We start from the raw sequence: 94,249 nt of genomic DNA, 5'->3' as shown, positions 1-94,249 counted from the left end.
ATAATAATACATCACTTAAAGTAATATGAATTTCTAGTTTCAGCACCTATTAAGACTTCAAAATTAAAATATTTTAATAAGTCAATCAACAAGTGCCCACACAGATTGTCTGATTCGTTGTTAAAGAACAAAAAATAACGACGCACTGCAAAATTCACATCTATCACAACAGCGCGTCGTTGTGTGGGGCGTATTATAGGAAAAAATTAGACCTATGCAAGCACTTTTTACAAAAAAATTTAAAAAAATGATCTTTTGATTAAAACAGCAACGGTTTGAATGAAATTTAGCTGGATTTTGATGATTTATCCAACTTATTAATTCGTTGAGCAAATACCTTAACTTTTTCCCAGTCCGTATATTCAATTTCTTTGCTTGTATCTGTCTCCCCACCTGTGATCTTCATAATGAATTGGATCATCACACGATCAAACCATTTATAACGTGGATATAATAATGCGCCAGCAAACACCGCCGATAATTTGGGTTGCCATTTTGTACGTTGCAAAAATTTACGTACATATACGTTAGTTTCCGGGTTATCTTTTCCCTCTTTCCGTGCTGTTAAATTAACACCAAAAAATACCGCACTTTTTTGTGATAAATTCTCATGGTTACTCATAACAAAACGGTCAAGCATTTTACTAAAATGCCCATAACGTATGGAAGCTCCAATAATCACACGATCAAAAGCTTCGATATTATAATCTTCTCGTAACGCATCAACGATTACCTCACCTTCTAAAAGTGCGGTTAAAAATTCAGCGATTTTTTTTGTTTGTCCATCATGGCTTGAATAAAGAATTAGTGTTTTCATTAGGCTTTCCAAAATGCAGGGGTAAATAAAGCTAACAGGGTAAAAATTTCCAAGCGTCCACATACCATGGCTACGGTTAAAATCCATTTTGCACTGTCTGGGATTGCCATCATATTGCCGCTGACAGAGCCTAGTGCAGGCCCTAGATTATTCAAACAAGCTAAAACCGCATTAAATGCATCAAAAGGTTCAACACCACAGGCAATCACCCCGAGTAAACAAACTAAAAAGACTAAAAGGTATGCTGAAAAAAATGCCCAAATACTCCCAATGACTCTCTCATCAAGTACCGTTTTACCCCATTTAATGGGATAAACTAAATTTGGATGAACAACACGTTTTAGTTCCCGTTTTCCTTGTAAATAAAGTACCAACACTCGTGCTACACGTAGCCCTCCCCCTACAGAGCCAGCACAGCCACCCATGAAAGAGGCGAGAATTAATAATACCGGTACAAAAGAGGGCCATACAGTAAAATCGGATGTCGTATAGCCTGTCGTAGTAGAAATTGATACGGCTTGAAACAGGACTTGTTCAAAATCTTGCCAGGAGGATGAAAAATAACTATGGCTCCACATAACAAAAGTACATATCGCCACCAAAATGATCTGAGAGCGAATAAAAAAACGGAATTCGGGATCCCGCCAATAAATTTTGGCAAAATTTTCACGCCCAATTGTTGAAAACGCACGGAAATGCAAGCCAAAATTACAGGCAGAAATCAATAAAAACAAGACGGTAATCCCATTAATCAGCGGGCTATTAAAATAGCCGATACTCGCATCATGTGTCGAGAAACCACCAATGGAGACGGTTGAGAAACTATGGGTCAACGCATCAAAAGGATCCATTCCCGCCAACCAATAAGCCAGCATACAAGAAATTGTCAGTGAAAGATAAATTATCCACAACATTTTGGCCGTTTCAGCAATCCTTGGGCGAATTTTTTGCTCTTTCATCGGACCAGACATTTCCGCACGATAAAGTTGCATCCCACCAATCCCTAATAACGGAATAATCGCGATTGCCAATACAATAATTCCCATACCGCCCAGCCATTGTAAAAATTGGCGATAAAATAAAATCGCTTTGGGTAAATTATCCAATCCCGTCATTACCGTTGCACCCGTTGTCGTTAACCCAGAAAACGCTTCAAATACAGCGGACGCCAAGGTTAAATGAGGCGCATCAAATAACAAAAGTGGCAGTGTTGCCAAGCCGCCTAATACAAACCAAAAAGCGACGACGATCAAAAAACCGTCACGTGAACGCAATTCCTGCTTGTGATGATGGCAAGGCCACCATAGTAACGAGCCAACAGTTAAGCTTAAAACGAAAGCCTGCATAAATGCTTTTCCGCCACCATCACCATAAATCAAGGCGACGAATGCAGGAATTAACATCGTACCGGAAAAACACATAACCAAAATGCCAATAATTCGAATGATAGATAAAATATGCACAATTATTCGCCTGTGTCTAAAGGTTGGATAATCAATTTACCGGCTGATTTTTCGGTTAATTCAGAGACAAAAGATTCAACCATTTTTTCACTAATGCCTAAGATTAAGTGAATCTGAGCCTGAAAATCCTGTGATAAAATCACTATCTGATATTTTTCGCAAAGCAGTTGTACCCAACCCCATTGTCCATAATCACAATCCAAACGAAAAGGGCTACGTTCCACTTTAATTTCAGTCTCTAAAAGTTTTAACGCTTGTTGAACACCACTATTATAAGCGCGTACAAGCCCTCCGGTTCCTAGCAATATTCCGCCAAAATAGCGTACAACGACCACACTCACTTCTCCAACGCCACTTCCTTGTAACGCACTTAACATCGGTTTTCCCGCGGTACCTGCCGGCTCACCATCATCAGAAAAACCAAATTGCAGGGAATCCTCCGGATTGCCGGCAACCGTTGCCCAGCAATGATGCCGTGCATGGGGGTGCGCCTGCTTAATCTTCGCCCAAAAAGTCCTCGCTTCAGCTAAACCTTCTGTGTGCTGCAAATAGGTGATAAAGCGGCTTTTTTTAATTTCTTCTTCAAAAATAACCGCACTTTTAGGAATAAGATATTCCGCCATGATATTTCTTTAAGTAATTTCAATCTTGCTAGTCTATCACTGATGATAGGGATTTGTCGAAATTTCCAAACAAGTGGTATGATGCGCATTATTTTGTAGAAAGAGAAAGCAATGTCTGAAATTACGATTACCCAAACGCTTGATACCTTGGGTTTGCGTTGCCCGGAACCTGTGATGTTAGTGCGTAAAACCATCCGTCATTTAAACGATGGGGATATATTGTTGATCCTAGCCGATGATCCCGCCACTACACGCGATATTCCGAGTTTTTGTCAATTTATGGAACATACACTAATACAAAGCGAAATGGACACTCCCCCCTTTAAATACTGGGTAAAGAAAGGCAAATAAAAAAATGCGGTGAAAACTCACCGCACTTTCTCTCATTTATTCTTCCCTAAATTTCACATAGCTTTGTTGTTTAAAATCCGGTTTTAACAAATCCTTTAATTGCCACCAATTCAGTGTGAGATCCGGTTCACCTGCCGCATAAGGCGCGATTTCATAGGCACTATAAATAAAATGCACCCCTTCCGAATCTAAATAAATATTATCTGATACATTAAAATCGTCTTTTTTCGTAAAAGTTTCGTCATCTTTTACCGCACCATCTTGTGTATAATTCGCCCACAGTAATTCCTTCACCTTCGGCAACACTTTCTCATCAAATAAATCATTGAGCTTCAAGATTTTATGAGAGGTGAGATCAATGGTCAAATAAAGATTACCTCCCATACCATGTGCCCCGCCCTCATATTCATAAGTTCCGACCGAAAATGTCGCTAATTTTTCTTTTTGCCCAATAAAATCTACCCAAAGACGGCGTTCTACGCCCATTGTTTTTTCTTCTTTCATTCCCTCATAGGTTTCATTAAAATTTTCTTGTAACTCCGCCACAAGCTGTTCACGTGTGAGTACCTTACCTTTATTATCTTCATCACGAGTTAATTCTTCCCATAATAGGGCATTCAACCAATCAATATTAGTTTTCAACATCGAAATGGAATACTCAATTTTTCCCTCTTCCGGCGAATAATCTTCTTCCGACTTAGGTTTCGGGTATTGAATGGTTTCCGACTTTTTAAACACAACATCTTCTTCAGCAAAAATCGCCGGGATCACGTTCTCCAGCAGCGATTTTTCTGCTTTTAATTGCGTATTTTCTGCCGTGAGTTGGGCCACCGTTTGATTAAGCTGCTCAATTTTGGTCTGAGCGTCTTTATCTTGACAACCGGTGGTTAAAAGTGCGGTAAAAATTACGGCTGAAATTAATGTTCTTTTCATATTTTCTCCTTATAAATCAAAGATATTCTTATCACGCAAAATGTGATTATTGCCTTTACGACGTAAAAAACCGATACGATCAAAATATTCCATAAGTTGCACGGTGAGCTTGCGACCAAAATTCAAGTGGTCACGCACCTCATTAACGGAAACCTTCCCTTTTTCCTCAGCGATTTGCTTAATAAGACGCGCATAAGCATAAATCGTTTCAGTTAAAAAGAAACGATCTTTTACAATCGGCGTAAGATAACCTAGTTTCCCGGCTTTATACATAAAATTACGCATTGTGTTTTCATCCATGACTAAGGCATTTGCCATATCACGCACCCAAATCGCTTGCCCATTAGCCTTTTCAAATTCCTTTAATACCCACTGCCAACGATGCTGTTCTTCCTCATCGAAACGAATTTTATGTTCGGGCAAATGCAACCAACCTCGGGTTTGTTGAAGTTTACCGTTATCCAACATCTCATCGATCAAGTGATAAATCAAATGTTCCGGCTGATTAAGCAGCGCTATACGATACAAACGGGCTTTGCTCACCCCTAACTGATCATTATGTTGCTCATGATAGGTAGCAAGTGCGGTCAAAATTTGCTGTGTTTTTTCAGCTTGATAATCCGCATTAAAGCACCAATCCTGATAGCGCATCGCACCACATTGTGCCAGAGCCTCGTCTAGCGATATAACACTGAGCTGTTCTCCCCACATGACTTGGTTAGCTTCAATTGCATTATGTTGAAGGGCTAATCCAATACGTTGTGGAGCATTTTTCGCTAAAGCTAAATTTGCCAAGAAACTCAACCGTTCCGCTGTCCGCTTATGGCGTTTTGGCGAGTTAATTTCCAACACCCTAGCGCCTGCCACAAGTGTTTTCGCATCACCACTGCGCAAAATAAGCTTATCGCCAAAGGCTAAAAACAAGGGGGAATCCAAAATAATCTCTGCCAAAGTGCGGTCATTTTGGGCGACATTTTTACTTTGTAACAAAACAAGCTTACCTGTCGTACGACTGGCAGCATGATAAATATGTATCGGTTGGCTTTCATTTAGTGGTATTTCCGCCCAAATTTGCACACTGATGCGTGTAGTGGGCAAAGGGGGAATGCCCTGCAATAACCAATCACCGCGTTTTATCAATGTACGATCTAAATCCACATTGAGATTTAATGCTAAACGCTGCCCTGCCAAACCTTGTTCACTCGGCGTATTTTGCGCATGAATTGCTTTCACCCGTACTTTTTGCCCAGTGGAGAGATAAAGTTCATCTTCCACTTGTACTCTTCCTGCAAAAGCAGTGCCGGTCACGACCGTACCCGCCCCCTTGACGCTAAAAACCCGATCAATGGCATAACGAAATGGCTTTTGTGTTTCCGCCAATTCCGGCAGTTGCTGTAAATAATTACGCAATTCCTCAATACCCTGACCGTTTTCTGCAGAAGTAATGAAATATTTTGCCTGACATAAAAACGGGTAATTTTGCTTAATTTTGTGGATTAATGTGTCGATTTGCACCGAATCTGCACGATCCGCTTTGGTAAGCACCACCATAATTTCACGGAATTGTAACTGACGTAAAATCGCCAAATGTTCTTTGGTTTGTGCCGCAATGCCCTCATCTGCCGCGACAATCAGCATGGCATAATGAACACCGCCTAATCCTGCCAGCATATTTGAAAGGAATTTTTCATGTCCCGGTACATCAATAAAACCGAGGGTTTTCTTGCTCTCACCGAGAGGTAAATAGGCATAGCCAAGATCGATCGTCATTCCGCGCTTTTTTTCTTCCGGCAAATGAGCGGTATTAGTGCCGGTTAGCGCTTTAAGTAACGCCGTTTTGCCGTGATCAACGTGTCCTGAGGTGACAATAATCATAGTTCATCCACCACTTGTAATAACCTTTCCATTGTCGCAACACTGCGAACATCCAACCATAATTTGCCGTTTTCCATACGTCCGATAATGGGCTGAGAGAGTTGTTTGAAACGTTCGGAAAGTGCGGTTAATTTACCATTTGTTTTTTCGGCAATCGTAACTGCAAGGGAAGGGATACGCGCCATCGGTTGTGAGCCACTACCAATTTGTGCAAGGCTTTCTTCAATTTGAATGCCAAACTGTGAATCTAACCGTTTTTCCAACCGCACTTTAAGCTGTTCTGCTTTATTCTGTAATGCTTCGAGTGATTGGGTAAGCAAATGTAATGTGGGTAAATGTTCCGTTAATTTTTCAGGATTTAAATACAAGCGTAATGTCGCTTCTAAACCGGCCAGGGTCACTTTATCACAACGCAATACCCGTTTTAGTGGATGAGCCTGCAGTCTGGCAATCCATTCTTTTTTTCCCACGATAATACCGGCCTGCACACCACCCAATAATTTGTCACCGGAGAAGGTGATTAAATCCACACCCTGAGCCACTTTTTCTTGTACTGTTGGTTCTTTGGGTAAGCCGTATTGGGTTAAATCAATGAGAGCGCCACTGCCGAGATCAGTTACTACGGGGACATTCAGTTCTCGCCCTAATTCAACCAATTCTTGTTCCGAAACTGATGAGGTAAAACCGCAAATTTGATAATTGCTGCTATGAACTTTCATTAATAAGGCCGTATTTTCACCAATCACATCACGATAATCCTTTAAATGCGTGCGGTTGGTCGTGCCCACCTCAACCAAGCGACAACCAGCCTGTGTCATAATATCAGGAATACGGAACGCCCCACCGATTTCAATGAGTTCACCACGAGAAATGACCACCTCTTTTCCCGGTGCAACCGTTGCTAACATCAAAAATACTGCCGCTGCATTGTTATTCACCACACAAGCCGCCTCTGCGCCGGTTAATCTGCATAAAAGCTCGCTGATATAATTATCACGATGACTCCGTTTGCCTTCCTCTAAATCATACTCTAGTGCAACATTGCCTTGCATCGCAGACAATGCCGCTTGCTGAGCGGCATTCGCCCATATTGCACGACCCAAGTTAGTGTGTAATATCGTGCCGGTAAGATTATGCACGGTTTTAATCTGCACGGTATTTTGCTGATTTAAATATGATCGAAGTTCGAAAAAAATGCGGTCAAAATCAGAGAAATATTCAGGCAGTTGATGATTTTTTTGAATATATTGACGTGCCTGCGTCAGTAATTCCCGACATATAGCCACCACGGCTGAATGTCCAAACTCTGCGGTAAGCTGTTCACCTTGTGGCATTTTGAGAAGTTTATCAACGGCAGGCAGCTGTTGAAAAAGATCGGTCATTTTTGAATCCGTTTAAAATAACGTTGAATTGGCAAATAATTTACGCTAAAGTACCGCCAATTTCAACCACGGAAGGTCGTCATCTCCGGTGAGGTGGCAGGACTTCAAATCCTGTTGAGGACGCCAGCGTTCTCGGGTGGGTTCGACTCCCATGACCTTCCGCCAACCCCTCTCAAAAATCCCTCCCATTTTCCTATGTTTTCCCCCCATTTATGATTTTGTGAACTATGTCAAAGTTTTCTTTATAGAAAAAAGCTAGTATATTCACTACGTTTTCAATTTTTTGAGGTAATTATGACAAGTTCAGAGCTCATGCTTGAAGGGATCAATTTAATGTTTGCAGGAATGGGATTCGTCATCTTTTTTCTCTTCCTACTTATCTATGCTATTGAATTTGCATCAAAAATCATTAATCGATTCTTTCCCGAAAACGAGGTTCCCGCCTCACAATCGAATCAATCGGCAGCCGTGTCTAGTAGTGATGATATCGCTCGGCTGCGTCCGGTTATTGTTGCAGCGATTGCACACCACCGTCGCCAACAAGATCTAAAATAATATTTTCATTTAATAGGCTAAGGAAGAGGTATTTTATGACTGCTCAACATAAAAAAATTGCTATCACCGATGTGGTATTACGTGATGCACATCAATCGCTTTTTGCTACCCGTATGCGCCTTGAGGATATGCTCCCTATTGCATCGGCGCTAGATGACATTGGCTATTGGTCATTAGAGGCATGGGGTGGCGCAACCTTTGATAGTTGCATTCGTTTTTTAGGTGAAGATCCTTGGGTTCGTTTGCGTGAATTGAAAAAAGCCTTGCCAAAAACCCCATTACAAATGCTTTTACGCGGGCAAAATCTGTTGGGTTACCGTCATTATGCCGATGATGTGGTTGACCGTTTTGTCGAACGTGCAGTCACCAATGGAATGAGTGTATTCCGTGTATTTGATGCAATGAATGACCCACGCAATATGCAACAGGCATTGAAAGCCGTCCGTAAACAAGGCGGTCATGCACAAGGAACGCTAAGTTATACCACCAGTCCAGTTCACACTTTAGAGACTTGGTTGGATACCACAGAACAATTATTAGAAATCGGTATTGATTCTCTTGTGATTAAAGATATGTCAGGCATTTTAACGCCGATGTCCGCCTATGAATTAGTCAGTGAAATCAAAAAACGCTACGATATTCGTCTCCATCTACATTGCCACTCCACGACCGGTATGGCTGAAATGGCACTGCTAAAAGGTGTGGAAGCGGGAGCTGACGGTATTGATACTTCAATTTCCTCTATGAGCGGTACTTACGGACACCCAGCCACTGAAGCATTGGTGGCGACCTTACAAGGTACAGGCTATGACACAGGTTTAGATATTCTTAAACTGGAAAAAATTGCGGATTATTTCCGCACCGTTCGTAAAAAGTATGCGAAATTTGAAGGTCAATTAAAAGGCGTTGATAGTCGCATTTTAGTCGCGCAAGTGCCGGGCGGAATGCTCACCAACCTTGAAAGCCAGCTCAAACAACAAAATGCTTCAGACAAACTCGACCAAGTGTTACAAGAAATCCCACGAGTCCGTGAAGATCTCGGTTTCATCCCGCTTGTTACACCAACTTCGCAAATTGTCGGCACACAGGCGGTAATTAACGTGTTGATGGGAGAACGTTACAAAACGATCGCCAAAGAAACCGCCGGTATTTTAAAAGGTGAGTATGGTCGTACACCTGCTGAGGTAAATAGCGAGTTGCAGGCTCGTGTCTTAGAAGGGGCTCAACCTATCACCGAGCGCCCGGCCGATCATCTTGCACCTGAAATGGATAAACTCACTGCAGAAGTAAAACAACTTGCGAAGGAGAAAGGCATTAGCTTGGCTTCAAATGAAATTGATGATGTGCTGATTGTCGCGTTATTCCCACAGGTCGGCTTAAAATTCTTAGAAAATCGTGGCAATCCTGACGCCTTTGAACCTGCTCCAACGGCAGATCAAGCAACGGAAAAAACTTCAGAAAAGCCAACCGCACTTTCAAACAAAAAAGCTAGTGGTGCCGCGGTTTATACTGTGGAATTAGAAGGCAAAGCCTTTGTGGTAAAAGTTAGCGAGGGTGGAGATGTGACAAATATCACCCCAACCGCACCTTCAGCCCAATCAACCTCTGTCCCTTCTCCAACACCTTCTGTACAGGCACAATCCGCCACAGCCGAACCGGTTACCGCACCGATGTCGGGTAATATTTGGAAAGTGGTTGCCAGCGAAGGGCAGACCGTCGCAGAAGGCGATGTATTACTCGTACTGGAAGCCATGAAAATGGAAACTGAAATCCGAGCCTCCAAAGGTGGTATCGTTCAAAATATCACCATTAAAGCGGGCGATAGCGTCACCGTTGGTGATACCTTAATGACCATCGCATAAGTGGTAGGTAGGAAATATGGACAGTATTATTGCATTATTTAAAGGCATGGGGATCATGCATCTGGAATGGGGGCAAGCCGTAATGATCGGTGTGAGCTTGCTCCTACTTTGGTTGGCGATCTCCCGAAAATTTGAACCGTTGTTATTATTGCCTATAGGGTTTGGCGGGCTGCTGTCCAACATTCCCGAAGCCGGAATTGCGATGACCGCATTGGATAATCTTATCCATTCCGGCGCGGCGCACCAACTTGCCATTGTTGCGGCAAAACTTAATACTGTAGCCGATCCGGCTGCAATTAAGAATGCACTGAATAGCGCATTACCATCGCAGATTGCAGAGTTGGAAACCTTAGCCGGTGATATGGGATATAGCGCGGGTATTCTCGCCTTATTCTATAAAGTGGCCATTGGCTATGGTGTTGCACCGCTTGTCATATTTATGGGCGTGGGAGCAATGACGGACTTCGGCCCGCTTCTTGCCAACCCAAGAACCCTGTTGTTAGGTGCAGCGGCTCAATTTGGCATTTTCACCACTGTGCTAGGTGCATTAGCATTAAACTGGCTGGGAGTGATTTCCTTCAGCCTTCCACAGGCAGCAGCAATTGGGATTATTGGTGGGGCAGACGGCCCAACAGCAATTTATCTCACCAGTAAACTCGCCCCTGAGTTACTTGGTGCGATTGCGGTGGCGGCTTATTCTTACATGGCGCTTGTACCATTGATTCAACCACCGATTATGAAAGCCTTAACAACAGAAGAAGAACGGAAAATCCGTATGGTACAACTTCGTCCAGTGAGCCAACGTGAGAAGGTATTATTTCCTATCATTTTATTACTACTGGTTGCCTTAATTTTACCGGATGCGGCGCCATTATTGGGGATGTTCTGTTTTGGTAACTTAATGCGCGTCAGCGGTGTAGTAGAACGGTTAAGCGATACCACCCAAAACGCCTTAATCAACATTACCACGATTGTATTGGGATTATCGGTCGGGGCGAAATTGGTCGCGGATAAATTCCTCCAACCTCAAACGCTAGGGATTTTGTTACTCGGTGTTGTCGCCTTTAGTATTGGCACGGCAAGTGGCGTATTGATGGCAAAATTGATGAATAAATTCAGCAAAAACAAAATCAACCCGCTTATTGGCTCCGCCGGGGTTTCAGCCGTGCCTATGGCAGCAAGAGTATCAAATAAAGTCGGGTTAGAAGCAGATCATCAAAACTTCTTACTGATGCACGCCATGGGGCCAAACGTTGCCGGCGTGATTGGTTCGGCTATTGCAGCAGGTGTGATGTTGAAATATATTGCCGGAATGTGATAGTTAAAAATAAAAAATGCGGTCATAAATTCTCTCGAAAATATGACCGCACTTTTATTCAAACCAATCGTTAAAAATTATTTTTTCTCACCAATTGGCAATACTGTTCTGCCATAGGATTCATTTAACACTTCAGCCGCAGCTAAATAGAATGCACAAAGTGCGGTGACTAACCCTAAATATCCCCCGATATTCACAATGGCATGGTTGCCTGTTGCATCACCAATGGCTAATGCATAAAACGTTAAGGTTAAAAAGAAGAAAATCGCTTGTAATGCACGTGTTTTTGGGAAAGTGGCTAAAAACATCATTAAGGTGAATGTTCCCCAGCATGCTAAATACCAAGCCACAAACTGTGCGGAAGTCTCCCCCTTAAAGAAAGCAACAAATAGCGCCCAAGACCACCAGAATGCACCATAACTGATAAATGCAGTAAAGCCGAAAGTATTCCCTTTTTTAAATTCGAACATCCCGGCGACCATTTGTGCAGTTCCACCAAAAGCGAATGCCATTCCCAATACCAAACCTAGGTTTGAACCATCAAAAATACCGGCATTGACTAAACATAATAACCAAGTTGTTAAAGCAAAACCACATAACCCTAGAGGACCCGGATTGGCCAAACCATCTTTCGCTGACATAAATTTTCCTTAATAATTTTGAGTATGAAAGTTGCGCATTATGGCGAAATCCGGTCAGAAAATAAAGAGTAAAACAGAAAAAAATCTACGCTACGTTATTGAACTTGATCAAGATCAGCTTTTCATTAAATAGGTCTTTTATGTGATCGAGATCACAGAAATGAAGGCGTATAATCCTTTTTAGTTAGATTTTAAACTTTTAGGAGAAAATTATGAGTAATGCAGTTGAAAATGCAATCAGTCCGGCTCAAGCGGAAGTGAATACCTTGGTAGAAAAAGGCTTGGTTGCACTGGAAGAGTTTCGTCAACTCAATCAAGAACAGATCAACTATATTGTCGCGAAAGCCTCTGTTGCGGCCTTGGATCAACACGGCATTCTTGCTATGCATGCCTACGAAGAAACCGGTCGTGGCGTATTTGAGGACAAAGCCACCAAAAACCTGTTTGCCTGTGAATATGTGGTCAACAATATGCGCAATTTAAAAACCGTTGGCGTCATTGGTGAAGACGATGTAACAGGTATTACTGAAATTGCCGATCCTGTCGGTGTAATTTGTGGTGTCACGCCAACTACCAACCCAACCTCAACCGCTATCTTCAAATCATTAATTGCCTTAAAAACCCGTAATCCTATCGTGTTTGCTTTCCACCCATCGGCTCAGCAGTCTTCCGCCCATGCGGCACGTATTGTTTATGAAGCGGCAATAGCAGCCGGTGCGCCAAAAAATTGTATTCAATGGATCGAACATCCATCAATGGAAGGGACTTCTGCTTTAATGAAACATCCCGGCATTGCCACGATTTTAGCGACTGGCGGTAATGCCATGGTAGAAGCTGCCTATTCTTGTGGAAAACCTGCGCTTGGTGTTGGAGCAGGTAATGTCCCTGCTTATGTGGAAAAATCCGCAAACTTAAAACAAGCCGTTCACGATATTGTGATGTCAAAATCCTTTGATAACGGGATGGTCTGTGCTTCCGAACAAGCCGCGATTGTCGATGAAGAAATTTACGCTGATTTTGTGAAAGAAATGCAATCTTACGGCGTCTATCTGGTGAACAAAAAAGAAAAAGCAATGTTGGAAGAATTGATGTTTGGCGTCAAAGCAGAGAGTAAAAATTGCGCCGGCGCAAAACTTAATGCCAATGTTGTGGGTAAACCTGCCACTTGGATTGCGGAACAAGCGGGCTTTAAAGTGCCGCCACGCACCAATATTTTATTGGCCGAATGTAAAGAAGTAGGCGAAAAAGAGCCGCTTACCCGTGAAAAATTATCTCCGGTACTTGCCTTAGTGAAAGCGACCTCAACAGAGGACGGCTTAAATAAAGCGGAACAAATGGTAGAATTCCACGGTTTAGGACATTCTGCGGCAATCCATACCAATAATGCCGAATTAGCCAAAGAATTTGGCGAACGTGTTAAAGCCATACGTGTGATTTGGAATTCCCCTTCTACTTTCGGTGGAATTGGTGATGTGTATAACTCTTTCCTTCCATCGTTAACGCTCGGTTGTGGCTCTTACGGGAAAAACTCGGTCGGCAACAATGTAAGTGCGGTCAATTTAATTAACATAAAACGCGTGGGAAGACGGAGAAATAATATGCAATGGTTTAAAGTGCCTTCAAAAATCTACTTTGAGCGTGATTCAATTCAGTATTTACAATCAATGAAAGGTATGGAACGTGTGGTAATCGTAACCGACCGTACCATGGTAGATTTAGGCTTTGTTGAAAAAATTGCGAAACAAATTACCGCTCGCGGTAACCACGTCACCTACCAACTTTTTGCTGATGTTGAACCGGATCCATCAATCGAAACCGTGCGTCGTGGTACAGAATTATTACGCAGCTATCAACCTGATACCATCATTGCCCTTGGTGGTGGCTCAGCAATGGATGCGGCAAAAGTGATGTGGTTATTCTACGAGCAACCTGAAGTAGATTTCCGTGATCTCGTGCAAAAATTTATGGACATTCGCAAACGTGCCTTTAAATTCCCACAATTAGGGCGTAAAGCTCGCTTTATCGGTATTCCAACCACTTCCGGTACCGGTTCTGAAGTGACACCATTTGCCGTTATTACCGAAGGCGACAAAAAATATCCGATTGCCGACTATTCCTTAACGCCAACCGTGGCAATAGTTGATCCCGCATTGGTGATGACCGTACCGGCTCACGTTGCCGCTGACACAGGCCTGGATGTGCTAACTCATGCAACTGAAGCCTATGTCTCTGTACTTGCCAACGATTTTACTGACGGTTTAGCATTGCAAGCCATCAAATTGGTATTTGAAAACTTAGAGCGCTCTGTGAAAGAAAAAGATCCTGAAGCACGCGAGAAAATGCACAATGCCTCCACCATAGCAGGTATGGCATTTGCTAATGCATTCTTAGGCATGAACCATTCCTTGGCACATAAAATTGGCGGTCGTTTTCACACACCACACGGACGTACTAATGCTATTTTAATGCCACATGTCATTCGTTATAACGGTACCAGACCGGAAAAAACATCAACTTGGCCAAAATACAACTACTACAAAGCGGATGTGAAATACCAAGAAATCGCCCGTATGCTCGGCTTACCTTGTGCGACACCGGAAGAGGGAGTAAAATCCTTTGCCCAAGCCTGCTATAACTTAGCAGAACGTTGTGGTATCAAAATGTCTTTCAAAGCGCAAGGCTTGGATGAAAAAGATTGGTTAGATGCACGCCGTGATATTGCATTGCTCGCCTTTGAAGACCAATGTTCTCCGGCAAACCCTCGCTTGCCGTTAGTAGCAGATATGGAAAACATTTTAACGCGCACCTACCATGGCTATAATGCTGAAGATTACTAAGCATTAAAAAAATAAGGTATATCAACCGCACTTTAATCTGCCCCAATGTTGGAAATCCTCTCCAACTTATTAAGGGGCAGATTTTTTATCAAACACAATTTTTGCAACACAAAGAGTAAAATGAATCTTTCTACGCTTTTAGTTCAAATCGAACAACGTTATCACATCCAAGCGGAATATCCATGGGCAAAGTTCCCTGATTATGCCGTCTTCCGCCATCAAAGTCATCGTAAGTGGTTCGCCATTTTAATGGTCGTGGAAGCAAGTAAAATAGGGATATTAAGGGAAGGGAAAGTTTCAATCATTAATGTAAAAGCCAAGCCAGAAGAAATTGGCTCTCTTCGGATGATAAAAGGCATTTATCCCGCTTACCATATGAATAAAGAGCATTGGATCAGCTTAAATCTTGCGGAAATTGATGAAGGATTGTTGTTTGAATTGCTGGATGAGAGCTTTACGCTAACAATGAAAAAATCGCCATCACAATGTGTTCGTTACATCACATGATGACAGCGATCATCAAAAGTGCGGTCATTTTGGGGACTAATTTTCAATATCTAACTTTTAACTGGATAATTTCATCACAATCACACCGGAAACGATAAGTAAAGCGCCAACCCACCTTCCCATTGTAGATGCATCACCTAAGAACATCACGCCCACAACGAAAGCACCTAATGCACCAATGCCGGTCCACACCGCATAAGCGGTTCCCATTGGAATATTTCTTTGTGCTAAAAAAAGTAATGTGCCACTGCCTGCCATAAATAAAATCGCTATAACAACGCCTTGCCAACGCCAACCCGCTTGTTGTGCCAACTTCAAGCCGAGCGGCCAACCAATCTCCATCAATCCTGCGACCACTAGATAAATCCACGCCATATACAACGACCTCATTTTTTACCAATAAAATTGAGTGGGTATTGTATCGATTGAAAAAAATTCTGCAAATTTAACCGCACTTGCCTTCTTTTAATCCCAACATGACTTTACATTCCGATTCACAGTGTGGTTCTTCTGTTGCGATCGATTGCAGAAACATTTTAATGTCTAGAAGTTGAGCAATTTTTTCTTCCACCCGAGCAAGCTGCCTTAAAACCATCTGATCTGCATAATAATGATCAGCATTACCGAACTTCAAGCGATTAAGTTCACGAATATCTTCAAGTGAAAACCCCAATGCCCGGCAATTTTTAACAAAATTTAACTGCTTAACACTTTCTTCATGATACTGACGGTAACCATTCGCTGACCGTTTAGGTTCGGGTAAAATACCTTGTTTTTCATAGTAACGAATCGTTTCAAGATTAATCCCCGTACACTTGCTCAATTCATTGATTTTCATCATACCCCCCAAACGATTAATTCTTGCAAGATTTTACCAAAATCCCCTCGTTAATGAGAATGAGGTGTCATTGAAATAGACCCTGTGGGATCTTGTAACGCCCTAATCGCCTGCAACGTGACTAACACACCACTGCGTAGTACTAACACACTCAAGATACCGCTTGCAACCACATCAACCCACGGCCAATTAAACCACCACACACTCAACCCCGCCAAAATCGCTACGACAGAACCAAATAAATCGGCTAAAACATGTAAATAAGCAGCACGAATATTTAGGTTATTTTGATCGCTTTTGAACATCATCCAAGCAACTAAAAGATTTACAAGCAATCCCATAACGGCCACGCCCAACATGGGTAATACCAACATTTCAGTCGCCATTTGCCAACGCTCTCGCGCCTCAAATAAAACCCAAACTGCAACACCTATTAATGATATACCATTGACTAAAGCAAATACTTTTTGCCATTTCAGGCTTAAAAATAACGCAACTAGGGCTAAAAAAAGCGATAGGCTATCGTTTGCCATATGCCCAGCATCAGCCATTAAAGTAAGGCTATTAAAAAAGTATCCCCCTAAAAACTCCACCATCATATAACCAGTGATAATCATAAAACTGATCCCTAAAATCCTTTTGTTCTTTGGGGTATGAGAGTGAGGGTGGGAATGCCCGTGTTCTTGATGTACATTTTTCATTTATCTTTCCTTTTAGGAGCAAGTTGATTAAGTGAACATCAGTGTAAAGTCTGTAGTGGGTACGGAGTCAAGGGAATATTTGTGAGAAATACAACAGTTCGAAAAAATGCACTATTTATAAAATGGAGATGAAATAGAAGATATTTGAATAATTTTTCTATTTAAAGAATAAATTTCAATGAGTTGCAATCTGAATAATGGGTTGAATTAGTTGTAAAAAATCTGCACCTTACTCAGCGGGATTGTAACCCAACCTTATTAGATGCAGATCAATTTAACCACACTTTTACTTCCTACACCTCCATCGACATACAAAGTAAGGTCAATGGGTGAATGCAGGTGACGTTGGAGGACATATCAATTTGCCATTTACAGGTTTGGCATTCGGAAATGATATAATCAAATCCGCCTTCGTTGATATTATCAAACAAGGTTTTGCCGATAGATTGGGCGGTGTCGTAGTTTTCTGCTTTAAAGCCGTAAGTGCCGGCAATGCCGCAGCATTGTGACGGTAACATAATGATTTCCAAGCCAGGAATTTGTTTCAATACTTCTAATGTGTAAGGCGCCCAGCCGGCTTTTTCCACATGACAGGCTGTGTGGTACGCCACTCTTAATTTCAGCGACTTAAGCGGTAAGGTTTTTCCTTCTTTAAAAAGCTGATATAGGAAAGGGGTCACCATATGAATATGTGGGCGGACTTTTGCATTGTCGATGCCTAAAATGTGATGATATTCATCCCGTAAATTTAACGCACAACTTGAGGCCTCACTGATCACCTCTAAGCCTTTTTCATCCACCATTTTGCCGATATAGTCGGTATTGAATCGGGCAATGTTGCGTGCACGTTCAGGAAAACCGTTCACCGTTAAAGGTAAACCGCAACATTTTTCCTTTTCTAATAACATCACGCCTATCCCCATGGCATTGAATACTTTCAAAAATTCTTTGCCCAGTTGGGGATTATTATAGTTCACATAACAGCCGTGATAATACGCCACTTGACGTTCAAAGTTTTTCTGCTCTTCCAAGGCATTTTTCATATACCAACTGCGGAACGTGCCAAAAGCATATTTTGGTAAGGTTCTTTTTTTACTGATATTAAGGGTTTTCTCAAGCACAAATTTGGTAGCACTCAATCCGGTGACGGTATTCACAATAGGTGCAAGAGGTGTGTTGAGTTTCCCCATAATGTCGGTATTACTTAAAATGGCATCACGCAATTTGTTCATCAACGGTTTTTTCTGTTGTGTCAGATGATTATTACGTGCCCGAACAATCAGATCGCCGATTTTGACATCGGACGGACAAGCCACTTCACAACGTTTACAGTTCGTACAATATTTAAGGGCTTCATCATAAAGTTCGGCAGATTTTAAACGCAAACGCTCACCATCAGGGCCGGACTGTTTCGGGCCTGGGTAAAGGGGATTATTACGGGAAACCGGACAAACGGCAGTACAAGCGGTGCATTTAATGCAGCTTTCAAAACTTTCATCAATATACTGATGGCTTGCCGGTGAATTGAGCGATTGTTTTGCGCTGTCAATTAATCGTTGAATGTTCGTATCCATCATCGCCCCCTATTTCGCCAAAATTTCATCTGCTACAGTCAGTGCCGTGACCACGGCTACCCCGGAACCGCAACCCAGTTCTAACGCATTAAAACCACCGATGACGTTCCCCACCGCATATAAATTCGTTAAAAATTGACCGCTCTTTTGTACTTGGCAATGCTCATTAATCACCACGCCAGCAGATTGATAAGGTTGCGGATTAGAGAAACGATTATCCGTCCAGGTGAAACGATCTTTTGCGTCAAAATCTTGTACGCCCGTGATGTCAGCATCAAATACCGGCTCGAAAATTCGATCAAATTCGGACATCAACCCTTTACTGAAAAAACTACCTGAAGCAAGTACAAAATTATCGGCAATGATTTCTTCCTTATTGTGCAAGCGTGTCATAATGCAACGCACACGATCACCGTCAAAATGGGCTTTCACGGCACTGTCACCATTCATCATTAAGCCCCCAAGAGATTCAAATCGGCGGCGTAATTGAATACGTTGGCGCATTCCCAGTAATGATGGTGGCAAAGTCGGTAATTCAAATAAAGCGAGTTTTGTGGCTTTGCGAAGTGCGGCCATAAATTCTTGATTTTCTAGCCCAAAGCACGCCGGCAAAAATACGGCTTCCGTACCTTTCGCCGAGTCCACAATTTCTTTCATCAAATCATCAAAAGCCAATTTATGTTCTAAAAGCTGTGCGATATTCACACTGCGGAACTCTCGGGCATTTTGGCGAAGTTCGTCCAACTGGGGAATATTCAAGAAACCGCTGGTTATCTCACAATGAGCGAATTGTGCGTTAAGCACTAAATTTGCCGCTAATAGTTGCGGTTGGAAATCGTGATAACCTTCAATCCCCAACACCGCAATGCGTTTGTGTGGGAAAGGCTCGTTCCCTTCTACCGTCGGAACACTATTCGGGGAAAGCCATGTGCCACGTAAACTCCCTAGTCCGGTAACACGCCAGTGATTTTTTTCACTCTCCCCCACTAAATGAAGGTTGAGGGATTGAGCTAAGCTTTCAAACGCTTGAGCCTTACTCATCACTTGTTCTTCGCCCAATAAACTGTAAGGATGAGTCGGTAATGCGGTGCGAAGTGCGGTCAAATTTTCTTTTAAATTTTCCACCGCACTTCCGTCTGGCAGACGGCTTAATAAATCAAAAGAACCGGAAGCAAAATCCATGGCGGCTTGTCCGTTATTGATAATCACACAATGTTTACCACGCTGTTGAAGGGCGATGCCGCAAGTTAATCCTGCCAAGCCTCCGCCAATAATTGCTACATCAAAATTCATTGCTATCCGTCCCCTGTTGTGCTTTTTCCTCAAGCGGTTTCACATCATTCAACCCCAATACGCTGCCATACATCCAAGCAGTAAAATCCGCTTCACGAATTGCCTCGCCCCAAGCGATAGGTTGAATACCACGCCAACGTTCTTCCATAAACGCATTGAGCTGCGTAGTGGATTGACGAGGGCTGGCAACCTCAAAACGATTCATCAAACCGGCTGCACGGCAAGCACAAAGTTCCGCTTGGCAAGTCCCCATGCCTACACGGGTGCGGCGGCGTAAATCTACCAAGTTATTCACGTCAAGTTCATCAATGGCATAACGTACTTCACCTGCCGTCACCGCTTCACATTCGCACACCATGGAACGATCCAAACGGTCTGTTTGCAGCAATCGGCTTGCCCTTGCACCATGACGATATACAGCGGAATAACGAATAGTGCTTGGCAATGAAATCACTTTCTGATTGGTTTCTTGGCGGCTTTCTATCGAGCCCGGTAAAGGGCGTTCTGCGGTGACACAAGGTGTATTTTTGTTCAGTTTTTTGCATACCAAATCCGTTGCCCACTCCGCCATTAAACGATAGGTCATCAATTTACCACCGGTGATGGTAATAAAACCGTCTAAACCGTCACGTTCCGCATGATCCAACAAAACAATACCACGGCTGACGTTTCGACCGGACGGATCGTCATCGGTCGCCACCAATGGACGCACCCCTGCATAGGCACGCAGCACACGGGTGTGCCGTAGGCTTGGTGCGAGTTTTTCCCCTTCACGGAAAAGAATGTCCACTTCTTCGGGGGTAACTTCCATATTGTCGATTTGATCATAAGGAATACGGCTGGATGTTGTGCCAATCACACAAATGGTATCACCCGGCACGAGAATATCAGCGTCAGCAGGTTTACGGCAGCGGTTAATCACCATTTTATTAATGCGATGCCCCATCACTAATAATGCCCCTTTCGCAGGGAACATTTTTATTTTGAGATCGGCATATTCCGCAATGCCTTGTCCCCAGATTCCACTGGCATTTACCACCACAGGTGCAAAAAATTGGCGTTTAATTTTATTTTTATGATCATAAACATCCACACCAATGACTTTCCCACCTTCCCGAATGAGATTTTTCACTTCACAATAGGTAAATACTTTGGCACCGTTTTCCGCGGCATCCATCATATTAGAGGCAGTTAAACGAAAAGGGTCAATGGAGCCGTCCGGCACCACCACTGCGCCCACTAAATTTGGATTAACGGAAGGTTCCATAATTTTGGCGAGCTCGGGATCGATGGCAACCGCCTCAATACCGGATTTTGTACAGCTTTCAATGAAGGTTTTTTGATAGTCGAGGGAATCTTCAGGCAGAGTGATAAATAACCCTTCCGTTTCATCTACGCAATGACGAGCGATTTTGCGCAAAATACGGTTTTCTTTAATACATTCTTCCGCCGATTCCTGATCGTTCACCGCATAACGTGCTCCACTATGCAAAAGCCCGTGATTACGTCCTGTTGCCCCTGTGGCAATATCACGGCGTTCTAATAAAATGCAATTAATACCACGTAATGCACAGTCACGTGCAATGCCTGCACCTGTGGCTCCGCCACCAATGATAATCACATCTGTTGATAAGGAAGAAAACTCTCCAACATCTCGATATAAATTAGGCGATAATCCCATGTTTACCCCCAAAGCCCACAAAAAACTATAGAAAATACAAAACTAAATGGATTGTAGAGAATAATGCCTAAATAAACAACATTTTGAGCGAAAAAGAAAATAAATATGTGAGATAGATCACAATTATTTTCTCATTCGCTCATGTTAAATAAATTTTTTGTGAACTGGTTCACATTTTTTAGTTATCAAACTTTCTTATTTTTTATTTTTCATTATTATGCACGCAGCCCTTTCCTCTTTATTTGGAAGGGAAAACCATAATTATAAATGTTGGAGAAAATTATGTTTGGACCATTTAAACCCGCACCGCATATTGCGGAACTTCCGGCGGAAAAAATTGATTCTACTTACAAACGCTTACGCTGGCAGGTATTTGCAGGGATCTTCTTTGGTTATGCTGCTTACTATTTTGTGCGTGCAAACTTTGACTTGGCTCAAAAAGGTTTAATTGAAGCCGGTATGTATAACAAAGCTGAGTTGGGACTTGTCGGCACGGCTGCCGGTTTAGCCTACGGTTTGTCAAAATTCTTTATGGCAATGCTTTCGGATCGTTCTAACCCGAAAGTCTTTTTACCCTTCGGTTTATTGCTATCCGGTTTATGTATGACCATGATGGGTTTATTCCCGTGGGCAACCTCCGGTATCGTGATCATGTGGATTATGATCTTTTTAAACGGTTGGTTCCAAGGAATGGGCTGGCCGCCATGCGGACGTACTATGGTTCACTGGTGGTCTAAATCCGAACGCGGAACTATCGTTTCCATTTGGAATACCGCACATAACCTTGGCGGTATGGTACCGGGTGCAATGGTACTTCTAGCCGGTGCAATTTATTTCAGCACACATGGTGTTGAAGCAACGGCAAAAGATGTATGGCAACAAGCGCTTTACTATCCGGGTATTGCCGCAATGATCATCGCCATTCCAATTTATCTTGTGATGAAAGATACCCCACAATCTTGCGGCTTACCGCCAGTTGAAAAATGGCGTAATGACTATCCAGACGACTATAACGAAAAAACTTACGAGCATGAGCTTTCTACCAAAGAAATCTTTATGACTTATGTGTTGAAAAACAAACTATTATGGTACATCGCTATTGCTAACGTGTTCGTTTACTTAATCCGCTACGGTGTGTTGAAATGGTCGCCGGTTTACTTAGGTGAAGTCAAACACTTCAACATTAAAGGCACAGCATGGGCATACACCATTTATGAATTGGCGGCAATTCCGGGTACATTATTATGCGGTTGGGTATCGGATAAGGTCTTCAAAGGCAAACGCGGATTAACCGGTTTCATCTTTATGATATTAACCACTATTGCCGTTATCGCTTTATGGAAAAACCCGGCTACGCCTGAAGCAGAGATCGCCAGCTACAATACATGGTATCAAAACCCATATCAATTAACCGACTTCATTTTAATGACAACCATCGGCTTCTTAATTTATGGTCCGGTGATGTTAATCGGTTTACACGCCCTTGAGCTCGCACCGAAAAAAGCCGCAGGTACGGCAGCCGGTTTCACCGGATTATTCGGTTATTTAGGCGGTACGGTATCTGCCTCTGCCGTAGTCGGTTGGGCGGCTGAATACTACGGCTGGGATGGCGGTTTCTACGTGATGATTGCCGGCGGTATCTTAGCGGTGTTATTACTTCTCAATGTAATGATTGAAGAAGGCAAACACAAAGCAAAATTAGGTGATACCTACGGCACGAAATAATTCGTGTAAAAAAGGCGACAAGCAAATGCTAAAGTCGCCTTTTTTATTTAATAAATCTTTAACATCAGTAGATTATATTAATTCAATGTTATTCATTCACGAAAACAGTCTTAAAATTAACCGCACTTCTTCAAGGAGAAATAGTTATGAAACTTAAAACATTAGTCTTTTCTTTACTGGCCACTAGCGTATTAGCCGCTTGTAGCAGCCAAACTTCAATGATGGTAAATAATATGAAATCAGAAAAAATCATTATCGCTCACCGTGGTGCAAGCGGCTACTTACCGGAGCATACGCTGGAATCCAAAGCCCTTGCCTTCGGTCAACAAGCGGATTATTTAGAACAAGATTTAGCCATGACAAAAGATGGTCGTCTTATTGTCATTCATGACCACTTTTTAGACGGTTTAACCGATGTGGCAAAAAAATTCCCGAACCGTCATCGTAAAGACGGTCGTTATTATGTGATTGACTTCACCTTAAAAGAAATTCAAAGTTTGAATATGACGGAAAACTTTGAAACCAAAGATGGTAAGCAAGTTGCCGTTTATCCGAACCGTTTCCCACTTTGGAAATCCCATTTCAAAATCCATACCTTTGAAGATGAAATTGAATTTATTCAAGGTTTAGAAAAATCTACTGGTAAAAAAGTGGGTATTTACCCTGAAATTAAAGCGCCTTGGTTCCACCACCAAAACGGTAAAGATATTGCCGCCGAAACACTCAAGGTATTGAAAAAATATGGTTATGACAAAAAAACCGATAGAGTTTATTTACAAACCTTTGATTTCAACGAGTTAAAACGCATCAAAACCGAATTACTGCCTAAAATGGGAATGGATTTGAAATTAGTTCAATTAGTGGCATACACCGACTGGCACGAAACTGAGGAAAAAAATGCGCAAGGCAAATGGGTGAACTATGATTATGATTGGATGTTCAAACCGGGCGCAATGGCGGAAGTAGTGAAATATGCGGATGGCGTGGGGCCGGGTTGGTATATGTTAGTTGATAAAGAAAAATCAAAAGTCGGTAATATTCAATACACGCCATTAGTGAAAGAGTTAGCACAATATAATGTGGAGTTACATCCTTATACCGTGCGTAAAGATGCCCTACCAGAATTTTTTACCGATGTGAATCAAATGTATGATGCCTTGCTGAATAAAGCCGGTGCGACAGGTGTGTTTACGGATTTCCCTGATACCGGCGTTGAATTTTTGAAAGGTAAACAATAATTTTTCTGCACAAAAGAACGAACCCAATCTTTTATAGATTGGGTTCTTTTTATATGTTTAAAAAGTGCGGTTGTTTTACAACCTGTTTTTCGACTTAGCTACATCACCACTGCATAAACAGCCGCTGCCAATAATGACCCGATGATCGGTCCTACAATCGGTACCCAACAATATGCCCAATCTGCTTTAGTATTTAATTGACGACCCAAAAAAATCCCTAAGGCTAAACGTGGACCAAAGTCCCGTGCCGGATTAATGGCATAGCCGGTTGTTCCCCCTAAACTCAAACCAATTGCCCAAACAAGAATAGCCACCGGTAGCGCCCCAATAGAACCTAAACCAATAGGCGTCGCTTCTGTTGTCCCCGGCAAGGTAATATCAGCCCCAACGATGTAGAAAATCACAAAGATCAAGACAAATGTGCCGATAATTTCACTCACAAGGTTGCTTGGATAATGACGAATTGCAGGTTCCGTACAGAAACAAGCACGTTTTAAACCTTCATTTTCTGTGGCGAGAAAATGACTACGATACATCACATAAACCAACAATGCGCCCACCATACCACCAAAAACTTGAGCGATGACATAACCTGGTACTAGGCTCCAGTCGAACGCACCTTTTGCAGCAAGCCCTAACGTAACGGCAGGATTCAAATGTGCCCCACTATAAGGTCCAACAACGACAACTGCCACATATACCGCAAACGCCCATGCAGTCGTAATCACAATCCAACCTGAACTTTGTCCTTTCGTTTTATCAAGACAAACATTGGCAACCACGCCATTCCCTAAGAGAATCATAAGTGCGGTGCCGAAAAATTCAGCAAAATAAATGTTCATAAGAGAATCTCCATACAATGATTGAAGAAGGCATTCCTAAAAAGAAACGCAGGTAGGCAATTGTGTTCGTTATTCGATCAAATGTAAGAAACTCAATGTGAGCGCGCTCATTATCTGATAAAAGCCCTACATATCAAGTAGGTATTTGAACTAAATTTTAGAAATGAGAACTTGATCACATAATTTATCGTAAAAGAAAAAATTTTTGTGATCACCGTCATAAAATAACAAAATGGGTATTTAAATTTAATAAAAATTCAATTAGGTTACGAGCGCAATTTGTTCGTTTTAGCTCAAACTACTCGTTTATCATTAAAGAACGTATTCCAAGGAGTTCACCATGTCCGACAAAAAATATATTATCGCTCTAGATCAGGGTACAACTAGCTCTCGAGCCGTACTATTGGATCATAACGCCAACATTGTTGAAATTGCCCAACGCGAATTTACTCAAATTTACCCACGTGCAGGTTGGGTAGAACATAATCCAATGGAAATTTGGGCGACGCAAAGCTCCACTCTCAATGAAGTCGTTGCCAAAGCAGGCATCACTTCTGATGAAATCGCTGCGATTGGTATCACTAACCAACGTGAAACCACGATTGTGTGGGAAAAAGCGACTGGCGTACCCGTTTATAACGCTATTGTTTGGCAATGTCGCCGTACAGCGGATATTACCGATAAACTCAAAGCAGACGGTCACGAGGATTATATTCGTCATACCACAGGATTGGTGGTGGATCCTTATTTTTCCGGAACAAAAGTAAAATGGATTTTGGACAACGTGGAAGGGACGCGCGAAAAAGCAGAGCGTGGCGAATTATTATTTGGTACAGTGGATACTTGGCTTGTGTGGAAACTGACTCAAGGTCGTGTTCACGTCACCGATTACACCAATGCCTCACGCACCATGTTATTTAATATTCACACCAAACAATGGGATGACAAGATGCTTGAAATCTTGAATATTCCACGTTCCATGTTGCCGGAAGTGCGTAATTCTTCTGAAATTTACGGTCAAACCAACATTGGCGGTAAAGGCGGTGTACGTATTCCGGTAGCAGGTATTGCCGGTGACCAACAAGCTGCACTTTATGGTCATTTATGCGTACATGCCGGACAAGCCAAAAACACTTACGGCACAGGTTGTTTTATGCTGCTCCACACCGGTGATAAAGCCATCACCTCAAAAAACGGTTTGCTCACCACCATCGCCTGTAATGCGAAAGGCGAACCGGAATATGCCTTGGAAGGTTCTGTATTTATTGCCGGTGCTTCTATTCAATGGCTACGGGATGAACTCAAAATTGTTCACGATAGTTTTGATTCCGAATACTTTGCCCAAAAAGTATCGGACAGCAACGGTGTTTACGTTGTGCCAGCCTTCACCGGTTTAGGCGCACCTTATTGGGATCCTTATGCTCGTGGAGCGATTTTTGGACTATCCCGTGGTGCAAACCGTAATCATATTGTACGTGCAACCCTTGAATCTATCGCCTATCAAACCCGTGACGTATTGGAAGCCATGCAATCCGATTCAGGCGAACGCCTACAATATCTCCGTGTCGATGGCGGTGCAACGAACAATAATTTCTTAATGCAATTCCAAGCAGATATTTTGGATGTGAATGTAGAACGTCCTGTGGTGAAAGAGGTCACTGCATTAGGTGCAGCCTATCTGGCAGGTCTTGCCACCGGTTTTTGGAAAGACTTGGACGAACTTCGTGATAAAGCACGGGTAGAGCGTACTTTCACACCGGATAACGACAATGAAAAACGCGAACGTCGCTACAAAGGCTGGAAAAAAGCGGTAAAACGCTCATTAGAATGGGCGAAGGAAGATGCGGAGTAAACCATAAAGTCTGATATAGTATAAAAAATCGATCTGCACTCCAAAGGTTGAACTAAATTTCAACCTACTGGGGTGCAGTTTTTATAGGCGTGAATCTCAATCTTCTCGACTTATTTGAATTTTTTCTAAAAAACGTTTAGAAAGTATTTTCTCCTAAATAACTATTAGCACTAATGTAATTATAAATTCTATTTTGCTTATTTCATTATCTAGAATTGACCAACAAATTATTTTCCATTTTTCAATAATGAGATAATTTCTTTTAACGACTCAATTTCATTTTGTTTCTGTATCAATAATTCATCTTTATTTTTTATTATCTCATCTTTAAATAAAATAAGATCATCCTTATTTTGAATAGTTAATTTCAACTTTTCTAGTTCAATATAATTTAGTTCACTACTTCCATAATAAGTCACGTTATTATTATCCGCAGAATCATTCAGCATAAAATAAACACCCTTATTTGCCGTCTGCATAAATTCTAGAGCATCCATATTAAAGATATTAGCAATCTGTTCTAATTTTTCCAAACTAAGTTTGGTCTCACCTCGTTCAATACGGGCATAGCCGTTAAGCGACATATTCATTTTTTCCGCCATCTCTTCCTGTGACCATTTACGAATTTCCCGCATTGTTCTAATTTTTTCTTTTAAATCCATCACACACCTCATTTTGGTAATTTTGCACAGTAAAAAGAGAATTTTACACCGTTTTCATGACTGGTTCATTCACGGCGAAAAAGTAAAATAAATTGTAGGTTTTATCTATTTTTTATGCAAGCTGACATTTTCATTTGTAGGATTTTAACATGTCTGATTTTCTTTCTTCTTTCCATTTTAACTTGGGAAAATTCGGTTTCCCGTTGGAAACGGTGGTTATTTTCTTTGCTGTGATTGCACTATCCGTTTATTTAGATCTTTTTGCACATCGTAACAGCAAAGAGATTAGTGTCAAAGATGCCTCTCTCTGGTCTTTGTTTTGGATTACACTAGCACTCGTATTTTACGGCTATCTTTGGGGACGTTTCGATAAAGAATGGGCGGATTTATACCTTGCCGGCTATGTGTTGGAGAAGAGCTTATCAGTTGATAACCTAATGGTCTTTATGGCAATTTTTGCCTCCTTTGGTATCACAGGCAAATTGCAACACCGTATTCTTTATTGGGGCATTATTGGAGCATTAATTTTCCGAGCGGTATTTGTCGTGATTGGTGCAGGCTTATTTGCTGCAAGCCCTTATGTTGGTTTCCTTTTTGCTGCTTTTGTAATTTGGAGTGCAGTCAAAATGCTCAAATCAGGTGATAATGATAATGAAGAAATTGAGGATTATTCAAATCATTGGAGTGTGCGTTGGACGGGAAAACTGATCCCAACTTATACCAAATTATTTGGTGAACGCTTTATCGTTAAACACTTAGAATTGAACGCACAACAGGTAACATCAATTACCCGTCAAGGCATACGTTATGCCACTCCAGCCTTTCTATGCCTAATGGCGATTGAAACATCCGATGTAGCTTTCGCTTTCGATTCTGTTCCTGCAGTTATTGCAGTTACACAAGAACCACTATTAGTTTATGCAGCCATGATTTTCGCTATTCTCGGTTTGCGTAGCTTATATTTTATTCTTGCCGCTCTAACCAAATATTTAGTTCATCTCGAAAAAGCCATTATTGCCCTTTTATTCTTTATTGGAATCAAAATGGGAATTCAATCTTGGAATCACGCAATCGGTGATACTGGTATTCATATTTCACCAAATACTAGTTTGTTTATTGTATTGGGTGTATTAGCTTTAGGGGTGATTGCGTCCTTTATATTTCCGGACAAGTCAGAAAATTAAATACACTTAAGGATAGTAAATACATGAGCAAGGAAAAATTAATATCAATAACGTTGTTATCTTTATTCTCTATTTCTCTCAAAGCACAACAATATGTTATGCCACCAATGTCAAGTACCAGTGGCCATGTTCCAGTAATTAGCGATCAATTAATGGAACAATGTGTAGAAATTTACAATAAAGCAGAATGGCTAGCAAAGGAATTAAACAATACTTATCCAAATCAGTATTCCAGTTATGAAGTGGATGCATATAACAGCAAAGCCAATCAAGTGAACCAATGGACAAACTGGTTTAATCAAAATTGTGCGGGTAAGCAATCCTATTCTGCGTGCCAAGCTGCACAAGAATTAAATCGTAAAGCGGGTAATCCTACCCAAAACTGTAGTTAAATTTATTTCATAAACCATAGGAGAAACAAAAATGTCAGTATCTTTATCAAAAGGCGGTAACGTTAGTTTAAGTAAATCCGCTCCAGGCTTAACAAAATTAATCATTGGTTTAGGCTGGGACGCTCGTTCAACAGATGGTGCAGAATTTGACCTTGACGGAAGTGCTTTCTTACTCACATCTAATGGAAAAGTGCGGTCAGATTCCGATTTTATTTTCTATAATAATCTAGTTGCTTCGGACGGAAGTATTGAACACACTGGCGATAACCGCACCGGTGAAGGTGATGGGGACGATGAAAGTTTAATTGTACATTTGAATAAATTACCAGCTACCATTGATAAAATTGCGGTAACCGTCACAATTCATGATGCAGAAAGCCGTAAACAAAGTTTTGGACAAGTTTCTAATGCATTTATTCGCTGTGTAAATGGTGATAATAATCAAGAAATTGCCCGTTTTGATTTAACCGAAGATGCTTCAACAGAAACAGCGATGATTTTCGGTGAAATTTATCGTCATAACGGCGAATGGAAATTCCGTGCGGTTGGTCAAGGTTTTGCCGGCGGATTAGCTGCTCTTGCAAGAAATTACGGTATCAGCATCTAAATCAGAAAAAATAGGTAAGTGATTACCTATTTTTCTTTGTGGAGAAAAAAAATGGCAATAGATGTAACGAAAAAACCGAAAATTTCACTGAGCAAAGTGGTGTTAGAAAAATCTGGAGATTCTCACCGAGTCAATCTTTCAAAGAATAATGAACAAATTACGATTAATTTAAATTGGACGCAAAAGAAAAATGCAGGGCTGTTCGCTAATTTGTTTAATAAAAATCAGGATATTGATTTAGACTTGGGGTGCTACTATGAATTGAATAATGGTGAGGCATCTGTCATTGACGGATTGCAATTTTCCCATAATCGGGGCGGTGCGAAAAATCAGAGAACCCGTCAAGGTTGCTATACTCAAGCACCTTGGATTTGGCATTGTGGAGATGATAGAGGCTCGGGCAGCCAATCCGGTGAAAATATTTTAGTCAATCCCAATGGGGCAGAGGCTATCCGCCGTATCATTGTGTACTGTTTTATTTATGACGGTATCGCAAAATGGGGAGAATCTGATGCTGTTGTTACAGTGAAAGTGCCTGGACAGCCGGATATTGTGGTGGAAATGGGCAGACAAACCGATCCGAGAACATTTTGTGCAATTGCATCCATTGAATTTAATGGAAGACAGATGTCGGTGCGTAAAGAAATTACCTTTCATAATGATCACAAAGGATGCGATAGATATTATGGTTGGGGCTTTAATTGGGGTGCTGGTTCAAAATAAAACATTTTCTTGAGAATAGAAAAGCCACTTTTATAATCTGCACCTCAAAAAACCAAACTAAACGCTCCCTGGAATTGGCGAAAGAAGATGCGAATTAAGGGGGAAATAATCCTTAAAGAGTGTAAAAGCAAAAGTGCGGTCAAATTTCACCGCACTTTTTTATTCTTAAAGTCCTAATTTTTTCGTCATGGATTTTGCCAAATTATCCAACATAGCATAGCGTTTCCGATACATAGAACGTTTTTTACTTGGCACATCATCAAGATTTCTATTCTCTTCCAAAGGTAAAACCCAATAATCTTTTCGTTGTCCGCCTGATTCTGAAAAAATGGCATCATAATTCACGGTATAGCTTTTCGATTGAATAAAGCGAGATTTATTTTGATATTTTTGAGGAATGCCAAGTAATGTTTTAAAACCTAAAATCTTAGTGAGGGCTTTCATCGTTTCTACCATCAAGTAAGCCGGACGTAAACTATGGCAAGATTTAGTCAGGTGTTTCACCATTTCTTTTGAGCCTTCAAAATTCGGCCCTTGTACAACAGCAATAAGCAAGGCATTTTCAAGTTTGGCGAAGGTGAGCAAATACACCAATTCATTTTGAGGTTTGTGCCACAGTTCGAGCACCCAATACCCCTCCATCGGTTGATGTGTCGTCATTTAATGTAATTTCAAAGTCGGGGATAACCTCACCAAAACTTAATGGTTGTTCCCATAATGCTTTAGAAAGTGCGGTTAGTTTTTCAGATAAAAACAGAAGGTTATCACACATACATTGAAAGCGTTTAGATGCGCTAAAGCGTTTATCTAAAAAACGAGACACCAATGGATAGGCATAATTTACACGCTCATTCAATATCGGAATAAGGGCAGGATGCCGGTTAATAAAGCCCTCAAATCGTTTGATCCAATACCAATGCAAAAGGCTGCGTAAATTATAACGAAAACGTTTTAAATAATCAGAACGACCGGGACGGTCGGGATGAATAACATTCGCTTTTACCCAAGTATATTGCTGCTTTGTCGCCATTTTTATTGTTATGTGAATAGATTCCTAAGCAAAACTATTTTACACAATTTCAGCAAAATTACGATCTATGGTATGCTTTACGCCACAATATCAAAGGAAAAATTATGTCTGAAATTAAACTGAATTATCACAAAACCCACTTTCTTACGAGCGCGCCCAATATTCGTGCGATTCCGGAAGATAGCGGTATTGAAATCGCCTTTGCCGGTCGATCAAATGCGGGAAAATCTACCGCACTCAATGCGTTAACAAATCAAAAAAACCTGGCTCGCACCTCTAAAACCCCGGGGCGAACTCAGCTTATCAACTTATTTGAAGTCGAACCGAATTGTAAACTTGTGGATTTACCGGGCTACGGTTATGCCGCCGTACCGGAGCAAATGAAAATTCAGTGGCAAAAATCCTTAGGAGAATATTTGCAAAAACGGGAATGTCTGGCAGGTTTAGTCGTATTGATGGATATTCGTCACCCCCTAAAAGATCTCGATCAACAAATGATTGAATGGGCAGTGTCGGCAAATTTGCCGGTTTTACTCCTGCTCACTAAAGCAGATAAATTGAGCCAAAGCGCAAGGAGCAAACAAGTAAAAATGGTGCGGGAAGCAATCCTTCCTTTCCAAGGCGATATACAAGTAGAAGCCTTTTCAGCACAAAATAAAATTGGTATTGATAAACTTGCAACAAAATTAGATAGTTGGTTCTCTCCGGTTTTCGCTGAATAAAATCTAAATTTTGCGAGTAAGATCGCAAAAAAAGCCAGTGATGAGTGATTTCACCACTGGCTTTTTTTATAGTACGAAAACTTTTTAAATTTTAACCGCACTTTTAGGATTCCTATGTCCCTAGCCATCGTTTATAGCCGAGCCTCTATGGGCGTGCAAGCCCCACTTGTTACCATTGAAGTCCATTTGAGCAACGGGAAACCAGGATTTACGCTCGTAGGATTACCTGAGAAAACAGTCAAAGAAGCGCAAGATCGCGTACGTAGTGCATTAATGAACGCACAATTTAAATATCCGGCAAAACGTATTACCGTAAACCTTGCACCGGCAGATTTACCCAAAGAAGGAGGACGGTTTGATTTACCTATTGCTATCGGAATTCTCGCTGCGTCCGATCAATTAGATGTCGGTCGTTTAAAACAATTTGAATTTTTAGGTGAGCTTGCACTTACTGGGCATTTACGAGGTGTTCATGGAGTCATTCCGGCTATTCTTTCTGCACAAAAATCCAAACGAGAACTTATCATTGCCAAGCAAAATGCCAATGAAGCCTCATTAGGCTCAGAACAAAACACCTACTTCGCTCAAACCCTACTTGATGTTGTGCAGTTTCTTAATAATCAGGAAAAATTGCCGACTGCCACGGAATTAACGAGAGAAAGAGCGGTGAGTGTTCAGTATAAAAATCACTTAGACTTAACAGATATTATTGGACAACAACATGCTAAACGGGCACTCACTATTGCCGCTGCAGGACAACACAATTTACTTTTTCTTGGCCCTCCGGGAACGGGGAAAACTATGCTGGCAAGCCGTCTAACAGCACTATTACCGGAAATGAGTGATCAAGAAGCCATTGAAACCGCTTCTGTGACAAGCCTCGTACAAAATGAACTCAATTTACATAATTGGAAACAACGCCCATTTCGAGCCCCACATCACAGTGCCTCACTACCCGCATTAGTGGGAGGAGGGACGATCCCTAAACCGGGAGAGATTTCCTTAGCACATAATGGCGTACTTTTTTTAGATGAACTACCTGAATTTGAACGGAAAGTCCTTGATGCTTTACGCCAACCCTTGGAAAGTGGCGAAATTGTCATCTCACGAGCCAATGCTAAAATTCAATTTCCTGCACGTTTTCAATTGGTCGCCGCAATGAACCCAAGCCCTACAGGCCATTACACCAGCACGCATAATCGCACATCACCGCAACAAATTATACGCTACTTAAACCGATTATCCGGCCCATTTTTAGATCGGTTTGACTTATCCATTGAAGTGCCACTATTACCACAAGGGAGTTTACAACATTCAGGCGATCGAGGTGAAACCAGTGCACAAGTGCGGGAAAAAGTATTAAAAGTACGAGAAATTCAATTAGCTCGAGCCGGTAAAATCAACGCCTATTTAACCGGTAAAGAAATTGAACGTGATTGTAGATTGAGCGAAAAAGACGCATTATTTCTTGAAAATGCATTGAATAAACTCGGACTTTCAGTGCGAGCCTATCATCGTATTCTCAAAGTCTCCCGCACCATTGCCGATCTGAATGAAGAAAAACACATTTCCCAGCTTCATTTAGCCGAAGCGTTAGGATATCGGGCAATGGATAGGTTATTACAAAAATTAGCAAATATGTGATAAACAACTCTTTCCAATGTAGCAACAAATAAAACGTCCATCTCCCTTAAAGTCAATCTTCCGAAGAATAAATCCCACGGAAGATAAACATACTATTTTTTCCAGTTCTTCAAGGCATCCGCAAAGGCATTGCCTATTGCACTATTATTTGGGCGTGAGCTTCGATCTTGACGTGATATATTCGCCTTTGGTTTAGCCGATAAAGTGCGGTCAGATTTATCGGTATTTTTTACCGCACTTTCATCTAATCGCATGGTCAGTGCAATGCGTTTACGAGGAATATCCACCTCTAACACTTTGACTTTCACGATATCACCGGTTTTCACCACTTGATGTGGATCTTCCACAAATTTATCACTGAGTGATGAAATATGTACCAGCCCGTCTTGATGTACGCCGATATCGACGAATGCGCCAAAATTGGTGACATTCGTAATTGTGCCTTCTAAAATCATACCGACTTTTAAATCGGTGATGTCTTCCACACCTTCAATAAAGGTGGCGGTTTTAAATTCACCACGAGGATCACGTCCCGGTTTTTCCAATTCTTTGAAAATATCTTGTACCGTTGGTAACCCAAAACGTTCATCGGTAAATTGTGCGGCGTTAAGCTGACGCACCGTATGGCTTCCCATTAATTCTTGAATGGATTGTTGAGTCGCTTGTAAGATTTTTTCTACCAATGAATAAGCCTCCGGATGAACCCCTGACGCATCCAGCGGATTTTTTCCGTCTGCAATTCGCATAAAACCGGCACATTGTTCAAAGGCTTTTGGCCCCAAACGAGGCACTTTTTTTAGTTGCTCACGGCTGTCAAAACGACCGTTTTCATCACGGTAAGCTACGATGTTTTGTGCTAAGGTTTTTGTCATGCCTGCGACACGAGCGAGTAGAGGGGCGGAAGCCGTATTTAAATCAACGCCTACTGCATTCACACAATCCTCAACGACTGCATCCAATTTACGGGCTAATTGAGATTGATTGACATCATGTTGATATTGCCCCACGCCAATCGCCTTGGGTTCGATTTTCACTAGCTCTGCCAAAGGATCCTGTAATCGGCGGGCAATGGATACCGCCCCACGCAAGGAAACATCTAAATTTGGAAATTCATTGGCGGCAAATTCGGAAGCGGAATAAACTGAAGCGCCCGCTTCGCTCACCACTACGGTTTGCGGTTTATTGTCTTTAATTTCTTTAATCACCTCCTTCGCAAAACGTTCCGTTTCACGAGAGGCTGTACCATTACCAATGGCAATAAGTTCCACATTATGCTTGCGAATGAGGCCAAATAAAGTCATTTGTGCTTCACTCTCACGACCGAATGTGTGAGGATAAATAGTGGTGGTGTCCAATAATTTCCCCGTATTATCCACCACGGCAACTTTCACACCGGTACGTAGTCCCGGATCAAGCCCCATGGTATTTTTTGAGCCGGCAGGTGCTGCCATTAAAAGTGCGGTCAGATTTCGGGCGAAAACATCAATGGCCTCTTCCTCCGCTTTTTCACGCAAGGCACTCATTAATTCCGTCTCTAAATGCAGAGAGACTTTAATTTTCCACGTCCAAGCAATGACTTGTTCACGCCATTTATCCGCCGGCAGACCGCTGAAACGCACGCCCAAGTGTTCTCGAATAATGTCTTCACAATAACTGTGGCGTGTTCCTTCTTCTGCATCGGGATCTGCATTTAAGGTAAGCTGTAAAATGCCTTCATTACGCCCTCTGAACATCGCCAAAGCACGGTGTGAAGGCACATTTTTCAATAATTCCTGATGGTCAAAATAATCTTGGAATTTTGTCCCTTCTTGTTCTTTTCCTTCTGCTACTTTCGATTCAATTTGTGCATTTTGCTGCAAATATTGACGTACTTTTGCCAATAATTGTGCATCTTCGGCAAAACGTTCCATTAAAATATAGCGTGCCCCATCTAACGCAGCTTTCGTGTCAGCGACACCTTTTTCGGTATCAACGAAAGAAAGTGCGGTCGTTTCCGGCTCATTTTTTGGCTCGTTCCAAAGTAACTCGGCAAGAGGCTCAAGCCCTGCCTCAATAGCAATTTGCCCCTTTGTACGACGTTTAGGTTTATAAGGTAAATAGAGGTCTTCAAGTTCAGTTTTGCTTTGTGTCGCTTCAATTTGTGCGCGCAATTCATCGGTGAGTTTGCCTTGTTCATCAATAGATTTCAAAATACTTTGACGGCGTTCTTCAAGCTCACGTAAATAGCCTAAACGGGTTTCAAAATGGCGTAGTTGAGTATCATCTAAACCACCGGTAGCCTCTTTACGATAACGTGCAATAAATGGAATGGTGTTGCCGTCATCGACAAGTTGAATGGCAGAGAGAATTTGATTAGGTGCAACATTAAGCTCTGTTGCGATGATTTGACTGATTTGTTGATTTAGCATCGGAATACGTCTTTGTTGAAAATAAAGTTAATGAAAATCGGGCATAGAATACTGGTTTTGATACCTTGGCTCAAATATAATTCAATAAATTTTCCGACCTTTATAAAATAAATGGCAAAATCAAACTACATCACACGCCAAGGCTGGAACGCTTTGGACAAAGAACTCAAATTTTTGTGGAAAGAGGAACGCCCCAAAGTCACTCAAGCGGTGTCTGATGCGGCAGCGTTAGGGGATCGCAGTGAAAATGCCGAGTATATTTATGGTAAACGCCGATTGCGGGAAATTGATCGCCGTGTGCGTTTTCTCACAAAGCGTTTAGAAGTTTTACAAATTGTGGATTACAACCCTAAACAGGAAGGAAAAGTCTTCTTTGGCGCATGGGTGGAACTGGAAGATGGCGATGGAGAAGTGAAACAATATCGTCTCGTGGGCTGTGACGAGTTTGATCCCGCAAAAAACTGGATTTCTATTGATTCCCCTGTAGCACGTGCTTTAATTGGTAAAAACATTGATGATGAGGTGAATGTGGAAACACCTTCAGGGCGTATAACATACTACGTTAACCGAATTTGGTATGAAACTACCTAAAACTTTATAGATTGAAGATTATCAATATTGAAAATAACATGCCTCAAATTCTAAAAAGGTTTCATTTCTTATATAGAAGATTTTCAAAAATATAGAAATAAAAATCCGCACATAATATGTGCGGATTTTGGTTTAATAATCACTTTGTGCTTCATTAGTGCAGCCAATAATTGAAACACTTGCACTGGCACCAATACGTGTTGCACCGGCTTCAATCATGGCTAATGCCGTTTTCGTATCACGTACTCCACCCGAGGCTTTTACACCAATATTACCCACGATTTTTTTCATTAATGCGACATCTTCAACGGTAGCGCCGCCTTTGCTGAATCCAGTAGAAGTTTTGACGAACGCCACACCTAATTCCCGGCAAATTTCACAGGCTTTAATGATTTCTTCTTTAGATAATAAACAAGTTTCTAAAATTACTTTCAGTGGCACGCCGTTACAGGCGTTTAACACGGCTTGAATGTCATCTTTTACTGCTTGCCATTTATTGGATTTAATCCAGCCCACATTGATGACCATATCAATTTCATTTGCACCGGCTTTGATGGCTTCTTGCGTTTCAAAGGCTTTCACTGATGTTAAATTAGCGCCAAGCGGAAAACCGACAACGGTACAAATTTTCACATCAGATTCGGCTAATTTCTCTTTTGCTAAGGTGATATAACCCGAATTGATACAAACAGAGTAAAAACCGTATTTCACCGCTTCATCACAGAGCATTAAAATATCCTGCTCATTTTTATCAGCGGTAAGCGCGGTATGATCAATATATTTTGCAAGGGTTTTGTTGTCCATTTTGGTTCTCCTTTATACAGTAAAAATTTGCCTGGCTATGATAGCAAAATATTGTGAAATTTGACCGCACTTTTATGATAAATTATCGCCATTCTTTTTTATTGAACATTTTATGAAATTAGCAAAATTACTCAAAAATAGCATTTCCCTTGTGCTTACGTTCATTATCGTCAGTAGTATTTTGGATTTTATCCGTAAGCCTGAGATTCCACCGGAAATTAATACCACAGCCTTATATGATTTGCAGGGTAATGCCTTCTTTCTCCCACAAATTGCTCAAGATAAGCCTACATTGATTTATTTTTGGGGAACTTGGTGCGGTTATTGTCGATATACCTCCCCGGCAATTAATGATTTGGCAAAAGAAGGTTATCCGGTGATTTCTATTGCCTTACGTTCAGGGAATGCAAGTGAGGTGAAAGCGTATTTAAGAGAACACAATTATATTTTCACCACAGTCAATGATCCTCAAGGGGAGATCGCACAAAAATGGCAAGCCAATGTTACGCCAACGATCATTATTTTGAATAAAGGAAAAATGGATCTTGCCACCACAGGATGGACAAGTTACTGGGGGTTAAAAGTGCGGTTGTTTTTCACTGAGTTTTTAGGTTAAAAGATGGTTGCTTTTACCTTCACCTGAAAATCAATTACAATGGCAACAATTTTATACGATGATAAAGGACAGTATTATGATTATTGTAACCGGTGGCGCTGGTATGATTGGCAGCAACATTGTCAAAGCATTAAATGAAATAGGACGTAAAGATATTTTAGTCGTCGATAACTTAAAAGATGGAACTAAATTTATTAATTTGGTGGATTTAGATATTGCCGATTATTGTGACAAAGAAGATTTTATCGCGTCCATTATTGCGGGTGATGATTTTGGCGATATTGAGGCCGTATTCCACGAAGGGGCGTGTTCAGCTACCACAGAATGGGATGGCAAGTATTTAATGCAAAACAATTATGAATATTCTAAAGAATTGTTGCATTATTGCTTAGATCGCCAAATTCCCTTTTTCTATGCTTCAAGTGCGGCAACTTATGGGGGACGTACCGATAATTTTATTGAAAAACGGGAATTTGAAAGTCCGCTCAACGCCTATGGCTACTCAAAATTTTTATTTGATGAATATGTGAGAAAAATTTTACCCACGGCAGAATCGCCGGTTTGCGGGTTCAAATATTTCAATGTTTATGGCCCGAGAGAACAACACAAAGGCTCGATGGCAAGTGTGGCATTCCATTTAAATAATCAAATGTTGAAAGGGGAAAATCCAAAATTATTTGCCGGATCAGAAACTTTCTTACGTGATTTCGTTTATGTGGAAGATGTGGCGAAAGTCAATATTTGGGCGTGGCAAAATCGGATTTCCGGTATTTACAATCTTGGCACGGGCAATGCGGAATCCTTCCAATCTGTGGCAGAAGCGGTGATTAAATTCCACGGTAAAGGACAAATTGAAACAATCCCATTCCCCGACCATCTCAAATCCCGCTACCAAACCTTTACTCAAGCGGATTTAACTGCATTACGTGCAGCAGGTTATAAAGATGAATTTAAATCTGTCGCCGAAGGGACAGCGGCCTATATGGCATGGCTCAATAAAAAGTAATCGCTCATTGGATTGAGTTTATCTGCGACATTTAAAAAGCAAAGTGCGGTCAAAAATTCATTTGTTTTTTACCGCACTTTTTATAAGGTGAAAAATGAATATTCTCGTTATTGGTCCTTCCTGGGTTGGCGACATGATGATGTCGCACAGTTTATATCAACAACTCAAAATTCAGTATCCTCATTGCAACATTGATGTCATGGCGCCGAATTGGTGTAAACCTTTACTTGCCCGTATGCCTGAAGTACGCAATGCCATTGAAATGCCTTTAGGACATGGCACTTTTGCTCTTGGTGAGCGTTATCGTCTGGGAAAAGCATTGCGTGGGAGATATGAAATGGCGATTGTGTTGCCGAATTCATTGAAATCCGCACTGATTCCGCTCTTTGCGAAAATTGCTGTACGACGTGGTTGGAAGGGCGAAAGTCGCTATTTTTTATTGAATGATTTACGCAACAACAAGCGGGATTATCCGATGATGGTACAGCGCTATGTTGCTCTCGCATTTGAAAAAAATAATGTTCCCGAAGCGGCAAATATTCCTGTATTAACCCCTTATTTAATCGTAAATGAAAAGCAACAGACAGAAATCTTAAAAACATTTGAAAAACAGACCGCACTTTTAGACGAACGCCCGATTATCGGTTTTTGTCCGGGAGCGGAATTTGGGCCGGCAAAACGTTGGCCTCATTATCACTATGCTGAACTGGCGGGAATGCTCATTGAGCAAGGCTACGCAGTCGAAATCTTCGGTTCGCCAAAAGATATTGAGGCGGGTGAGCAAATCCGTCATACCTTGCCTCAAGAGCAGCAACGCTTTTGTGTGAATTTAGCGGGGCAAACGAATCTAAATCAAGCGGTCGATCTTATCGCAAATTGTACGGCAGTGGTGAGCAACGATAGCGGTTTAATGCACATTGCTGCCGCAACCAATCGCCCGTTAGTTGCCCTTTACGGCCCGACCAGCCCGACTTACACGCCACCTCTTTCCGATAAAGCGGTGATTATTCGATTAATTGAGGGGGATTTAATTAAAGTGCGTAAAAGCAAAGATAGTGCCGAGGGGTATCATCAAAGTTTGATTGATATTACCCCTCAAATGGTGATGGAAAAATTAAACACATTATTAGCAAAATCATGAAAATTTGCTTAATTAAAACCTCCTCTATGGGCGATGTTATCCACACATTGCCCGCATTAACCGATGCCCAACAAATGATCCCAAATTTAGCCGTGGATTGGGTAGTAGAAGAAAATTTTGCTGAAATTCCCCAATGGCATTCGGCGGTGAATTGCGTGATCCCTATTGCCCTCCGTCGTTGGCGGAAGTCCCCTTTTGCCTCACAAACAAAAAATGAGTGGAAAACTTACCGCACTTTACTCCAAAAAGAGCATTATGATGCCGTGATTGATGCGCAAGGATTATTTAAAAGTGCGTTTTTTGCTACCCGTCTCGCAAAGGGCACAACGCATGGCTATGATCGTCATAGTATCCGAGAACCGATAGCCTCTCTTTTTTATGATAAAAAATACGCCATTTCCTATCAGCAACACGCTGTTGAGCGCATTCGCCAGTTGTTTTCACTTAGCCTTAATTATGAATTGCCGTATTCACAAGGTGATTATGGTATCGTACAACACTTTACCGTTACCTCCATTGAGCCTTATGTGATTTTTTTTCATTCCACTACCCGAGATGATAAACATTGGCTTGAATCGGAATGGGAAAATTTAATTGAAAAAATGACCGCACTTTCCGTACAAATTCGTTTACCTTGGGGGAATGAAAAAGAAAAAGAACGGGCGGAACGCTTAGCAAAAAATTATCCGCATGTTCAAGTACTGCCAAAGCTAACGCTCACCGAGTTGGCAAAGCAAATTGCGAATGCAACTGCCGTGGTCTCTGTGGATACAGGATTAGCACATTTAACGGCGGCGTTGGATAAACCCAATATCACTCTTTATGGTGCAACAGATCCCAAATTAATCGGTTGTTATGGAAATAATCAGCATTATTTATCGGCAGGTTCGATGGATAGAATTTCTGCGACTCAGGTTTTTGAATATCTGAATACATTGATCAGATGAAATTAAATGGACTCATGTTTTTTCGCTATATCATAGATGAAAAATTGCTTGATCCCTTCTTAGTGAAAGAATAAACTCCAAAAAGTTCAATTTTTTTCTTCATTTTTATAAGGAAAGCATTATGAAAAAAACACTTCTTGCTTTAACTGTTGCTGCATTCGTAGCCGGTTCAGCACAAGCCTACCAATTCAACATCAAAGAAACCGGCACCGATATTGATTTCAGTGGTTCTCTTCGTGTGAAGTGGGAGAGCACTTCCAATAAAACAAATTATGTGAATGGCGTGGAAACCAAAGAACATATTAATCACGCCGTCGATAACAACGGTTCACGTTTTGGCTTTAAGGTAAAACAAAATCTAGGCGGTGATTTTTATGCCTTAGGTCGTGTTGAATGGCGTTTCCGTGGTGAGGCTCCGTCACAGCATGATTTTGATCATATTTATACCCGCCAGCTTTATGCCGGTTTTGGGCATAAACAATTTGGTGAATTGGTTTATGGTAATATGACGACAATTACGGATGAAGTGAAGCAAACCGACTTACCAAACACCTATAGCTTATCCGATGGTTTATTAGATTCAGCTGCCCGCCGTGTACTTCAATACACTTATAGAGGTCACTATGGCGATAATAAAGTCAAATTTGGTGTGTATTACGGTGGGGCAAGTAAACGGGGTGATACCAATTTAGATTTGGATAATCGACGTAAAAATGTTTGGGGAACGGCATTTATTTTCAATCACAAAATTGATGATATTCAAAATTTTACCCTTGCAACAGGGTTTACCCGTGAGATTTCTGCAAACCAATCTATTTCCTCTTCATTTTCACAGAATGCTTATGCACTAGGTTTAGCTTACAATTTTGCCCACACTACCTATGGTTTAGATGTTGAGCAACAAGTAATAAAAAACAAAGCAGCGATTGGGAACAAACAAACCAAAAATGAAGTACGTGCTGTTATTCGTCAGGGTTTGAATGATGATTGGAATGTCTATGCGATGTATGCCTATAAAACGGACAAATTTGAACCGACCTCCGGTTTAGAGAACAAAGCGACAAAACGCCAATTTATGGTGGGAACCGAATATTATGTTTATAAACAAGGTTCGCTGAAACTAAAACCATTCTTAGAGTGGCAGGCAACACGCACGAAGTATGAAAATAGCAGTATTGATCGTAGCCGTGATTTAAAAACTGTCGTCGGTTTACGGGCATACTGGTAATCAAATTTACCGCTATCAAAGCGAGTCAGAAGTGGCTCGCTTTTTCTTTAGGATTGCAATTGCCTAAAATGCCCCCATAATACAGCACAAGCTAAAAGTACGGTAAAAATTCTCGGTATTATGTAACAAATGCCCAGAAATAGAAATTTCAACGATATGTAGGGACACACTGCGTGTGTCCGCATTTTAACATATTGAAATGATTTAACTTTATAACGGACACACGCAGTGTGTCCCTACAAGCTAACTCAAAAACAGATTTGTGCAACTGCTACATAATACCGAAAATTATTCATAAATCACTAAGTGATTTATTCATTCCTTTGGATCCGTTGGCAGAGCTAACGTTTAAAAAACTTTGTTTTTAGTGACCGCACTTTTTAGTTCACTTTAATAAGGAACAAAATATGAATGACACACAAGACAATGACAAACTTTATCGCTATCTTTTCCAAAATCGTGCTGTTCGTGGGGAATGGGTGCGTTTAAATCAAAGTTTTGTCGATACTTTAAACACTCATCATTATCCACAATCTGTACAGAATTTATTGGGTGAAATGATGGTGGCAACCACATTGCTTACGGCGACATTAAAATTTGAAGGCAATATTACCGTACAAATTCAAGGTGACGGTCCACTTCGCCTTGCATTAGTGAATGGCAATGATCAGCAACAAATTCGTGCCTTGGCTCGAGTAGAAGGGGAAATATCAACCGAAATGACCCTGCATGAAATGATTGGCAAAGGTGTATTGGTGATCACCATTGCACCGAAAGAGGGTGAGCGTTATCAGGGCGTCATTGGATTAGATAAGCCAACCATTACCGAATGTTTAGAGGATTATTTTGCCCGTTCCGAGCAGCTTCAAACCCAGTTAATTATTCGCACTGGGGAGTATGCAGGTAAACCTGTGGCTGCCGGAATGTTATTACAAATTATGCCTGATGGTGAAGGTTCGCCTGAGGATTTTGAACATCTTGCCACATTAGCGGCAACGGCAAAAGATGAGGAATTATTCGGTTTACCGGCGGAAGAAATGCTGTATCGACTTTATCACGAAGAAACGGTAGAAGTCTATGCGCCACAAGCCATTCAATTTTTCTGTGGTTGTTCGGCAGAGCGTTCCGGTGCCGCATTATTATTGATTCCTGATGCGGAGATTGATGAAATTTTAGAAGAACACAAAGGCAGTATTGATATGCAATGCGAATGTTGTGGTACTCATTATTTCTTTAATAAAGATGCTATCAGCGCGTTAAAATCAGTCGCACAAGCAGAGTAACCAACAAAAAAATCCCGAGAAATCGGGATTTTTTGAATCAAAAGTGCGGTCAAATCCTGCCGAGTTTTATTCAGTCGTGATCCATTCCACTTTCCAACTTCCTGTACCTTCAGGTACTAAAATTTTAGAGAGATAAGGCAGGAGCATTTTCATTTGATTTTCTAGCGTCCAAGGCGGGTTAATCACAATCATACCACTTGCTGTCATCCCCCGCTGATCGCTATCAGGGCGAACTGCCAGTTCAATTTTCAGAATTTTACGAATACCGCTTGCTTCCAATCCTTTAAAAATACGTTTAGTTTGTTGGCGTAGCACCACGGGATACCAGATAGCATAAGTGCCGGTAGCAAAACGTTTATAACCTTCCTCTATGGCTTTGACGACCAAATCATAATCTTCTTTAAGCTCATAGGGCGGATCAATCAATACTAATCCACGGCGTTCCTTTGGAGGTAAGGTTGATTTAACTTGTTGGAAACCATCGTCACTCTTTACAGTAATATTTTTAAATTCTTTAAAATTATTGCGTAAGAGCGGGTAATCGCTTGGGTGTAATTCTGTGAATAATGCACGATCTTGCGGGCGTAGTAATTGTGCGGCAATCATCGGAGAGCCGGCATAATAACGAAGTGCTTTTCCACCATAATTAAGGTTTTGGATTAGATCCACATAGCGGCTCACTTCTTCCGGCAAATCGCTTTGTCCCCACAAGCGACCAATCCCTTCTTTATATTCACCGGTTTTTTCCGATTCGTCTGAGGATAAACGATAACGTCCCACACCAGAGTGTGTATCCAAATAATAAAACCCTTTTTCTTTGAGTTTCAGATTTTCCAAAATGAGCATAAGCACAATATGTTTTAACACATCGGCATGATTGCCGGCATGGAAGGAATGACGATAACTCAGCATAGTTGTCCTTTTCGTTAAAAAGTGCGGTTACAAAAAACAAGTTTTTTGAATGTTGGCTTTTCCAATAGCGCCAAAGGAGTGAATAAAATTAACCGCACTTTAGTGATGATATAGCGTCACATTGCTGTTCAAACCGGATTTTTGTTTTATTCGTAGGGACACCGAGAGTATCCGTTTTAAAACCAAATCCCATAGCAACGTAATACTCTGATTAGAATAATTCTTCCGGTTGTGCAACCGGGGTGGCATCTTGTATTTTTCCTGTTCCACCGTTTAAGCGTTGTTGTAATTCAGGTGGTACGTAATAACCACGTTCCTTCATTTCGGCCACATAGGTTCGTTTTGGTTCTGTACCTACGATAAAGTATTCTTTCCGCCCACCGTATTCTGAAAGTAATCCGGAGTTACTGTCGATCGTTTTTTCCATAATATTTGGCGGTAAATTAAAGTTTCTTTCAGGGGTATCGGCAAGCGCAACTTTCATATAAGCGATCCATGCAGGCATTGCTGTTTTACCTCCTGATTCACCTCGGCCTAATACACGCTTATTATCATCAAAGCCGACATAGGTAGTGGTAACGAGATTTGCACCAAAACCGGCATACCAAGCCACTTTTGAACTATTTGTTGTTCCGGTTTTACCGCCAATATCACTGCGGTATTTCATTTCTTTTGACATCCGCCAGCTGGTTCCTTTCCAACTTAATCCTTGCTCTCCGTAAATGGCCGTATTTAATGCACTGCGAATTAAAAATGCTAGCTCTCCACTAATAACTCGTGGTGCATATTGCACTCTGGCACTTTCGTCTTTTGCATCAGCCATCAGATTAACCGCCCCCTCATTTAACACGCCACTCTGTGCTTGCAGTTCCGGCAAGTCAGGCACATTTTCAGGTTGAACATCTTCTTCCGTATCCGTGTTAGTATTGCCTTTTGCCACTTTTAAATCATCAGGTTTGGCAATATTCTGGAAGCCATCAATTTTGTCTTTTGTTTCACCGTAAATGACCGGAATATCGTGGCAGGTGATACAAGCAATTTTAGGATTTGCAATGAATAAATCCTTACCATTATTGTCTTGAATTTTTTCAATAATATAAGGGTCAATTAAAAAGCCACCATTATCAAATACAGCGTAAGCCCGTGCCATTTCAAGCGGAGTGAAGGAGGCTGCGCCCAAAGCAAGGGCTTCACTAGCAAAATATTGTTCACGCTTAAAGCCAAAACGTTGTAAGAAATCAGCGGTAAAACCAATACCAGCGGTTTGTAAGGCACGAATCGCAATCATATTTTTTGATTGTCCTAATCCTACCCGTAAACGCATTGGCCCATCATAGCGATCCGGTGAGTTTTTTGGATTCCATACCTTTTGCCCTGGTTTGGAGATCGAGATTGGGCTATCTTGTAACACACTGGAAAGGGTTAAGCCTTTTTCCAATGCGGCCGCATAAATAAAGGGCTTGAAGGAAGAACCGACTTGAACCAATGATTGTGTTGCACGGTTAAATTTGCTTTGCTCAAAGCTAAAACCACCTACTAATGCTTCAATGGCACCATTGTCGGAATTTAAAGAAACGAGAGCAGTGTTGGCTGCCGGAATTTGTCCTAAAATCCATTCACCATTATCACGTTGGCGAATCCAAATTTGTTCACCCGCTTTGACCGGTGATTTTCCTGCCCAACGCATCGCATTGCTTGAAAGGTGCATCGTTTGATTATTCGCTAGCAATAATTCTGCCCCATTTTTATTTAATGCGGTGACGGCCGCAGGAATAAAAGGATCTGAATTTGGAAGTTGTTTCAAGAAAGCAACGATACGTTCATGCTCCCATGCCGTCTCGCCTTTTTTCCACAACGGTGCACCGCCACGCCAACCATGACGCATATCATAGTTGATCAAATTATCACGCACGGCTTTTTGTGCTTCGGCTTGATCTTTGGAAAGGACGGTTGTGAAAACTTTATAACCGCGGGTATAAGCATTCTCTTCACCGAAACGTTTTACCATTTCTTGACGTACCATTTCCGTGACATAATCTGCCCTGAAATCAAATTTTGCACCATGATAGGTTGCGGTGAGCGGCTCTTTGAGCGCCGTGTTATATTCCTCTTTCGTGATGTATTTTTCATCAAGCATTCGTGCCAAAACAATATTACGACGCTCTTCAGCACGTTTTGGAGAATACAAAGGATTCATTGTTGAAGGGGCTTTAGGTAAACCTGCAATCATTGCCATTTCCGACAAAGTCAGCTCATCCAAGGATTTACCAAAATAGGTTTGTGCCGCTGCTGCAATACCATAAGAACGGTAGCCTAAGAAAATTTTGTTCAAATAAAGTTCAAGAATTTCCTGCTTGTTTAAGGCGTTTTCAATTTCAATGGCAAGCACCACTTCCCGAGCTTTACGTATAAGTGTCTTTTCCGGTGTTAGGAAAAAGTTACGTGCTAATTGTTGAGTAATCGTACTGGCACCTTGAGAAGCCCCACCATTGCTGAGTGCGACAAACAATGCTCGGGCAATACCTATCGGATCAATCCCATGGTGATCATAAAAACGACTATCTTCAGTGGCTAAGAAAGCTTCAATTAAACGTGGCGGTACGTTTTCTAATTTCACCGGAATACGACGCTGTTCCCCCACTTCTCCGATTAATTTTCCATCCGCCGTGTAAATCTGCATCGGTTGTTGCAATTCGACATTTTTCAACGTTTCTACTGAAGGTAATTCAGACTTTAAGTGGAGATAAAATACACCGCCCGCTACTAGCCCTAAAATACATAGGGTTAAGAGGCTACTAAATATTAATTTTGCGATCCTCATCGTAAAATTCTCTCTTGATTGATGATAATAAATAAAATCACATTATGATTTGGCTAATAAGTATAAAAGATTCACCGCCTAAATAATAGGAAAAGCATATGCCAATACCTTATAAAAAACGGCAAATAATACAAATTGGCGTTCATCAACAACGGGATCAATTTCAATTTGTTTGGTTGAACAGCCAAAATCAAGTCCAATCTTTTTCACTTCCGGACGATGAAAGGAATATTGAAGCCCAAGTCATGGCTCGTCTCGTGCAGGATTTTCCACAAACCCGTTTAAAATTACGCTGTGTAGGTTGTATTTTGCCTCATTTGATTTGGTCAAAAACCTTACTTTTACCTCATAGATTGAATGTGCAAGAATGTGAGCAACAATGTCGTTTTGTCCTACAAAAAGAATTGCCGATCCCTTTTGAAGAACTGTGGTTTGATTACATTTCAACACCGTTAAAACAAGGTTTTCGTTTAGAAATTTATGCCGTTCGCCGACAAGTGGCTCAGGAAACGCAAAAAATCTATGGACGCTTATCTCTCGATGTATTAGATGTCGCCTATCATGCCATTTTACGTACATTTCGTTTCCTTTTAGATGAAGAACAAGAGGATTCATTGTATTTATACCAAGATGAATGCCATTGTTTTGCTATCCGCCCCACCCCTCAAGGATTGCAGGTCTTACAAACACGGGAAAACTTAACCGCACTTTATACACAATTTTGCCAACGCTTTGAGGTTGAGATTGCGCATGTTTATGTATATCAAACGTCCGACACTGAACAAATAAATTTACCGGAAAATTGGCAACGGGTTACTATAAACTTGCCTTTTATAGCCTTAGGAAATGCGTTATGGCAAAGGGATTTACCTCAAAATAATGTTGATTTTTCGACCGCACTTTTAAATGAGAATCTTAATGAACGGCATTAATTTACTGCCTTGGCGGCTAGAGAAATATCGGCAATTGCTGTTTCTGTTTTGGCTCAAAACGTTTATCGTGTTGGGAATTGCTTTTTTGCTATATGTTGTACTGAGTTGGTTTCAACACCAACAAAAAGAGGCATTAAATGTGCAATTACAGCAGTTTGAACAACAAAAAAGTCATCTAACACAAACTGTCCAAAATATTGCCCAAATAAAACAGAGGATACACTCTTTAGCAGGGGGGCAAGCCATTGAATCTGATACGGTTGAACAAGTTTTGTCTTTGTTACCTCAATTTCCTTTTCAACAAGGTGAGCTGGAAATATTCAGTCTTAATGAAGAACGGATTCAGCTGAATGGTTTTTGTTTATCACAACAGGAATTTGAATTATTGCACGAATTTCTGAGTTCGCATTTCAGCACCGTTAAATTGACACAATTTAAAACAGAACAAGGGCGCTTGGTTTTCCAGTTTGATCTCTCCCTAGAAATAGTAAGAGGTGATAAATGAGACGTCTAATTAAACAGCGAATACCCTTTATTGAAAAGTGGTTGATATTGCCAAAAATGTATCATTGGGGCTTTTTTATCTGTTGTTTAGGTGCAGTCAATTTTTCTATTCTTTTGGAGGGCTGGAAAACTGAGCGGCAACGGCAAACATTAGCACAGGAAATCGCGCAGCAATCAATAGAATTAGCTCATCAAGACAAATTACTTTCCACTTTGAAAAAACATTCTAATCAGCACGAATTATCACCTCAGCTCACCAAGCAAATTGTCGCTTTAGATGAACAAATTCATCAATTAATGAGTAATGACATTGAACTGATCGTTTACCAATGGGATTTTTCCTCACGCCCGATTTTGCAGATTCAATTAGAAGGGCAATTTCAATATTTATATCATTTTCTTACCGCACTTTTAGTACAACAACGCTCACTTTCTTTCGTGCAACTTGCGATGGAAAAAGCAGAAAGTGGAAAGGTACAAAGCAACATTGTTTTACAACTTAAAAGGGAGGAATAAGGATGTTGAAAGCTCGTCATTTTTTAGAATTGGGTTGCCTACTTTTCAGCCTTAATGCGGTCGCCGCAGATCCCTTTGATCACACTCAACGCCAAACTGGGGAAAATAAAGTGAATCTCCCTAAAATAACAAAAGAAAAATGTGCGTTTAAAGAACCCTCCTTTGCCACAGAAAGTGCTTTTGAACAGCTGAAATTAGTGGGTGTAATACTTTACAAAAATAGACCGGAGGCGCTGTTTTTAGATCCTCAACAACAATTGATCATGGTTAAACAGGGTTACAGGTTAGGGCAAGAAGGGTATTTAGTACAGCAGATCGAAAAAAGTGGCATAACGTTATTGCGTTCAAAAGTAGGGCAATGTGAACAAACTACCCCCTTAGAACTTAAATTTTAGGAGAAAATATGAAGATATGGCTTAAAAAGTGCGGTCTCTTTTTACTAAGTTTTTATTGTGCCGATTTGTTTGCGGCAGAATTCGCGGATAATCAGATTTTTTCTATTCGATTGAAGCAAGCCCCTATGGTGTCTAGCCTACAAGAACTTGCGTTGGCACAGGGACGTAATTTAATTATTGATGACGAATTAGAAGGTTCGCTTTCATTACAATTAGATCATGTTGATTTTGAGCGGGTATTGCGTTCTGTCGCAAAAATGAAAGGGCTTTCCTTACGATTGGAAGATGGAATTCATTACTTAGGAAAAAAAACCTTGACTTCTACGGCAATGTCATCATTACCCACAGGGCAAGAGGTCTTGGATCACATAAAAATACCTTCCTCTCCCCTTGTGAATAAAACCATTAAACTTCATTTTGCGAAAGCCTCCGAAGTGATGAAATCACTTACGACCGGCAGCGGATCATTACTCTCTGCCGTGGGAAGTATTGCATTTGATGATCGGAGTAATGTATTGATTATTCAAGATGAGGCAAAATCCGTCAAAAATCTGGTAAAACTGATTGCTGAACTGGATAAACCCATAGAGCAAATTGCCATTGAAGCTCGTATTGTCACCATCACGGATGAAAGCCTTAAAGAGTTGGGGGTTCGTTGGGGCATTTTTTCACCGGCAGAAAATGCTCATCGTGTCAGAGGAAGCCTTGCGGCGAATGGTTTTGCGAATTTAACGGATAACTTGAATGTCAATTTTGCGACTAATATCACACCGGCAGGTTCGCTTGCATTACAAGTGGCAAAAATTAATGGGAGATTATTAGATTTAGAATTGACCGCCCTTGAGCGAGAAAACAATGTCGAAATTATTGCAAGCCCAAGGTTGCTGACCACAAATAAGAAAAGCGCCAGTATTAAACAAGGTACGGAAATTCCTTATGTGGTGACAAATGGCAAAAACGAGACACAATCCGTTGAGTTTCGTGAAGCAGTATTAGGGTTAGAAGTCACGCCACATATTTCGAAAGATAACAATATTCTGTTGGATTTATTGGTAAGCCAGAATTCACCGGGAAGCCGACTATCTTATGGGCAGCAGAATAATGAAGTGGTGTCCATTGATAAACAAGAAATCAATACGCAAGTCTTTGCGAAAGACGGAGAAACCATTGTATTAGGCGGTGTGTTTCACGATACGATCACCAAAGGTGTGGATAAAGTCCCCGTATTGGGCAATATACCGTTAGTCAAGCGATTATTTAGTAAGGAAACCGAGCGGCATCAGAAGCGTGAGCTTGTCATTTTTGTTACACCAAGGATTCTAAAACAAGGGGAAAGCTTAGAAGGGATAAAACCAAAAACAGAAACCCAATCAGGAAAATAAAAGTGCGGTTAAATTTTAGTGAATTTTTCCAATTTAGCTGTGTGCTATGTCAATCTCCATTAAAACTAGGGGCAAATGGCTTGTGTTCAAGGTGCCGGCGACAAATCCCTCAATATACCTACTGTGGCCGTTGTGGCGCACCTTTGCAATATGTTGCCGGTTATTGTGGAAATTGCTATCGTCATGCCTTTATTTGGGATCGGCTCGTGGTTATCGGGCGTTATGATGAGCCACTTTCCCATTTAATTCATCGTTTTAAGTTTCAAAAAAAATTTTGGCTTGATCGAACTTTAGCCCGTTTATTATTACTCGAGCTTTATGAGGCAAGGCGAATATACGGATTAACCTTTCCTCAAGCCATTATTCCTGTACCGCTCCACCACCTCCGCCAATGGCAACGGGGCTATAATCAGTCTGATTTATTAGCGAAAGTGCTCAGTCGATGGCTTAATATTCCTTGTTTATCCCATATTGTTAAGCGAGTAAAAAATACACCGACCCAACGTGGTTTAAGTGCAACAGCCCGTCGCCGAAACTTGAACAATGCGTTTAAAATTACTCTTTCATCTCCCTTTCCTTATAAGCGGATAGCACTTGTAGATGATGTGATTACAACGGGTAGCACGCTTAACGAAATAGCCACGTTACTACGTCAATTGGGTGTTCAAGAAATACAAGTATGGGGATTGGCACGTGTTTAATGAGATTGAGCGACAAAAAAGTGGAAAAAATACCGAGGTAGGCGTATCATCTGACAAATTTTCTCAAGTATTAAGGAAACTTTATGGAACAAATTGCTATTTCGGAAGCGGCACAGGCACATTTTCGTAAATTATTGGATACACAAGAAGAAGGCACGAATATTCGTATTTTTGTGGTAAACCCTGGCACGCCGAATGCAGAATGTGGGGTATCTTATTGCCCCCCGAGTGCAGTGGAAGAAAGTGATATTGAAATGAAATATAGTACGTTCTCAGCCTTTGTGGATGAGATCAGCCTCCCGTTTTTAGAAGACGCCGAGATTGATTATGTAACTGAAGAATTGGGAGCGCAGCTCACGTTAAAGGCACCAAATGCAAAAATGCGTAAGGTTGCAGATGATGCGCCTTTGATTGAACGTGTGGAATATGTCATTCAAACTCAAATTAATCCACAGTTAGCCGGCCATGGTGGAAAAATCACCCTCATTGAAATTACAGAAGACGGCTATGCCGTTTTACAATTTGGAGGGGGCTGTAATGGTTGTTCAATGGTGGATGTCACCTTAAAAGATGGAGTGGAAAAACAATTAGTCGGTCTATTCCCGAATGAATTGAAAGGGGCAAAAGATGTGACAGAACATCAACGAGGCGAACATTCCTACTATTAACAACACACCTCCCACCATAGACGGTGGGAAAATCAGTGAAAACAACCGCACTTTTACAACATTTTGAGTTGTTTTTAAGGACACACTATGTATGTCATTTTTTATAACTTGTTGAAATTGTTTTTTATAAAGGAAACGCAACGTGCGTCCGTTTTATTTTGCTAATCCCGTTAAGTGAAAGACTAATATTACCTATTCAATATTAAATAACGTGGTTAGTAGGGACACACTGCGTGTGTCCGTTATAAAATCAAATCATTTCAATATGTTAAAATTCGGACACGCACAGCGTGCCTCTGCAAGCAAACAAAAAATCAGTGTTGTCCTGCATAATAACAGAATCTTTTCAAAAATTGACCGCACTTTTATATCAGATCGAATTGTGTAAAGTGCGGTCGTTTTTATGAGCGTTTTAGTTCACCATTTTTTTCAGTTGATACAAATACGCCAACGCCTGTTTAGGGCTTAATTCATCAGGATCAAGTTTTTCAATTGCTGTTCGTAACGCTTCCATTTCTTGTTCAAAGACAAGCTCGCCTTGGTGTTGATGAGCTTCTCGCAAAGCTTGAATTTGTTGATCTGCTGCATGACCCGATATTTTTTCTAATTGTGTCAATTTTTGCTTCGCCAGTTTAATGACTTGTTGCGGTACCCCGGCTAAGGCGGCAACCGCTAAACCATAACTTTTGCTTGCCGCCCCTTCTTGTACACTGTGCATAAAAGCAATGGTGTTATTATGCTCAAGGGCATCTAAATGCACGTTCACAATGCCTGCAAATTGTTCCGGCAAAGCAGTTAATTCAAAATAATGGGTGGCAAATAAGGTGAGCGAACGGATATTTTTCGCCAGCCATTCTGCACATGCCCAAGCAAGGGAAAGCCCATCATAGGTAGAAGTGCCTCGTCCAATTTCATCAATTAATACCAAACTTTGTGCGCTGGCTTGATGAAGAATATTCGCCATTTCTGTCATTTCAACCATAAAGGTTGAACGACCGGAGGCAAGATCATCGGAAGCACCAATGCGGGTGAAAATGCGGTCAATCGGCCCAATTTTTGCCTGATCTGCCGGAACAAAACTTCCCATATACGCCATTAACGCAATCAAGGCGGTTTGACGCATATAAGTACTTTTCCCCCCCATATTAGGGCCGGTAATGATGAGTAAATGACGATCTTTATTGAGTTCAACCGGATTGGCGATAAACGGCTCTTTAAGCACTTGTTCCACCACAGGATGACGGCCGTTTTCAATCGTCATACTGATTTCATCACAGAATGTAGGCATCACATAGTTTAATCGGTCTGCACGTTCCGCCAAATTCACTAATACATCTAATTCCGATAAGGCAAGGCTTGCCAGTTGTAAAGCGCCTAAATGTGGGAGCAGTAAATCGAATAATTCCTCGTAAAGCTGTTTTTCCAACGCCAACGCCGCCCCTTTGGATTTCAGCACTTTATCTTCATATTCCTTCAGTTCCGGAATAATGTAGCGTTCCGCATTTTTTAAAGTTTGGCGGCGAACATAATGAATCGGTGCTTTATGAGCTTGCCCTTGGCTAATTTGAATATAATAACCGTGAACGGCATTAAAACCGATTTTTAAGGTATCGATCCCAGTATTGTCCCGCTCTCGTTTTTCTAGGTTTTCTAAATATTGAGTTGCACCGTTAGAAAGAGTTCGCCATTCGTCCAATTCTTCATTGTATCCTTGTGCAATCACCCCACCATCACGAATCAAAAGTGGTGGCGAGTCAATAATGGCACGTTGTAGGAGATCACACTGTTCACTAAAATCTGCGATCTGAGTAAAAAGTGCGGTCAAAAATGGCGGTGTTTTTTGCTGAATGATCGCTTGTAATTCGGGGAGTTGCTCCAATGCAGTACGCAAACGGGTGAGATCCCGTGGACGTGCCGAACGCAATGCCACTCGAGCCAAAATACGTTCCATATCCCCCACTTGTTTTAAATAGGGTTGTAATTCATCTACTAGATCAAAATTTAAAATTTCTGCAATCGCCTGTTGGCGTTGGCGAAGTTTTTGGGTATCCCGAATAGGTTGATGAATCCAACGTTTGAGCAAACGGCTTCCCATTGGGGTGACACATTTATCCAACACTGAAGCAAGCGTATTCTCTGTGCCACCGGCAAGGTTTTGAGTGAGTTCTAAATTGCGTCTTGTAGCAGCATCCAGTTGAATATAATCTTGATTTTGAATCACACTAATGCTGTTAATATGCAGTAAGGCAGTACGTTGAGTTTCTTTCGCATATTGCAACAAACAGCCCGCTGCACTTAGTCCAAGTGGTGATTTTTCTACGCCAAAGGCACGCAAATCTTTCGTGCCGAATTGGCGGTTGAGCTGGCTAATCGCCGTACCAAGTTCAAATTCCCAAATGGGGCGACGGCGTAATCCTTTACAATGTTCAATGATTGCCATTTCGCTGAAATCTTCGCAATAGAGCAACTCCACCGGAGCAATGCGTTGTAATTCCGCACGTAGCGTTTCTTTATTTTCAGGCTCACACAGTTGAAAAAGGCCGGATGTCATATCTAATGTGGCTAAACCAAATTGATCTTTTTCTTGATAGATGGCAGCAATTAAATTATCTTGGCGTTCCGGTAACAAGGCTTCATCACTCACTGTGCCGGGCGTTACAATCCGTACAATTTGGCGTTCTACCGGCCCTTTGCTTGTTGCCGGATCCCCCACCTGCTCACAAATAGCGACAGACTCACCCAACTGAACCAATTTTGCCAAATAACCTTCTATGGCATGATAAGGCACCCCTGCCATCGGAATGGGCTGCCCCGCAGATTGTCCCCGCTTGGTCAGGGAAATATCCAATAATGCTGCCGCTTTTTTCGCATCATCATAAAACAGCTCATAAAAATCCCCCATACGATAAAACAGCAAAATATCCGGATTTTCCGCTTTGAGTTTGAGATATTGCTGCATCATTGGGGTATGTTGTTGTAAATTTTCGTTTAAATTCATTATTTTTCTTCTTACAATTTATTGATATTAAATAATTTTTTAGATTTTCTCAGTTTTTATAATCTGTGTATACACAGTATCTCTAAGGTTAGTACAGCTATTTTATGAGTAATGAGACAAAAAAGGCAATATAACAAAAACGATTCAAACAATGAAACCTAAAATTTTGATAAAGCGGCTATTGGCAAGTATTCAGGTTAAAGTCACTTGTAAATATGGGAGGTACTTTCGCTAACTATAAGCGTACCATAACGACAAAAATTAACAGGAGCACTTTTATGATGTAGCTCTTAAGTAAGGAAATAGCTGAAGAATTGAAAATATTTGATTAATCAAATAAATTAGTATTAATTAAAGTAATCACTTTATGAAAGTGGTAATTGGGAAAATTTTTCAGAATACTTAAGCCCAAATGAAAGTTTATTGTAGGGGCAAATAAAAGCTTGAAATTAATCAAGATTTGAAAATTTCAGCCAATTTCTTCATCTACCATAAAGCTGAATTTCTGCATAAGTTAGGTAAAATTTTGTGAAAAAACCACCTAGTAACAAAGAATGTAAGGAATATATTAATTAAAAAAGTATTCCACATTTTTTTATTAAATGTTTCTTTTCTTTCATATTTATGTTTATTTCTTATGCCAAAAAAGATGAAACCGCCAAAAAAGAAAAGCGTAATTGTTAATAAATTTAAGCTAAAACTAAAAGGTAAAAGTATCGTAAATACTAACGATATTAAACCTTTAGCAATCCAGCTTTGTAGCGTGTTCCAAAAAGTTCTATTTGCCAAAATACTAATCAAAAGACTGATTGGTAATGTTATTGTATAGCTCCAAATCAGAAACTCATAGCCTTTATATAGCTTAAACATTTCAAAGAAATTAGAAAAATTTGTTGCTTTATCGGCAGATAAGAATCCTAAGGTTACAGGAATTATCATTATGATCGCAGGAATAAAATTTATAAATAGATCTATATAGTTAAGAAACACAATAATCTGTTTGGTTTTTCCTCTAATAACTCCAATTAATCCTATAATGAGGATAAGCCCGAAGACTATATAAATAAATTTGATGTTATTTAATATCATACTTTTTTACAACTTTTCCAAAATAAGATTTTTGTTCTTCACAAAAGGTATCAAAATTTCCTGTTTCATTTCTGGATTCTTGAATTTTTTGATTAATTACCATTTGTGTATTATTTTTGATTTTAAAAGCTTCATCATCAGTCAATGGACAATTATTCTTTCTAGAATATTGTGAAAAGAGCAGGGGATCTACAAATTTACTTTGATTATAGAATTCATCTCCATTTTCTAGTGCTGCACAGGTTGTTCTTACTGCATAGTAATATCCTTCATCTTTAAAAATTTGTTCACATCGTTTATTTGTCAATGTTTGAACAGGCTTAGTTTGATCTGATATTTTGTTATGAATATCATCGCTTTTACAAGCCAGATAACCCCCAACACATATTGCGATAATAATAATGCCTTTGATCGCATCGCATAGGCTCATATCATCTTTCTTTTTGGCTTTACCTGTTTTTCCGTCAATAGCTTCTTGGCGTAATCTCATAAATTCTTTTTCTGAAATTGCCCCTATTTTAAAAGCCGCTCTATTTCTTTTGATGTTGATTTAGCCATATTTTCCTCCTATTTATTCATTATCTTTAATAGTTAAATCGCCATACCGCCATTTATATCCGTCCCAAGAAATGAGATCCGGTAAATTTCTGGTAGTTGATGATCTATTTTTTCTTGGTTGCCCACTTTGTTTGAACCAGCAACTAAGCACCGTTCCTGCTCTTGGTACTAAAATGGTATTTTTATCATTCAATTCCGGTTGCATAAAATAGGTGAGCAATCTCTCGGGTTCTTTTAAATATGCTTTATATGCTCCATTGTTTGAAGGATAGGGGGTTGAAATGACTTGTCCTAACCAAATTTCTTGCTCACGAGTAATCAAAGGTAACTTATGGTGATTTCTAAATCGTGCGCTATAAGAGTTCTCTGAGATACCGCAATAGAGAATCTCACTATTATTACGGCTTCCTTTTTGCTTTCCTGTTCCTAGGTAAAGCCCTGTTTTATATTTCCATTCGGGACTTTCTAAAATTTCCTCCAGACTAAATGGTCCGAACCAATGAATCAATGTAAATGGATGTTGCATTTCTAGCTCTTTAAATAGGTAAATGTATATAAATGTACTATAACAGATATTTTTAAGAGAGTAAAACAGTTACAAAATAGCAATAAAAGATAATTTAGGGCTATAGAATGTCGAAACTTTCAGTAACGGAAACAGATAGATTGATTGGGAAAAGAATTCAGCAGAAACGTAAAGAAGTTGGATTAAGTGCCGCAGAATTATCAGAACAAATCGGTATTGCTCAACAGCAGCTTTCTCGTTATGAACGTGGGGAAAATAAAATTAATGTCTCTCATCTTGTTGAAATCGCCACTACACTTAATACGCCGATTGGTTGGTTTTTCATTGATTGCTTGTCCGATCAAATTGAAAATGGTAAGAGGATATTCATTCCTATCAACGAAAATGATGTTAAAAGCCGATTGAACCATCATTTAAATAATTTGAGCTTAGATAAACAAAGAGGGTTGTTGATTTTCTTGGAGACGGTGTTGTAAAAAATATTCAGTACAGAGATTAAGGCAAGAGATAAGCGGAAATTATAAACTTTTAAAGTTGTGATTAAAAAACGGTAAAAATACGAAATGAATAAAATATAAATTTCAAGGAAATGTAGAGACGTATTGCGTACGTCTGTTTACTAACCTCTTGAAGTTGCTTTAATTTATACCGGACATACGTAGTGTTAGGTTATTTAATATTGGACAGTTAATGATATTAGCATTTAATTTTAGCGATATTTAAAAACTAAATTTGTTGTGGCTTTTTGCCTCTACGGAATAAACTACAATCAATTTGTTCAACGTAATATAATAACAAAAAATAAACCGCACTTTTGTGCGGTTTATTTTTCTGTCGTCAATATTATTGAGCGGCTTTTAATTTTTGATAATAGCTATCATACAGCTCAATGGCATCATCCACATCAAGTTGCCATTGGCTTCTATCGATCACGTCTTGAGCAATAAAGGTTGCACGATCATCCGTTAATTCTTTTGGCAAACGTTTTAATGCCTTGAGATTAGAAGTGGGATAGCCGATTTGTAAAGTCAGTTTTTCTGCCACATCCGCACTCAATAGATAATTAATCAGCTTGTGTGCGCCTTCCACATTTTTAGCGGTTTTCGGAATGGCCAAATTATCAATCCAAAGCATTGTGCCTTCTTTTGGATACTGCATATCAATTTTTGCCCCTTCGTTTTTGGCAATGCGAACGGAGCCATTCCATAATAAACCGACTTCGGTTTCACCTGAAATAAAGCTGCTGGATGGGTTATCCGAATTAAATGCCAAAATATTGCCACGTAATTTAAGCAATTCTTGATAAGCCTCTTCCAAGACTTTTGGATCTTGCGTATTCGGGTCTTTGTTCATTTTTAACAGGGCGATATTGAACAATTCTCTTGGATCATCCAACATTTGCAAACGCCCCTTAAATTCAGGTTTCCACAGATCGCCCCAAGATTGAAATTGGGCGGCATTTTGCGTATCCGTGTTATAAGCAATGCCGGTCGCCCCAAATAATTGAGGTAAGGAATATTTGTTGCCTTTATCAAAAGGTTTATCCAGCATATTCGGATCTAATTCTTTGATAACGGGCAGTTTTTCGTGATCTAATGCCTTTAGCATATCTTCCCGAATCATTTTGGAGACAAAATAGCTGGTGGGGGCAATCACATCATAGCCACCGTTTTCACCCTGAGTTTTCAGTTTAGCGTACATGGTCTCATTTGATTCCAAACTGGAAACAATCACTTTAATCCCGGTTTCCTTGGTGAAGTTGTCCAGTAAACCTTCCGGCACATATTCGCTCCAAGTATAGAGATAAACCGTATTGTCATTCGCCATTGCGATATTGTGGGTGCTAAATAAAAATACACTTGAAGTGAAAAGTGCGGTCAATTTTTTCATAATTTTTTATTCTCCTTAATACAGAAAATAAAACCAGATCTTTCAAGTAAGATCGCCACACTCAAAGAGGGAAGAACCTTAGTATTTGAGGCTCCGTCATTGTAGGGTAACAAGGCGGATTTGCAACATTTTTATAACATTTAAACCGCCTTGGAAGGGGAAATGAATAGAGGTCTAATGAGTTTGAAGCCCCAAAAATCCCATAAAACTACGATGATTTTTGCAAAAATTGGGCAATTTTTTCCATTGCCTGTGTTCGGCGTTCGTCCCGTTCAAATAAAATCTCGTGTTTTGCTTGATGAATGAGCTCGCAATGAGCGTGAGGGAAAAGTGCGGTCAGTTTTTCCAAGGTTTTGTTATCCACGATTTTTTCTTTTTCCGATTGCAAAATCAGCACCGGTATTTCAATGCGAGGAAGAATGGCAGGCAAGCGTTTGATTGCACTCAGGCATAAATGTACCCAGCGGAAGGTCGGGCCGCCAAGGTGAAGATCGGGATATTTTCGGTTGATTCGGTTCATCCATTTCATACGGGTTTTGCAAAAACTCAGCTCATTTTGTTCAAGATGCGCCGGTTTATAAGCCCCTTTGCCGAAAACATAACGCGTCCCCTGCCCCAGTAAATTCATGGTGGCAATTATCAGCTCATCACGAATCGGCTGTTTTAACGGCACGCCAAAGAAAGGGGAAGAAAGCACCGCTTTGTGAATGTGATGATCGCAATTTGCCAAATAATAAGCAGCAATCAATGAACCAAGAGAATGGGAAATAAGATGTTGGGTTTGATAGTCAAAAAGCGCGGTCGTTTTTTCAACCACTTTTTGCATATCCGCCACATAAAAACGAAATTCATCTAAATGCCCTTTTTCCGGATTTTGTAAAAGCCGCTCGGAATAGCCCTGACCACGGTGGTCAAACAGCAATACATCATAGCCTTGATGATAAAAATCATAGGCAAGCTCCGACCATTTCATCATATTCTCCGCCCGCCCGTTCACCAAAACCATCAATTTTTTGACCGCACTTCCCTCGTGAACAAAATGGCGATAGGCAATACGAATATTGCCTTTCCCAACAACATATTGGGTAGGCACACTTTCAAAAAAAGGCAACAATTCCACTAAGGCAAATTGGCAAAAACGGGGTTCTCTTATCATAATCATGATTCCAACGGCTTTTGGATAAAAATAACGCAATTAATGGGCTTTTGTCATATTTTGATGTCATGCCATTATTCAGAAAAATCAGCCAAAACCGACCGCACTTTAAGGATTTGGGGGAGTCGGCATTATAGCATTTATTATTCCAAATTCGGCATTCTCTTTCCCTCAGATTTCATTCTAATAACGTTCAAGTTTCAATCAATTAAAGCAAGCCAAAGTATAAAATATTGCGCAAAAAAAAAACAACTTATAATCATTTTTTAACCAATTTAACGATTTAACCAAAGAGGAAAACCCAATGAAATTCAACAAAACCACCCTATTTTTCACCGCACTTTTTGCTTTTTCCACCGCCACGCTTAGCCCGGTGGCTTTTGCGGATAGTAAAAGCCAATTTAATCAAGCTGTAACGGCTTATGAGAATCAAAGTTATACAACTGCCTTTAATCTTTTTAAGCCTTTAGCAGAGCAAGGGCATGCAGCCGCTCAATTTAATTTGGGGTTGATGTATGCCAAGGGACGGGGCGTAAGACAAGATGACCACCAAGCAAAATACTGGGCAGGTAAAAGCTGTGAAAATGGCAACCAAGATGGCTGTGATATTTATCGTATTTTGAATGAGGGGGAAATAGTATGCGTAAAAAATTAGCATCATTTTTTGGTATGGCTGCCTTTTGGGCATTTTTAATTTTAGGGGGATGTATCGTTTTTCTACCCTATGTTGGCGTATATATCACTTATGTGTGTTTACCTGTGGGCATTATTGGTACGTTTTTTTGGTATTTATTGAGTGAGAAAGAAGATAGGTAGTCGATGAAAAACAATATTTTTAAATTTGATGAAATAGATAAGAGAGAAGGAAAAAAGTCAAAATGAAAACAAAGCAAGTTTTATGGTTAGCCGGCATACTCACTGTGGGTATTGGTGGCACAGTTTATTTTACTCAGTATTATCCTGAGCAAGCTGAGGTTCGTCAGTTGGAAAACCAAATTCAACGTGATTATTATGGTGGCATATTTAAATTATCTGATTCCGAAGAAAAAGAAATCGCCCCCGAGAGATTGAGAGTGCTGGCAGAAAAAGGCTATGCTGTCGCTCAATACGGATTGGCTGAGTTTTATAAGGAAAGTGAGAATAATACATTAGCAAAAAAATGGTATGAAAAAGCCGCAGAGCAGAAAATGGCTCGTGCTTATGTGGGATTGGCGGATCTCGAGGAAAACAAATCTGATAAAAAAGCCTTGTTAGAAAAAGCCTCAGCCTTAGGTGATGCGAAGGCTGATTATGATTTGGCAATTTCTTATTTGGAAAATGATGAACTCACCGCAGCAATGTTGGTAGAAAAATCAGCCAAGGCAGGTTATTTTCATGCAATGTCCTTATTATCCGGAATGTATCGAGAAGGAATAGGGGTAAAACAAAACTGGGAGAAAGCCTTTGATTGGTCGTTACAAACTTATCAACGGGCGAAAGCGTTAAATGTGGCAGCTGTTGATTTATCCATACCGGCTACGAAAAATACCAATCTTTTATTTGAAGATACTTATAAACAATTGGCAATTTTCTATTTGTTAGGGATTAGTACGGAGAAAAACGAAGCCAAAGCTCAACAGTTATTAGCAGAGAGAAATTCACTTGTACAAAACAAAACAGTGAAGAATATTCTAGAAGAATTATCTCTTGATGAATTAAAAGTCGAGATTCTGACTATGGATATTCCGAAAGAATATCAAGAACGGGTGGCAATTTTAAAGGCAGAAATGAACAGCAATCGTGATCCTGAATTTTGGTTAAAATTAGGTGAGAAAACGGAAGATCAGACAAAAGCCAAAGACTATTTTGGTTCTGCCTGCGATTTTGGTAGTCAGAAAGGTTGTGATAAATACCGTGAAATTAATGAAAAACAAATGAATAAATAACGAAAAAATAATAAACGGTCGGCTGTTTTCGGGTAAACAACTGACCGTTTTTACATTCGTGAGGGAAGATTACATTACATCACATCACCAACTGTTTCAAAATACGGCGAACCGGCTCAGCAGCACCCCATAGGAGTTGGTCGCCTACGGTGAAGGCAGAGAGGTATTCGCCACCCATGGCAAGTTTGCGTAAACGTCCGACCGGTACACTTAATGTGCCTGTTACTTTCGCCGGCGTTAATTCTTTTAAGGTTGTTTCTTTGTCGTTTGGAATCACTTTCACCCATTCATTGTGTGAGGCAATGATTTGCTCAATTTCCGCTAATGGTAAATCTTTTTTCAATTTGATGGTGAAGGCTTGGCTGTGGCAACGTAATGCACCAATACGTACACATAAGCCATCAACCGGAATTGGGTTGTCACTTAAGCCAAGAATTTTGTTAGTTTCGGCATAGCCTTTCCATTCTTCTTTAGTCTGTCCGGTTTCCGGTAACAGTTTGTCGATCCAAGGGATAAGGCTACCGCCCAATGCCGCCCCAAAGTTTTCAGTTGGGAAATCGGCAGAACGCATTTCTGCAGTAACTTTACGTTCAATGTCTAAAATAGAAGATGCCGGGTTGGCTAATTCCTCTTTCACCGCATCACGCAATAAGCCCATTTGGGAAAGCAATTCACGCATATTTTTTGCACCGGCACCTGATGCGGCTTGGTAGGTTGCCACCGAGATCCATTCCACTAAATCACGTTCAAATAACCCACCGATTGCCATCAGCATAAGGCTCACTGTACAGTTTCCGCCTACGAAAGTTTTAATGCCGTTTTTTAAGCCTTCATCAATCACATTTTGATTGACCGGATCAAGCACGATAATGGCATCTTTTTCCATACGCAATGCAGAAGCTGCATCCACCCAGTAGCCATTCCAGCCTGTTGCTTTTAATTTTGGATAGACTTCGTTGGTGTAATCGCCCCCCTGACAGGTGACGATAATGTCTAATTTTTTGAGTTCATCAATATCAAAGGCATTTTTGAGCTCGCCAGCCTCTTTGTCGGCGAATACCGGGGCTTTTTGCCCTGCTTGTGAAGTAGTAAAGAAAACAGGATTGATGTTTGCAAAATCATTTTCTTGCACCATGCGATCCATTAATACGGAACCGACCATTCCGCGCCATCCGATAAAACCAACGTTTTTCATAGTTTTTTCCTTTGTTAATGTTGTGTTTGAATGGGTTTATTAATTACAAGATAGTGCGGTCAAAATCAAGTGTTTTTATGATGGAGAGCAATAAATTTATGATCGGATTAATTGTTATCAATAAAAAATCCCCTTTCGGGGATTTTTAGCTATTTTTCAGTTTTTCTCGTGGTTTTTTTCGCCGTAGATTTAGCCTTAGATTTGACCGCACTTTTTTTCACGCCGGTTTTAGAGGTTTCAGCTTTTTTGTCTGCCGATTTTTTTACTGTAGCATTTTGCTTTGGCTTTTCGCTCAAATGTTCTGCTTTCCACTCGTTAAGTTTTTCCAGTAAGATTTTACCCATTGGGCTTGGATCGCCGGTAAAGAGGGTTTGCAAACCGTTATTTTCAATAATATGACGGCGTAAAGCCAGACGTTCTTCATGGTTTTCTGCTAAACGAATCGCTCTTTCTACATATTCATCGACGGTATTGGCAATGAGCCATTCAGGTAAACCTAAACGTTTAAATAAGCCTTCATCAATATGTTCATGCACTTCAGGCCCAGTTTTACAAATTCCCACCAAACCAAGGGTCACCATATCAATAATGCCGTTTGTATTCCCAAATGGGAATGGGTTTACCATCATATCGCAGTGATACAAAACCTGAAGATACTGATGGTAAGGCGAGTGAGCGTGAGCAGTGGCATCGTCACCTAAATAAGATTTAATAAAACGCTCAACATAAGGATGAGTGATACCGCTAGATTGCCCTAATGCAAAGTGGAAGTGGACTTTCACTTTAGCACGATCACGAATGGCTTTTAATGCCTCCAAGAAATAAGGATTTAATTTCATTGTTGTGGAGGCGATTCCGATATTCACGACTTCCGGCTGAGTGCGTAAGCGGTATTCCACATTCTGTGGTGCGAGGGCTGATGGCACATAAGGAAGCGCATCTTTTGGTAAACGTAACAACGTTTCGCTGAAACATTCTTCTGATCCCACATAGTCATCTTCAACAATCACATATTCAATAAAATCTGAATGGGTAGTCGCAGGGTGACCTAATGCAATGACTTGAATAGGCGCAAGGCGGGTGTTGCTGGCAAAAATAGTGGTGAGATCCATTCCGATACTTGGCATATAAAATACCGATGCGCCATTTTCTTCACAAATAGTTTTTAAAAACGTGAGTTTTCCGATAATGGAATTGCCTTCAATTAAGTGAAATTCATCAAAGACGGCACGACCGGCATCATCTACGGCACTGCCACCGATTCCAATTAGATGGAAACGCTCACGTGCCGCTTGCATAGAGGTCGAGTGGGTTCGATAAATTGAATGGGCGGAGTGGAAATGTTCTAAGAGAACAATCATTACCGGTTTGCCGTTACACTCACCTAATTTTGTTACATCTCGGTCTGTCCAACCTGAAGCGATAAGATGACGGCGGATAACTTGATTTAATGCGTGCTTAACATTATGTTTATTGGCGGCTACGTCATAACTACAATGCATATAGACATCGTGCGAAATACCGCTAGGTAGGTTATTTAGATTTTCAATTTGCGCTAATTTTTCAGGGAACCATTGCAAGAGGGTTGCACGTTTACCAAACGATTGTTCTGTACCAATAAAACGAGGTGACTGTAATGCAAAACACAGTGAGGCACAAAGCTCAGGATCAAGATTCCATAATGCATCCAAATTAAGATGAACATTTGATTCAGGTAAATAGAGAATACAGAATTTAACTAATTCTGATGTATCTAAGTGAATATTTAATGGATCTTGAGGTGTAGGATTACGATTATAGGTTTGTAAAATATGGTCTGCATTCACAAAAGGAGATGAAGCAAAAATCATATTTAGCCAACGTTGTAAAACAAAGAAACGCTGTGCTCCGGAAGGGGAAATATCTAATTGAGGATCGCTAAATAATTGAGTGATGGCAACTACCATTCGAGTGCAAAAGTAGATATTTTTTTCTTTGGTTAGGCTCTCAAGTTGCTGCGGAAAATCAATTTCAATATCTTGAATATCGCCAAAATTTGAGTCAATTTTACCCAGAATATCAAGTAATTCGACACAAGCCGCTTCATAGTTTTTAGCTGCAACCTCTTTTTCAAAACGCAGCACACTCGGTTTCTTCACTTCAGACACTTTACCCTCCTTCTCAATTTTTAACAGATTCCCCACAGATCGTATTCATCTGATTGGGTAATAGTGACTTTAATGACATCACCGACTTTCACATTGATGCCGTTTGGGTTATCGACATAAACTAAGCCATCAATTTCCGGTGCATCCGCTTTTGAACGTCCCACAATTCCTTCTTCATCAATTTCATCGACTAACACGTCCAAGGTTTTACCCATTTTTTGTTTTAATCGCTCGGCTGAAATTTCTTGTTGTAGTTGCATAAAACGATGGTAGCGTTCTTCTTTGATTTCTTCCGGTATTTGATCTGCCATCTCCGTTGCCGGTGCACATTCTACCGGGCTAAACTTAAAGCAACCTACACGGTCAAGTTGAGCTTCTTTTAAGAAATCAAGTAGTAATTGGAAATCTTCTTCGGTTTCACCCGGAAAACCGACAATAAAGGTGGAACGCAAGGTTAAATCAGGACAAATTTCACGCCATTTTTTTATGCGTTCTAAAGTGCGGTCAATACTGCCCGGTCTTTTCATTGCTTTGAGAATTTTTGGGCTAGCATGCTGTAAGGGTATATCTAAATAAGGTAGTAATATGCCCTCTGCCATCAGTGGGATTAAATCATCCACGTGGGGATATGGATAAACATAATGCAAACGCACCCAAATACCGAGTTTTCCCAATTGCTTACAGAGCGTCATCAAATCATTTTTGATCGGCATTCCGTTCCAAAATGATGTTTTTACTCCGCCTTCTTGGCGTTTTAAATCCATAGAATAAGCAGAGGTATCTTGCGATACAACGAGTAACTCTTTCACGCCGGCTTCGGCTAAACGTTTGGCTTCATCCAATACTTGAGTGATGGAACGACTTTCCAAATCACCACGCATGGAAGGGATAATGCAAAAAGTGCAACGATGATCACAACCCTCAGAAATTTTCAAGTAAGCATAATGTTTTGGTGTGAGTTTCACCCCTTGCTTTGGGACAAGGCTCGTGTAAGGGTTATGAGAAGGCTTAGGTACATATTTGTGTACTTGTGCCATCACGGCTTCGTAACTATGAGGGCCCGTTACTTCCAACACTTTAGGATGCACTTCACGAATACGATCTTCTTTTGCGCCTAAGCAACCGGTTACAATCACACGACCATTTTCTTCCAGTGCTTCGCCAATAGCTTCCAAGGACTCTTGCACGGCACTATCAATAAAACCGCAAGTATTGACAATGACCAAATCAACATTTTCGTAACTTGGCACAATATTGTACCCGTCTGTTCGCAGCTCCGTTAAAATTCGCTCGGAGTCAACCAAGTTTTTGGGGCAACCCAGACTTATGAAGCCAATATTTCCGGTTGGATTTTGCATAAATTTATCTCGACTTTAGCCATATTAAAGCACCTAATTCTACTCAATTTCAATACGAAAGGCGATCAATTAAAGGTAAAAAAATTGTAAAATTAGCTGTATTTTATTTTTCAACCCGTTAGAATTTTTACCCAATTTTATTAAGAATAATGGCATTATGGAAAATTCACCGCTTATTTTGACCGCACTTTTAAGTTCTCATCATTTGATTATTCTCGGAAAAATGTTTTTAGCCTTGCTTTTGGGGAGCATTATTGGTCTGGAACGTGAGTTAAAACACAAACCTGTCGGCATCAAGACCTGTTCGATTATAGCGATTACGACTTGCGTATTAACCATGGTTTCCATTCAAGCAGCGGAACATTATGCGCAAGTGTCAGAAAATATTCGTACCGACCCAATGCGTCTTGCTGCACAGGTGATTAGCGGGATTGGTTTTCTTGGCGCTGGCGTTATTTTGCATAAAAAGAATGATGCCATTTCCGGCTTAACAACGGCTGCAATTATTTGGGCTGCCGCCGGTATTGGTATTGCAACCGGTGCAGGCTTTATTTTTGATGCGCTGATTGCAACAGTGATGATTTTGGTTTCGGTGCGTTTCAGTCCGATGGTGCAACGTTTAGTAAGGCGTAAAGGTCGTAAAAAGAAAACTAAAATTATCATTCATCTCAGCTCATCGGCTTCTCTTGCTGTGATTACTAACTTGTTAATTCAAAACGATTACCGTATTGAAAATCTTTCGGTCAAAGATTTGGTTAATAACGAAGTTCGTGTACAAATTCGATGTTTTGCGATTGATAGCACGATGATTAAAGATATTTACACCCTATTAAAAACGGAAGAAGGGGTGTTGAGCGTGGAGTTGTTTGAAAATTAAGATTAGGGGGTAATTCCCCCTTTTTGTTATCTTAAAGTAGATTATCACTTCATTGCCATGCCACCCTTTACTTTTGATTGTTTTATGATCAGATATTGTTCATTCCTTTATCCCTTTCTTTCTTCAAGCACAATAAAAAATCAAACGTTCTCTCGTTAGTCAATATTTTCTTTACATTGCCATTCAAAATAATATGATAATCATTATCAATTTTATTTCACTTTAAGGAATACCATGTATAAAAATAGAATCGCACTTTTTATCTGTGCGACCTTGTATGCTACCAATACATTTTCAGAAGAAAAAATCACTGACAATCAATCCAATATGCTACCGGAAATTGTGGTATATGGAGAACATAATAAATCACTTTCCTCCACTCAAACGCTCACTTCCGCCGAGATAGAAAAAACGCCTACAAGCAATAATAACATTACCGATTATTTGCGTTCTAACCCGCATATTCGTTATGAAGACAGCGATCAAGACGGTTTTCAGCGTGGGGAAATTAAGCCGCAAAATATCTCAATTAATGGTGCGGATGCAAACCAAACTGCTTATTTTGTGGACAATGTCAATGTAAACAATGATTTAACGGTGGATAGTGAAATCTTTGACGGTGCAATGCAAGTCTTGCCGGGAATTAGCCATACACAGGCTTATTTTTTTGATGCCTCTATGCTTTCCAAAGTTGAAGTACATGACAGCAATATTTCTGCCAGTCTAGGTGGCTTTATGGGGGGAGCAGTGGTCGCCAAAACGAAACAATATAGCGGTAACGATAGTGTTTCACTCAAGTATCGCACAACTAATTCCGGTTGGGCAAAAATGAATGCCGATAATTCGGCACAAAATTTATTGGATAAAATCAGACCTGAAGCCGATGGTGTCGCCGCATTTCAGCCTAAATATCGCAAGCAGACGTTCAACATCGTTTTGGAAAAAGGTTTAACGGATAATTTAGGTATGGTGTTAGGTTATAGCAAACGCCATTCCCGTATCCAACAAAATCGCCTTATCGGCTACGACACCGAAGCTAAATTAAATAAACAAAATCATTTGCGTGATTCCGATAATTTATTGCTGAATTTCAACTTAGCGGCAAGTGAAAAAGATCGTTTTGAACTAGGATTCCGTTATTCCAATTATAAAGAACAAAAATATTACACGACCAATATTGATAGCGATGTTAGCGACTATCACCAAGCCTTCGGCACGACATTGGCATGGGTGCATTCATTTGATTCTGGCGTTTGGACAAATACCCTTGCTTATGATCGTTTCAACGATAAACGAAAATCCTCTTCTGCCAATGTAGAAACAATTTCTGTTTTTGATGAAAATGATGAGCAGCTTTACGATTATGAAAAAGGCGGTTATGGTAACAGTTCTCTGACACAAGATAATCTTCATTTCTCAACGGAATTTGCCGTTGATCCTTTTGATTTAGGCACAAGTCGCCACTCTATTTCCCTTGGTGGGATTTATCAGGCGACACATTATAAATTCCACCGACCTCAAGATGTTCGCCAAAAACTGATTGTTCAATCTCCGTTTTATCCATCGGAAAGCACCAGTATCACTTATAGCGGTCGTGCTAAAACCCGTTATCAAAATTTCTTCTTTTATGCGGAAGATTTAATCTCTTGGAAAAAATTGGAATTTCGCCCCGGAGTACGTATCGAAAGGGATGATTATTTACAAAACAATAATATCGCCCCACGTTTTGTGGCTAGCTATAAACCTTGGGAAGAAACCGGTTTAACATTAGGATTGAACCGTTATTACGGCCGCTCTTTCGCGTCATTAAAACTGACCAATGAAATTTTAAAAATCAATCGTGATACCAGCCGTGAATATCAAGCATTCAATTCACTAAAAACGCCTTATGCCGATGAAGTCAGTTTGGGAATAGAGCAAGAATTCGGCAATTTAGCATTTAAATTGAATTACATTCACCGCCAGAATAAAAATCGGATTCTATTAAAACGCGACGCCAACCGAGTAAATTCCTATCATAACGGCAGTGATTTCAGCGTGGATGTTTATACATTCCAAGTCAATAACATTGAACCTTGGAAATGGGGAAAAACCTACTGGACAGGTTCGTTAGGCTTTGATTGGCTGAACACAAAACGTGCCGATATTGGTCGAGAGCTTGATCCGAATGAGACTGTTTATCTTGATGGTAAATTAATGACCCGCCGCAATATGCTAAATAAAGTTAATAGCTCTACGGAAGATTGGATTGCCCGATTGGGTATGGATATAGCAATTCCCGATTATCACATCACTTGGTCAAATAAAGTCTATATGAAAGCACCAATTCGTAGTTATGAAGAATTAGACGGTAACTTTGATGACGATATTTCCCGTTATCGTTCTTATCATTACGGTCGTCATACTCAATGGGATTCCAGTATTCGTTGGCAACCGACCATAGTCGGCAATCACAGCGTTTATTTACAGATGGAGATCCTCAACGTATTAAATCAAACCCGCAAATCTAAAATTATTAAACCGATTTCAAGTCAGGATGAATACGGCATTTATACGCCCGGTCGTGAATTTTGGTTGGAAATAGGCTACAAATTCTAAGTTAATATTAATTTCTGCTACGTTAATACGAATTAGCGTAGCTTTTCTTTTTTATTTAAGCAAAAATGATGAAAAAACTAACCGCACTTTGTTTACTCTTTTGCACCTTTGGCTTGCTTATCGCCTGCCAAAGCAACGTCGATCCCGACACATTACCTTTTGATCCCGATATTAAACAGGGTAAGTTGGCTAATGGACTGCAATATTATATTTTGCACAACAGCGAGCCTAAAAATCGGGTGTATCTTCGTTTAGTGGTGAATGCTGGTTCAATGCACGAGGATGACGATCAAAAAGGTATCGCCCATTTAGTGGAGCATATGGCGTTTAACGGTTCGAAAAAATATCCCGAAAATACTATCATTACTGCATTGGAAAAGTTAGGCATGAAGTTTGCCCGTGATATCAATGCCTTTACCGATTTTGAAAATACCGTTTATACCCTAAATCTGGACGATAACAGCCCGCAAAAGCTCTCTCTTGCCTTTGATGTCATCAATCAATGGATGAATCATCTCACTATTTTGCCGAAAGACCTTGACGGTGAACGTGGTGTGGTCGAAGAAGAATGGCGTCGAAGATTAAGTCCAATGTTACGTCTCGGCGATAAAAAAAGTGCTATAGAAATGGTGGGATCACGCTATGTATTACGTGATCCCATTGGCGATATGAAGATTATTCGCCATATTTCCCGTGATCGAGTGGCGGATTTTTATCATAAATGGTATCGACCGGATAATATGTCGGTGATCGTAGTGGGGGATATTGACCCGAATCAAGTCAAAACCTTGCTGAACAACGCCTTAGCACAATCCGATCCACGCTTACAAACACCACTTGATAAAATCGACTTTTCTATCCCACTGATTCAGCATTGGAGGGTAGCAAGTGTTGCCGAACAAGGCACAAACATTCCGGCATTGGAACTCAGTTTTTTTGAGGAGGATAAACAGCAGGAAACTGTTACGGACTACAAACAAGATCTCATTCAGCAAATTGTGACCCGTTTGGTCAATTTACGTTTGCAAAAATGGGAAGAACATCAAGGCGACTGGTTGGACTCAGCCAATTTTTACCGTTCTCATCTTGGTAAAGAAACCCTACAAACGGTTTTTTCATTGCAATTATTCAATACGCATTATTTAAAAAATATTACCGCACTTTTTACCTTTATAGCTGAAATTAGGCAACACGGCTTTACTCAGGAAGAACTCAATGCGGAAATTACAAGGTTTCACCGCCTCAATGAAAAACAAAAAGAGATTCGTAGCGGCAGTTTAAAAATTGCCGACGAGCTGATTGCTGTTGCGGCAAATCATCAAATCACGTTAAATGCCAAAGATCGCTACAAACTAAACCGCCGTTTTTTAAATGAAATCAAGCTCAGCGATATCAATGAAACCTTTAATAAGACGTTAGCATTAAAAGCCAAATTATTATTGGTAACCCAACCTCTACCGGAACAAAAACTCCCATTCAATGCCACAGATATTGAACAGCGTTGGGAACAAATCATGCGTCAAACCCAAACTCCTTGGCAAAAGGAAAAACACCAAGCAAAACGACCGCACTTTTCCTCTGAAGACGGCTCATTGGTGTTGGAAAAACATTGGGATAAAGGCAATATTGATGAATATCGCCTGAGTAACGGGGCAAAATTGATTTACCATTACAGCGATAAAACACCTAATCAAGTGCATTTTAGAGCGGTAACAAGTGGTGGATTACGCACCGTGCCAAATCAAGATTATCATCTATTACGCACAGCGACTATTTTGGTCGATGATACCGGTGCAGGTGAACTTGCCTCTTCGGATATTAATCATCTTTTTGGGCAAAATCCCCTTGTGTTGGCAACGGTGATTGATGATGATAAGCAAGGTTTCACCGGCGTAGCAAAATCACAGGATTTGGAGAATTTACTCACGCTGTTTCGTTTAAAACTCCAATCCGCGCCGATTTCAGACAGCGCACTACAAAAATATCGCCGGGAAACGCAAGATTATTTCAAACAAATTGATGTGGAAACCAAATTTATGCAGGCGGTTTCCCGTTTACGCCAACCGAATATCGCCACCGCATATACTCAAAATCAAGCGGAATTATTGGGTTTTACTACGGCACAATTAAGCCAAATTTATCAAGAGAAGATCTTAGATAAAACGGATTTCACTTATTTCATTATTGGTGATATTTCACGAGATGATGTTGAAAAATTAGCAAAACAATATTTGGCAACGGTTGAAGTGAAAACACAATCTCGGGTTTATCAACCTACCCCTATCCATACACCGAACAAAACATTCTCAATGAGAGGATTAAGTGAACCACGAGCGGATGTGGAAATTTATCTTACTGCAGAAAACCAATGGCAAGCAGAACAAAAATACGCCTTAGACATTCTTGGCGATATCGTGCAAGAAAAACTACGTCTTGTTTTGAGGGAAAAAGCATCGGGTATTTATTCCGTGAATAGTTGGTTTAGTCAAGAATCCTATATGCCGCAAATTGAAGGAAAAATTGAATTTAGTTGTGCGCCGGAGAGAGCAGATGAACTGATTAAATTAACCCATCAAATTTTAGATGAGATCATTGAACAAGGCATTGATGAAACCTTGCTGCGCAAAAAACAGGCTGAACAGTTGCAACAAATTAAACGTCAGTTTGACTCATTGGTCTCGGTGGCAAGTTTAATTGAAGAGAGCTATTGGCAACAAGGCGATCCGCAATCAATTTATCTCTATCAACATTTAGAGCAACTTGCAAGTAAACCTAAGATTGAGGCACTTGCTAAAAAAGTATTGGCTAAACCTGCTCGTTTTGAGGCAATTTTACGCCAATAATTGACCGCACTTTAGACCATTAGGTTAGCCATAAAACAATCAGCCCCTTAAAATATCGCTATTTTGAGGGGCTGATCACTTATGTAAATTAAGCTAATTTTGCTTTCAGAAAATCAAATAATTGATCTTTTGCAATCATTTCTTTCTCACCGGTACGGCGATTTTTATATTCAATTTCACCGTTTGCTAAATTTTTCTCACCGATCACGATCATATGTGGAACACCGATAAGCTCCATATCCGCAAACATCACGCCGGGACGTTCTTTGCGATCATCAAAAATCACATCCACGCCTTGTGCTTGTAAGGTGCGGTAAAGTTCCTCTGCATATTGTTGGACACTTTCAGATTTGTGCATATTCATCGGCACAATTGCCACAGTGAAAGGCGCAATTTCATCGGTCGGCCAAATAATGCCCCGCTCGTCATGGTGTTGTTCAATCGCTGCAGCCACCACACGAGTTACCCCAATACCATAGCAACCCATCGTTACCACCATTGGGCGACCGTCTTCGCCTTGCACGGTGGCATTCATGGCTTCGGAATATTTTTTGCCCAGTTGGAAAATATGTCCAACTTCAATACCACGTTTAATCAGTAGCGTTCCCTTGCCATCCGGACTCGGATCGCCTTCCACCACATTACGAATATCCGCGATTTTCGGCAAGGCAACATCACGCTCCCAGTTAATATTAAAATAGTGTTTGCCATCAATATTTGCGCCAGCGCTAAAATCTGACATCAGGGCTACCGAACGATCGATAATCACAGGAATATTAAGATTGACCGGCCCTAATGATCCTACGCCTGCCCCAATTTTGGCTTTAATTTCTGCTTCATCGGCAAATTCAAAAGGTGATGCCACTTCCGCTAATTTTTCCGCTTTAATCTCATTCAACTCGTGATCACCACGAATGATTAATGCCACCAGTGGTTGCTCCTCGCTTGCCCCTTTGACGATCAACGTTTTCACGGTTTTTTCAATAGGCTGATTAAATTGTGTGACCAATTCTGCAATGGTTTTAGCATTTGGCGTATCAATCAATTCCATCGCTTTTGTTGGGGCAACACGTTCGCCTATCGCCACTGCTTCCGCTAATTCAATATTGGCGGCATAGTCGGATTCGGTCGAGAAAATCACATCGTCTTCCCCACTATTTGCCAACACTTGGAATTCATGGGAAGCGCTGCCGCCAATGGATCCCGTATCTGCTTGCACTGCACGGAAATCCAACCCTAACCGAGTGAAAATATTACTATAGGTTTGATACATCACATCATAAGTTTGTTGCAAACTTTCTTTATCGGTGTGGAAAGAATAAGCATCTTTCATGATAAATTCACGGCTACGCATCACACCAAAACGTGGGCGGACTTCATCACGGAATTTGGTTTGAATGTGGTAAAGATTTATTGGCAGCTGGCGGTAAGAGGTGATTTCACGACGCATTAAATCCGTAATGGCTTCTTCGTTTGTTGGACCAATCACAAAACCACGTTCACCACGGTCGGTAAAACGCAATAACTCAGGTCCATATTGTTCCCAACGACCGGATTCTTGCCAAAGTTCTGCCGGTTGTACCACCGGCATTTTAATTTCAAGCGCACCGCTTTTATCCATTTCTTCGCGAATCACCTTTTCCACTTTACGCAATACGCGCCAACCTGTTGGCATCCAGTTATAAAGTCCGGCTGCGAGAGGACGAATCATTCCCGCGCGTAGCATCAGTTGATGGCTGACAATGGCGGCTTCCGCCGGGGTTTCTTTTAATGTCGAAAATAAATATTGACTTGTACGCATTGAATTAACCTTAAATTCGTTAAATGAAGAAAAAATTGGTGGGAGTATAACAAAAAGTGCGGTCACAAAAAACGACGTTTTTTGAACGTTGGCTTTGCCAACGGCTCCAAGGAGTGAATAAATCACTTTGGTGATTTATGAATATTTTTAACCGCACTTTTTTGAAAGAAGAAATTAATTGGTTTTTAATTTATTCCAATATTTTTCGTAAATATCCACGGCATCACCCACATCACCTTGCATGATACCTTTTTCCACTTCTTCTGAAGGTGGGAACAAGGTTGGGTCATTTACCAGTTCAGGACTCAGCAAGGCTTTCACGCCTTCATTCGGCATCGAAAAGCCCATACGTTCCACTACCACTTTGGCATTTTCAGGACGAAGTAGGAAATCGATAAATTTGTGCGCCCCTTCCACATTTTTTGCGATTTTAGGGATGGCATAGTTATCCATCCAGAAAATCGCCCCCTCTTGCGGATACACAAATTGCAGGCTTGGGTTTTCTTTACGAGCGAGATAAGCCGAACCGTTCCAAATCATCCCAATGGTGGCTTCACCCTGTACATAAGGCACTTCCGGTGAGTCGGAGTTGAACGTTACCACATTAGGCAATAATTTCAGCAAACGCTCGTAGGCAGCTTTTATCTCCTCTTCATTTGTGGTGTTAGGCGATTTTCCTTCCAATAATAAAGCGATGTGGAACACTTCACGGGCATCGCTGGTCATCAATACTTTGTGTTTAAATTCAGGTTTCCAAAGATCCGCCCAGCTTGTGATGGTTTTCGGATCAATCTCATCTGCGTTCACTTCAATTCCGGTTAAACCATACACATAAGGTAGGGAATATTTATTCTCAGGATCAAATTCTTTATTAAGCAAATGTGTCGGAATCTGTTTTAAATTACTTAATTTGCTGTGATCAAGGGGTTGCAACATATTTTCCTTGATCATCTTATTCACATAATAGCTTGACGGGAATACCAAATCATAGCCGGAGCCGGTATTCTCCGTTAATTTTAGTTTGGCATACATTTCTTCGTTGCTCTCAAAGGTGGAATAAATGACTTCGACACCGGTTTCTTTGGTAAATTGAGCGACGAGTTCGGGCGGCACATAGTCCGTCCAGTTATACACATAAAGTTTGTTGTTGGCAAAAGCAGAGGCCGCAAAAAGTGCGGTTGCAGAAAGGAAAAGATTTTTGAGTTGCTGAGTAAGGGATTTTTTCAATTTATTGACCTCCTAGGGTAAAAGTAAATAAGAGCGTATACATGCGTGGGGCAGTATAGCATTTTTTTGTAAAGGGTTTGACATATTTCCCTATCAGAGTAAGATTTCGCCAATTTTTATCACCGAGAGGTTTTATGCTAACTTTTGCTCATCAAGAACACGTTCCTTCCTATTATTTTGATTCACGCAATCAAGATTTCCAACTTCCCGCTTTAACACAAATTGAACACGCCGATGTCTGTGTGATCGGTGCGGGCTTTTTTGGGTTATCCGCGGCATTAGAATTGGCGGAGAAAGGAAAAAAAGTCGTGGTACTGGAAGGTGCTCGGGTGGGCTTTGGGGCATCCGGTCGAAGTGGTGGGCAGGCGATTAACGGCTTTGAAGAAGGCATTGATGAATATATTAAACAAGTTGGCTTTGATAAAGCCCGTCAACTTTGGGAAATGTCGCTAGAGGCCATTGATATTATTGATGAACGTATCGCAAAGTATGGTATTCAATGCGACTGGAAAAAAGGCTATGCCACCCTTGCGTTGAACCATCGCCGCATGGATGATCTGATTGAAATGGAAAAAGCCAGCCACAAAAATTTTGGCTATCAAAATATGCAGCTTTGGGATAAGGCAAAACTCAAACAGCATCTGGGCAGCGATATTTATGTGGGCGGTTTATATGATAGCAATTCCGGTCATTTGCATCCTTTCAATTATTGCTTGGGATTGGCGAAAGTCTGTTTAGATCTTGGCGTGCAGATTTTTGAACAATCACCGGTGGTGGATCTCATCGAAAAAAACGGTTGTATTGAAGTGAAAACCGACCAAAGTGCGGTCATTTCTCAAGATGTTATTTTAGCCACCAACGCTTATATTGATGCACTCCCTAAATCTATTCACCATGGCATTAACCGAAAAATTATGCCGGTAGAAAGTTTTATTATTGCCACCGAACCATTAAGCCAAACCGTAGCGGATTCTGTGATTAACAATGGTATGTCAGTATGCGATAACAATCTGTTACTGGATTATTATCGCTTGAGCGCGGACAATCGCCTACTTTTCGGCAGCGATTCCAGTTCGGAAAAAGATATGGTCGAGGTGATGAGGAAAAATATGTTGCACGTTTTTCCCCAATTAGAAAATGTAAAAATCGACTACGGTTGGGCAGGCCCCATTGATATGACGATGAATTCCACCCCCCATTTTGGGCGAATTTCTCCTCATATTTATTTTGCACAAGGTTATTCAGGCCATGGAGTGGCGTTAACGGGATTGGCCGGCCGCATTATTGCGGAAGCGATTTTAGGCAATGATGAACGCCTGCAAATTTTTGAGGGATTAAAAGTGCCTTCTGTTTATGGCGGAAAATGGGTGAAAAATTTAGCCACGAAGATTGGGGTAAAATACTATCAGTTTTTAGATAAATATCGTTAAAAACAGATTTAAAATTGACCGCACTTTAATAGTGCTGATTTAATGAGTTTGCCAATATGACAGTATCTGTACAGATACTGTCATATCAATTAAAAGCGGCAGCTTTATGCGTTTCTTTAAAAATGAATTCTCAGCCCTAAACTAACCACATAGTCCGAATTATTAACAAAATTCCATTTTACTGATTCACCTCCCGAATAGCGGTATTTCGCCCCTTCAAGAAAAGCGACAACCTGACGATGTAATTTGTAATCTGCACCTAAAATCACCCCTTTTAATTTTCTCACCGTGAAATTTTCTTTTCCATTTTTAATGGGTGACCGGGCTTTACCCCATAAATAGCTGGCGAAGATTTTACTTTTCGGATTAAGTTGATATTTGGCAGCAATCAACCATTCTTCCACTTGACGGAATTGGGCATTACTTTGTTTGCCTTTTGATTCAACTTGTTGCCCCCGCCAGCCAAATCCGTATTGTTGATAATAACGGCGCTTGCCGTAATCTAACCCGACTGCGAAATCCTGATAGCGGAATGCCATACCGAAGCCTAAACTGCGATCAACATTCGTTTCTGATTTTCGCTGTCGGCTAACCCCCGCTTTGACATCTATTTTCCAATCTTGAAAAGCTTTATTGAAAAATAGTGCGAGGACATAGCCGTTGGTATTGGGTAGGTTTTTGACTTTCCCGTTTTTGTCGGTGGTTTGTTTCCCACTTTCACCAAAAATATAATCAGCTCCCAGTTTAAAACCATAGAAATCCTTCGATGTAAGGTGAATCACTTGGTCAGCTCGTTTAATTACTTTTTTTACATCAGTTAAGTTATAACTATAATCGGCAGTGCTAAGTAAATCACCATTCGTGGTTTGTTTACCGAAAGTCAATGTGCCTAATGATTTATGCTGAAAGCCTGCATAAAGATAGCGGGTATAAACTGAATCTCCGAGACTTTTATCGGTAAAACGCATTTCTACGTTACCAAGTGCGGTCAAATTTTCATTAATTTTATGGGTAAGCCGTAAACTGATACGAGAACTGTTATCGACCAAGTCTGTGGGAACACCTTGTTTATGTTGTAATTGAAAGCGAAGTGAACCGCGTAAATCTATACGGGAATTTTCTTGTTGGTAGAGCGGGACGGCAAAAGAAGAAGAAATAATGCTCGAAACCAGTAAAAATAAACATAGTTTTTTCATCAGATTTACCTTATAAAAAGCATGTTAAGCCCTTCCCCGTTTTGCTTTTAAACGGGGAGGGATGACTCGAAAAATTGTAGGTTTTTAATGATTATTGGAAACGTTGAAAATCAGTGAGAGTAAATAATCCTATTGAACGAGCAACATTGACATAGGTGTAAAGCGCTTCAATATGTTTTTTCTCGGCACTTGGTGGATTACCGCCACCTACGCCATCAATCTTGAGTGGATAGCCCACATAATCAGCGTAACCTTTTAGAACAGCGGTGGCTCTTGGGATATGAAGTTGAGTCCCTATACCGAGAATAGTATGCAAGTTATGTTGCTTAAATAGTTTGACCATACCAATTGCATTTCCCGGCGTATCACGGGCAATTGGATCAAGTAAAAAACGGTTTGGATTTACCCCATTTTCTTTAAGCCATTTTGCCATCACATCGGATTCTGCATAAGGCGTTTTAACCGGCCCACCACTTAGCACCAATTTGGCATTGGGATATTTTTCCGCCATTTCCTTGGTTTTTTCTAAACGTTGTAATAAGCCTTTTGAGGGTGAGCCATCCGGATTGGGGGATTGCCCGAATACAGCAATGGCATCAAATGATAATTGGCTTTGAGGTTGGTCGGAAAACGATTGTTGTAGAATACTTTCGGTGAAACGAAAAAAATCACGCATAGCCTGTGAGGCTTGTGGCGAACGTTTTTCCAAGGCATTTAAACGTTGTTTCACTTGTGTCTCATCTTCCAGCGTTTTCGCCGCCAAAATACTGACGGCAAGTGCATGTAAATCATCTGGTTTACGGCGCAAAATTTGATCTAATTGGGAAAGCGCGGGGCGGTAGTCTTTATTAATGAGATAGGCTTCGGCCTGAACACGGTAACTATTAAGATAATCGGGAGTTTGTTTCACTTTTTGATCTAAAGAATGATAAAGTTTCTGCCATTCCCAACGGCGAAAAGCTACCACATCTTCTCTCAAGTAAGGATCATTCACATAATCTTCTGCATATTTTACTACAAGATTCTCTATCGGTTGCCCACGCCCGCTTTCTTTACCTAGTGGTGCACTGATACTGTCCGATAAGGTCAATCCAAGAGGTAAAATCGGTTGAGCATTTTGCACGCATCCAGTTAGAGAGAATGCGCCCATTCCCAATAAAAGTGCGGTTAAAATTTGGCGGGTTTTAAACATTTTCATGGATCACTCCTTAACAATATTCAGTTTGGGAATAATGAAGATAATATCTTCATTTTCTATCGCTTTAAATGTTGTAATCATCCTTCATAAAAAAGAATTGATAATTCGGATTTTCGCTTAAACAAAGCTGGCGTAAATCAAGTTGATGCCTTGCTATTTGTTTAATAATATTCATCAACATTTTTAGCTTCTGAGTATTCTGATTAATATTAAGATTAATTACCATAAAAACAATTTCACTATGTAAAGTGAAATCTTCACTGTCGTGAAAATAGTGAATATCAAGGGTTTCTTCTTTTGCAGATAAATTACAATAAATACCTATTTTTTGTTTTTTAGATAAAATATCTAAACATAGATAATATTTATCTTTCTCTAAGTATTCTTGAATAGGAAATATGTTGAGCTTGTATTCTTTAGGAATAGGGCTAGGTGTGATTTTGGGTAAGATTTTATCATATTGGTAGGTATGATAGAAAATAGTAGAAAGTGAGCTAACATATTCATTCTCCTTCATATTATCATCAGCATAATAAATAGGAGAATAAGGAATATCCATATTTTTACCATAGCTATTACATAAGTAATAGTCATAATCGAGATTTTTATTTAAGTCCAGTTCATAGAGCATCTTTGTATCAATTTTAAGTATCTCATCACTAAAATAATTTCTCAAATTGAATTTTATTTGTTGAGTACTTAATCTGCCATTGATTGAGATAATAGCCAGTTTAAGTTTTTTCTTATTCAATTTTATACGATTGAAAATACCGGAAAGTACATCAAAAATAAAATAATTCTCACGCTGTGAGAATTGATAATAATATTTTTGTTTAAATACCTTGTTTAAACGTTCAACAACTTTCAGTAGTAAAGGGTTAGATTGAGTAATATTTGTATTGTAAAAACCAAGATCCACATCATCCGATATGCCAAGTGAAATTTTCATTGTAATCGGAATGAGTAATTTAAACAGATCCTTGAAGCCTGTGTGATCCGTTGAAATATCTACATATAAAATAGCGGTGATTTCATTAAAAATAAATTGATGAATTTCAGCGGTTTGTTTGATGAGGTTATTGTAGTTTTCCTTACTGCAATCAGCATAACGGTAAAGATCATTACTCATAATGAGAACATAAGTGAGAAAACGTATTACTTCCGGGGAGAAATAGTAAGCTATATCTTCTTTTTGTAGATTTTCCAACAGTTGGATTAAAAATAGATATTCTTTTGTTTTCTTATAATGGAAGGGTAGGACGGGTAAATCAATACGATAATCTTGTTGGCGATCATATTGGTGATAAAAATAGATTAAATATAATAAAAATCTTTCTGCATAAATATCGGAAAGTAAAATTTCAGATTGAATTAATGTTTTATTTAATATAAGTCGAATTTTTTCTTTGTTAGGGTGGATGAAAAGTTGATTAAATTGAGGTATGAAAAAATTTGGTTTCGTTTTATAGTTAAAATACTTATACATTCTTATTGTAAGCATAATTTTCTTAAAGGTTGCCCCTTCAACTTTTATACCATAATAAGGCTTGCTTACTAATTTTAAATCATACTTTTCAAGTGTTTTTCTCACTTGATATAACTCTTTACTTAATGAGCTATTAAAACTTAAGAATAGTGCTTCTTGCAATTGCTTAATTTTAATATAGTGTTCACTGGAAAGTAATCTACGTAGAATATAATTCACCCGATGTTCAAATTTATTATTAATATTAGAGAGTTGCGAGATTTGAAAGTGAGAAAGTAAGGCATTGGCGAGTTCGTCTTGCTCGATATGTAATTTATAACCATAAGCCGCTTTAGACAAAATAACAACATGATATTTCTCTAGCATTTCTTTCAAATATTTAATGTCATTTTTTATTGTTCGGCTACTTACCTGTATTTCAGTTGATAATTTTTCACTATTGATATATTGATTACTTCTCAATAGTAGTAAAAAAATCGCTTTATACCGTTTGTTTTTATCTAATATCCTTAAAATTTGACTGATGTCCATTCAATTTCCTTTATTTTAAAGAATTAGGGCTGCCTGAAAGAACAGCCTCTATTTAACTTTAATCAAATGATTGATTTATAATTTTAGTCATTTTGGCTTCAATATCCGAATATGCACAAAATCCCAATTCGTTTTCATTACATTGTTCAAAATGGAGTTGTACCGCTTGTGGTGGGGTTGCTAAAGTTAATACTTTATCTTTTTGAATTTGCTCAATACTTTGATAAATGTACTGTGTATTCACCCATTTTGTATTATTCTTTTTATCCCGCCAAATTTCAAAAAAGACTTTTCCTCCGATAGGCGTAGATTCATACTGATTCGGCAAACGGTATGATTTTACCCCCAATGCTCCAAGTAGAGTAATAATATTGGTATCATGTCCGACCAATAGACTAATCGTTCTTTGGGAATTGTACAATTCTTGCTGTATAAACACCGCTAAGGGCTGGGCTAGGTGACTTGCAATGAATTTTTCCCCTCTTAAAATGGCGAAGTATTCATTTTTAATCTGATTGATGGTTTCCCACTTTTCAGGTGTTAATTGGCTGAGCATTTTCGATGAAGTTGAATTTGCATAGAGCTCAATTAATAAATTATCTACGATAGTTTTCCCTAGACGTAATGTTCCTGATACTCCCACTTCTTTTCCTTTTTCTACCTTCAGTTTCCCCTCTTCAGAGAAAAACTTACAATCATCTCTCCCTTGACACTGTGAAGATTGAGCATAATTAATGACCTCACCGAGAACTTTATACGCTGTTTGTAATTTTTGATGAGCTTGTTTTAATGTAATGCGTGAAATAATTGCTTGTTTGAAGGTTTCGCTACCATTACGCACAATGGGATTAAATACCGAATCCATTGTACCAAGAGCTACATTATTTACCGGATGAATACCACAACCAGGGAAAAGTCCTAATGTTAATGCTTGCCCGGTTGCTAAGGTTCGCTGAAGGCTATTGGTATAAATCAACACTTGTTCCGGCGGTAAACATTGGTTGATTTTTGTTAAACCTTGTTGATTGAGGTAGTCTCGAATATAACGTCCAAATTTAACTTCCAAGTCTGCCCCTTTGGACATCAATTCTCCCGGCGCTTCTTGCCATGCAGTCCATTGATAAGGGGTGACTTGTGTAAGTTTACTATCAGATTTGATAATTGGCGTTCTGACTCCGTGTCGGCTGAAAATAAAGACCTTTTCCAACTGATAGTCAGTATTTGACGTAGTACGAACAGTGCTTGCCGCATAATTTGATAAAAAGCTCATAGCATATAGTAGTAGAAGGCAGGATTTTGTCATGTTAGACCTCAATGATTGAGTAGTGCGGCATAATGCAAAAATATCGGCAAAATTAACCGCACTTTGAGAAGATATTGTCCGATTATTCAAGATAATCCGCTTGTAATTGAAGGATTTCCGCACGACTGATACCAAGCTGTTGTTCGGCATAGTATTGAATTGAACCATATTGTCGCTCAATGGTATTGATCGACATTTCAATAAACTCAGGTTTGGTATCAATGAGCGAGTAAAGATAATTCAATACTTCTTGATCTTGAGTGATTTGGCGATAAACCGCCATTTTCTGTCGATTGCGTTCTAAGCGATTGATATGGGTCAGCATATAATCATCAATTATTTGATTCTTATCGACTCCTAAAACCCCTAACAGTAACATTGCCCCAAAACCGGTGCGATCTTTCCCTCCACGACAATGCTGTATAAAAGCGCCACCTTTCAGATTCGCGGCAACTTTTAACATTGAAGCAAAAGCCTGTTGGCATTCCGGCTTTTCCACAAAATTTTTGTATTGTCTCATCACAATATCATCATAATGTACCAAACTACCGTTTTGTTTCTGCTCAATGATTTTATTCACTAAATTTTCATCTTCGTTTTCCTTTGATGAGGTGAATTGTGCTGCCAATTCTGCCGTATGGGCATTGGGATCAAACTGGTAAATTTGCTCCGTTCCAATAATCTTATTGGGGTATTTAGCAATTTCATTGGGGCTACGATAGTCAATTACCGCCTGAATGTTGAGTGGTTTTAACATTGCTATCCCATTTTCGCTCGCATTGTATAAATGATCGGAACGATAAAGCCGTTGCCATTTGACTTTTCGATGATCCCGTGTGAGATACCCACCCATATCACGAAAGTTATTCATTCCTTCTATGGAGAGGGTTCGTAACTGGGCTTGCTGTTGTAAATTTGCCGTCATTTTACTAATACTCCCAAATATACGAGGGCGATACAGAGTAGCATTGTGCCGATAATTAATGTGGCGGCATATTTACCATTGGTTTTCTTCAGTATTGAATAAATCCCCACCGTCACTAATAAACTGAACAAACCGGGCATCACTTTATCAAACATTTCTTGGAGTTTGATCGTATTTTCACCGACACTAAATTCGACACCGAATTTCACCCTCACAACCGAAGCGATTAAAGCGCCAATCACCATTAGCCCCACAACATTCGCCATATTGCTGACTCGTTGTAAAACATTGCTGTTACCGTTAATCATATCCATACCTTTATGGTAACCATAATGGATGCCGTAATATTTAGACGCAACATTCACAATATTGTAAAGCAGGAACATTAAAATTGGGCCTAATACGCTACCATTTAGTGCTAGTGCCGCACCGATACTGCCACAGATAGGTAACCAAGTGAATTTCAAAATACTGTCGCCTAATCCCGCCAGCGGTCCCATTAAACCGGTTTTTATTGCAGTGACCGTTTCTTTTTCACTTTCTTGGGTGGACTCTTCCACCGCTGCGGCAATACCTAGAATCAGCGCATCTGAATTGACATGGCTATTAAAGAATTTTAGGTGACGCTTCATTGCCTCTACTTTCTGTTCTTTAGGCTTGTCTTGATAGAGACGTTTTAAAACAGGAATGAAACTTGATAGAAAACCGATTGCCTGCATAGATTGATAATTGTTGGTGACATTGAGTAACTGCATTCGCCAGAAGACTTTGTTTAAATCTTGTTTCGTAATTTTGTGTGAAGTTTGTTCGGTCATAGATCATAATCCTCATCATTAGTATTTTGATTAGAAACTATCGCTTGAGTATTTTTATGAATTGCTAAGTCATAAATTAATGCTAATGGTAAAGCGATCAGCGTAATCGGCAAGACGGATAATTTAAGGTAAACGGCTAACGTAAAACCCGCGACTAAGAAAAGCCAAAGTTCTGCTTTTTTCAACATCATTAACATGAGTAAACCAATGCCGATAGAGGGAATGATTTTGCCGGCAACATTCAAACCGGTAATGATTTTATCCGGTAATTGCGCCACGATTTGTGCAATTAAATCCGCACCGAAATAGACGGCTAAAAAGGTAGGTACAGCGCGAATCAAGAAAGCGATTATCATCGGAATATATTGAATCCGAAAAATCTTATCGAAATCCCCTTCTTCTGCCCAACGTTCTGCAATTGGATTTAGAGCCACAATGCCAGAACGGTATAAAATCAAGAGCTGCTGAGCAAGTAACGACGTTGGAACGGCAAGAGCGATAGCTGCTTCCGTACCTCCGGCGGCAATCCCTAATGCGGTGCCAATTGCAGTGCCTGAAATCATATCCGGTGCAGAATAAGCTCCAACATTGCCTACCCCCATCCACATCACTTCTAAAGTTGCACCAATTAAAAGTGCGGTTTGTAAGTCGCCCATAATCAAGCCGACAACTGTTGCGATCAATAGTGGTCGTCTAATCATTTGCGTACCAATATCGTCAATTGCACAAATGCCCGCCCATAATGCAACGAAAAGTGCAGCTATCATTTAATCACCTCCGTCAAGTTGATTTTTTCATCGTTTGGTACCATTTGAATAGTAACCGTAACCTCTTTATCCAACAGTTGTTGGAAAGCAGAACGCTCTTCGTTAGTCACCGATAAAGCTTTGGTTAATTGAGTTCTCCCCTCTTGAAAACGCATTCCGCCAACATTTAGTTCATTAATAGGAACGCCGGCATTGACGGTTGATAACACATCAATGCTGTTAGTGAACAGCAACATTGTGCGTCTGCTGAGTCCTTTTGTTTGATAAATTTCTGCAAATTTTTCAATCGTAAGTACGACGACTTTGATACCTTGCGGTGCTGCCATGGTCAAAATATTTTTTTGGGTTTGATCTATCGCTAATTTATCGTTTAGCACCACAATTTGTTCCACTTTGAATAGATTGACCCAAGTTGTGACGACTTGGCCGTGAATCAAGCGATCATCAATACGACTAAAGCAAATCATCTTCATCCTCCTGTTTTTGTAGGTCATTGAAATCTCGAATGGTTAATCCATTTTGATAGGCATTTTTAATGAGTGATTTCATTTCATCAAATGGCAAATCACGATTCATGACTACATCTAACAATAGTGGTAAATTTAAGCCACAACAGACTAAGATGTTTTCTTTCGTGAGTAAGTGAGAGGCCAAATTCATAGGGGTACCACCGAGAATATCGGTTAAAAAGATAATCCCCGATTGTGTATCTAATGCGTCAATTTTTTCTTGTAGCTCCTGTTTTAAATGAGCCACATTATCTACGGTAAATACTGATAAGGTATCGAAGTTAGTTTGTTTCCCTACAATTAACTCCGCACTTTCTATTGCAGCCTTAGCAAAATTTCCGTGGCTCATTAACATTAGGGCAATTTCTTTCGGCATTGTATTTTTCTCCATAAGTTTAAGTATTGATTACAATGTAGGAGAAAGTTGCTAGAGACTCAATTTTTAGCATTGCACGATATATCGTGCAAACTAAATCTTGGTGACAGAGAATGCAGAGTAGATTGAGAAATAGCTAATTGTCTTAAGTTGGTACAACTTTGCCAATAAAAAGAACTTGATGGAATCGTTGCCCAATATAATATTCTGTTCGCAACGCTGAATGAATGCTCTTAGCACCAAACAAATTTTCCTCATAGATAAAAGAAACCAAGTAGCCAGCATAGTCCATTAGAAATGGTAAACGTCCACCAAGTAAATAAAGTCAAGGCTTAATATCCCTCAAAATAGGGTTTTGCATTGAAATCAGTGTTTCGGTAGATTGAATTTCATCAATTAATTGAATTTTCGTGGCGAGAACAGAATGTAATTCAGCAATGGTGTGGGTCATGACTTTGATGAAAATTGAGTAATTTCCCGTTGTATAATAGGCTTCTACTACTTCATCAAAGGTTTCCAGCTTTTTAATCACTTTCTCATAATCCTTCGCACTTTTTAAAATGATCCCGATAAAGCAGCATACGTCATAGCCGAGTTTCCGTTCATCAATAATCACTTTTGTGCCTTCAATAATGCCGGATTGGCGCATTTTTTCCACACGAACGTGAATGGTGCCGGGACTAACGCCAAAATTTTTTGCCATTTCCGCATAGGGTGTGCGTGCATCTTTAGTCAGTACACGCAGAATTTTTTGATCAAGGTTATCAATATTGTGCATAAAATACTCTCCTTTAGAAGTTATCTAATAAATCACTATTTAATTAGATAGTATTTAAATTTATTTTGAATGTAAACAAAATGCTTGAATAATAATTATGATTTGTTGAATAATAGTCAAAATTTTACTGGTTATTAAAACAGGCGGAAAATATGAAGAAAACATTTATTTTACAACAGCAAGAAATTAGTTTTGTAAAAAATACTTTTACTCAAAACCTAATCGAGCAACTGGGTATTATTGAGGTTCAAGGACCAATTCTTAGTGAAGTGGGCAATGGAATGCAAGATAATTTGTCAGGTATTGAGAAAGCGGTTCAAGTCCACGTGAAATGTATTCCGAATGCTGTGTATGAAGTGGTTCATTCTCTAGCGAAATGGAAACGCCATACTCTTGCACGTTTTCACTTCAAAGAAGGCGAGGGGCTATTTGTTCATATGAAAGCATTGCGTCCGGATGAAGATTCTTTAGATCCAACCCATTCTGTTTATGTGGATCAGTGGGACTGGGAAAAAGTGATTCCTGCTGGTCGCCGTAACTTTGCGTATTTAAAAGAAACCGTTAATTCAATTTATCGTGCTATTCGTCTCACAGAACTTGCCGTGGAAGCACGTTTTGACATTCCTTCCATTTTGCCAAAACAAATTACCTTTATTCATAGTGAAGATTTAGTCAAACGTTACCCTGATCTTTCTAGTAAAGAACGTGAGAATGCAATCTGTAAAGAATATGGTGCAGTATTTTTAGTGGGTATCGGCGGTAAATTATCCGATGGTAAACCACATGATGGACGTGCACCGGACTATGATGACTGGACAACAGAATCCGAAAACGGTTACAAAGGTTTAAATGGTGATATTCTTGTTTGGAATGAACAGCTAAATACCGCATTTGAACTCTCCTCAATGGGAATTCGTGTTGATGAATCTGCACTTCGTTTACAAGTAGAACTAACCGGCAAAGAAGATTGTTTAAAAATGGATTGGCATCAAGAATTGCTAGACGGAAAATTACCTCTCTCAATTGGCGGTGGAATTGGTCAATCACGTTTAGCCATGTTCTTATTGCGTAAAAAGCATATCGGTGAGGTTCAATCAAGCGTATGGCCAAAAGAAATGTTAGAGCAGTATGAACATATTCTCTAAGGTATAAATCGCTATAATTGAATAGCCGATAATCATAGTCGCCCCTATCTAAGTTCGGATAGGGGATTTTTATTTAGGTATGATTCGCAAAATAGTTGTCACGCCTCCAAAATCAATTCAAAAACTGACCGCACTTTTGATACTGAGCATCAAATCTCCCTAAAAAATAATCCAAAATTGGTATCAATTTTCAAAAATGAGATCTAGTTAACATTTTTTTTTATTGGCTTTCTTTAGAATAGCCTTAGATTAAATCTTGGACTTTTATTGATAGAGGTGAGTTATGACAGATGTAAACAAAGTAATCAAACAACTTGAGACATTAGGCATTTATGATGTAAAAGAGGTTGTTTATAACCCAAGCTATGAACAATTATTTGAAGAAGAAACCAAGCCGGGTTTGGAAGGCTTTGAAAAAGGTACATTAACGACTACGGGTGCCGTGGCTGTGGATACCGGAATTTTTACCGGTCGTTCACCAAAAGATAAATACATTGTATTAGATGAAAAGACCAAAGACACTGTGTGGTGGACATCTGATGCAGCAAAAAATGACAATAAGCCAATGAATCAGGCTACTTGGCAAAGCTTGAAAGATTTGGTGACAAACCAGCTTTCTCGTAAACGCTTGTTTGTAATTGATGGTTTCTGCGGTGCAAGCGAACAAGACCGTATTGCGGTGCGTATTGTGACGGAGGTAGCGTGGCAAGCCCACTTTGTGAAAAACATGTTTATCCGTCCGACAGAAGAACAATTAGAAAATTTTGAACCTGACTTTGTAGTGATGAATGGTTCCAAAGTGACGAATCCAAACTGGAAAGAACAAGGATTAAACTCTGAAAACTTCGTTGCGTTTAATTTAACGGAACGTATTCAATTAATTGGTGGTACTTGGTACGGCGGCGAAATGAAAAAGGGAATGTTCTCCATTATGAACTATTTCCTCCCTCTCAAGGGCGTAGCGGCAATGCACTGCTCTGCGAACGTGGGCAAAGAGGGAGACGTTGCTGTCTTCTTCGGTTTATCCGGTACAGGTAAAACCACACTTTCAACAGATCCAAAACGTGAATTAATCGGTGATGATGAACATGGTTGGGATGATGTGGGAGTCTTTAACTTTGAAGGGGGATGTTATGCGAAAACTATTCACCTTTCAGAAGAAAATGAACCGGATATTTATCGTGCGATTCGCCGTGATGCATTATTAGAAAATGTTGTCGTACGTACTGACGGTTCGGTGGATTTTGATGATGGTTCAAAAACAGAAAATACCCGTGTGTCTTACCCAATTTATCATATTGACAACATTGTTAAGCCGGTTTCCCGTGCAGGTCATGCAACTAAAGTGATTTTCTTAACGGCGGATGCGTTTGGCGTGTTGCCACCGGTTTCTAAATTAACACCGGAACAAACCAAATATTATTTCTTATCGGGATTCACCGCGAAATTAGCGGGTACGGAACGCGGTATCACTGAACCGACACCGACTTTCTCTGCGTGTTTTGGTGCAGCATTCTTAACGCTTCATCCGACACAATATGCAGAAGTGCTGGTGAAACGGATGCAAGCTGCTGGTGCAGAGGCCTATTTGGTGAATACCGGTTGGAATGGTACAGGTAAACGCATTTCTATTAAAGATACTCGTGGTATTATTGATGCCATTTTAGATGGCTCCATTGAGCAAGTAGAAATGGGTGAGTTGCCAATCTTTAATTTAGCAATTCCAAAAGCTTTACCTGGTGTAGATCCTACTATCCTAGATCCTCGCGATACTTACGCAGATAAAGCCCAATGGCAAGCAAAAGCAGAAGATTTAGCCGGTCGTTTCGTGAAGAATTTTGAAAAATATGCAACCAACACAGAAGGAAAAGCATTAATTGCGGCAGGTCCTAAGGCATAATCGTTGTAAAAAACCGCCCGTAAAACGGGCGGTTTTTAGCCTGCCCTATAAGGTCCTAATACTTCACATGCCCCTCGAAGTACACGAAAAGATCGACAACCTTACAATAAATCTATGGGTTATCTTTTCTCAAGGGGACTAACATATTTTTCTTCAATAAATTATCCTGAAGCATATCTTCCCTTTCTTGATTTCTTATATATTACTTCAACCACTTTGGTGTTTAACCCTACCGGACTTACATAGTACCTCTTTTCCTAATCGGGACTATTTCCATATTGATATTTTAGATTCGCATGTGCCTTTCAAATATCATCAACGAAGATTTACCTTTCAGCTATCCTATAAAACTTGATAGTGCCAATTTTTTAGGAATCTTCAAAAGCATATAAATTGTAGAAGCTCAACCCCAGTCAGACAGACCCCGTTTAAAATTAGGTAGCTGTCAAATTAATTTGAACTTAAATTCTTTTCCGTCCAAATTCGTTTTCCATCAACTAATATTTCTATTGATGTTATACCACAATACATTTTTCCTTGATAAGTTCAATGATAGTTATAATGAACCAACCATGCATCCAAGTCAGCTTGTAATGTACTCAAATCCGTATAAATTCGCTTTCTGAAAGCAATTTGATAAAACTCATGCAAAATGGGTTTGTGAAAAAGTTCACGGATACCACTTGCCTGTGGATGTTTTACTTTCGTTTTTGTATAGTCAATATCATTAAGCATGCCGATGTAGTCGGTGTTTTCATGGTGTGAGTTTGGCAAACAGTCTATAAAGGTTTGCTGATAAGTTCACCCAACACCTTTAAGACTCACCGCATAGAAAGTATCCTGAGTACCAAAATAGCCCGGATACACCATTTCAATTTCACCATAAGCAAATTCATCTTCTTTTTACTCTCTAAGGCTTAAACTTGGGATTCATTGAGAATAATACCTTGTTCGGTAAACAATTCCTCAAGTGCGGTCAATCTTTGTTTGAAATTAGCAAAATTATGTCTTAACCAAATAGAATGGAGCATCATCTGCTAAAACTAAAATACCTTGTTTACGTCATTCATTGCTCACATGAACTTGACCAAAATCTGGATTATCTAAGGCAAATTGAAGCGCAGCTTACTCTATGGATTCATCGACACAATTTTTTAAGTTAGGAAGGAGGCGATTTTGACTAAGCAAAGCCTGAACAGCACCTTACTCGGCAGTAGAGATATATCCGTTCCCCAGTTCGTCGACTAAATTGAGTAAAGAGCTGTCTTGCGTTTAAATAGAGGATTGTTAGAATAAAATACAAGCGTCCCTTTTATATAGATTGAAGTTGACGCTCACATTCTAAACGGGAAACGCTCACTTTTTATTGTGATTTGTCTGATCTTCTACAACTAAAAGGACTAACCCCCGAGAAATACAGAACTCACTCCTGAATTAAATGAAGCTAACTTTTTGAGGCAAGTTCACTAGCTCGCTGTTTTTCTTCTCCTTTTACTTCATCCCATAAAATATCCATTTCTATCAAAGAGAGACTTTCTAGTTTTTCCCCCTCTGCTTTTACTTTTTGTTCAATTTTACGGAAACGTCTCTCAAACTTAAGATTTGCTTTACGTAAACTCTCCTCTGCATTACATTTTAAGTGTCGGGATAGATTGACTGTCGCAAAAAATAAATCTCCTACTTCATCTTCAATTCTTTCAATATTTTGTGGGTTCTTATTCAATTCCTCTTTAACTTCTTGCAACTCTTCTTCTACTTTTGCGAGAACAGGTCCAATCTCACTCCAATCAAAACCAATTTTAGCACATTGTTTTTGCAACCTCTGTGCCCTCATTAATGCGGGAAAAGCAGAAGGAACATTGTCTAGAATAGATTGAGTCTGTTTTTTAGATTTTTCTAACGCTTTAATGCTATTCCAACGGGCAAGGGCTTCCTCTTCATTTTCTACCGTAACATTTGCAAATACATGTGGGTGCCGACGAATAATTTTTTCAGCGACATCATTAAGTACATCATCAAAAGTAAAATAGTTATCCTCAGTTGCAAGTTGACTAAAAAACACAACTTGTAACAGTAAATCACCCAATTCTTCTCTTAAATTTGCTATATCCTTATTTTGAATTGCCTCAATGACTTCATAAGTTTCCTCTGTTAAACAAGGGATCATTGAATCATAGTTTTGTTTAAGATCCCAAGGACAACCTTTGTCCGGATGACGAAGCTGAGCGATTAATTTGATAAAGTCTTGAATTGAATATGACATAAATAAAGCCCTAAATAAAAATAGAGCTAGTATAAAGTTTATTTATGAAAAAATGAAATTTATTTAGATGGCAGGGGCGGAGAGGCTCGAACTCCCAACACCCGGTTTTGGAGACCGGTGCTCTACCAATTGAACTACGCCCCTATTTGATATGAAAATATTGGCGGAATGGACGGGACTCGAACCCGCGACCCCCTGCGTGACAGGCAGGTATTCTAACCAGCTGAACTACCACTCCACTAAATTTGGCACTTGGCAGTGTCCTACTCTCGCATAGGGAAACCCTACACTACCATCGGCATAACAACATTTCACTTCTGAGTTCGGGATGGATTCAGGTGGAGCTATTGCACTATGACTGCCAAAAATTCTATTTCTTAAACTTACTCTTAGAAAAATAAATTTAAAAAATAACTACCTGGCGGTGCCCTACTCTCACATGGGGATACCCCACACTACCATCGGCATTACAGCGTTTCACTTCTGAGTTCGGGATGGATTCAGGTGGGACCACCGCACTCTCGCCGCCAGGATAATTCTTTAATAACTCAAATTGCCTATTTCTTACTTTTCTTTATTTTCGTTTGTTCTCTCGGTCACAAGCTGATTACTGTATGATTTTATTCGTTGTATTTCACACTAGCCACTCAAAAACACTTGAGCGTTGTATAGTTAAGCCTCTCGGGCAATTAGTATGGGTTAGCTCAATATC

General features: G+C 40.1%; 80 protein-coding genes, 3 tRNA genes, 2 rRNA genes and 3 pseudogenes. 40 read left to right on the top strand and 48 right to left on the bottom strand.

Going from position 1 to position 94,249, the window contains the following annotated elements:
• Positions 1-286 precede the first annotated feature (286 nt).
• The 3 genes from hemG to E4T92_RS09360 are packed head-to-tail and all read right to left on the bottom strand — an operon-like array spanning position 287 to position 2,903.
• Positions 287-817: a menaquinone-dependent protoporphyrinogen IX dehydrogenase gene (gene hemG, locus E4T92_RS09370; protein ID WP_135094405.1), complete on the bottom strand. Its 531-nt coding sequence runs from the start codon at positions 815-817 to the stop codon at positions 287-289.
• Entirely contained in the window at positions 817-2,280 is a 1,464-nt protein-coding gene (locus E4T92_RS09365; RefSeq protein WP_135094404.1) for a TrkH family potassium uptake protein, read from the bottom strand. The genes hemG and E4T92_RS09365 overlap by 1 nt, the downstream gene beginning before the upstream one ends.
• 2 nt (positions 2,281-2,282) lie before the next feature.
• Entirely contained in the window at positions 2,283-2,903 is a 621-nt protein-coding gene (locus E4T92_RS09360; RefSeq protein WP_135094403.1) for a YigZ family protein, read from the bottom strand.
• 111 nt (positions 2,904-3,014) lie between these two features.
• Here E4T92_RS09360 and tusA point away from each other — a divergent pair, with 111 nt between their 5' ends.
• The gene (tusA, locus tag E4T92_RS09355; RefSeq protein WP_077542697.1) at positions 3,015-3,254 is read left to right on the top strand and encodes a sulfurtransferase TusA; all 240 of its coding nucleotides are present in this window, start codon (positions 3,015-3,017) and stop codon (positions 3,252-3,254) included.
• Positions 3,255-3,290: 36 nt separating this feature from the next.
• Here tusA and E4T92_RS09350 read toward each other — a convergent pair whose 3' ends face one another.
• The 3 genes from E4T92_RS09350 to selA are packed head-to-tail and all read right to left on the bottom strand — an operon-like array spanning position 3,291 to position 7,444.
• On the bottom strand, positions 3,291-4,187 hold the full coding sequence (locus E4T92_RS09350) for an RsiV family protein (protein WP_135094402.1): 897 nt from the start codon (positions 4,185-4,187) through the stop codon (positions 3,291-3,293).
• A gap of 9 nt (positions 4,188-4,196) precedes the next feature.
• Positions 4,197-6,062, bottom strand: coding sequence for a selenocysteine-specific translation elongation factor (gene selB, locus E4T92_RS09345; protein ID WP_135094401.1), 1,866 nt, complete (start codon positions 6,060-6,062; stop codon positions 4,197-4,199).
• The gene (gene selA / locus E4T92_RS09340; protein WP_135094400.1) at positions 6,059-7,444 is read right to left on the bottom strand and encodes an L-seryl-tRNA(Sec) selenium transferase; all 1,386 of its coding nucleotides are present in this window, start codon (positions 7,442-7,444) and stop codon (positions 6,059-6,061) included. Before selA ends, selB begins: the two co-directional genes overlap by 4 nt.
• A gap of 70 nt (positions 7,445-7,514) precedes the next feature.
• On the opposite strand from selA, the gene E4T92_RS09335 reads away from it, so the two are divergent.
• From E4T92_RS09335 to E4T92_RS09320, 4 genes are all read left to right on the top strand, one after another.
• Positions 7,515-7,609: transfer RNA gene (locus E4T92_RS09335), tRNA-Sec, on the top strand.
• Between the two features lie 129 nt (positions 7,610-7,738).
• Positions 7,739-7,999, top strand: coding sequence for an oxaloacetate decarboxylase subunit gamma (locus E4T92_RS09330; RefSeq protein ID WP_077542693.1), 261 nt, complete (start codon positions 7,739-7,741; stop codon positions 7,997-7,999).
• A 35-nt stretch (positions 8,000-8,034) separates the two neighbouring features.
• Positions 8,035-9,861: a sodium-extruding oxaloacetate decarboxylase subunit alpha gene (gene oadA, locus E4T92_RS09325; RefSeq protein WP_135094399.1), complete on the top strand. Its 1,827-nt coding sequence runs from the start codon at positions 8,035-8,037 to the stop codon at positions 9,859-9,861.
• Positions 9,862-9,877: 16 nt separating this feature from the next.
• Positions 9,878-11,179, top strand: coding sequence for a sodium ion-translocating decarboxylase subunit beta (locus E4T92_RS09320; RefSeq protein ID WP_135094398.1), 1,302 nt, complete (start codon positions 9,878-9,880; stop codon positions 11,177-11,179).
• Between the two features lie 77 nt (positions 11,180-11,256).
• On the opposite strand, the gene E4T92_RS09315 is transcribed toward E4T92_RS09320, so the two are convergent.
• Positions 11,257-11,820: an acetate uptake transporter family protein gene (locus tag E4T92_RS09315; RefSeq protein ID WP_135094397.1), complete on the bottom strand. Its 564-nt coding sequence runs from the start codon at positions 11,818-11,820 to the stop codon at positions 11,257-11,259.
• A gap of 212 nt (positions 11,821-12,032) precedes the next feature.
• Between E4T92_RS09315 and adhE the strand changes: the two genes are divergently transcribed.
• The gene (gene adhE / locus E4T92_RS09310; RefSeq protein WP_135094396.1) at positions 12,033-14,657 is read left to right on the top strand and encodes a bifunctional acetaldehyde-CoA/alcohol dehydrogenase; all 2,625 of its coding nucleotides are present in this window, start codon (positions 12,033-12,035) and stop codon (positions 14,655-14,657) included.
• Between the two features lie 120 nt (positions 14,658-14,777).
• The gene (locus E4T92_RS09305; RefSeq protein ID WP_135094394.1) at positions 14,778-15,164 is read left to right on the top strand and encodes an MmcQ/YjbR family DNA-binding protein; all 387 of its coding nucleotides are present in this window, start codon (positions 14,778-14,780) and stop codon (positions 15,162-15,164) included.
• 57 nt (positions 15,165-15,221) lie between these two features.
• Here the strand turns inward: E4T92_RS09305 and E4T92_RS09300 are convergent, their stop codons facing one another.
• The 6 genes from E4T92_RS09300 to glpA all read right to left on the bottom strand — a co-directional run bounded on the left by E4T92_RS09300 (position 15,222) and on the right by glpA (position 21,251).
• Positions 15,222-15,539, bottom strand: coding sequence for a multidrug efflux SMR transporter (locus tag E4T92_RS09300; RefSeq protein ID WP_077542687.1), 318 nt, complete (start codon positions 15,537-15,539; stop codon positions 15,222-15,224).
• Positions 15,540-15,609: 70 nt separating this feature from the next.
• The gene (locus E4T92_RS09295; protein WP_135094410.1) at positions 15,610-16,002 is read right to left on the bottom strand and encodes a MerR family transcriptional regulator; all 393 of its coding nucleotides are present in this window, start codon (positions 16,000-16,002) and stop codon (positions 15,610-15,612) included.
• Positions 16,003-16,052: 50 nt separating this feature from the next.
• Complete coding sequence (locus E4T92_RS09290) at positions 16,053-16,703, bottom strand: cation diffusion facilitator family transporter (RefSeq protein ID WP_135094392.1); 651 nt, start codon at positions 16,701-16,703, stop codon at positions 16,053-16,055.
• A 293-nt stretch (positions 16,704-16,996) separates the two neighbouring features.
• Positions 16,997-18,277, bottom strand: a complete 1,281-nt coding sequence (gene glpC / locus E4T92_RS09285) for an anaerobic glycerol-3-phosphate dehydrogenase subunit GlpC (RefSeq protein ID WP_135094391.1) — start codon at positions 18,275-18,277, stop codon at positions 16,997-16,999.
• A gap of 9 nt (positions 18,278-18,286) precedes the next feature.
• The gene (gene glpB / locus E4T92_RS09280; RefSeq protein WP_135094390.1) at positions 18,287-19,570 is read right to left on the bottom strand and encodes a glycerol-3-phosphate dehydrogenase subunit GlpB; all 1,284 of its coding nucleotides are present in this window, start codon (positions 19,568-19,570) and stop codon (positions 18,287-18,289) included.
• The gene (gene glpA / locus E4T92_RS09275) at positions 19,560-21,251 is read right to left on the bottom strand and encodes an anaerobic glycerol-3-phosphate dehydrogenase subunit A (protein ID WP_135094389.1); all 1,692 of its coding nucleotides are present in this window, start codon (positions 21,249-21,251) and stop codon (positions 19,560-19,562) included. The genes glpB and glpA overlap by 11 nt, the downstream gene beginning before the upstream one ends.
• Positions 21,252-21,533: 282 nt before the next feature.
• On the opposite strand from glpA, the gene glpT reads away from it, so the two are divergent.
• Both glpT and glpQ read left to right on the top strand, forming a co-directional pair.
• Entirely contained in the window at positions 21,534-22,976 is a 1,443-nt protein-coding gene (gene glpT, locus E4T92_RS09270; RefSeq protein ID WP_135094388.1) for a glycerol-3-phosphate transporter, read from the top strand.
• Between the two features lie 146 nt (positions 22,977-23,122).
• A complete protein-coding gene (gene glpQ, locus E4T92_RS09265) occupies positions 23,123-24,214 on the top strand; it encodes a glycerophosphodiester phosphodiesterase (RefSeq protein WP_135094387.1) in 1,092 nt (363 codons plus the stop codon).
• Between the two features lie 98 nt (positions 24,215-24,312).
• On the opposite strand, the gene E4T92_RS09260 is transcribed toward glpQ, so the two are convergent.
• Positions 24,313-25,056, bottom strand: coding sequence for an MIP/aquaporin family protein (locus E4T92_RS09260; protein WP_135094386.1), 744 nt, complete (start codon positions 25,054-25,056; stop codon positions 24,313-24,315).
• Positions 25,057-25,396: 340 nt separating this feature from the next.
• Here E4T92_RS09260 and glpK point away from each other — a divergent pair, with 340 nt between their 5' ends.
• Entirely contained in the window at positions 25,397-26,908 is a 1,512-nt protein-coding gene (gene glpK / locus E4T92_RS09255) for a glycerol kinase GlpK (protein ID WP_135094385.1), read from the top strand.
• A 227-nt stretch (positions 26,909-27,135) separates the two neighbouring features.
• Here glpK and E4T92_RS09250 read toward each other — a convergent pair whose 3' ends face one another.
• On the bottom strand, positions 27,136-27,570 hold the full coding sequence (locus E4T92_RS09250; RefSeq protein WP_167754050.1) for a helix-turn-helix transcriptional regulator: 435 nt from the start codon (positions 27,568-27,570) through the stop codon (positions 27,136-27,138).
• A gap of 182 nt (positions 27,571-27,752) precedes the next feature.
• Here E4T92_RS09250 and E4T92_RS09245 point away from each other — a divergent pair, with 182 nt between their 5' ends.
• Genes E4T92_RS09245 through E4T92_RS09230 form a run of 4 tightly spaced genes read left to right on the top strand, consistent with a single transcriptional unit; the run spans position 27,753 to position 30,476 of the window.
• A complete protein-coding gene (locus E4T92_RS09245; RefSeq protein ID WP_135094406.1) occupies positions 27,753-28,754 on the top strand; it encodes a TerC family protein in 1,002 nt (333 codons plus the stop codon).
• Between the two features lie 23 nt (positions 28,755-28,777).
• On the top strand, positions 28,778-29,146 hold the full coding sequence (locus E4T92_RS09240) for a stress protein, tellurium resistance protein TerZ (protein WP_135094384.1): 369 nt from the start codon (positions 28,778-28,780) through the stop codon (positions 29,144-29,146).
• Between the two features lie 31 nt (positions 29,147-29,177).
• The gene (locus E4T92_RS09235; protein WP_077493458.1) at positions 29,178-29,753 is read left to right on the top strand and encodes a TerD family protein; all 576 of its coding nucleotides are present in this window, start codon (positions 29,178-29,180) and stop codon (positions 29,751-29,753) included.
• Between the two features lie 51 nt (positions 29,754-29,804).
• Positions 29,805-30,476, top strand: coding sequence for a stress protein (locus E4T92_RS09230; protein WP_135094383.1), 672 nt, complete (start codon positions 29,805-29,807; stop codon positions 30,474-30,476).
• A 165-nt stretch (positions 30,477-30,641) separates the two neighbouring features.
• Here E4T92_RS09230 and E4T92_RS09225 read toward each other — a convergent pair.
• Positions 30,642-31,506 (bottom strand): annotated as a pseudogene (locus E4T92_RS09225) (DUF535 family protein).
• Between the two features lie 104 nt (positions 31,507-31,610).
• Between E4T92_RS09225 and yihA the strand changes: the two are divergent.
• Together yihA and E4T92_RS09215 are read left to right on the top strand one after the other, a co-directional pair.
• Positions 31,611-32,228, top strand: a complete 618-nt coding sequence (gene yihA / locus E4T92_RS09220; RefSeq protein ID WP_077544529.1) for a ribosome biogenesis GTP-binding protein YihA/YsxC — start codon at positions 31,611-31,613, stop codon at positions 32,226-32,228.
• 114 nt (positions 32,229-32,342) lie between these two features.
• Positions 32,343-33,872, top strand: a complete 1,530-nt coding sequence (locus tag E4T92_RS09215; RefSeq protein ID WP_135094382.1) for a YifB family Mg chelatase-like AAA ATPase — start codon at positions 32,343-32,345, stop codon at positions 33,870-33,872.
• A 92-nt stretch (positions 33,873-33,964) separates the two neighbouring features.
• On the opposite strand, the gene E4T92_RS09210 is transcribed toward E4T92_RS09215, so the two are convergent.
• On the bottom strand, positions 33,965-36,280 hold the full coding sequence (locus E4T92_RS09210) for a Tex family protein (RefSeq protein ID WP_135094381.1): 2,316 nt from the start codon (positions 36,278-36,280) through the stop codon (positions 33,965-33,967).
• 111 nt (positions 36,281-36,391) lie between these two features.
• Here E4T92_RS09210 and greB point away from each other — a divergent pair, with 111 nt between their 5' ends.
• Positions 36,392-36,871 carry a transcription elongation factor GreB gene (gene greB / locus E4T92_RS09205; protein WP_135094380.1) on the top strand — a complete coding sequence of 160 codons (480 nt, stop codon included), beginning with the start codon at positions 36,392-36,394 and terminating at the stop codon, positions 36,869-36,871.
• A 132-nt stretch (positions 36,872-37,003) separates the two neighbouring features.
• Here the strand turns inward: greB and deoC are convergent, their stop codons facing one another.
• Positions 37,004-37,675 carry a deoxyribose-phosphate aldolase gene (deoC, locus tag E4T92_RS09200; protein WP_135094379.1) on the bottom strand — a complete coding sequence of 224 codons (672 nt, stop codon included), beginning with the start codon at positions 37,673-37,675 and terminating at the stop codon, positions 37,004-37,006.
• A 112-nt stretch (positions 37,676-37,787) separates the two neighbouring features.
• Between deoC and E4T92_RS09195 the strand changes: the two genes are divergently transcribed.
• From E4T92_RS09195 to hslO, 6 genes are all read left to right on the top strand, one after another.
• On the top strand, positions 37,788-38,291 hold the full coding sequence (locus tag E4T92_RS09195) for a protein disulfide oxidoreductase (RefSeq protein WP_135094378.1): 504 nt from the start codon (positions 37,788-37,790) through the stop codon (positions 38,289-38,291).
• Positions 38,292-38,367: 76 nt separating this feature from the next.
• A complete protein-coding gene (rfaD, locus tag E4T92_RS09190; RefSeq protein WP_135094377.1) occupies positions 38,368-39,297 on the top strand; it encodes an ADP-glyceromanno-heptose 6-epimerase in 930 nt (309 codons plus the stop codon).
• Positions 39,298-39,391: 94 nt separating this feature from the next.
• A complete protein-coding gene (gene waaF, locus E4T92_RS09185) occupies positions 39,392-40,438 on the top strand; it encodes a lipopolysaccharide heptosyltransferase II (RefSeq protein WP_135094376.1) in 1,047 nt (348 codons plus the stop codon).
• Positions 40,435-41,385 carry a lipopolysaccharide heptosyltransferase RfaC gene (rfaC, locus tag E4T92_RS09180; RefSeq protein ID WP_135094375.1) on the top strand — a complete coding sequence of 317 codons (951 nt, stop codon included), beginning with the start codon at positions 40,435-40,437 and terminating at the stop codon, positions 41,383-41,385. Before waaF ends, rfaC begins: the two co-directional genes overlap by 4 nt.
• Before the next feature lie 121 nt (positions 41,386-41,506).
• Complete coding sequence (locus tag E4T92_RS09175) at positions 41,507-42,613, top strand: porin (RefSeq protein ID WP_135094374.1); 1,107 nt, start codon at positions 41,507-41,509, stop codon at positions 42,611-42,613.
• Between the two features lie 407 nt (positions 42,614-43,020).
• Complete coding sequence (gene hslO / locus E4T92_RS09170; RefSeq protein ID WP_135094373.1) at positions 43,021-43,896, top strand: Hsp33 family molecular chaperone HslO; 876 nt, start codon at positions 43,021-43,023, stop codon at positions 43,894-43,896.
• A 66-nt stretch (positions 43,897-43,962) separates the two neighbouring features.
• On the opposite strand, the gene E4T92_RS09165 is transcribed toward hslO, so the two are convergent.
• Together E4T92_RS09165 and E4T92_RS09160 are read right to left on the bottom strand one after the other, a co-directional pair.
• A complete protein-coding gene (locus E4T92_RS09165; RefSeq protein ID WP_135094372.1) occupies positions 43,963-44,808 on the bottom strand; it encodes a 23S rRNA (adenine(2030)-N(6))-methyltransferase RlmJ in 846 nt (281 codons plus the stop codon).
• Positions 44,809-45,019: 211 nt separating this feature from the next.
• Positions 45,020-47,629, bottom strand: a complete 2,610-nt coding sequence (locus tag E4T92_RS09160) for a penicillin-binding protein 1A (protein ID WP_135094371.1) — start codon at positions 47,627-47,629, stop codon at positions 45,020-45,022.
• Positions 47,630-47,727: 98 nt separating this feature from the next.
• Between E4T92_RS09160 and E4T92_RS09155 the strand changes: the two genes are divergently transcribed.
• From E4T92_RS09155 to nfuA, 7 genes are all read left to right on the top strand, one after another.
• Positions 47,728-48,561 (top strand): competence protein ComA, encoded by an 834-nt coding sequence (locus tag E4T92_RS09155; RefSeq protein WP_135094370.1) that lies wholly within the window; start codon positions 47,728-47,730, stop codon positions 48,559-48,561.
• Complete coding sequence (locus E4T92_RS09150; protein WP_135094369.1) at positions 48,548-49,066, top strand: hypothetical protein; 519 nt, start codon at positions 48,548-48,550, stop codon at positions 49,064-49,066. Before E4T92_RS09155 ends, E4T92_RS09150 begins: the two co-directional genes overlap by 14 nt.
• Positions 49,063-49,581, top strand: coding sequence for a hypothetical protein (locus E4T92_RS09145; RefSeq protein ID WP_135094368.1), 519 nt, complete (start codon positions 49,063-49,065; stop codon positions 49,579-49,581). The genes E4T92_RS09150 and E4T92_RS09145 overlap by 4 nt, the downstream gene beginning before the upstream one ends.
• Positions 49,582-49,583: 2 nt before the next feature.
• The gene (locus tag E4T92_RS09140) at positions 49,584-49,976 is read left to right on the top strand and encodes a pilus assembly protein PilP (RefSeq protein ID WP_135094367.1); all 393 of its coding nucleotides are present in this window, start codon (positions 49,584-49,586) and stop codon (positions 49,974-49,976) included.
• Positions 49,977-49,984: 8 nt separating this feature from the next.
• Positions 49,985-51,358 carry a type IV pilus secretin PilQ gene (pilQ, locus tag E4T92_RS09135; protein ID WP_135094366.1) on the top strand — a complete coding sequence of 458 codons (1,374 nt, stop codon included), beginning with the start codon at positions 49,985-49,987 and terminating at the stop codon, positions 51,356-51,358.
• Positions 51,359-51,360: 2 nt separating this feature from the next.
• Positions 51,361-52,059, top strand: coding sequence for a ComF family protein (locus E4T92_RS09130; RefSeq protein ID WP_135094365.1), 699 nt, complete (start codon positions 51,361-51,363; stop codon positions 52,057-52,059).
• An 83-nt stretch (positions 52,060-52,142) separates the two neighbouring features.
• Positions 52,143-52,727: a Fe-S biogenesis protein NfuA gene (nfuA, locus tag E4T92_RS09125; RefSeq protein ID WP_077542657.1), complete on the top strand. Its 585-nt coding sequence runs from the start codon at positions 52,143-52,145 to the stop codon at positions 52,725-52,727.
• Between the two features lie 412 nt (positions 52,728-53,139).
• On the opposite strand, the gene mutS is transcribed toward nfuA, so the two are convergent.
• The 4 genes from mutS to E4T92_RS09105 form a co-directional block, all read right to left on the bottom strand.
• Positions 53,140-55,725 (bottom strand): DNA mismatch repair protein MutS, encoded by a 2,586-nt coding sequence (mutS, locus tag E4T92_RS09120; protein WP_135094364.1) that lies wholly within the window; start codon positions 55,723-55,725, stop codon positions 53,140-53,142.
• A 486-nt stretch (positions 55,726-56,211) separates the two neighbouring features.
• A complete protein-coding gene (locus tag E4T92_RS09115; RefSeq protein WP_167754048.1) occupies positions 56,212-56,664 on the bottom strand; it encodes a hypothetical protein in 453 nt (150 codons plus the stop codon).
• Positions 56,665-56,800: 136 nt separating this feature from the next.
• The gene (locus E4T92_RS09110) at positions 56,801-57,304 is read right to left on the bottom strand and encodes a hypothetical protein (protein ID WP_135094362.1); all 504 of its coding nucleotides are present in this window, start codon (positions 57,302-57,304) and stop codon (positions 56,801-56,803) included.
• 81 nt (positions 57,305-57,385) lie between these two features.
• Positions 57,386-57,898 (bottom strand): hypothetical protein, encoded by a 513-nt coding sequence (locus E4T92_RS09105; protein WP_135094361.1) that lies wholly within the window; start codon positions 57,896-57,898, stop codon positions 57,386-57,388.
• 107 nt (positions 57,899-58,005) lie between these two features.
• Between E4T92_RS09105 and E4T92_RS09100 the strand changes: the two genes are divergently transcribed.
• Complete coding sequence (locus E4T92_RS09100; RefSeq protein WP_135094360.1) at positions 58,006-58,374, top strand: helix-turn-helix transcriptional regulator; 369 nt, start codon at positions 58,006-58,008, stop codon at positions 58,372-58,374.
• Between the two features lie 367 nt (positions 58,375-58,741).
• Here E4T92_RS09100 and E4T92_RS09095 read toward each other — a convergent pair whose 3' ends face one another.
• A complete protein-coding gene (locus E4T92_RS09095) occupies positions 58,742-59,788 on the bottom strand; it encodes an extracellular solute-binding protein (RefSeq protein ID WP_135094359.1) in 1,047 nt (348 codons plus the stop codon).
• A gap of 208 nt (positions 59,789-59,996) precedes the next feature.
• Positions 59,997-60,944: an alpha/beta hydrolase gene (locus tag E4T92_RS09090; RefSeq protein ID WP_135094358.1), complete on the bottom strand. Its 948-nt coding sequence runs from the start codon at positions 60,942-60,944 to the stop codon at positions 59,997-59,999.
• A 304-nt stretch (positions 60,945-61,248) separates the two neighbouring features.
• Between E4T92_RS09090 and E4T92_RS11340 the strand changes: the two genes are divergently transcribed.
• The 3 genes from E4T92_RS11340 (at position 61,249) to E4T92_RS09080 (ending at position 62,869) form a co-directional block, all read left to right on the top strand.
• The gene (locus tag E4T92_RS11340) at positions 61,249-61,599 is read left to right on the top strand and encodes a tetratricopeptide repeat protein (RefSeq protein WP_135094357.1); all 351 of its coding nucleotides are present in this window, start codon (positions 61,249-61,251) and stop codon (positions 61,597-61,599) included.
• Positions 61,584-61,760 (top strand): hypothetical protein, encoded by a 177-nt coding sequence (locus E4T92_RS11095; protein WP_167754046.1) that lies wholly within the window; start codon positions 61,584-61,586, stop codon positions 61,758-61,760. The genes E4T92_RS11340 and E4T92_RS11095 overlap by 16 nt, the downstream gene beginning before the upstream one ends.
• A 62-nt stretch (positions 61,761-61,822) precedes the next feature.
• Positions 61,823-62,869 carry a tetratricopeptide repeat protein gene (locus tag E4T92_RS09080; protein ID WP_135094356.1) on the top strand — a complete coding sequence of 349 codons (1,047 nt, stop codon included), beginning with the start codon at positions 61,823-61,825 and terminating at the stop codon, positions 62,867-62,869.
• 79 nt (positions 62,870-62,948) lie between these two features.
• Here the strand turns inward: E4T92_RS09080 and asd are convergent, their stop codons facing one another.
• The 3 genes from asd to rimO all read right to left on the bottom strand — a co-directional run bounded on the left by asd (position 62,949) and on the right by rimO (position 67,569).
• Positions 62,949-64,064 (bottom strand): aspartate-semialdehyde dehydrogenase, encoded by a 1,116-nt coding sequence (gene asd / locus E4T92_RS09075; protein WP_135094355.1) that lies wholly within the window; start codon positions 64,062-64,064, stop codon positions 62,949-62,951.
• A 149-nt stretch (positions 64,065-64,213) separates the two neighbouring features.
• A complete protein-coding gene (locus E4T92_RS09070) occupies positions 64,214-66,211 on the bottom strand; it encodes an adhesin (protein ID WP_135094354.1) in 1,998 nt (665 codons plus the stop codon).
• Positions 66,212-66,231: 20 nt separating this feature from the next.
• Positions 66,232-67,569, bottom strand: a complete 1,338-nt coding sequence (rimO, locus tag E4T92_RS09065) for a 30S ribosomal protein S12 methylthiotransferase RimO (protein WP_135094353.1) — start codon at positions 67,567-67,569, stop codon at positions 66,232-66,234.
• Positions 67,570-67,726: 157 nt separating this feature from the next.
• Here rimO and E4T92_RS09060 point away from each other — a divergent pair, with 157 nt between their 5' ends.
• From E4T92_RS09060 to E4T92_RS09050, 3 genes are all read left to right on the top strand, one after another.
• The gene (locus E4T92_RS09060; RefSeq protein ID WP_077542641.1) at positions 67,727-68,446 is read left to right on the top strand and encodes an MgtC/SapB family protein; all 720 of its coding nucleotides are present in this window, start codon (positions 67,727-67,729) and stop codon (positions 68,444-68,446) included.
• A gap of 234 nt (positions 68,447-68,680) precedes the next feature.
• Entirely contained in the window at positions 68,681-71,044 is a 2,364-nt protein-coding gene (locus E4T92_RS09055) for a TonB-dependent receptor (RefSeq protein WP_135094352.1), read from the top strand.
• A gap of 68 nt (positions 71,045-71,112) precedes the next feature.
• Positions 71,113-73,887 carry an insulinase family protein gene (locus tag E4T92_RS09050; protein ID WP_135094351.1) on the top strand — a complete coding sequence of 925 codons (2,775 nt, stop codon included), beginning with the start codon at positions 71,113-71,115 and terminating at the stop codon, positions 73,885-73,887.
• An 88-nt stretch (positions 73,888-73,975) separates the two neighbouring features.
• Here E4T92_RS09050 and proS read toward each other — a convergent pair whose 3' ends face one another.
• Complete coding sequence (gene proS / locus E4T92_RS09045; protein WP_135094350.1) at positions 73,976-75,688, bottom strand: proline--tRNA ligase; 1,713 nt, start codon at positions 75,686-75,688, stop codon at positions 73,976-73,978.
• A gap of 174 nt (positions 75,689-75,862) precedes the next feature.
• Positions 75,863-76,915, bottom strand: coding sequence for an extracellular solute-binding protein (locus E4T92_RS09040; RefSeq protein WP_135094349.1), 1,053 nt, complete (start codon positions 76,913-76,915; stop codon positions 75,863-75,865).
• A gap of 134 nt (positions 76,916-77,049) precedes the next feature.
• Here E4T92_RS09040 and E4T92_RS09035 point away from each other — a divergent pair, with 134 nt between their 5' ends.
• Positions 77,050-78,345, top strand: a complete 1,296-nt coding sequence (locus tag E4T92_RS09035) for an FAD-binding oxidoreductase (RefSeq protein ID WP_135094348.1) — start codon at positions 77,050-77,052, stop codon at positions 78,343-78,345.
• 116 nt (positions 78,346-78,461) lie between these two features.
• On the opposite strand, the gene E4T92_RS09030 is transcribed toward E4T92_RS09035, so the two are convergent.
• The 10 genes from E4T92_RS09030 to asnC form a co-directional block, all read right to left on the bottom strand.
• Complete coding sequence (locus tag E4T92_RS09030; protein ID WP_135094347.1) at positions 78,462-79,541, bottom strand: porin; 1,080 nt, start codon at positions 79,539-79,541, stop codon at positions 78,462-78,464.
• A gap of 91 nt (positions 79,542-79,632) precedes the next feature.
• On the bottom strand, positions 79,633-80,739 hold the full coding sequence (locus E4T92_RS09025) for a YdcF family protein (protein WP_135094346.1): 1,107 nt from the start codon (positions 80,737-80,739) through the stop codon (positions 79,633-79,635).
• 64 nt (positions 80,740-80,803) lie between these two features.
• Positions 80,804-82,756 (bottom strand): HTH domain-containing protein, encoded by a 1,953-nt coding sequence (locus E4T92_RS09020; protein WP_135094345.1) that lies wholly within the window; start codon positions 82,754-82,756, stop codon positions 80,804-80,806.
• 58 nt (positions 82,757-82,814) lie between these two features.
• Positions 82,815-84,026, bottom strand: a complete 1,212-nt coding sequence (locus tag E4T92_RS09015; RefSeq protein WP_167754045.1) for a histidine-type phosphatase — start codon at positions 84,024-84,026, stop codon at positions 82,815-82,817.
• Positions 84,027-84,141: 115 nt separating this feature from the next.
• The gene (locus tag E4T92_RS09010; protein ID WP_135094343.1) at positions 84,142-84,984 is read right to left on the bottom strand and encodes a tyrosine-protein phosphatase; all 843 of its coding nucleotides are present in this window, start codon (positions 84,982-84,984) and stop codon (positions 84,142-84,144) included.
• A complete protein-coding gene (locus E4T92_RS09005; RefSeq protein WP_135094342.1) occupies positions 84,981-85,799 on the bottom strand; it encodes a PTS system mannose/fructose/sorbose family transporter subunit IID in 819 nt (272 codons plus the stop codon). The genes E4T92_RS09010 and E4T92_RS09005 overlap by 4 nt, the downstream gene beginning before the upstream one ends.
• Positions 85,796-86,566, bottom strand: a complete 771-nt coding sequence (locus tag E4T92_RS09000; protein WP_059366058.1) for a PTS sugar transporter subunit IIC — start codon at positions 86,564-86,566, stop codon at positions 85,796-85,798. Before E4T92_RS09000 ends, E4T92_RS09005 begins: the two co-directional genes overlap by 4 nt.
• Positions 86,563-87,033: a PTS sugar transporter subunit IIB gene (locus tag E4T92_RS08995; RefSeq protein ID WP_059366059.1), complete on the bottom strand. Its 471-nt coding sequence runs from the start codon at positions 87,031-87,033 to the stop codon at positions 86,563-86,565. Before E4T92_RS08995 ends, E4T92_RS09000 begins: the two co-directional genes overlap by 4 nt.
• The gene (locus E4T92_RS08990; protein WP_135094341.1) at positions 87,020-87,451 is read right to left on the bottom strand and encodes a PTS sugar transporter subunit IIA; all 432 of its coding nucleotides are present in this window, start codon (positions 87,449-87,451) and stop codon (positions 87,020-87,022) included. Before E4T92_RS08990 ends, E4T92_RS08995 begins: the two co-directional genes overlap by 14 nt.
• 325 nt (positions 87,452-87,776) lie before the next feature.
• The gene (gene asnC, locus E4T92_RS08985) at positions 87,777-88,229 is read right to left on the bottom strand and encodes a transcriptional regulator AsnC (RefSeq protein ID WP_077542628.1); all 453 of its coding nucleotides are present in this window, start codon (positions 88,227-88,229) and stop codon (positions 87,777-87,779) included.
• A 152-nt stretch (positions 88,230-88,381) separates the two neighbouring features.
• On the opposite strand from asnC, the gene asnA reads away from it, so the two are divergent.
• Together asnA and pckA are read left to right on the top strand one after the other, a co-directional pair.
• Positions 88,382-89,374 (top strand): aspartate--ammonia ligase, encoded by a 993-nt coding sequence (gene asnA / locus E4T92_RS08980; protein WP_077542627.1) that lies wholly within the window; start codon positions 88,382-88,384, stop codon positions 89,372-89,374.
• Positions 89,375-89,657: 283 nt separating this feature from the next.
• Positions 89,658-91,274 (top strand): phosphoenolpyruvate carboxykinase (ATP), encoded by a 1,617-nt coding sequence (gene pckA / locus E4T92_RS08975; protein WP_077542626.1) that lies wholly within the window; start codon positions 89,658-89,660, stop codon positions 91,272-91,274.
• A 112-nt stretch (positions 91,275-91,386) separates the two neighbouring features.
• Here the strand turns inward: pckA and E4T92_RS08970 are convergent.
• From E4T92_RS08970 to rrf (E4T92_RS08940), 7 genes and pseudogenes are all read right to left on the bottom strand, one after another.
• Positions 91,387-91,668, bottom strand: a pseudogene (locus E4T92_RS08970) (transposase); the annotation flags it as partial.
• A gap of 56 nt (positions 91,669-91,724) precedes the next feature.
• A pseudogene (locus E4T92_RS08965) lies at positions 91,725-92,590 on the bottom strand (IS481 family transposase).
• Between the two features lie 128 nt (positions 92,591-92,718).
• Complete coding sequence (gene mazG, locus E4T92_RS08960) at positions 92,719-93,537, bottom strand: nucleoside triphosphate pyrophosphohydrolase (protein ID WP_135094340.1); 819 nt, start codon at positions 93,535-93,537, stop codon at positions 92,719-92,721.
• A 68-nt stretch (positions 93,538-93,605) separates the two neighbouring features.
• Positions 93,606-93,681, bottom strand: a tRNA-Trp gene (locus E4T92_RS08955).
• 17 nt (positions 93,682-93,698) lie between these two features.
• Positions 93,699-93,775: transfer RNA gene (locus E4T92_RS08950), tRNA-Asp, on the bottom strand.
• A gap of 12 nt (positions 93,776-93,787) precedes the next feature.
• A 5S ribosomal RNA gene (gene rrf, locus E4T92_RS08945) occupies positions 93,788-93,903 on the bottom strand.
• 50 nt (positions 93,904-93,953) lie between these two features.
• Positions 93,954-94,069 (bottom strand): 5S ribosomal RNA (gene rrf / locus E4T92_RS08940).
• Positions 94,070-94,249: the final 180 nt, after the last annotated feature.

The sequence above is a fragment of the Pasteurella sp. WM03 genome, from assembly GCF_004570945.1.
Lineage (GTDB): Bacteria > Pseudomonadota > Gammaproteobacteria > Enterobacterales > Pasteurellaceae > Rodentibacter.
Note: the sequence above shows the minus strand (reverse complement) of the source record. Positions and strands in the feature narration are given on the sequence as shown.

Coding starts and splice junctions, on each gene's coding strand:
- glpK (WP_135094385.1), top strand. CDS start 25,397: ATGTCCGACAAAAAATATATTATCGCTCTAGATCAGGGTACAACTAGC.
- E4T92_RS09240 (WP_135094384.1), top strand. CDS start 28,778: ATGAGCAAGGAAAAATTAATATCAATAACGTTGTTATCTTTATTCTCT.
- E4T92_RS09005 (WP_135094342.1), bottom strand. CDS start 85,799: ATGACCGAACAAACTTCACACAAAATTACGAAACAAGATTTAAACAAA.
- E4T92_RS09025 (WP_135094346.1), bottom strand. CDS start 80,739: ATGAAAATGTTTAAAACCCGCCAAATTTTAACCGCACTTTTATTGGGA.
- E4T92_RS09100 (WP_135094360.1), top strand. CDS start 58,006: ATGTCGAAACTTTCAGTAACGGAAACAGATAGATTGATTGGGAAAAGA.
- tusA (WP_077542697.1), top strand. CDS start 3,015: ATGTCTGAAATTACGATTACCCAAACGCTTGATACCTTGGGTTTGCGT.
- E4T92_RS09215 (WP_135094382.1), top strand. CDS start 32,343: ATGTCCCTAGCCATCGTTTATAGCCGAGCCTCTATGGGCGTGCAAGCC.
- deoC (WP_135094379.1), bottom strand. CDS start 37,675: ATGGACAACAAAACCCTTGCAAAATATATTGATCATACCGCGCTTACC.
- proS (WP_135094350.1), bottom strand. CDS start 75,688: ATGCGTACAAGTCAATATTTATTTTCGACATTAAAAGAAACCCCGGCG.
- E4T92_RS09360 (WP_135094403.1), bottom strand. CDS start 2,903: ATGGCGGAATATCTTATTCCTAAAAGTGCGGTTATTTTTGAAGAAGAA.
- E4T92_RS09090 (WP_135094358.1), bottom strand. CDS start 60,944: ATGATAAGAGAACCCCGTTTTTGCCAATTTGCCTTAGTGGAATTGTTG.
- greB (WP_135094380.1), top strand. CDS start 36,392: ATGGCAAAATCAAACTACATCACACGCCAAGGCTGGAACGCTTTGGAC.
- rfaC (WP_135094375.1), top strand. CDS start 40,435: ATGAAAATTTGCTTAATTAAAACCTCCTCTATGGGCGATGTTATCCAC.
- mazG (WP_135094340.1), bottom strand. CDS start 93,537: ATGTCATATTCAATTCAAGACTTTATCAAATTAATCGCTCAGCTTCGT.
- E4T92_RS11340 (WP_135094357.1), top strand. CDS start 61,249: ATGAAATTCAACAAAACCACCCTATTTTTCACCGCACTTTTTGCTTTT.
- E4T92_RS09055 (WP_135094352.1), top strand. CDS start 68,681: ATGTATAAAAATAGAATCGCACTTTTTATCTGTGCGACCTTGTATGCT.
- oadA (WP_135094399.1), top strand. CDS start 8,035: ATGACTGCTCAACATAAAAAAATTGCTATCACCGATGTGGTATTACGT.
- E4T92_RS09035 (WP_135094348.1), top strand. CDS start 77,050: ATGCTAACTTTTGCTCATCAAGAACACGTTCCTTCCTATTATTTTGAT.
- E4T92_RS09250 (WP_167754050.1), bottom strand. CDS start 27,570: ATGGATTTAAAAGAAAAAATTAGAACAATGCGGGAAATTCGTAAATGG.
- rimO (WP_135094353.1), bottom strand. CDS start 67,569: ATGCAAAATCCAACCGGAAATATTGGCTTCATAAGTCTGGGTTGCCCC.
- E4T92_RS09015 (WP_167754045.1), bottom strand. CDS start 84,026: ATGAGCTTTTTATCAAATTATGCGGCAAGCACTGTTCGTACTACGTCA.
- E4T92_RS09115 (WP_167754048.1), bottom strand. CDS start 56,664: ATGATAATTCCTGTAACCTTAGGATTCTTATCTGCCGATAAAGCAACA.
- selA (WP_135094400.1), bottom strand. CDS start 7,444: ATGACCGATCTTTTTCAACAGCTGCCTGCCGTTGATAAACTTCTCAAA.
- E4T92_RS08995 (WP_059366059.1), bottom strand. CDS start 87,033: ATGATTTGCTTTAGTCGTATTGATGATCGCTTGATTCACGGCCAAGTC.
- E4T92_RS09110 (WP_135094362.1), bottom strand. CDS start 57,304: ATGAGATTACGCCAAGAAGCTATTGACGGAAAAACAGGTAAAGCCAAA.
- mutS (WP_135094364.1), bottom strand. CDS start 55,725: ATGAATTTAAACGAAAATTTACAACAACATACCCCAATGATGCAGCAA.
- E4T92_RS09105 (WP_135094361.1), bottom strand. CDS start 57,898: ATGCAACATCCATTTACATTGATTCATTGGTTCGGACCATTTAGTCTG.
- glpQ (WP_135094387.1), top strand. CDS start 23,123: ATGAAACTTAAAACATTAGTCTTTTCTTTACTGGCCACTAGCGTATTA.
- E4T92_RS09300 (WP_077542687.1), bottom strand. CDS start 15,539: ATGGCGTGGATTTATCTAGTGGTCGCAGGATTGATGGAGATTGGTTGG.
- E4T92_RS09350 (WP_135094402.1), bottom strand. CDS start 4,187: ATGAAAAGAACATTAATTTCAGCCGTAATTTTTACCGCACTTTTAACC.
- E4T92_RS08990 (WP_135094341.1), bottom strand. CDS start 87,451: ATGCCGAAAGAAATTGCCCTAATGTTAATGAGCCACGGAAATTTTGCT.
- selB (WP_135094401.1), bottom strand. CDS start 6,062: ATGATTATTGTCACCTCAGGACACGTTGATCACGGCAAAACGGCGTTA.
- glpA (WP_135094389.1), bottom strand. CDS start 21,251: ATGGGATTATCGCCTAATTTATATCGAGATGTTGGAGAGTTTTCTTCC.
- E4T92_RS09330 (WP_077542693.1), top strand. CDS start 7,739: ATGACAAGTTCAGAGCTCATGCTTGAAGGGATCAATTTAATGTTTGCA.
- E4T92_RS09230 (WP_135094383.1), top strand. CDS start 29,805: ATGGCAATAGATGTAACGAAAAAACCGAAAATTTCACTGAGCAAAGTG.
- E4T92_RS09210 (WP_135094381.1), bottom strand. CDS start 36,280: ATGCTAAATCAACAAATCAGTCAAATCATCGCAACAGAGCTTAATGTT.
- E4T92_RS09095 (WP_135094359.1), bottom strand. CDS start 59,788: ATGAAAAAATTGACCGCACTTTTCACTTCAAGTGTATTTTTATTTAGC.
- E4T92_RS09260 (WP_135094386.1), bottom strand. CDS start 25,056: ATGAACATTTATTTTGCTGAATTTTTCGGCACCGCACTTATGATTCTC.
- asnC (WP_077542628.1), bottom strand. CDS start 88,229: ATGCACAATATTGATAACCTTGATCAAAAAATTCTGCGTGTACTGACT.
- E4T92_RS09145 (WP_135094368.1), top strand. CDS start 49,063: ATGAGACGTCTAATTAAACAGCGAATACCCTTTATTGAAAAGTGGTTG.
- pilQ (WP_135094366.1), top strand. CDS start 49,985: ATGAAGATATGGCTTAAAAAGTGCGGTCTCTTTTTACTAAGTTTTTAT.
- nfuA (WP_077542657.1), top strand. CDS start 52,143: ATGGAACAAATTGCTATTTCGGAAGCGGCACAGGCACATTTTCGTAAA.
- E4T92_RS09175 (WP_135094374.1), top strand. CDS start 41,507: ATGAAAAAAACACTTCTTGCTTTAACTGTTGCTGCATTCGTAGCCGGT.
- hslO (WP_135094373.1), top strand. CDS start 43,021: ATGAATGACACACAAGACAATGACAAACTTTATCGCTATCTTTTCCAA.
- E4T92_RS09080 (WP_135094356.1), top strand. CDS start 61,823: ATGAAAACAAAGCAAGTTTTATGGTTAGCCGGCATACTCACTGTGGGT.
- E4T92_RS09305 (WP_135094394.1), top strand. CDS start 14,778: ATGAATCTTTCTACGCTTTTAGTTCAAATCGAACAACGTTATCACATC.
- yihA (WP_077544529.1), top strand. CDS start 31,611: ATGTCTGAAATTAAACTGAATTATCACAAAACCCACTTTCTTACGAGC.
- E4T92_RS09165 (WP_135094372.1), bottom strand. CDS start 44,808: ATGCTGAGTTATCGTCATTCCTTCCATGCCGGCAATCATGCCGATGTG.
- E4T92_RS09030 (WP_135094347.1), bottom strand. CDS start 79,541: ATGAAAAAACTATGTTTATTTTTACTGGTTTCGAGCATTATTTCTTCT.
- E4T92_RS09160 (WP_135094371.1), bottom strand. CDS start 47,629: ATGAGGATCGCAAAATTAATATTTAGTAGCCTCTTAACCCTATGTATT.
- E4T92_RS09235 (WP_077493458.1), top strand. CDS start 29,178: ATGTCAGTATCTTTATCAAAAGGCGGTAACGTTAGTTTAAGTAAATCC.
- E4T92_RS09155 (WP_135094370.1), top strand. CDS start 47,728: ATGCCAATACCTTATAAAAAACGGCAAATAATACAAATTGGCGTTCAT.
- E4T92_RS09315 (WP_135094397.1), bottom strand. CDS start 11,820: ATGTCAGCGAAAGATGGTTTGGCCAATCCGGGTCCTCTAGGGTTATGT.
- hemG (WP_135094405.1), bottom strand. CDS start 817: ATGAAAACACTAATTCTTTATTCAAGCCATGATGGACAAACAAAAAAA.
- pckA (WP_077542626.1), top strand. CDS start 89,658: ATGACAGATGTAAACAAAGTAATCAAACAACTTGAGACATTAGGCATT.
- E4T92_RS09150 (WP_135094369.1), top strand. CDS start 48,548: ATGAACGGCATTAATTTACTGCCTTGGCGGCTAGAGAAATATCGGCAA.
- rfaD (WP_135094377.1), top strand. CDS start 38,368: ATGATTATTGTAACCGGTGGCGCTGGTATGATTGGCAGCAACATTGTC.
- E4T92_RS09050 (WP_135094351.1), top strand. CDS start 71,113: ATGAAAAAACTAACCGCACTTTGTTTACTCTTTTGCACCTTTGGCTTG.
- asnA (WP_077542627.1), top strand. CDS start 88,382: ATGAAGAAAACATTTATTTTACAACAGCAAGAAATTAGTTTTGTAAAA.
- E4T92_RS09010 (WP_135094343.1), bottom strand. CDS start 84,984: ATGACGGCAAATTTACAACAGCAAGCCCAGTTACGAACCCTCTCCATA.
- adhE (WP_135094396.1), top strand. CDS start 12,033: ATGAGTAATGCAGTTGAAAATGCAATCAGTCCGGCTCAAGCGGAAGTG.
- E4T92_RS09060 (WP_077542641.1), top strand. CDS start 67,727: ATGGAAAATTCACCGCTTATTTTGACCGCACTTTTAAGTTCTCATCAT.
- E4T92_RS09295 (WP_135094410.1), bottom strand. CDS start 16,002: ATGAAAATCAATGAATTGAGCAAGTGTACGGGGATTAATCTTGAAACG.
- E4T92_RS09020 (WP_135094345.1), bottom strand. CDS start 82,756: ATGGACATCAGTCAAATTTTAAGGATATTAGATAAAAACAAACGGTAT.
- E4T92_RS09195 (WP_135094378.1), top strand. CDS start 37,788: ATGAAATTAGCAAAATTACTCAAAAATAGCATTTCCCTTGTGCTTACG.
- asd (WP_135094355.1), bottom strand. CDS start 64,064: ATGAAAAACGTTGGTTTTATCGGATGGCGCGGAATGGTCGGTTCCGTA.
- E4T92_RS11095 (WP_167754046.1), top strand. CDS start 61,584: ATGCGTAAAAAATTAGCATCATTTTTTGGTATGGCTGCCTTTTGGGCA.
- waaF (WP_135094376.1), top strand. CDS start 39,392: ATGAATATTCTCGTTATTGGTCCTTCCTGGGTTGGCGACATGATGATG.
- glpT (WP_135094388.1), top strand. CDS start 21,534: ATGTTTGGACCATTTAAACCCGCACCGCATATTGCGGAACTTCCGGCG.
- E4T92_RS09140 (WP_135094367.1), top strand. CDS start 49,584: ATGTTGAAAGCTCGTCATTTTTTAGAATTGGGTTGCCTACTTTTCAGC.
- E4T92_RS09320 (WP_135094398.1), top strand. CDS start 9,878: ATGGACAGTATTATTGCATTATTTAAAGGCATGGGGATCATGCATCTG.
- glpC (WP_135094391.1), bottom strand. CDS start 18,277: ATGGATACGAACATTCAACGATTAATTGACAGCGCAAAACAATCGCTC.
- E4T92_RS09290 (WP_135094392.1), bottom strand. CDS start 16,703: ATGAAAAATGTACATCAAGAACACGGGCATTCCCACCCTCACTCTCAT.
- E4T92_RS09000 (WP_059366058.1), bottom strand. CDS start 86,566: ATGATAGCTGCACTTTTCGTTGCATTATGGGCGGGCATTTGTGCAATT.
- glpB (WP_135094390.1), bottom strand. CDS start 19,570: ATGAATTTTGATGTAGCAATTATTGGCGGAGGCTTGGCAGGATTAACT.